Below are 101,204 nucleotides of genomic sequence, written 5' to 3'. Positions count from 1 at the left end.
GCGCTATTATGGCGCCCAATTGGAGGCAAAATCAGTGCGAAAATCTTACTCGAACGAATTCAAAATCAAAGCTGCCGAGATGGTGCTGGACGATGGTGAGTCAGTCCCTGATGTCTGCGAGAGCCTTGGTCTAGGGCGGACCGCGCTTCGTCGCTGGGTCGAGCAACTGCGCCAGGAACGAGAAGGTCAAACACCGGTCGGCGCGAAGGCCATCACTCCAGAGCAGCAGCGAATCCAGGAGCTGGAAGCGCTAGTCCGGCAAAAGGACCGGGATATCGAAATCCTAAAAAAGGCCAGTGCTCTCCTGCTTCGGGACTCCAAGGATCGTTCTCGCTGATCAACGAACTGAGTGAGCAATTTGGTGTTTTCGACTGCTGTCGCGTCCTTGGAGTTCGGCGCAGTAGTTTCTACGCATGGCGAAAACGCCAGGGACGAAAGGATCCGGTCAGAGAGGATCTGCGTTCAACGATGGCCAGCCTTTTCAAGGCCTCTCGTAGCTCTGCTGGGTCGCGAACGCTGGTTCGGGAATTGCGTCGTGCTGGCCATAAAGCCGGGCGATACAAGGTACGTATGCTGATGAAGGAAGCCGGTCTGCAATGCAAGCAACGCAGGCCGCATCGTTACCGATCATCGGGCACAGAAGCATTGATCGCGAGTAACCAGCTCAAGCGAAACTTCAACGTCTCGACGGTCAACCAGGTGTGGTGCGGCGATGTCACCTACATCCAGGTAGGCAAGCGTTGGCTGTACTTGGCGGCTGTGATCGACTTGTATGCTCGCCGAGTGGTGGGCTGGGCTTTCTCAATGATCGCCGATGCCCGGCTTGCCTGCGAGGCGCTACGAATGGCGGTCGAATCTAGAGGTAGACCGGCTGGAGTGATGTTCCACTCGGATCAGGGTTGTCAGTACACCAGCCATAAATTCAGGGCTGCTCTTGAGGAGTACGGTCTGGAACAGAGCATGAGTCACCGAGGCCAGTGCTGGGATAACGCCGTCATGGAGCGCTTCTTCGGTGCATTGAAGTCTGAGTGGATGCCAGCAGAAGGTTACGAAACCGAAGCGCAAGCACAGTTAGACATCCAGGCTTATCTGATGCGTTACAACCTTAAGCGTCTCCACAGCTACAACGGCTATGAAACCCCGGTAGCCATGGAGAAAAAGCTCAAGGTTGCGGCATGAACCTAAACCGGTGTCCAAAATCTGTTGACCAGTTCAGACCAGCGCCTGCTGGTCGACCTGGTCGATGGTCTGCAGCGCGACCTGCTGATCGTCGAAGGTCGCCTGCAGCCCTGTGTGATCGCTGCCCAGCGTCACCTGCAGCAAGGCCGCTCGATCAGCGCCGGGGTGTGATGGAACCTTTGCCGGTGGGGGCAATCAGACCTTATAAGGACAGCTGATCGGGATTTTGCTCCGATGTCGTGAAGCTGTCGTGCGAAGCCCCTATGGGCTTCTGTTTAGCCCCGGGCGGCCTCCCCACCGCTCGGGGTTTCTTTTTGCCTGCGGATCAGGGCTCAGGGGTGCTCGCCAAACAGACGCAGGCTGTCGTGCAGGTACTGCTCGCGCATTTCCGGGGCCAGCCACTGGGCGTACAGGTCGGGCAAGGTGTCGTCGCGCAGGGGCAGCAACAGCTTGTTGATATGGCTGATGGCTTCGCGCCCGAGGGGCGTGTCGGAGCAGCCGACCCGCAGCAACTGGTACTGCTCGACACCCTGGATCGGGTAGAAGGCATAGTCATCCGTCGGCCAGCCCTGTTGCTGTAACAGGTAGCGCACCTCCGGCCAGTAGCCAAGCACCAGTTGCAGGCGGTCATGCTGCTGCATCTGCAACAGGCTGGTCACCGCATCATTGCCGTAATGACGGCTGAGGGTAGTGTCGGGCAGGGTCTTGAGCAGTTCATCAACGGCTGCGCTGTAGCTGCGCTGGGCGACTACTCCGAGCTTCAGCGACGTGTTGCCGAGCATCGCGTGCAGGTCGACCTGATTGTTCTGGAGATAGGGTTCGAGCAGGCGCTGGTCTTTGCGCCGCACCACCAGGCCACTGCTCAACACCCCAAGGCTGGGTATCGAGAAGTGCACGTAGCGCGCTCGTTCGGGCGTCCACAGCAACGTAGGGTCGCAGGTGAAGGTCGATTCCTGAAGCATCTGGATGCCCCGGGCCCGATTGACCCGGACAATGCTGTGATCGTACTCGGGCATCTGTTCGATCAGCAGCGGCAGCAACTGGTCGATCACCCCCTGGCCTTTGCCCGTGCCTTCATAAATGGTCAGCGGCGGCAAATCGCGCAATAGCCAGAACAAACGCTCCTTGGCCCAGGCCGAGGCCGGTAGGCCAAAGCTCAGCAGCAGACCCAACAACAACGGCAATCCACGACGCACGCTCGCTTGCCAGTGATAGGTCATGTTCGGGTCTCCACCGTTGCCACGGAATTCAAGCAATGTGTCGTTCAGACCGCTCCTTGCGCGCGTAGCCGGGCAATCGCCGCCGCGTCGTAACCCAACCTGGCCAGTAGCTGATCAGTGTGCGCGCCCAGTTCCGGACCAACCCATTCGCTGGAGCCCGGTGTGTCCGAGAGTTTGGGCACGATACCCGGCATCTTGAACGGCTTGCCGTCGGGCAGTTTGGCCTGGAGGAACATCTCGCGGGCAAGGAACTGCGGATCGCTGAACATGTCCTCGGCGCTGTAGATGCGGCTGGCCGGTACCTGGGCGTCATTGAGCACCTGCATCAGCGCATCCAGCGGCAGGGTCCGGGCCCAGCGGTCGATCACCCCGTACAGTTCATCGCGGCGCAGGTCGCGGCCGTCATTGCTGGCCAGGGCCGGATCGTCGGCCAGGTCATCGCGGCCGATGGCCTGCATGAAGCGCTTGAAGATCGCATCGCCATTGGCGCCAATCTGCACATGCTTGCCATCGGCGCTGGTGTGAATGGAGGAGGGGGTGATGCCGGGCATGATGTTGCCGGTACGCTCGCGAATAAAACCGAACACGTCGAACTCCGGCACCATGCTTTCCATCATGGCGAAGATCGCTTCATACAGGGCCACGTCCACCACCTGGCCCTGGCCGCCGTTGACCTCGCGATGGCGCAGGGCCATCAATGCGCCGATTACGCCCCACAACGCTGCAATCGAGTCACCGATGGAGATGCCGGTACGCACCGGCGGGCGGTCCTCGAAACCGGTGATGTAGCGCAGCCCGCCCATGGATTCGCCGACGGCGCCGAACCCCGGCTGGTCTTTCATCGGCCCGGTCTGGCCGAAGCCGGACAGGCGCACCATCACCAGCTTCGGATTGAGGGCGTGCAGCACGTCCCAGCCCAGGCCGAGTTTTTCCAGTACCCCGGGGCGGAAGTTCTCGATCAGGATGTCGGCTTCGGCCAGCAGCTTCTTGAGGATATCCAGCCCTTCGGCGTGCTTGAGGTTGAGGGTCAGCGACTGCTTGTTGCGGGCCTGGACGAACCACCAAAGTGACGTGCCTTCGTACAGCTTGCGCCACTTGCGCAGCGGATCACCGCCATCGGGCGACTCGACCTTGATCACCTCGGCGCCAAACTCGGCGCAGATGCGCGAAGCGAACGGACCGGCAATCAGGGTGCCGAGTTCGATGACTTTGAGGCCGGCGAGGGGTTTGCTGGGCGTAGGCATGAGGCGTCCGTGGCAGCTGGTCAGGGCCCCCGTTTTTATCATAGCTGGGCGCGCCCAGATACTGCCGCGGCGCAAGGAACATGCGGATCGGTTAGACTGGGCGACTTTCCTTGCCGCAAGAAGCCCGTCCATGGCCCAGCCGTCCACCACCTACAAGTTTGAACTGAACCTCACCGACCTTGACCGCGGCGTGTACGAAAGCGTCAAGCAGACCATCGCCCGTCACCCGTCGGAAACCGAGGAGCGCATGGCCGTGCGCCTGCTGGCCTACGCCCTGTGGTACAACGAGCAACTGGCCTTTGGCCGCGGTCTGTCGGATGTGGACGAAGCAGCAGTGTGGGAAAAGAGCCTGGACGACCGCATCCTGCACTGGATCGAAGTTGGCCAGCCGGATGCCGATCGCCTGACCTGGTGCTCGCGCCGCACCGAGCGCACCAGCCTGCTGGCCTATGGCAGCCTGCGCGTGTGGGAAACCAAGGTGGTGCCAGCGGTCAAGAACCTGAAAAACCTGAACATCGCCGCCGTGCCCCAGGAGGTTCTGGAAACCCTGGCCAAGGACATGCCGCGGGCGATCAAGTGGGACGTGATGATCAGCGAAGGCACGGTGTTCGTCACCGACGATCGCGGCCAGCACGAAGTCCAGCTTCAATGGCTGATGGGCGAGCGCTGATCGCGCGCCCGTTCCGGTCGAACATTCCTGATTCACGAGAAGCCCCAATCGCCCCATGCGTATCGATCCCCGCCCGTTGCCGTCCACGCTGCCATTCCTTGGCGACCTGCCACCGTTGCTGACCCGCCTGTATGCCGCCCGCGGCGTGCAGTCGGCAGCCGAGCTGGATAAAAGCCTGGCGCGCTTGCTGCCTTACCAGCAGCTCAAGGGCATCGAGGCGGCGGTCGACCTGCTGGTGGCGGCACTGGCAGAACGCCAGCGCATCCTCATCGTCGGCGACTTCGACGCTGACGGCGCCACGGCCAGTACCGTCGGTGTACTCGGCCTGCGTCTGCTCGGTGCCGCCCATGTCGATTACCTGGTGCCCAACCGCTTCGAGTACGGCTATGGCCTGACCCCGGAGATCGTCGAGGTGGCCTTGCAACGCCAGCCGCAGTTGCTGATCACCGTCGACAACGGCATCTCCAGCGTCGAAGGCGTGGCAGCCGCCAAGGCTGCGGGCTTGAAAGTACTGGTGACCGATCACCACCTGCCGGGCCATGAATTGCCGGCGGCAGACGCCATCGTCAATCCCAACCAGCCGGGCTGCGAGTTTCCCAGCAAGGCGCTGGCCGGGGTCGGGGTGATCTTCTATGTGCTGATGGCCTTGCGAGCGCGTTTGCGCAGCCTCGGTCATTACGACAACGCGCCGCAACCGAACATCGGCGAGCTGCTCGATCTGGTGGCCCTGGGCAGCGTGGCTGACGTGGTGCCGCTGGATGCCAACAATCGTATCCTGGTCCATCAGGGCCTGGAACGCATCCGTGCCGGGCGGGCCCGGCCGGGGCTCAAGGCCATCCTTGAAGTGGCCCGGCGCGATCATGCGCGCATCACCTCCACCGACCTTGGCTTTATCCTCGGCCCTCGGCTCAATGCCGCCGGACGCCTGGACGACATGAGCCTGGGCATCGAGTGCCTGCTCAGTGACGATGCCAACCTGGCACGGGAAATCGCCGGCCAGCTCGACGAACTGAACCAGGACCGCAAGTCCATCGAGCAGGGCATGCAGCGCGAAGCCCTGGCCCAGCTCAAGGACCTGGCGCTGGAGTCGATGCCGTTCGGCCTGTGCCTGTTCGAGCCGGACTGGCACCAGGGCGTGATCGGCATCCTCGCCTCGCGCCTGAAAGAGCGTTATCACCGCCCGACCATCGCCTTTGCCGATGCTGGCGAAGGCATGCTCAAGGGCTCGGCGCGTTCGGTGCCGGGCTTCCATATTCGCGATGCACTGGATGCCGTGGCGGCGCGTCACCCGCAGTTGATCAGCAAGTTTGGTGGTCACGCCATGGCTGCCGGCCTATCGCTGCCCGCCGACAATTTCCCGGCCTTTGCCCAGGCGTTCGACGAAGAAACCCGGCGCCAGTTGCACGAAGAGGACCTGACCGGCCGTCTGCTGTCCGACGGCACCCTGGCGGTCGAGGAATTTCACCTGGAGCTGGCCCGCGCCCTGCGCCATGCCGGGCCCTGGGGCCAGCACTTTCCCGAGCCGCTGTTCCACGGGGTGTTCCAGCTGGTCGAGCAGCGCGTCGTCGGTGAGCGGCACCTGAAGGTGGTGCTCAAGAGCGAATGCGGTTCGCTCAAGCTCGATGGCATCGCCTTTGGCATCGACCGCGAGGTCTGGCCCAACCCGACGGTGCGCTGGGTGGAGTTGGCCTACAAGCTCGACGTCAACGAGTTCCGCGGCCAGGAAAGCGTGCAACTGATGATCGCCCATATCGAGCCGCGCTGAACTGACGGGGCAAAGTGGTCTAGGCTTCGGATGATGGGTCGAAGAACCTGCGGGGAAGATTCTGTAGTCGGCCGGTCAACCATCTGGAGCCTTACCACTTGATTTGAGAGGTGCCCCATGAGCCTGCTGCTTGAGCCGTACACCCTGCGCCAGCTGATCCTGCCCAACCGCATTGCCGTGTCACCCATGTGCCAGTATTCCAGTGTCGACGGCCTGGCCAATGACTGGCACCTGGTGCACCTGGGCAGCCGCGCGGTGGGTGGCGCCGGCCTGATTTTCACCGAAGCCACTGCCGTGACTGCCGATGGGCGCATTACCGCGCAGGACCTGGGCTTGTGGGACGACGCGCAGATCCCGGCGCTGCAACGCATCACCCGTTTCATCACCGCCCAGGGCGCGGTGCCAGGCATCCAGCTGGCCCATGCCGGGCGCAAGGCCAGCACCCATCGGCCCTGGCTGGGCAAGCATGGCAGCGTCAAGGTGGACGATGGTGGCTGGGTGCCGGTGGGGCCCTCGAAGATTGCCTTCGACCCGGAGCACACCGCACCTGCCGAACTGACCGAAGCGCAGATCGCTGACATCATCCAGGCCTTTGTCGCTGCCGCCCGGCGTGCCCTGGAGGCCGGCTTCAAGGTGGCCGAAGTGCATGCCGCCCATGGCTACCTGCTGCACCAGTTCCTCTCGCCCTTGAGCAACCAGCGCCGTGACCAGTACGGCAGCTGCTTCGAAAACCGTATCCGCCTGACCCTGCAAGTGACCGAAGCGGTGCGTGAGGTCTGGCCGGCTGAGCTGCCGGTGTTCGTGCGTCTGTCGGCCACCGATTGGGTGGAAGATGGCTGGAATCCGGATGAGACCGTGGAGTTGGCCAAGCGCTTGAGAAAGTTGGGAGTGGACCTGATCGATGTGTCGTCCGGCGGCACCTCGGTAAAAGCCGAGATCCCCACAGGGCCGGGCTATCAAACCCAGTTTGCGGCCAAGGTGCGGGAGGAGGCGGGGATCGCCACCGGGACGGTCGGCATGATTACCGACCCGATGCAGGCTGAAACCATCTTGCGTACGGCGCAGGCCGATATCATTTTCCTCGCCCGCGAGCTACTGCGCGACCCCTACTGGCCGCTGCACGCCGACGACGACCTGGGGGGCAACAAGGCAGTGTGGCCGGCGCAGTACCAACGGGCTACCAGTCGTGACCAGCCGATACACGAGTCTGATTTGCGCGATTGACTGAATGGCGAGCGCTTCGCGCTCGATCGCAGGCAAGCCAGCTCCCACAGGTTCGGCGTACATAAACCCTCTGTGGGAGCGGGCCTCAGGCATGTGCCGCCTGGCTCAACACATCACTGACCCACTGATTGATGCTCTTGTCTGCCAGCTCAGCCTTTTGCGCGACGCTGGCATGCAGCGTCGGCTCCAGGCGCAAGCTCAATTTCCCCGAATAAGCTTTCTGCGGCTCACGTCCCAAGCGCGCACAAGTATCGAGGTAGTCATCCACGGCTTCTTCGAAGGCGATGCGCAGTTGCGCGACCGATTGCGCGTGAAAACCGATCACATCGCGTATACCTGCGACGTGGCCAATCAACAATTGATCTTCATCGCTGTATTCAATACGGGCGGCATAGCCTTTGTAGTGCATGACATTCATGGGGTCACTCCGGCCTGTTCCAGAAACAACCGCGCATCGCGGATCTGATAAGGCTTGGCATCTTTATCCGGATGAGGGCGATGGAACGTCGCGATCACACCATTGAGTTCGAAGCGCACGCGTGAACCTCTGCCTTCGATTACCCGGGCCCCCGCACCGACCAGCAACGATTCGATGCGAGCCCATTCCAGATTGTTGGGTATCGGTTTGCTGAAGACCGACTTCAACGTGCCGCGCTGATGATTATTCATGGTATCAGATTATGATACCGTCATCCATGCAGCAATGGGACGACCGTAGGACGAGGACTTTGCGGATGAAGGAGGTTTCCTGGATTCAGCCCAGCTCCCCCACCGCCCGCCATGCCTCATCAATCGCCGCGTGGGCATAGGCGCTCCAGGCCGCGTCCGAGTTGGCGATGCTGACCTTGCCCACGGGTTGGCGCGCCAGTGCTATCCACTTTTCGGTCTGCTCGGGATCGTCGTAGAGGGTGTTGCTGAAGCAGGCGTAGCCGTGGGGCCAGCGGTTGACGGTGATCGCCAGGATGTCCTTGTCGTGGTCAAAGCCGCCGGGGCCAAGCATGCGTTGCAACTGTTCGCGCAGCTGGCTTTCCAGCACTTCGAATGAAGTGCCATACAGGCGCCCGCGTCCGGCACGGGCCTGGTCGCGGCTGTTCATGCCGCTGTCGGGGCTGGTCGGCACGTAGACCAGGTGCAGACCGATGGGCTGCGCCGGGTCGCGTGGATGCTCGTAGCCGCCGAGGCTCACCGGGTAGTCGAGCTTGATCCGGCTGTAGGGTTGGGTGGCGGCGTAGATCTCGTGCACGCCAAGCTTCTGGAACGCCTGCCAGTTGCGCACGATGACCTTGGTGTACACCAGCGGAAACTTGACGTTCTGGCTCAGGGCATGGGCCTGTTCGGCCGACAGGTCGCGCAGCAGGTAGGGGATCATCATGTTGTAGCAGGCCAGGATGCAGTGCTTGCCGCGCACCTGGGCCAGTTGCCCGGCGCGGCTGTAGCCGACATTGACGCCTCCGTCGACGTTGCGCACGCTGACCGCCGTGCTGTTCAGACGCAGGCGCACCGGCTGCCCGGCGCGGTCGAGCTGGCTGTAGTCGAAATTGGCGAGGACGATGTCCTCCATGTTCTGGCCCGGCGCCACCGTCGGTATCAGGCTGCGCACCAGCAGGCGCGCCAGCGACGCGTTGCCGTCGGGGAAGTGGTAGATGTAGGGCTCTTCCATCTCCGCCTTGGCTTCCTCGCTGACCGGCTCCAGGTTCATCGCGGCAAAACCGGGGAAGCCGACATAGTAGGCGTCGGCAGCGGCCACGGTATCGATGCTCAGGGCCATGAAATCATTGGTACGGCCCTGAAAGTACTTGACCGCCTTGGCCGACAGGCCGACGTCCTTGAGCAGGAAATCACGGTAGCTGGTGCGCTCGAGGTACGCGGTCTTGTCTTCCAGCGACTTGCCGGCCAGGTAATCCCTGGGGGCCTGGTGCAGGTCGATCAGGGCCTTGCGGTCGCTTTCGGGCAGGGGGAAATCGTTGATGAAATCGCCGATCGAACGGGCGTTGAGCTGCGTAGGGGCGATGTCATCGCCGACCATCGGCGTCGGGTCGCCGCTGACCAGCTTGTCTTCGCCGAAGGTCTCCTGGTCGAAGAACACTGCGCGCGACAGGCCCAGGTCGGGATAGAAGCTGCGGTCAAAGGCGGTCTCGAAACGCTTGATGTCCACCCCGAGCTTTTTCAGCAGGCCGTTGACCTCTTTGCTGTACAGGTGATTGGGCGACTGGAAGGCTTCGCTGCCGCCGTAGCCGAGGATCATCCGCCCGCCGGCGCTGAACTCGTTGCGCTTGGCATGGCCGCCGAAGTCGTCGTGGTTCTCGAGGATCAGAATCTTCGCAGCCGGGTGTTTCTCGCGGTAGAAGAACGCTGCCGACAGGCCGCTGATGCCGCCGCCGACCACCACCAGGTCATACTCTTCGCTGATCGGCAGGGCGTCGGTGACGAAGGTTTTTTTCTCCCAGCCCATCTGGTGCGCAACGTCGAAAGCGCCGGGATGACTGCCGCGCAAACCGGTCAGGGCCGGTGGGTAGTAGCGCCCGCCGGGGGCAGCCTGAAGCAGTTGCAGCGGGGTCAGGCCCGCTGCAACGCCGATGGCGACTCCGTTGATGAAGTCGCGTCGGGTGATTTCCATGGGTGTCCTTACCTTAATGTTTGAACATCACATGCCGGACGCAGGTGTAGTCCTCCAGCCCGTACATGGACATATCCTTGCCATAGCCGGACAGTTTCTGACCGCCATGGGGCATTTCGCTGACCAGCATAAAGTGCGTGTTGACCCAGGTACAGCCGTACTGCAGGCGCGCCGAGACGCGATGGGCACGGCCGACGTCAGCGGTCCACAGCGACGACGCCAGGCCGTAGTCGGAATCGTTGGCCCAGGCCAGGGCCTGAGCTTCGTCGTCGAAACGGGTCACCGAGACCACCGGCCCGAACACTTCGCGGCGGACGATCTCGTCATCCTGCTGGGCATCGGCCAGCACCGTCGGTTCAAAGAAGAAACCGTCACCGGCCACCGCCTTGCCACCGGTTATCAGGCGGATATGCGGTTGGGCAAGCGCCCGTTCGACCATGGCCGCTACCCGGTCGCGGTGCTGGGCGGTGATCAGTGGGCCGAGCTCGGTGTCCGGGTCGTTCTGCAGACCATGCTTGATACTGGCGACGGCCTTGCCGAGTTTTTCGACGAACTGCTCGTAGATGCCGCTCTGGGCATAGATACGGCAAGCGGCGGTGCAGTCCTGGCCGGCATTATAGAAGCCGAAGGTGCGGATGCCGTCGACCGCGGCGTCGATATCGGCATCATCGAAAATGATCACCGGTGCCTTGCCGCCCAGCTCCATGTGCATGCGTTTGACGCTGTCGGCGGTGCTGGCGATGATGTTGGCGCCGGTTGCGATCGAGCCGGTCAGCGACACCATGCGCACTTTCGGGTGGCTCACCAGCGGCGTGCCGACACTCGGGCCGCGGCCGAAGAGGATATTCAGCACGCCGGCCGGGAATATTTCGCTGGCCAGTTCCGCCAGGCGCAAGGCCGTCAGCGGCGTCTGCTCCGACGGCTTGAGCACCACGGTGTTGCCGGCGGCCAGGGCCGGGGCAATCTTCCAGGCCACCATCATCAGCGGGTAGTTCCACGGTGCGATCGAGGCGACCACGCCCAGCGGGTCGCGGCGCACCATCGAGGTATGTCCCGGCAGGTACTCACCTGCGGCCGAGCCGCCCAGGCAGCGGGTGGCACCGGCGAAAAAACGAAACACGTCGGCGATGGCCGGGATCTCGTCGTTGAGCGCGGCGGCATAGGGCTTGCCGCAGTTGTCCGATTCCAGCCGCGCCAGTTCCTCGCCGTGGGCCTCGATAGTGTCCGCGAGTTTGAGCAGCAACCGCGAGCGGTCCTTGGGCGTGGTCTGCGACCAGCTCTCGAAGGCGCGGTCGGCGGCGCGCACGGCGGCGTCGACCTGGGCTTCGCTGGCTTCATTGACCTCCACCAGCACAGTGCCCAGCGCCGGGTTGAGCACTGCGTAGCCTGCGCCTTCGCCTTCAACCAGTTGGCCGTTGATCAACAGTCGGGTTTGCATGGTTCCAGTCCTCCAGGAGTTATTTGCCGCTGCCGGCAACGCTTTCGCCGCCGCGGGTCAGGTAGTAGGCGCCGAGGATCGGCAGCATGGTCACCAGCATCACCAGCATGGCCACCACGTTGGTAACCGGCACATCGCGCGGCCGGCTCAACTGGTTGAGCAGCCAGATCGGCAGGGTGCGTTCGTGGCCAGCGGTGAAGGTGGTGACGATGATTTCGTCGAACGACAAGGCAAAGGCCAGCATGCCGCCGGCCAATAGAGCCGAGCCGAGGTTGGGCAGAACGATGTAGCGAAAGGTCTGCCAGCCGTCGGCCCCGAGATCCATCGACGCCTCGATCAGGCTCTGCGAGGTACGCCGCAGGCGGGCGATGACGTTGTTGTAGACGATCACCACGCAGAAGGTGGCGTGGCCGACGACGATGGTGAAAATCCCGGGCTCTATGCCTAGGGTCTTGAACGCCGAGAGCAGGGCGATGCCGGTGATGATCCCGGGCAGGGCGATGGGCAGTATCAGCATCAGCGAAATGCTCTCTTTGCCGAAAAAACTGCGCCGGTACAGCGCCGCCGAGGCCAGGGTGCCGAGCACAAGGGCGAGCAGCGTGGCCAGGCAGGCGACCTGCAGCGACAGCGTGATCGACTCCAGCACATCCGGGCGCGAGAAGGCCACGCTGAACCACTTCAGGGTGAAGCCCTGGGGCGGAAAACTGAAGGCGGCGTCCTCGGTGTTGAAGGCATAGAGGAAGATGATCAGGATCGGGAAGTGCAGGAACACCAGCCCGCCCCAGGCCGCCAGGCGCAGGCCGATCGAGGCGCGTTCAGAGTGCATCGAAGGCCCCCAGGCGTTTGACGATGGACAGGTACACGGCAATCAGCACGATTGGCACCAGGGTAAAGGCGGCGGCCATGGGCATGTTGCCGATGGCGCCCTGCTGGGCGTAGACCATGCTGCCGATGAAGTAGCCGGGCGGGCCGACCAGTTGCGGGACGATGAAGTCGCCCAGTGTCAGCGAAAAGGTGAAGATGGAGCCTGCGGCGATGCCCGGTACCGAGAGCGGCAGGATCACCTGCGTGAAGGTCTGCCACGGCCTGGCGCCAAGGTCCGCCGAGGCTTGCAGCAATGACGGCGGCAGGCGCTCCAGCGAGGCCTGGATCGGCAGGATCATGAACGGCAGCCAGATGTACACGAACACCAGAAAACGCCCCAGGTGCGAGGTCGACAGGGTGCTGCCGCCCACCCCCGGAATACCGAGGATGAACTGCAGCACTGGCCCCAGGTTCAGTTGCTGGACGAACCACTGGGCCACGCCGCCCTTGGCCAGCAGCAAGGTCCAGGCATAGGCCTTGACGATGTAGCTGGCCCACATCGGCATCATCACCGCGATATAGAAGAACGCCTTGGTCTTGCCGCTGGTGTAGCGCGCCATGTAGTAGGCGATCGGGAAGGCCAGGGTGGCACTGGCGATCGACACGGCGATGGCCATGCCCAGGGTACGCAGGATGATGTCGAAGTTCGACGGGTTGAACAGCGCGGCGAAGTTGGCCAGGGTCAGCTCCGGGGTGACCGCCATGGTGAAGTCGTCGAAGGTGTAGAAGCCCTGCCACAGCAAACTCAGCAACGAGCCGAGGTAGATTGCACCGAACCAGATCAGCGGCGGTATCAACAGTAGCGCCAGGTACAGGTTCGGTCGCCGGTAGAGCAGGTTGGAGAAACGCCGCATGGGGGCCGGCGCGGCTTTTTCCACGGTCAGGCTCATCTCAGCGGCCCTCGTCGGGCACGATTTCCTGCAGCGCGGTCATCGCCTCGCGGGCCCAGCGCGCCTGCAGGCGTTGGCCGGGCTGCCAGGGCACGGTGTGTTCCTGCCACTGGTTGTTGGCCTGGCTGATACTGAGTAGTTGGCCGTTGTCCAGCTGCAGCTCGTAGCGGGTGGCGCTGCCCTGGTACTGGATGTCGTGGAGCAGGCCGCTGACCTGGATTTCGTTGCTGGCGGCCGGCTGGTCGCCAAGGCGGATATGTTCCGGGCGAATCGAGAAGGGCAGCTGGCTGCCATTGAGCTGCTGTGCCAGTTCGCCGCGCAGCACGTTCGAGGTACCGACGAACTCGGCGACAAAGGTCGTCGCCGGCTTCATGTACAGGTTGCGCGGGGTGTCGACCTGCTCGATGCGACCCCGGTTGAACACCGCGACCCGGTCCGACATCGACAGCGCCTCGGTCTGGTCGTGGGTAACGAAGATGAAGGTAATGCCCAGCTGGCGTTGCAGCTTCTTCAGCTCGCCCTGCATCTGCTCGCGCAGTTTCAGGTCCAGCGCCCCCAGTGGTTCATCCAGCAGCAGCACCCGTGGGCGGTTGACCAGGGCCCGGGCCAGGGCCACGCGCTGGCGCTGGCCGCCGGAGAGCTGTACCGGCTTGCGCTGGCCATATCCGCCCAGTGCGACCATGGCCAGGGCTTCTTCGGCGCGGGTGTAGCGCTCGGCCTTGGCCACGCCCTTGACCTTCAGGCCATAGGCGACGTTGTCGCGCACGTTCATGTGCGGGAACAGGGCGTAATCCTGGAACACTGTGTTGACGTCGCGCTGGTAGGGCGGCAGGCCCGCAGCCTCTTCGCCGTGAATGCGGATCGAACCGGCACTGGGTTGCTCGAAGCCGGCGATCAGGCGCAGGCAGGTGGTCTTGCCCGAGCCCGAGGGGCCGAGCATCGAGAAGAACTCGCCGTCGTGGATGTCGATCGACACCTGGTCAACGGCCCTGACCTCGCCAAAGGCCCGCGAGACATTGGTGAACTGCACTGCAAGGGTCATGGTGCGAAGCTCCAGCAAATGGGAGCAAGCCCGCGTCTTGAGGTGGGAGCGGGCTTGCCCCGCGATAGGGCCCTAGCGGCCCCCCATGATCGCAATATAGTCCTGGGTCCAGCGGCTATACGGCACGAACTTGCCCCCTTCAGCCTGCGGGGTTTTCCAGAAGGCGATCTTGTCGAACTGGTCGAAACCATTGGTCTTGCAGCCTTCGGCGCCGAGCAATTCGCTGCCGGTGCAGGCCGCCGGTACCGCCGGCAACGAACCGAACCAGGCCGCCACGTCGCCCTGGACCCTGGGCTGCAGCGACCAGTCCATCCACTTGTAGGCGCAGTTGGGGTGCTTGGCCTCGCTGTGCAGCATGGTGGTGTCGGCCCAGCCAGTGGCGCCTTCCTTGGGGATGGTCGAAGCCACCGGCTGCTTGTCGGCTTGCAGGCCATTGACCATGTAGCCCCAGGAGCTGGAGGCGACCACGCCTTCGTTCTTGACGTCACTCATCTGCACCGTGGCATCGTGCCAGTAGCGGTGGATCAGCGGCTGTTGCTGGCGCAGCAGGTCGAGCACCGCCTTGTACTGGGCTTCATTCAGTTCATAGGGGTTCTGAATGCCGAGTTCGGGCTTGGTCGATTTCAGGTACAGCGCGGCATCGGCGATGTAGATCGGCCCGTCGTAGGCCTGGACCCGGCCCTTGTTCGGCTTGCCGTCCGGCAGGTCCTGGGGCTCGAAGACCACGCCCCAACTGGTGGGCGCCTGCTTGAACACGTTGGTGTTGTACAGCAGCACGTTCGGGCCCCACTGGTAGGGCGTGCCGTACACCTGCTTGTTGACCACGTACCAGGCACCGTCCTTGAGCCGTGGGTCGAGGTTCTTCCAGTTGGGAATCAGCGCAGTGTTGATCGGCTGTACGCGCTTGCCGGCGATCAGCCGCAGCGAGGCATCGCCGGAGGCGGTGACCAGGTCGTAACCGCCCTTGGTCATCAGGCTGACCATCTCGTCGGAGGTGGCGGCGGTCTTGACGCTGACCTTGCAACCGGTTTCCTTCTCGAAGCCGGTCACCCAGTCGTAGGCCTTGTCGCTTTCACCGCGCTCGATGTAACCCGGCCAGGCAACGATATCCAGCTGGCCTTCGCCGGCGCCCACGGCTTTCAAGGGTTCGGCGGCCTGCAGGCTGGCGCTGGCCAGCAGGGCGGTGCTCAGGGCGCAGAGCGTGGCGGTCTTGTGCACGAACATGGTTTTCCCTCTTGTTCAAATTATGTCGGGGCAGTGAAAGTGCAGGTATAGCTGGTTTAAGCGTAGTTGCTGTTGCGTGGGTCCAGCGTGGCCCGGTTCTGGGCAACATCTGGAAGCAAATGCATTCAGCTTCACTTCAGCCTGGGGCAGTACTCTTCGGCTTTCTTTCCTCTCCATGGAGATGCCCAATGAACACCCGTGGCTTGCTCGATCAACTGCTCAAATCCGGCCAGGACCTGTTGCAGAACCAGGCCGGCAAAGGCTCCGCCGGCAAAACCGGCGGTCTTGGCGACCTGCTTGGCGGCAAGGGCGGCGGTGGCCTTGGCAGCCTGCTCTCCGGTGCTGGCGGCGGTGCCCTGGCGGCAGGTGCGATGGGGTTGCTGCTGGGTAACAAGAAGGCCCGCAAGTACGGCGGCAAGGCCCTGACCTATGGTGGCCTGGCTGCCCTTGGGGTCATCGCCTACAAGGCCTACGGCAACTGGCAGGCCAAGCAGGGGGCTGCCGTACAGGGCGAGCCACAAACGCTTGACCGCCTGCCGCCGGCCCAGGTCGAGCAGCACAGCCAGGCGATCCTCAAGGCGCTGGTGGCGGCGGCCAAGTCCGATGGCCACGTCGATGAGCGCGAGCGGGCGCTGATCGAAGGCGAGTTCGTCAAGCTGTCCAGCGACCAGGAGTTGCAACACTGGCTGCACGCCGAACTGAACAAACCGCTGGACCCGGCCGATGTCGCCCGCGCCGCCAGCACCCCGGAAATGGCCGCCGAGATGTATATCGCCAGCGTCATGCTGGTGGACGAGGAGCATTTCATGGAGCGTGCCTACCTGGATGAACTGGCGCGCCAGCTCAAGCTCGATCCTGCACTCAAGAGCGAGCTGGAAAACCAGGTGAAACTTGCCGCCAGTCAATGAAATCGGGCTAATGGCCAGTATCTAGCCCGTTTGGCCCGATCCAGCTTTTAAGTCAGCCTCAAAAGCGCGCAGCCGCTGGGCTATACTCTGCCCATTTTTCCTGCTCGCGTAGAACACTTGAGGGCTGACTGTGAAAAACTGGACCTTGCGCCAACGGATCCTGGCGAGCTTCGCCGTGATTATCGCCATCATGTCGCTGATGGTGGTCGCCGCCTATTCGCGACTGGTGGCCATAGAGTCCGGTGAAGAAGCGGTGCGAACCGATAGCATCCCCGGGGTCTACTACAGCTCCATGATCCGCAGCGCCTGGGTCGACAGCTATGTGCTGACCCAGCAGCTGGTGGGCCTGAGCGACCATCGCGAGATCACCTCGGCCGACATGGAGCTGTACAAGGGCTTTGAAGAGCGCCTCAAGCAGCACATGGCCAGCTACCAGTCGACCATTCGCGAGAAGGACGATCAGACCAGCTTTGACCAGTTCGGCCAGCTTGAGGCCGATTACCTCAAAGCAGTGGATACCGTGCTGGGGGCCTATCGCAAGAAAGATTACCCCGAAGCCCAGCGCCTGCTCGCCGAGTTGTTGACCCCGGCCTGGGTCAATGGCCGCAAGCACCTGAACGGGGTGATCGAGCGCAATCGTCTTTCCGCCGAGAGCGCCACCGACTCCATCGTCAGTGCCGTGGCCACGGCCAAGTTCAGCATGATCGTTTCGCTGCTGCTGGCCATTGTAGCCGCGACCCTCTGCGGGCTGGTGCTGATGCGTGCCATCACCGCACCGATGCAGCGTATCGTCCATGCCCTGGACAAACTCAGCGGCGGCGACCTCAGCGTGCGCCTGAACCTGGACCGCAAGGACGAGTTCGGCGCGGTGGAAAGCGGCTTCAACGAGATGATGGGCGAACTGACCAACCTGGTGTCCCAGGCCCAGCGCTCGTCGGTGCAGGTGACCACCTCGGTGACCGAAATCGCCGCCACCTCCAAGCAACAACAGGCGACCGCCACCGAAACCGCTGCCACTACCACCGAAATTGGCGCAACTTCGCGGGAAATCGCCGCGACTTCCCGCGACCTGGTGCGGACCATGACCGAAGTTACCTCGGCCGCCGACCAGGCCTCGATCCTCGCAGGCTCCGGCCAGCAGGGCCTGGCGCGTATGGAAGAGACCATGCACCAGGTGATGGGCGCGGCCGATCTGGTCAACAACAAGCTGGCGATCCTCAACGAGAAGGCCGGCAACATCAACCAGGTGGTGGTGACCATCGTCAAGGTCGCCGACCAGACCAACCTGCTGTCGCTCAACGCCGCCATCGAGGCGGAAAAGGCCGGTGAGTACGGCCGTGGTTTTGCCGTGGTCGCCACCGAAGTACGGCGCCTGGCCGACCAGACCGCCGTCGCTACCTATGACATCGAGCAGATGGTTCGCGAGATCCAGTCGGCGGTGTCGGCCGGGGTCATGGGCATGGACAAGTTCTCCGAGGAAGTGCGCCGCGGCATGTTCGAGGTGCAGCAGGTTGGCGAGCAACTGACCCAGATCATTCATCAGGTCCAGGCCCTGGCGCCGCGGGTGCTGATGGTCAACGAAGGCATGCAGGCCCAGGCCACCGGTGCCGAACAGATCAACCACGCCCTGGCGCAGCTGGGCGATGCCAGCAGCCAGACCGTCGAGTCGCTGCGTCAGGCCAGCTTTGCCATCGACGAACTGAGCCAGGTGGCCACCGGCCTGCGTGGCGGCGTGTCGCGGTTCAAAGTCTGACCTGCCGATGAACGACCTTCAGCCTCGCCGCAATCAGGATGCGGCCTCCCACGGCACCCTGTACCTGGTGTTCCGCATCGGCGACCAGCGCTTTGCCCTGGACGCCCATGAGGTCGCCGAAGTGCTGCCGCGCCTGCCGCTCAAACCGATCGCCCAGACCCCGGCATGGGTCGCCGGGGTGCTCGCCCATCGCGGTGCGCTGGTGCCGGTGATCGACGTCGGCGCCTTGAGTTTCGGCCTGCCGGCGCCGGTGCGCACCAGCACGCGCCTGGTGCTGGTGCACTACCGCGTCGACCCCTTGCGCCCGCAATTGCTGCTGGGGCTGATCCTCGAACAGGCCACCGATACCCTGCGTTGCGACCCCGCCGAGTTCCAGCCCTATGGCCTGGACAACCAGCAGGCGCCTTACCTGGGACCGGTACGTGAGGATGCCCAGGGTTTGCTGCAGCGAATCGGGGTGCAGGACTTGCTCAGCGCCGAGGTGCGCCAGTTGTTGTTCCCGCCTGAGCTTGCGGCAAGTGGCGAGGGGCTGGCATGAGTGGCGAACAGCGGTTCTTTCGCTTTTTGCAGGATCGCATCGGCCTGGACGTGGCTTCGGTCGGCGCGCCAATGGTCGAGCGCGCCTTGCGCCTGCGCTGTGCGACCCTGGAAGCCCGGGACCTGGATGACTACTGGCTGCGGCTGCAGCATTCGAACCAGGAACAGCAGGCGCTGATTGAAGCGGTGATCGTCCCGGAAACCTGGTTCTTCCGCTACCCGGAGTCCTTCAACGCCCTGGTGACCCTGGCGCGCAAGCGTCTGAGCGAACTGGGCGGCTTGCGCCCACTGCGCATCCTCAGCCTGCCGTGCTCCACCGGCGAGGAGCCGTACTCGATCGCCATGGCCCTGCTCGACGGCGGCATTGCTGGCCACAGCTTTCGCGTCGACGCCATGGACATCAGCCCCAATTCCATCAGCCGTGCCGAACAGGCGCTGTATGGCCGCAACTCGTTCCGCGGTTCGCACCTGGACTTTCGTGAGCGGCATTTCAGCGAGACCGGTGACGGCCACAGCCTCGACGAGCGGGTCCGCCAGCAGGTCAAGCTGCAGGCGGGCAACGTGCTGGATCCGGCGCTCAAGGCGCGAGAAGGCAGCTACGATTTCGTTTTCTGCCGCAACCTGCTGATTTACTTCGACGTACCCACCCAGCAGAGGGTGTTCGAGGTGCTCAAAAGTCTGATCCATGAGCAGGGCGTGCTGTTTATCGGCCCGGCCGAAGGCAGCTTGCTGGCGCGCATGGGTATGCGCCCGGTAGGCATAGCTCAGTCGTTCGCCTATGTACGCCAGGCTGAAATGGAGCCGGCGCCGCCGAGCAAGCCGTTAGCCATTCCTTTGCCGTTGACGGTGCCGGTGTCGGCGGCCAGCGTGCCGCGTCCGGCGCCTGCCGTGGTGCGCAGGATCAAGCCGATTGCCCCGCCGCCTGCCAGGCCCGCCGAGCCGGAGTCGGCAGTCGAATTGCTGGCGCAGATCGCCCAACTGGCCAATGCAGGCAGCAGCGCTCAGGCCCAGGCCGCCTGCGCCCGCTATTTGCAGCAGTACCCGCCCAGCGCCCAGGTGTTCTACTGGCTGGGCCTGCTCAGTGACACTGCTGGCGACAGCAGCGATGCCCTGGGCCACTACCGCAAGGCGTTGTACCTCGATCCCCAGCATCCGGAGGCGCTGGTGCATCTGGCCGCGTTGCTGGCTTCTCAAGGTGATGTCGCAGGTGCCAGGCGCCTGCAGGAGCGGGCCGCACGGCGCGCCGACCGGGAGTCTGAACAATGATGGGTGAAAACGACGTGCAACTGGTCGCCAGTGACGCCGCCAGCATCGACGACTGCTGGAACCGTATCGGTGTGCATGGCGACAAGAGTTGCCAGCTGCTCGACGAACATATTCACTGCCGCAATTGCGAGGTCTATGCGGCAGCAGCGACGCGCCTGCTGGACCGTTACTCGCTGTCCCAGGAAGCCCACGAGCAGAGCGAGGCGCCTGAGCAAGCCAGCAGCGGCCGCTCGTTGTTGCTGTTTCGCCTGGGCGAGGAGTGGTTGGCACTGGCCACCCGCTGCCTGGTCGAAGTCGCGCCGCTGCAGCAGGTGCATTCCTTGCCGCACCAGCGCTCGCGGGTGCTGCATGGCGTGGCCAATGTACGGGGTGCGCTGGTGCCGTGCCTGTCGCTGGGCGATCTGCTCGGCCTTGAATCCCAGGCGCCGGCCTCGACCTCGGCGCGGGTCATGCCGCGCATGTTGATCATTGCCGCTGCGGGCGGCTCGGTGGTGGTCCAGGTCGACGAAGTGGATGGTATCCATGGCCTGGACCCCGGCCGCCTGACGGCAGAGCAGGGCGAAACCCGTTTTACCGCAGCGGTGCTGCAATGGCGCGGGCGCAGTGTCCGTGTGCTGGATGAAGACCAAGTGCTGTCTGCCGTGAACCGGAGCCTGTCATGACCCCAGAGCAAATGCGCGACGCCTCGTTGCTCGAGCTGTTCAGCCTGGAGGCCGAAGCCCAGACCCAGGTGCTCAGTGCCGGGCTGCTGGCGCTGGAGCGCAACCCGACCCAGGCCGACCAGCTTGAAGCCTGCATGCGTGCGGCTCACTCACTCAAGGGGGCGGCGCGGATTGTCGGCGTCGATGCCGGGGTCAGTGTCGCCCATGTGATGGAAGACTGCCTGGTCGGCGCTCAGGAAGGCCGGCTGCTGCTACGTCCGGAACATATCGATGCCTTGTTGCAGGGCACTGACCTGCTGATGCGCATCGCCACGCCCGGTGATGTCAGCATCGACGCCGCGGTCGAGGGGTTTCTGGTGCAAATGGCTGCGCTGCTCGACCCGAGCGCCGTACCGGCACCTGCGTTTGCGCCGCCGCCGATGCAGCTGCCCGAGCCGCTGCCGGTTGACCCCATAGCCGCCGACCCTGAGCCTGAAGTCGAAGCGGCGCCCGTGCGCAGCGGCAAACGCGCAGGCGAAGGCGGCGAGCGGGTCCTGCGGGTTACTGCCGAGCGCCTGAACAGCCTGCTCGACCTGTCGAGCAAATCGCTGGTCGAAACCCAGCGGCTCAAACCCTACCTGGCCACCCTGCAGCGCCTCAAGCGCATGCACGGGCAAAGTATCCGTGCCCTGGATGGCCTCAAGCATCAGCTCGAAAGCACTGGCCAGAGCCCGGAAGTCCAGGACGCCTTGGCCCTGGCCCAGCGTTTGCTGGGGGAAACCCAGCAGATCCTTTTGCAGCAGGCGTCTGACCTGGATGAATTCGGTTGGCAGGCCAGCCAGCGTGCGCAGCTTCTCTACGACACCGCGCTGGCCTGCCGGATGCGCCCGTTCGCCGATGTGCTGACCGGGCAAAGCCGAATGGTCCGTGATCTTGGCCGCTCGCTGGGCAAGCAGGTGCGCCTGGAAATCGAAGGCGAGAAGACCCAGGTCGACCGCGACGTGCTGGAAAAACTCGAAGCGCCGCTGACCCACCTGCTGCGCAATGCAGTCGATCACGGCATCGAACTGCCGGAGCGACGACTGCTGGCCGGCAAGCCGATGGAAGGGCAGATCCGCCTGCGTGCCTCGCATCAGGCCGGGTTGCTGGTGCTGGAGATCAGCGACGATGGCGGCGGCGTCGATCTGGCGCACTTGCGCCAGAGCATTGTCGAGCGCCAGCTGTCGCCCGCCGAGACTGTGGAGCAGATGAGCGAAGCCGAGCTGCTGACCTTCCTCTTCCTGCCCGGATTCAGCCTGCGCGACCGGGTGACCGAAGTGTCGGGGCGCGGTGTCGGCCTGGACGCGGTGCAGCATATGGTCCGCCAGCTGCGCGGCTCGATCGAGCTGACCCAGACCAGCGGCCAGGGCAGTTGCTTCCACCTCGAAGTGCCGCTGACCCTGTCGGTAGTGCGCAGCCTGGTGGTCGAGGTCGGCGCTGAAGCCTATGCTTTCCCCCTGGCGCATATCGAACGCACCCTGGAGCTGCCGGCCGAAGCCATCGTGCAGATCGAAGGCCGCCAGCATTTCTGGCACGAGGGCCGGCATATCGGCCTGGTCTCGGCCAGCCAGCTGCTCAATCGCCCGCCAAGTCAGGCGGACGGGCAGAGCATCAAGGTCGTGGTGATTCGCGAGCGCGAGATGCTCTACGGCGTGGCGGTCGAACGCCTGATCGGCGAGCGGGTGCTGGTGGTGATGCCGCTGGATGCGCGCCTGGGCAAGGTCCAGGATATTTCTGCCGGGGCCTTGCTCGACGACGGTGCGGTGGTGCTGATCATTGACGTCGAAGACCTGCTGCGCTCGGTGGAAAAGCTCCTCAGCACCGGCCGCCTGGAGCGCATCGAGCGCGGTCAGCGCAGTGTGCGCGAGGCGGCGCGCAAGCGCGTGCTGGTGGTCGACGACTCGCTGACCGTGCGCGAACTGCAACGCAAGCTACTGAGCAATAAAGGCTATGAAGTGGCCGTCGCGGTAGACGGCATGGACGGCTGGAACGCCTTGCGCAGCGAGGATTTCGACCTGTTGATCACCGATATCGACATGCCGCGCATGGACGGTATCGAACTGGTCACCCTGCTGCGCCGCGACAGCCGCCTGCAATCGCTGCCGGTGATGGTGGTCTCGTACAAAGACCGCGAAGAAGATCGTCGCCGTGGACTGGACGCCGGGGCCGACTACTATTTGGCAAAGGCCAGTTTTCACGATGATGCCTTGCTCGACGCTGTCGTCGAGTTGATCGGGGGAGCGCAGGGATGAAAATCGCCATCGTCAACGACATGCCCATGGCCGTAGAGGCTTTGCGCCGGGCGTTGGCCTTTGAACCGGCCCATCAGGTGATCTGGGTCGCCAGCAATGGCGCCGAAGCGGTCAAACTGTGCGCCGAGCAATTGCCGGACCTGATTCTCATGGACCTGATCATGCCGATCATGGATGGCATCGAGGCCACCCGGCGGATCATGGCCGAAACCCCTTGTGCCATCGTGATCGTCACGGTCGACCGGCAGCAGAACGTCCACCGGGTGTTCGAGGCCATGGGCCACGGCGCCCTCGACGTGGTCGACACCCCGGCGCTGGGCGCTGGCGATCCGCGTGAGGCGGCAGCGCCGCTGCTGCGCAAGATCCTCAATATCGGCTGGCTGATCGGCCAGCAGCGTAGCAGCCCGACCCGGGCCATGGCCGCACCGGTGCGTGAGGCCGCCCAACGTCAGGGCCTGGTTGCCATCGGTTCCTCGGCCGGTGGCCCGGCAGCGCTGGAGGTGCTGCTCAAAGCCTTGCCAACGAGCTTTCCGGCGGCCATTGTGCTGGTCCAGCACGTTGACCAGGTGTTCGCCGCCGGCATGGCCGAGTGGCTCAGCAGCGCCTCGGGGCTGGCGGTGCGCCTGGCCAGCGAAGGCGAGCCGCCGCAGCCGGGGCAGGTGTTGCTGGCCGGGACCAATCACCACATCCGCCTGCTCAAGAACGGCAACCTGGCCTACACCGCGGAGCCGGTGAACGAGATCTACCGGCCCTCCATCGATGTGTTTTTTGAAAGCGTGGCCCGCTACTGGCGCGGCGACGCGGTCGGCGTATTGCTCACCGGCATGGGCCGCGACGGCGCCCAGGGCTTGAAGCTGATGCGCCAACAGGGCTTTTTGACCATCGCCCAGGATCAGCAGAGCAGCGCGGTGTATGGCATGCCCAAGGCAGCCGCCGCGATAGACGCCGCCGTGGAGGTTCGCCCGCTGGAGCGAATCGCCTCGCGATTGATGGAAATTTTTCCAAAATGACGATATGTATTGAGCCACGCCGGCTGGCCGGCAGTGACCAGGTGACAGCGCATGAATGATTTACCGCTCGACGGTTTTCCGACCATGAATGAAAATTCGGCGATGGTCCTCTTGGTCGACGATCAGGCAATGATCGGCGAAGCGGTGCGGCGTGGCCTGGCTCACGAAGAGAACATCGACTTCCACTTTTGTGCCGACCCGCACCAGGCGGTGGCCCAGGCGGTGCAGATCAAGCCCACGGTAATCCTCCAGGACCTGATCATGCCTGGCCTGGACGGCCTGACCCTGGTGCGCGAGTACCGCAACAACCCGGCCACCCAGGACATCCCGATCATCGTCCTGTCGACCAAGGAAGACCCACTGGTCAAGAGCGCGGCCTTTGCCGCCGGAGCCAACGACTACCTGGTGAAACTGCCGGACACCATCGAGCTGGTGGCGCGCATCCGCTACCACTCGCGCTCCTACCTGACCTTGCTGCAACGCGACGAGGCCTACCGGGCCCTGCGCGTCAGCCAGCAGCAACTGCTCGACACCAATCTGGTGCTGCAGCGCTTGATGCACTCCGACGGCCTCACCGGGCTTTCCAACCGCCGCCATTTCGACGAATACCTGGAGCTGGAATGGCGCCGGGCCATGCGTGAACAGGCGCAGTTGTCGCTGCTGATGATCGATGTCGACTATTTCAAGTCGTTCAACGACACTTTCGGCCATTTGGCCGGGGATGAAGCGCTGCGCAAGGTGGCCGAGGCCATACGTGCTTCCTGCGCCCGCCCCAGCGATCTGCCGGCCCGTTACGGCGGCGAGGAATTCGCCCTGGTGCTGCCCAACACCTCGCCCGGCGGCGCGCGCCTGGTCGCAGAAAAACTGCGCCAGACCGTAGCGTCCATGAACATCGCCCACACCATGCCCAACCCCGATTCGGTCCTGACCGTGAGCATCGGCCTGGCGACCCTGACCCCGGGCATCGGCAGTCATTGCCGGCAGCTGATCTCGGCGGCGGACAAGGGCCTGTACCTGGCCAAGAACAATGGCCGCAACCAGGTTGGGGTGGATTGACAGCAGCCACAAGCGGCAAGCTTCAAGCGGCAAGAAAAACCGCAGCGCCCGGCATTTCTCCGGCCTCTTGTCGCTTGTAGCTTGCCGCTTGAAGCTGTAACTCAGCTATACTCTCCGGCTTTTCTACAGAATACGCACGAGAGCTGCCCGCCCATGGAAATCCAACCGATCCTGAACACCATCAAGGACCTGACCGAGCGCTCCGAGTCCATTCGGGGGTATCTTTGACTACGATCACAAGCATGACCGCCTGATCGAAGTCAACCGCGAGCTCGAAGACCCGAACGTCTGGAACAAGCCCGAGTACGCCCAGGAACTGGGCCGCGAGCGCGCCATGCTGGCGCAGATCGTCGATACCCTGGACGAATTGTCCGGCGGCCTGGTCGACTCCCGCGAGCTGCTCGACATGGCCGTCGAAGAGAACGACGAAGCTGCCGTCAACGACGTTGTCGAAGTGCTCCAGGGCCTGGAAGAATCCCTGGCCAAGCTCGAGTTCCGTCGCATGTTCAGCGGCGAGATGGACATGAACAACGCCTACCTGGACATCCAGGCCGGTTCCGGCGGCACCGAAGCCCAGGACTGGGCCAACATCCTGCTGCGCATGTACCTGCGCTGGGCCGCCAAGCGTGGCTTCGACGCCACCATCATGGAGCTGTCCGAGGGTGAAGTCGCCGGCATCAAGGGTGCCACCGTGCACATCAAGGGCGAGTACGCCTTTGGCTGGCTGCGTACCGAGATCGGCGTGCACCGCCTGGTGCGCAAGAGCCCGTTCGACTCCGGCGCCCGTCGCCACACCTCGTTCTCGGCGGTGTTCGTCTCGCCCGAGATCGACGACAAGGTCGAGATCGAGATCAACCCGGCCGACCTGCGCATCGACACCTACCGCTCCTCGGGCGCCGGTGGTCAGCACGTAAACACCACCGACTCGGCCGTGCGTATCACCCACGTACCGAGCAACACCGTGGTCAGCTGCCAGAACGAACGTTCCCAGCACGCCAACAAGGACACCGCCATGAAAATGCTGCGGGCCAAGTTGTACGAGCAGGAGATGCAGAAGCGCAACGCCGCTTCCCAGGCCCTGGAAGACAGCAAGTCGGACATCGGCTGGGGTCACCAGATCCGTTCGTATGTGCTCGACGCCTCGCGGATCAAGGACCTGCGCACCAACATCGAGCGCAGCGACTGCGACAAGGTGCTCGATGGCGATATCGACGAATACCTGGAAGCCAGCCTCAAGCAAGGGCTGTAACCGCGCGGCCCCGGCCTGCTCCCTGAAGGAGCGGGCTTGCCCCGCGATCCCTTGCCCAAGGCGAGGGACAATGAACCCGTGATGGAAAATGTGACGACATGAGCGACTTACAACTCGACCCGCAAGACCTGCAACAGGAAGAAAACAACCTGATCGCGCTGCGCAAGGAAAAACTTGCTGCCGAGCGCGCCAAGGGTAATGCCTTCCCCAACGACTTCCGCCGTGACAGCTACTGCAACGACCTGCAGAAACAGTATGTCGACAAGACCAAGGAAGAGCTGGAAGCTGCAGCGATTCCGGTCAAGGTTGCCGGGCGCATCATGCTCAACCGTGGCTCGTTCATGGTGATCCAGGACATGACCGGGCGCATCCAGGTCTACGTCAATCGCAAGACCCTGCCGGAAGAAACCCTGGCCGCGGTCAAGACCTGGGACCTGGGCGACATCATCGCCGCCGAAGGTACCCTGGCGCGTTCCGGCAAGGGCGACCTGTACGTCGAAATGACCAGCGTGCGCCTGCTGACCAAGTCGCTGCGCCCGCTGCCGGACAAGCACCACGGCCTGACCGACACCGAGCAGCGCTATCGCCAGCGCTACGTCGACCTGATGGTCAACGAAGAAACCCGTCACACCTTCCGCGTCCGCTCGCAGGTCATCGCCCACATCCGCAACTTCCTGATGGCCCGCGACTTCCTCGAAGTCGAGACGCCGATGCTGCAGACCATTCCCGGTGGTGCCGCGGCCAAGCCGTTCGAAACCCACCACAACGCCCTGGACATGCAGATGTTCCTGCGTATCGCCCCGGAGCTGTACCTCAAGCGCCTGGTGGTGGGTGGTTTCGAGAAAGTCTTCGAGATCAACCGCAACTTCCGTAACGAAGGCGTATCGACCCGGCACAACCCCGAGTTCACCATGCTCGAGTTCTACCAGGCCCACGCTGACTACGAAGACAACATGGACCTGACCGAGGAGCTGTTCCGCGAACTGGCCCAGCTGGTTCTGGGCAGCACCGACGTGCCGTACGGCGACAAGGTGTTCCACTTCGGCGAGCCGTTCGTACGCCTGTCGGTGTTCGACTCGATCCTCAAGTACAACCCGGAACTCACCGCCGCCGACCTGCAGGACATCGACAAGGCCCGCGAGATCGCCAAGAAAGCCGGTGCCAAGGTGCTGGGCTTCGAAGGCCTGGGCAAACTGCAGGTGATGATTTTCGAAGAACTGGTCGAGCACAAGCTGGAGCAGCCGCACTTCATCACCCAGTACCCGTTCGAGGTCTCGCCGCTGGCCCGCCGCAACGACGACAACCCGAACGTCACCGACCGCTTCGAGCTGTTCATCGGTGGCCGCGAAATCGCCAACGCCTACTCCGAGCTCAACGATGCCGAAGACCAGGCCGAGCGCTTCATGGCCCAGGTGGCCGAGAAGGACGCTGGTGACGACGAGGCCATGCACTACGACGCCGACTTCGTCCGCGCCCTGGAATACGGCATGCCGCCAACCGCTGGTGAAGGCATCGGCATCGACCGCCTGGTGATGCTGCTGACCAACTCACCATCGATTCGCGATGTGATCCTGTTCCCGCACATGCGCCCACAGGCCTGAGCGAACTGAACAAGCCGCCTTCCGGGGCGGCTTTTTCATGCCTGCAAGAAATTCATCGATCGGATCCAACGTTTGGGGTAGACCAGCAGTGACTCCCGCTATGACTCAACAAGGCGCCGCCGGCGTGGCTACAGCGGTGGCCGAAAGCGTGCAGTACCAGGGCCGCAAGGCCAGCCGTGAAGGCAGCGAGCAGCGCCGTCAGCAGATCCTCGATGCGGCCATGCGCATTGTCGTGCGTGACGGTGTGCGCGGCGTGCGTCACCGTGCGGTGGCGGCCGAGGCCGGGGTGCCGCTGTCGGCGACCACCTATTACTTCAAGGACATCGAAGACCTGCTCACCGACACCTTCGCCCAGTACGTGGAACGCAGTGCGGCCTACATGGCCAAACTCTGGGAGAACACCGAGGTGCTGCTGCGCCAGTTGCTCTCCCAGGGCGATGGCAGCCCGCAGTGGCGGGCGCGCCTGGCCGATGAAGTGGCGAAGATGACCACTGACTATGTACAGCGCCAGTTGCACAACCGCCGCGACTTTCTCATGGCCGAGCAGGCCTTCCGCCAGGAGGCGCTGTTGTGCCCGCGCCTGGCCGAACTGGTCAAGCTGCACGAGCAGATTCTTCTGCGCGGCGCCGTACAGATGCTGCAAGTGGTAGGCTCGCGTCAGCCGCAACAGGATGCTCTGGTGTTGACGGCGATTATCGAGCAGATGGAATATCAGGGCCTGCTCGACGGCGAACAGGCCCAGGCTGAAGCGCCGATGCTCGCTATCCTTACCCGGTACCTGCATCTGGTATTGGCGTCGGTGTAAGGCGCGAACCTATTTCAAGGAGAGGTTGATGAAAGCCAGAACCCTGCTGTTGGCATTGTCGTTCTTGCTGCTTGGCGGTTGTCTGGTCACCTTCAATGAGCCGATCCCGGCCAACAAGCCCGCGCCCAAGGCTCTGCTCGGAAAATGGACCAGCAAGGACGCCTGGGGTGAACCGCTGACCCTGCAGATCAGCCGCAGCGGTGGCAACGCCTACAAGGCGGTGGCCATCGGCAAGGACAAGAAGCGCGACGAGTACGCCTTCACTGTGTCCCAGCACGGCAACCGCTGGTACCTCTCGGCCGGTGTGCCCAAGCGCCTGGGTGGCAACTTCCTGATTGGCGGCTTTGAAGTGCTCGACGACAAGGAACTGGTGATCTACAACCTCGACGTCGAGCAGGTCAACCAGGCTGTGCAGAAGAAAGAACTCAGCGGCCGGACCATCGAGGTGCCGGAAGACAACGGCGAAGGCATTCTTATCGACAGCCCGGCCGAGCGCGTCCTGGCTTACCTGGACGACCCGGCCAACTCCGACCTGTTCATCGAAGTGGCGCGCTTCAAGCGGGCCGGCAAGTAATGATTGCAACTCAAGGAGTGTAGGGTGGACGAGTACCAGCAGACGATACGCGCCCTGTCTGATCGCATTGTCCTGGCGCAAACGCCCATTCGCGTGCTCGATGCGGTGAAGTGGGACGACAACATCCGCCAGGGTTTCCTCAAGAGCAAGGGCAAGGAGCCGCCAGCGGTAGACCGCGCCTATTACCAGGGCCGGCCGCTGTCGTTCGACTCCGCCGCGGTCAAGCTCGAGTTCCAGAACATCGAACGCGACATCACCCGCCAGCTCGGCCAGTTCAACCCGGTCGGACAGATCATGCGGCGCATGTGCAAGGAATACCGCATGGTGGTGCGCATGCTCGAGGCGCGCGGCACAGAGGATTTCGGGCTGATCTCCCAGGAGCTGTATGGCGCCGCCTCCGATGCCTTCCATGCCGGTGACCCGACCCTGGCCGACCTGGGCCTGATGCTCTCGGACTACCTGAACAACATCGACGGCCGTGGCGACCTCAAGGACGAGCCGAAGAACCTCACCGCCAAGCAGGCGGTGGAGATGCTCCAGGGCCGCCTGAACAAGGTGTTCAACGAGGCTGAAGACACCATTCGCGTATTCGAGTCTGACGGTATCGTCGCCGACGCCGCTGCCGGCGCCGACTACATCAAGATCCGCGCCGACGCCATGTTCAACAGCCGCGACGTGCGTGCGCTGGAGGTTCACGAAGGCCTGGTGCACGTTGGCACCACCCTGAACGGTCTCAACCAGCCGATCTGCACCTTCCTGGCCAAGGGCCCGCCCTCATCGACCGTGACCCAGGAAGGCCTGGCGATCCTCATGGAGGTGATCGCCTTCGCCTCCTACCCCAGCCGCCTGCGCAAGCTGACCAACCGTACCCGGGCCATCCATATGGTCGAGGAGGGCGCCGACTTCATGCAGGTCTACGAGTTCTTCCGTGCCCAGGGCTTCGAGATGGCCGAAAGCTATGGCAACGCCAGCCGGGTGTTCCGCGGATCGGTCCCGAACGGCCTGCCGTTTACCAAGGACTTGTCCTACCTCAAGGGCTTTATCATGGTTTACAACTATATTCAGTTGGCCGTGCGCAAGGGCAAGCTCGAACAGATCCCCTTGTTGTTCTGCGGCAAGACCACCCTTGAAGACATGCGCACCCTGCGCCAACTGGTCGACGAAGGCCTGGTGGAACCGCCCAAGTACCTGCCGGAGCAGTTCCGCGACCTCAACGCGCTGTCGGCCTGGATGTGTTTCTCCAACTTCCTCAACCACCTGAGCCTGGACCGGATTGAAGCCGATTACTCGAACATTCTCTGATGCATGGCGCAGGCCCCTGGGCCTGCTGCTGGTGCTGCTGAGTCTGGGCGGCTGCAGTTCGCTGTTGTTCTATCCCGAGCCTGGCCAGCCGTTCACCCCCGAGAAAGCCAAGCTTCAATACCGTGACGTCACCCTGACCGCGGCCGACGGCACCCGCCTGCACGGCTGGTGGCTGCCGGCCAAGCCCGGTGTCGAGGTCAAGGGCACAGTGCTGCACCTGCATGGCAATGGCGGCAACCTGGCCTGGCACCTGGGCGGCAGCTGGTGGTTGCCGGAGCAGGGCTATCAGGTGCTGTTGCTCGACTACCGCGGCTATGGCCTGTCCGAGGGCAAGCCGGAGCTGCCCGAGGTCTACCAGGACATCGCCGCGGCGCTGGACTGGCTGGACAAGGCGCCCGAGGTGCAGGGCAAGCCACAGATCCTGCTCGGCCAGAGCCTGGGCGGCTCGATGGCCATCCATTACCTGGCCGAGCATCCCCGCCAGGCCGAGCGCTTCAAGGCCATGGTCTTCGATGGCGTGCCGGCCAGCTATCGCCAGGTCGGGCGGTTTGCCTTGAGCAATTCCTGGATGACCTGGCCGTTGCAGGTGCCGTTGTCGTGGCTGGTGCCTGATGGCGACAGTGCGATCCATTCGATTGCGCGGATCAAAACGCCGCCCAAGCTGTTCTTTCACAGCATCGACGACCCCATCGTGCCGCTGGCCAACGGCATCCAGTTGTATCAGGCTGCGCCACCACCGAGGGTGTTGCAGCTAACCCGTGGCGGGCATGTGCAGACCTTTGCCGACAAGACCTGGCGCCAGGTCATGTTGCGCTTTCTGGACGACCCGAGTCGTTTCAACGGGCTGCGGCGCCTGGCCGAAGTCCCCAATTACCCTGACGAGAAGTCGCAATGAGTGAAGAACGCAACGCCATCCCGCTGATCATTACCGGTGTCTGCAGCATCATCGGTACCGTCGCGGCCCTGTGGTACTACGGTTACCTGCATTTCGCCAAGCCGGAGGATGCCTTGCTGCTGTCCGACTTCACCATGCTCAAGACCATACCGGGCGAGGACTACAAGATCTCCCTGCAGCCGGCCAGCCAGGTGGCGCAATGCGTTGATGGCGTGCTGGTGATGTTCGATACCGCGCAGAAGGGCCTGACTGGCGTGTTGGTGAACAACAAGAAGCAGGCCGTGCGCTGCCTGGGGCAGGAGACCCCGCAAGAAATCCAGTAAGCCCCGGGGCTGCTTTGCAGCCCAATCGCCGGCAAGGCCGGCTCCCACAGGTTGGGTGGACACCGGGCCCTGTGGGAGCGGGCTTGCCCCGCGATAGGGCCTTAAAGCCAAACAAAAATCCCGCCAGACTCGGCGGGATTCTTGTTACTGCTCAGCAACCATCAATTCAGCTGGCTCACCGAGCGCGGTGCCACCGGCTGGTTGTCGTTGGAAATGGTCACTTCCACCCGACGGTTCTGGGCACGGCCCGAGTTGCTGCTGTTCTCGGCAACCGGATATTCCTTGCCATAACCCTGGGCGACGATGCGCGCAGGATCTACCCCGGCACGTACCAGCGCCGCGCGCACCGAAGCTGCGCGACGCTCGGACAGCGTCTGGTTGTAGTTGGCGCTGCCTTTGCTGTCGGTGTAGCCCTCGACGATCACCTTGCGGTCAGGGTTCTCCTGGAGGAACTGCGCCAGCTTGGTGATGTTCGGGTAGGCGCTGCTCTTGAGGGTGGCCTTGTCAAAGTCGAACAGCACGTCACCGAAGGTCACCAGGGTGCCACGGTCGGTCTGTTTGGCGTTGAGGCTGTCCTGCAGCTTCTTGATCTGCGCATCGCGGGCATCAAGGCGGGCCTGGGCACGCTGGGCGGCAGCGTTTTTCAGGTTGCCTTCGGCGGTACGCAGGGCAATGGTCTGCTTGGCCACTTCCACCCGTTGGTTGGTCAGGTAGGCGAGCTGGTCGACCTTCTTCTGGTCTTCCTTGTCCATGTAGGCCTTGTCGGCCTTGTTCAGCCAGTCCTGGGCGTCCTTGGTTTCAAGGGCCGCGACCTTGGCGGCCTGCGGGTTGCTCTGCAGGGCAGAGAAGTTGGTCCGGGCCGATTCCAGGTTGGCGTTCGGCTGCGTCGAGCAGGCGGCCAGGCCAACGCTCAGGGCCAGAAGGGCTGGGATCATCACGTGTTTACGCATAATGGTTCATCCTTTGATCGATTACGAATGCACGGGTCGGCGGGCGGGCGTCATTCGACGCTGCGCATGCCTTCCTCACGCAGGTCCTGAACGCCCTGGCGGGCATCCTGTACGGCTTTCTCGGCCTTGGCGGCCTGGGCCTTGCGCTCGGCGACGCGGGCGTCCCACTCGGCCTGTTCGGCCAGGCGCTTGGCGTCGTCGTACTGCTTGTCGTGCATGGCGATTTCCGCCTGTTTCAGCTTGTCCTGCGCGGCCTTCATTTCGACGGCGGCGAACTCGGTACCGCCGGCGCTGACAGCGGAATTGACCGCCGATTGCGTCACTGCGTACTGCTCGGTGGGTGGGTTGCCGGCACAGCCGACCAGGACCAGGCTGCTGCCCAGTGCCAGCGCGGCCAGCTTGAGCCCGCGCAGATGGGTGGATGAGGTGTTTGCGGTGCGGGTCTTCATGGTGGTCAACTCCATTGGATCACTCCTGATGAACAACGAATTCCGTAACAGTCCATCGGCGCGACCCGTCAGCTTCGGGGACTGCTCTCACCCGGTTCTGAGAGGGTTTTGCCGTGATGGCTATTGGCTGTGACCGAAGCGTTTTTTGAATAGTTCAGAAAAAAATACCGCGTGTTCGCGGTTTTTTCTGACTGATCGGTCAGTGGGTTTTTCGTTGAACTTCCAGGCATGCCTGCGGTACGCGAGCGCCTGCGCGGGCGCTCGGAACGCGGGTGAAGGCGGGGTCAATCAAGGGTTGCCGGCATCTTTGGCGTTGCTCATTTCGTGCAGGTAGCGGCGTGACAACGCAAGAAAACGCGGGGTCGGGCCGATGTCCTCATAGAGCGGATCCCCCTCTTCATCGGTGGCAATCACCTGCGAGCCCTGGATATACGGGAAGCTCGCTTCCAGCTCTTCAAGCGCTGCCCCCAGCAGTTCGCCGAGCAGTTCTTCGGGCCGGCGCTTGGGGTACATCTCGGCCAGGGCTGCCAGGCGCGCCGCCGCTTCCATGTCCAGGTGCAGGACATGGCCGGTGGGGCTCAGCGAGCCTTTGGCGTGCTGTTCCCAATGCTGGGCAAGATCACGGATTTTCATGATGTTCTCCTGTGTGCCTGTGTTGAGCGTAGTTCAGCCCGGACTCTGCCTTGAAGCTCGGCCGGTACTGGGGCACTCTGGTCCCAGAGCGGTTTTCCCGAATGCCGGAGACAGGGCTGATGACTGATATCGATGTGCGCTTGCGTGAAGATGTTCATTTGTTGGGCGAGTTGTTGGGCGACACCGTGCGCGAGCAGCACGGCGAAGCGTTTTTGCAGACCATCGAGGACATTCGCCGTAGTGCCAAGGCCGACCGCAGTGGCGGTGCCGAGCAACTGAGCTCGACCCTCAATGATCTGGCTGAAGACGAGCTGCTGCCGGTGGCCCGGGCCTTCAACCAGTTTCTCAACCTGGCCAACATCGCCGAGCAGTATCAATTGATTCGCCGCCGTGACGCCGGCCAGCCCGAACCTTTCGAAGCCCGTGTGCTGCCCGAGTTGCTGGCGCGGCTCAAGGCCGCCGGCCACAGCGACGATGCCCTGGCCCGGCAATTGGGCAAGCTGAGCATCGAACTGGTGCTGACCGCCCACCCGACTGAAGTGGCCCGGCGCACCTTGATCCAGAAGTACGACGCGATTGCCGCGCAACTGGCTGCCCAGGATCACCGCGACCTGATCCCCGCCGAGCGCGAGCAGATCCGCGAGCGCCTGCAGCGCCTGATCGCCGAAGCCTGGCACACCGAAGAAATCCGCCGTACCCGACCGACCCCGGTGGACGAAGCCAAATGGGGCTTTGCGGTGATCGAGCATTCGCTGTGGCAGGCGGTCCCGCACCATTTGCGCAAGGTCGACAAGGCCCTGCACCAAGCCACCGGCCTGCGCCTGCCACTGGAGGCAGCGCCGATCCGCTTTGCCTCGTGGATGGGCGGCGACCGTGATGGCAATCCCAATGTCACCGCGCCGGTCACCCGTGAAGTGCTGTTGCTGGCGCGCTGGATGGCCGCTGACCTGTTCTTGCGTGATATCGATGCCCTGGCCGCCGAGCTGTCGATGCAGCAGGCCAGCGAATCGCTCAGGGCCAAGGTAGGCGAGTCGGCCGAACCTTATCGCACCTTGCTCAAGCAGTTGCGTGAGCGCTTGCGGGTCACTCGCGCCTGGGCCCAAGCCTCGCTGACCACCGCGCAGGCCCCTGCACCCGAGGTGCTACAGGACAACCGCGACCTGTTCGAACCCCTGCAGCTGTGCTTCGAATCGCTGCATGTCTGTGGCATGGGCGTGATTGCCGATGGCCCGCTGCTCGATTGCCTGCGTCGGGCAGTGACCTTCGGCCTGTTCCTGGTGCGCCTTGATGTGCGTCAGGACGCCGCCCGGCACACCTCGGCGCTGAGCGAAATCACTGAATACCTGGGCCTTGGCCGCTATGCCGAGTGGGATGAAGACGCGCGCGTTGCCTTCCTGCAACAGGAACTCAACAGCCGTCGCCCGCTGTTGCCAAGCTACTTCAAGCCCCAGGCCGACACCGCCGAAGTGCTCGCCACGTGCCGCGAGATTGCCGCAGCGCCAGCAGCCTCGCTGGGCTCTTATGTGATCTCCATGGCCGGCGCTGCTTCCGACGTGCTGGCCGTGCAGTTGCTGCTCAAGGAAGCCGGCGTGCTGCGGCCGATGCGCGTGGTGCCGTTGTTCGAAACCCTCGCCGACCTGGACAACGCCGGCCCGGTGATGGAACGCCTGCTCGGCCTGCCGGGTTACCGCGCCGGGTTGCACGGCCCGCAGGAAGTGATGATCGGCTATTCCGACTCGGCCAAGGATGCTGGCACCACGGCCGCGGCCTGGGCCCAGTACCGCGCCCAGGAAACCCTGGTGCGCATCTGCCGCGAACAGCAGGTCGAACTGCTGCTGTTCCACGGCCGTGGCGGCACCGTTGGCCGCGGTGGCGGCCCGGCCCACGCGGCGATCCTGTCGCAGCCACCGGGCTCGGTAGCCGGGCGCTTCCGTACCACCGAGCAGGGCGAGATGATCCGCTTCAAGTTCGGCTTGCCGGACATCGCCGAGCAGAACCTCAACCTCTACCTGGCCGCGGTGCTGGAAGCGACCTTGCTGCCACCGCCGCCGCCACAACCGGCCTGGCGCGCGCTGATGGACCAGTTGGCTGCCGACGGCGTCAAGGCCTACCGCGGCGTAGTGCGCGACAACCCCGAGTTCGTCGAATACTTCCGTCAGTCCACCCCCGAACAGGAACTCGGCCGCCTGCCGCTGGGCAGCCGCCCGGCCAAGCGTCGCGCCGGCGGCATCGAAAGCCTGCGGGCGATCCCGTGGATTTTCGGCTGGACCCAGACCCGCCTGATGCTGCCGGCCTGGCTTGGCTGGGAAGCGGCACTGAACAACGCTCTGGCTCGCGGCCAGGGGCCGTTGCTGGCCGAGATGCGCGAGCAGTGGCCGTTTTTCCGCACACGCATCGACATGCTGGAGATGGTCCTGGCCAAGGCCGACGCCGACATCGCCCGCTCCTACGACGAACGTCTAGTGCAACCAGAACTGCGACCTTTGGGTGCACATTTGCGCGACCTATTGTCGCAGGCGTGCCAGGTGGTGCTGGGGTTGACCGGGCAGCCGGTGCTACTGGCGCACAGCCCCGAGACCCTGGAATTCATCCGCCTGCGCAACACCTATCTGGACCCGCTGCATCTATTGCAGGCTGAACTGCTGGCGCGCTCGCGCGGGCGTGAAGCCGCTCTGGATAGCCCGTTGGAACAGGCCTTGCTGGTCACCGTGGCCGGCATCGCGGCAGGCTTGCGCAATACTGGCTGAGTTAAAAATCCGGCCTGCCGATCGTCTACCCAAGAAGGGCAGAATGCTTGTAAAGCAACAGGTTGCGCCCGGCGCAACCTGTGCTTCAAGTGGCCACCGTGCGTGGGTTTTTCCGACTTTCGACCGCTTGTGTGGCTTGCGGGCGCTGTGTATCTTGAGCAGCCTTTTGATCGAAATTACGATCATCACCCAAATTCCGGGATTGGCCCTGCGTGGCAAACCCACTGATTTGCTTACAAAAAAATGAGGAGCACGAGATGCGCGTAATTCTGCTGGGAGCTCCCGGGGCCGGTAAAGGTACTCAGGCAAAGTTCATCACCGAGAAGTTCGGTATTCCACAGATTTCCACTGGCGACATGCTGCGCGCCGCAGTCAAGGCCGGCACTGCGCTGGGCCTGGAAGCCAAGGCAATCATGGACGCTGGCAAGCTGGTCTCCGACGAGCTGATCATCAACCTGGTCAAGGACCGCATTGCCCAGGCTGACTGTGCAAATGGCTTCCTGTTCGACGGTTTCCCGCGCACCATTCCTCAGGCTGAAGCTTTGGTGACTGCCGGCGTCGAGCTGGATGCCGTGGTCGAAATTGCCGTCGAAGACGAAGAAATCGTTCAGCGTATCGCTGGCCGCCGTGTGCACGAAGGTTCGGGCCGCGTCTACCACGTGGTCTACAACCCGCCAAAGGTTGAAGGCAAGGACGACGAAACCGGCGAGCCGCTGGTACAGCGTAAAGACGACACCGAAGAAACCGTGCGTCATCGCCTGTCGGTCTACCACGACCAGACCAAGCCACTGGTGGACTTCTACCAGAAGCTCTCGGCTGCCAATGGCGGCAAGCCGAAGTACAGCCATATCGAAGGCGTGGGCTCGGTAGATGCGATCACCGCCAAGGTCCTGGCCGCACTGAGCTGATCGACGCTCGGTAGTGCAGACAACGGCCCGCTTGCGGGCCGTTGTTGTTTATAATGCCGCTCTTTTTTCTTGCCCCTGGATTCTCCGATGACCACCTTGCTGGCCCTCGATACCGCCACTGAAGCCTGCTCCGTTGCCTTGCTGCATGACGGCAAGGTTTCCAGCCACTATGAGGTGATTCCACGCCTGCACGCGCAGAAGCTGCTGCCGATGATCCAGCAGTTGCTGGCCGACGCCGGTGTCACCCTGCAGCAGGTCGATGCCATCGCCTTTGGCCGTGGCCCGGGCGCCTTTACCGGCGTGCGTATTGCCATCGGTGTGGTCCAGGGCCTGGCCTTTGCCCTGGAGCGTCCGGTGCTGCCGGTGTCCAACCTGGCAGTGCTGGCCCAGCGCGCCATGCGCGAGCAGGGTGTGCAGCAGGTGGCGGCGGCAATCGATGCGCGCATGGACGAGGTGTACTGGGGCTGCTATCGGAACGTCGACGGCGAAATGCGCCTGCAGGGCAATGAAGCGGTGTTGCCGCCAGAGCAGGTCGCACTGCCGGCGGGCGCCAGCGGCGACTGGTTCGGTGCAGGCACCGGCTGGGGCTATGCCGAGCGCCTGGCGGTCAAGGTCAACGCTCAGGATGCCAGCCTGCTGCCCCATGCCCAGGACCTGCTGAGCCTGGCGACCTTCGCCTGGCAGCGTGGCGAGGCCATTGCCGCGGACCTTGCGCAGCCTGTGTACCTGCGCGACAAAGTGGCCACGCCGAAAGCGCGCTGAGTGCAACTCGTCGACTATTCTCAGGCCAAGTAAAACCTTTTGCCCGAACTGTGGTCCAGTTATCAATCGGGCATTAGCGAAGGATCAACGATGCTGCTAAATTGCCATCATTGCTCTTGAGTAATCGCCATGCGTATCGACGGTTTTTCCTCGCAGTCCTACCCCATCAAGCGTGCCCCGCGCAAAGCGCCGGTGCGCAGCGATGACGTGGAAGACGAGGATCTGCCGGGCGAGTTCGAAGTGCAGCCGCAAGCCAGCGCCAGCCAAGGTCAGGCGCGCACCGGTGGCCTGCCGGCACGGCCCCAGGACATGATCTTCCCGCGGGCGCGCAACAAGCGCACCGCCCATGCCCTGGCCAGCTACCTGACCACTGCCGGTTTCGTTGACTGGGAGATGGAAGTACTGGGGCTGGACCTGTACATTTGATGGATGAGTCTGTCCACGCTTCCCTATTTTGTCGGTTGTCCGTCCTGGAGTGAAAACGCCTGGCGCGAGTACCTGTACCCGGCGGACGCCAGAACCGGCGACTTTCTCGGCCTCTACAGCCAGGTTTTCAATGCCGTAGAAGGCAACACCACCTTTTATGCGCGCCCGGCACCAGCGACTATCGAGCGGTGGGCGCAAGTGATGCCCGCGCATTTTCGTTTTACTGCCAAGTTCCCCGGCGATATCAGCCACGGCGGTGACCTGCACGGTCAACTGGCCGCCGCTCAGTCCTTCATCGAATTGCTCAAGCCTCTCGGTGCACGCGTTGCGCCGTACTGGCTGCAGCTGCCGGCAACCTTCGGCCCGGCGCGGCTGGGCGAGCTGGTGACTTTCCTTGACGAGGTCGGTGTACCGATTGCGGTAGAGGTGCGCAACGCGGCGTTCTTCAGCAAGGGCGATGAGGAGCGCTTGCTCAACCGCTTGCTGCTCGAGCGAGGCGTGGAACGTATCTGCCTTGATCCCCGGGCCTTGTTCAGTTGCACCGCGCGCAGCCCCGAAGTGCTCCACGCCCAGTCGAAAAAGCCGCGCGTGCCGCCACGCCCGACCGCGTTCACCCAGCACCCGCAGATCCGCTTCATCGGCCACCCTGAGCTTGCCGCCAACGAGCCGTTCCTGCTGCCCTGGCTGGACAAGGTCGCGGCCTGGATCGAGGAGGGGCGCAGCCCCTATGTTTTCCTGCATACTGCCGACAACCGCCTGGCCGCCGCCCTGGCCCGGCGTTTCCATCAGGGCCTGATGGAACGCCTGCCGGGGCTTGCGGCCTTGCCTGAACTGGACCGGACGCCAGAAGCCGAACAACTTGGTCTGCTCTGAACGCGTCCTGCCGCCTGCCCGGGAGTCGTGATCATGGATGTGCAAACCCTGCGTGCCGAAGCCTTCAAAGCCCTGCATGAGCGCGATGGCGCCTTCGTCATCCCCAACCCCTGGGATGCCGGTTCCGCCAAGCTGCTGGCCAGCCTCGGCTTCGAGGCGCTGGCCACCACCAGCGCTGGCCTGGCGTTCTCCCTGGGGCGTCCGGACGCCGAAGGGGCGATGACCCTGGATGAAACCTTGGCGAATGCGCGCTCTGTTGTCGATGCCACGGCATTACCGGTGGCCGCCGACCTGGAGAACGGTTTCAGCGACGATCCCAAGGGTTGCGCCGAGGCGATCCTGCAGGGCGCCGCCGTCGGTCTGGTGGGTGGCTCAATCGAGGATGCCAGCGGCAACGCCGACGAGCCGATCTACAGCTTCCATCACGCGGTTGAGCGGGTCGAGGCGGCCGTCGCCGCTGCCCGCAGCCTGGACTTCCCGTTCATGCTCTGCGCCCGTGCTGAAAACCTGCTGCATGGACGCATCGACCTGGACGACACCATTGTCCGCCTGCAGGCCTTCGCCGAAGCCGGTGCCGATGTGCTCTATGCGCCGGGCCTGCGTACGGCTGAAGAGATCCGTCGGGTAGTGCTGGCGGTGGCGCCCAAACCGGTCAACGTGCTGATGGGCCTGAGCGGCGTGCAGCTGAGTTTTGGCGATGTCCAGGCCCTGGGCGTCAAGCGCATCAGCGTCGGTTCGTCGCTGGCGCGGGCGGCCTATGGGGCGTTCTTCAACGCCGCGCAACGGATTCACGATCAAGGCCGTTTTGACTATGCCGACCAGGCGTTGTCATTCGACCAGCTCAACCAGTTGTTCAGGCGCTGATCGCTCATGCGCAAAGGATTGCTCGTCGTGCTGTGCCTGATATTGATTGCTGTATCCGTGGCTGCCTGGCGCCTGGGGTGGCGCCTGCCGGATGCCTGGAACCCCTGGGCGGCACTCGATGTGCGCGAGCCGCCGAACCTGCTTACACCGTACAAGCTGGGCCGCCTGCAGGATGATCCGCAGCTGTGCGAACAGGCGCTGGCGACTTCGAATTTGCGTTACCGCAAGCAGGCCGACAGCCCGGCCAATGCGCCCTGCCCATTGGAAAACGTGCTGCGGGTCGAGGGCTCGTCGGTGCGCCTGAGCAGCAGCTTTCTCGCCAGTTGCCCGCTGGCGGTGGCCTACGCGCTGTTCGAGCGCCATGCCCTGCAGCCGGCGGCGCAGCGCGCCTTTGCCCAGCCGGTGGTGCAGGTCGATCACCTGGGCAGCTTCGCCTGTCGCAACATGTACAACCGCAAGAATGGTCGCCTCAGCCAGCATGCCACGGCCAACGCCCTGGACATCGCCGGCTTTCGCCTGGCCGACGGGCAGCGCATCCAGTTGCTCAAGGACTGGCCGGGGGAGGGTGTCAAAGCGAAGTTTCTAAAGGATCTGCACGCCAGTGCCTGCGACAGTTTCAACACGGTGCTGGGGCCCGACTACAACGCCGCGCACCGCAATCACTTTCATCTGGACATGGGCTTCTGGCAAATCTGCCGCTGAGGCTCAGGCGGCGATGCGTACGTTGTTCAGCACCACCGGGCGTGCCCAGCGATTGTCGAAGTCCAGCTGCGATTGCTGCACGGCCATGGTGGCTTCGTCGAAAGGCTCGGGCGCCTTGTCCAGCAGGTCCATCTCGAACTCGGCAATCGGCAGGTACAGCGGCTTGGCCTGTGGCGCCGGGCCTGGTTCCGGGAGCGGGTGGCCCTGGCTCATGACCACCGGGCGTACCCAGGTGTTGCTGATATCCAGCTGGCGTTGCTGCTCGATCAGTTCGGCGGCGCTGAACGGCGGGGCGAGTTTTTCCAGCAGTTCAGGCTCCAGCTCGGCGATGGGCAGGAACAGTGCCTCAGGCGGGGCCAGTTCGGTGTCATGCACATCGCACAGACGCTGGCTGTGAATCTGCGCCAGCACCTGGCTGCCGCCCAGCGGCTCGCCAGTGACCTTGTCGAACTGCTCGGCGGCCACGGCCTCGGCCGCGCCGTCTTCACCTTGCTGCTCAGCCAGGGCGCGGGCAAAAAAATCCTGCCACAGGTGGCTGACGCCACCCAATGCCTGGGTATTGTGCCGGCCATAGTCGCCGACGGGCGAGATATAACCTGAGTTGAGCTGAAGAATGTCGGTCATGGCAGTCGCAGAGCGTTCTGGTCTGGCAAAATAGCGAATACTTCGTATATCGGCCGTGGCCGACGATCATTTAATTTTTTTGAGTACAGGAATTGATGGTGGAGCAACTGGCGGACGGCGGCATCCGGGTCGAGGCATTGACGGCCGATTATCAGGCCCTGGCTGCCGAGTGGGCGCAGCGCCTGGAGCTGCCGCTGAGCGATGACAACGCAGGCTTTGCCGTGCAGGTCGGCGCCGATGGCCTGCAGATCCAGCAACTGGGCCCGCAAGCGCCAGGGCCGGTGCGGGTGGATTTCGTCGAAGGCGCGGCGGCCCACCGGCGGGTGTTCGGTGGCGGTAGCGGGCAGATGATCGCCAAGGCCGTGGGTATCGCCCAGGGCGTACGCCCGCAGGTGCTCGACGCCACGGCGGGGCTGGGCAAGGACGCCTTCGTGCTGGCAAGCCTGGGCTGCCAGATGACCCTGATCGAGCGCCAGCCGCTGGTCGCCGCCTTGCTCGCAGATGGCCTGGCCCGCGCCCGCAGCGACGCCGAGGTCGGCCCGATCGTCGCGCGTATGCAGCTGCTCAGCGGCAATGCCATCGAGCACATGCGCAACTGGCAAGGCGAGCCGCCGCAGGTGATCTACCTCGACCCGATGTTCCCGCACCGCGACAAGAGCGCCCTGGTGAAAAAGGAAATGCGCGTGTTCCGCCCGCTGGTCGGTGACGACCTCGATGCGCCGGCACTGCTCGAAGCCGCCCTGGCCCTGGCCAGCCACCGGGTGGTGGTCAAGCGCCCGCGCAAGGCGCCGATCATCGACGGCCCCAAGCCCAGCCACAGCCTGGAAGGCAAATCCAGCCGCTACGACATCTACCCGAAAAAAGCCCTCAAGCCTTAAGGCCGGTAGGCGCGCATGAACAGCGCCACCACTTCCTGGACATGGGCCTCGGCGGCCTCGGCATCCAGCGCCGGGGCATAGCCGAGCAACAAGCGGAAGTTGGCCGCGCCCTTGAGCAGGCAGAAGAAGTGCTCGGCGGCGTTGGCCGGCAGCTCGATGCACAGCAACCCGCGCGCATCCGCCTGGCGCAACAGCGCCTCCATCTCGTGCAGGACCCGCAACGGGCCGGCCTCGAAGAAGATCTGGCTGAGCTTTGGGTCCTGATTACCCAGGGCCATGATCAAGCGGTGCAACTTGACCGACAGGTCGCTGCTGATCAGCGCCTGAAAGCCGCGGCCGATCTTCACCAATACCTGCTCCAGCGGCACGCCTTCAGGCAGCTCGAAGATCAGTTCGGGCAGCTGCGCCGTGCAGGTGGCGACCACCGCCGAGGAGAACAGCGTTTCCTTGTCGGTGAAGTGACTGTAGACCGTGAGTTTTGACACACCTGCCGCTGTCGCGACCGCATCCATGCTGGTGTTGGCATAGCCAAGGGTTAGAAACAGCGCCTTGGCTGCTTCGAGAATGGCCTGGCGTTTTGCCAGGTCCTTGGGCCGGCCGGGGCCGGTAGGAGCGGTGACTTTGGGCATGAGTGAAAAGATACATATTCCAGTAAGTGCACATGGTACATCGCGACCGGTCTTTCGGCGGGCAAATATCGACGCGCTGCTCCCGGCATAAATATGGGATTTCTCTCGGACGCCTGCTTCCCCGGTCCGGCTCCCTGATTTAATATACCCGTCAGTATAAATATTCAAAGCGCCATTCGCGAAAGGTCATTCATCATGTTGCGCCTTGCCTTGCCCCTCGCTTTGCCCGTCAGTCTTGTGCTGTTGCTTGCTGCCTGCGGGCAGGAAAGCGCACCGCAGACTTCCCTTCGTCCGGCCATGGTGGTACAGCCGCAGCCGGCCAGCGCCGCTGCCGACAGCTACCCTGGCGAGGTGCGGGCGCGCTTCGAACCGGAGCTGGCCTTCCGCATCGGCGGCAAGGTCAGCAAGCGCCTGGTCGAGGAGGGGCAGCGGGTCAAGGCCGAGCAGGCGCTGGCCGAGCTCGACCCCCAGGATGTGCGCCTGCAACTGGAAGCCAGCCGTGCCCAACTGGCCGCCGCCGAAGCCAACCTGAGCCTGGTCAAGGCCGAGCGCGACCGCTACAAGACCCTGCTCGACCGGCAGATGGTCAGCCGTTCGCAATATGACAATGCTGAAAACCTTTACCGCGCGGGCCTGGCCCGGCTCAAACAGGTGCGCGCCGAGTTCGACGTCGCCGGCAACCAGGCGGAATACGCTGTGCTGCGGGCCTCTCAGGATGGTGTGATTGCCAAGCGCCAGGTCGAAGTGGGGCAGGTGGTGTCCGCTGGCCAGACGGTGTTCACCCTGGCCACCGATGGCGAGCGTGAAGTGCTGATCGGCCTGCCGGAGCAGAACTTCGGGCGCTTCAAGGTCGGCCAGCCGGTGTCGGTGGAGCTCTGGTCGCAACCGGATCAACGCTTCAATGGCCGTATTCGTGAGCTGTCACCTTCGGCCGATCCACGCTCGCGAACCTTTGCGGCGCGCATCGCCTTTACCGCCGGCAAGGTGCCGGCCGAGCTTGGCCAGAGTGCCCGGGTGTTCATCCAGCACGCCGAGCAGATTCCGCTGGCGGTGCCGCTCTCGGCGCTGACCGCAGAGAACGGCCAGACCTATGTCTGGCGTGTCGATGCCAACAACACCCTCAAGCGCGTGCCGGTACGGGTCGGTGCCTACGGTGAAAACAGCGTGCCGGTGCTTGAAGGCCTGAATGCCTCGGACTGGGTGGTGGCGGCCGGCGTGCATGTGCTCCAGGAGGGGCAGCAGGTACGTCCGGTGGATCGGTCCAATCGTGTGGTGAATCTGGCGGCCAAGGAGTAAGTCCCGATGGGTTTCAACCTTTCCGCCTGGGCCCTGCGCAATCGGCAGATCGTGCTGTTCCTGATGATTCTGCTGGCCGTGGTCGGCGCGCTGTCCTACACCAAACTGGGGCAGAGCGAAGACCCGCCCTTTACCTTCAAGGCCATGGTCATTCGCACCATCTGGCCTGGTGCCAGCGCCGAGGAAGTCTCGCGCCAGGTGACCGAGCGCATCGAAAAGAAGCTGATGGAAACCGGCGAGTACGAGAGGATCGTCTCGTTCTCACGGCCCGGTGAATCGCAGGTCACCTTCATGGCCCGCGATTCGATGCATTCGGCCGATATCCCCGAGCTTTGGTACCAGATCCGCAAGAAGGTCGCCGATATCCGGCACACCTTGCCCCAGGGTATTCAGGGGCCGTTCTTCAACGATGAATTCGGCACCACCTTCGGCAACATCTACGCGCTGACCGGTGATGGCTTCGACTACGCCGTGCTCAAGGACTACGCCGACCGGGTGCAGATCCAGTTGCAGCGGGTCAAGGATGTCGGCAAGGTCGAGCTGCTTGGCCTGCAGGACGAGAAGATCTGGATCGAGCTGTCCAACCTCAAGCTGGCCACCCTCGGCCTGCCCCTGGCAGCGGTGCAGCAGGCGCTGGAAGAGCAGAACGCGGTGAGCACCGCGGGTTTCTTCGAGACTCCATCCGAGCGCCTGCAGTTGCGGGTCAGCGGGCGCTTCACCACGGTCGAGCAGATCCAGCAGTTCCCGATCCGGGTCGGTGACCGCACCTTCCGTATCGGCGATGTCGCCGATGTGCGCCGAGGCTTCAATGATCCGCCCGCACCGCGTATGCGCTTCATGGGCGAAGATGCCATCGGCCTGGCGGTATCGATGAAGGCCGGCGGCGATATCCTGGTGCTGGGCAAGGCCCTGGAAACCGAGTTCGCCCGCATCGCCCACAATCTGCCGGCCGGCATGGAGCTGCGCAAGGTGTCCGATCAGCCGGCAGCGGTGAAGACCGGCGTTGGCGAGTTCGTCCAGGTGTTGGTAGAGGCCCTGGCCATCGTCTTGCTGGTGAGTTTCTTCTCCTTGGGGATGCGCACCGGCCTGGTGGTGGCCCTGGCCATTCCGCTGGTACTGGCGATGACCTTTGCCGCCATGTACTACTTCGGTATCGGCCTGCACAAGATCTCCCTCGGCGCGCTGGTGCTGGCCCTGGGCCTGCTGGTGGATGACGCCATCATTGCCGTGGAGATGATGGCAATCAAGATGGAGCAGGGTTTCGACCGGCTCAAGGCGGCCAGTTATGCCTGGACCAGCACCGCCTTCCCGATGCTGACCGGCACCCTGATCACCGCCGCCGGCTTCCTGCCGATTGCCACCGCGCAGTCCGGAACGGGCGAATACACCCGTTCGATCTTCCAGGTGGTAACCATCGCCTTGCTCGCCTCGTGGATTGCCGCGGTGGTGTTCGTGCCCTATCTGGGCGAGCGCCTGCTGCCGGACCTGGCCAAGCTGCACGCGGCCAAGCATGGCACTGCCGAAGGTGGGCCAGATCCGTATGGCACACCGTTCTACCAGCGCGTGCGGCGCCTGGTCGGCTGGTGCGTGGAGCGGCGCAAGACGGTGATCGTGGCGACTATCGCCCTGTTTATCGGCAGTATTTTGTTGTTCCGCTTCGTGCCCCAGCAGTTCTTCCCGGCTTCCGGGCGCCTGGAGCTGATGGTTGACCTGAAGCTGGCCGAAGGCGCCTCGCTGAGTAATACCGCCGAGCAGGTCAAGCGTCTGGAAGCGCTACTCAAGGAACGCGCCGGCATCGACAACTATGTAGCCTATGTGGGCACGGGTTCGCCACGCTTCTACCTGCCGTTGGACCAGCAACTGCCAGCGCCAAGTTTCGCCCAGTTCGTCGTGCTGGCGAAAACCATCGAGGAGCGTGAACAACTGCGCAGCTGGCTGATCGCCACCCTCGATGAACAATTCCCCGACCTGCGTTCGCGGGTCACGCGCCTGGAAAACGGCCCGCCCGTGGGCTACCCGGTGCAGTTCCGGGTCACCGGCGAGCATATCGAGCAAGTCCGCGCCCTGGCCCGCAAAGTGGCGGCCAAAGTGCGCGAGAACCCCCATGTGGTCAACGTCCACCTCGACTGGGAAGAGCCGAGCAAGGTGGTTTACCTGAACATCGACCAGGACCGCGCCCGCGCCCTGGGAGTGAGCACGGCGAACCTGGCGAAGTTTCTGCAAAGCTCGCTGACCGGCTCTGCGGTCAGCCAGTTCCGTGAGGACAACGAGCTGATCGAGATCCTCCTGCGCGGTACCCAGCAGGAGCGCAGCGAGCTTGCCAACCTGCCAAGCCTGGCGGTGCCTACCGACAATGGCCGCAGTGTGGCGCTGTCGCAGGTGGCAACCCTGGAATACGGCTTTGAAGAAGGCGTGATCTGGCACCGCAACCGTCTGCCCAATGTCACCGTGCGCGCCGACATCTACGGCAAAGAGCAACCGGTTACCCTGGTCAAGCAGATCCTGCCGACCCTGGACCCGGTGCGTGCAGAACTGCCCGATGGCTATCTGCTAGAGGTAGGCGGCACGGTGGAAGACTCCACTCGCGGGCAGAAGTCGGTGAACGCCGGGGTACCGCTGTTCATCGTTGTGGTGCTGACCCTGCTGATGCTGCAATTGCGCAGCTTCTCGCGCACGGTGATGGTGTTCCTCACCGCACCGCTGGGGCTGATTGGCGTAACCCTGTTCCTGCTGGTGTTCCGCCAGCCGTTCGGCTTTGTCGCCATGCTCGGGACCATTGCCCTGTCGGGGATGATCATGCGCAACTCGGTGATCCTGGTCGACCAGATCGAACAGGACATCGCTGCCGGGCTGGACCGCTGGCAGGCGATTATCGAGGCGACGGTAAGGCGCTTCCGGCCGATCGTGCTGACCGCCCTGGCGGCGGTGCTGGCGATGATCCCGCTGTCACGCAGCGTGTTCTTCGGGCCGATGGCGGTGGCGATCATGGGGGGGTTGATCGTGGCGACGGCGTTGACGCTGTTGTTCCTGCCGGCCTTGTATGCGGCGTGGTTCAGGGTCAAGAAAGCCTGAGGGCGGTGACACAGATCTATTGTGGGAGCCGGCCTTGCCGGCGATGGGCTGCGCAAGCAGCCCTTTGGAGCGAGAGGCTCAAAGCGCGCCAAACACCTTCTTGGCAATGCTGGTAGCCGCAGCAGCCGGGTTCTGGCGGATGGTTTCTTCCTGCTTGGCAATCATCTCGAACAGGCCGTTGAGCGCCTGCTCGGTTACATAGCCTTCGACGTTGGCATTCTTGGCATCCAGCACGCCCAGTGTCGCCGCTTGCCCAGCGAAGCTGTTGTATTGCTGGGCCAGGCCGACCTGGTCGGTAGCCTTCTTGACGATCGGCAGGAACTTGGCGCGAATCTGCTCGCGGCTGGTCTTGCTCAGGTACTGGGTGGCCGAGTCGTTGCCGCCGCTGAGGATGCCCTTGGCATCTTCCACGGTCATCTTCTTCACGGCATCGACCAGCAGCGCCTGGGCCTGCGGCACGGCAGCTTCAGCGGCCTTGTTCATACTGGTTTCCAGTTGCTCGACCTGGGCACCCATGCCGAACGCCTTCATCTTCTTGGCGGCTTTGCCAAGGTTGCCCGGCAACTCGATACGCACATCCGGGTTATTGCTGAAACCACCGGGGGTGCCCAGTTGTTTCACCGCCACCTGGGCGCCCTGGGTCAGGGCGTCCTTCAGGCCAGTGGAGGCATCTTTTTGCGAGAGGTCGCCGAGCGACAGCGCCAGGGCGCTTGCCGACAGCAGCAGGCCGGCGCACAGGCCGGTAAAGGTTAGAGCTGGGCGAAACATGGCAGCATCCTTATGCGAAGGGCAGAACAATCAATCAACGAACGGCATCGACCTTGATACGCACCGGTTGCGGGTCGTTGCCATCAAGCTGAACGCCGTGGTGTTCGGTGTTGATGAACAGCAGCTTGCCATCCAGTTCGATCCGCGCGCTGACTGCATAACGGTGGCCGGGCTTGACCTGGGCCGGGTCGTAGCTCAGGTGAAAGGGCAGCGGCACATTGCCTTTGACCGGGCCGCTCTGGCTGGCCAGGGTAACGGCGGGAGCGTCCATCAGCGACACGTCCTGCAGGGCGACGCTCAGGGTGGCGGCAGGCGGCAGGGCAATGCGCTGCAGGTAGAAGACTTCGCCATCAAGGCTGGCCTTGGACGCTTCAGGGGTGCTGCTGCACGCGGCCAGCAGGCTGCCAAGAAGGATCAGGGACAGTTTTTTCATCAGTAGCTCCTTAGCGCCGGCGCCGCGGTTGCGGTCGCCCGGCGGTTTGATTCGTGTTGCTCCAAAGACACTGGCCAGTATGGCCTATGCCGCGGTTTCGGTGGCCTCTTCACTGCGCTGCAGGGCCACCTGGCGGATCGACAGGCGTATCTCCGCCGACAGCACGCGCTTGGCTGCGCCTTCGGCCAGTTCACTGAGTTTTTCGTGGTAACCGAGTTTGCCATTGGTATCCGGACGCAGTACGCCTTGCTCGATCTGGGTCTGGATGAAGTGGCGGAACAGGGTTTTGTCGAAGAACTCCGGTGCATTCAGGCCGTGCAGGATCGACAGGCGCTGGGCCATGATCACGCAGAGGTCTTCCAGCTCTTCGGCGCTCAGGGTGTGCTGGCCGCTGTTGAGCAGCAGGGCGGTGGCCATGTAGAAGCGCTGCAGGGTCTGGGTGATGGCCCGGGCCAGCAGGGTCAGCAGCACGAACTGCCGCGAACTCGGCGCCGGGCGCAGGTACACGCCGTTTTCAAAGCGCAGCAGGCCTTGCTCGACGAAGGCCTCCAGCCACTGGTCGATGACCGCGTCCAGCTCATCCAGCTCCCAGCGAATGAACAGCTCCGATTGCAGGTACGGGTACAGCGCCCGGGTGTACTGCAGGATCAGCTCGCGGCTCATTCGCGAGCTGCTCTGGAAGAAGCTCGCCAGCAAGGCCGGCAGGGCGAAAATATGCAGCACGTTGTTGCGGTAATAGGTCATCAGGACGGCGTTCTGCTCGTCCAGGTAAAGAATCTTGCCCAGTGCATCGCTCTGTTCGGCCAGCAGGTCCATGCCCTTGACGTGGCTGATCAGTGCCAGGCCATCGCCTTCAGGCAGCGTGGTGTGCGGCGAGTAGGGCACCTTGCGCAACAGCGCCAGGTACAGGTCCAGCACGCGGGTCAGGGCGCGTTCGTCCAGGGCCAGGCGGCTGGTGGAAAGCAGCGCCAGGGCCACCAGATTGACCGGGTTGATCGCCGCTGCCTCGTTCAGGTGCCGGGCGACTTTCTCGCCCAGGCGCGAGGTGGTTTCGTTGAGCCAGGCCGGGCGGAACTGCGGGCCGTGCTCCTGCTCGCGCCAGCCGGGTTGCTGCTGGTCGAGGAAGGCGCCGAGGCGGATCGGCTCGCCGAAGTTGACCGCCACCTGGCCGAAGCGCTGCTTGAGCGCGCCGATGACCTTGAAGATGTCGAAGATCGATTCTTTCTTCTTGCTCGCCCCGCGCAGTTCGCCCAGGTAGGTGCGGCCTTCGAGCACCCGTTCATAACCGATGTACACCGGCACGAAGACGATCGGGGTACGCGATGAGCGCAGGTAGCTGCGCAAGGTAATGGCGAGCATGCCGGTTTTTGGCTGCAGCATGCGCCCGGTGCGCGAGCGGCCGCCTTCGACGAAGTACTCGACCGGGAAGCCCTTGGTGAACAGGGTGTGCAGGTACTCGTTGAACACCGCGGTGTACAGCGGGTTGCCCTTGAAGGTACGGCGCATGAAGAACGCCCCGCCACGGCGCAGCAGGCCGCCGATCACCGGCATGTTGAGGTTGATCCCGGCGGCGATGTGCGGCGGGGTCAGGCCGTTGCGAAACAGCAGGTAGGACAGCAGCAGGTAGTCGATATGGCTGCGGTGGCACGGCACGTAGATGACTTCGTGGCCCGGGGCGATGCCCTGCACCTGCTCGATGTGGTTGACCTTGATGCCGTCGTAGATCTTGTTCCAAAACCAGCTCAGCACCACTTCGAGGAAGCGGATGGCGGTATAGGTGTAATCCGAGGCGATCTCGTTGCCGTAGCGCAGGGCCTGGGCCTCGGCTTTTGCCAGCGGGATCTTTTCGCGCTCGGCCTCATCGGCGATGGCCTGGCGCACCAGCGGGTCGTGCACCAGGCCCTTGACCAGGTTACGGCGGTGGGAAATGTCCGGGCCGATGACGGCGGACTTGAGGTTGCGAAAGTGCACGCGCAGCAGGCGCTGGGCCATGCGCACGGTGCGCTCGTGACCTTTGTTGTGCTGCACCAGTTCGCGCAGGTGAATCGGTGCCGAGAACTGTACGCGGGTCTTGCGCCCGAGGATCAGTACGGTGAGCAACCGGCGCAGGCGCCCGGTAACCGCCCAACTGTCGGCGAACAGTAGCTTCCAGGGGCTGGATTCACTGGCCGGCGACTGGCCCCAGAACACGCTGACCGGAATGATCTGCGCGTCTTCCTCGGCATGCTGGCTGATGGCGTTGACCAGCCGCGCCAGGGTTGGCGGGGCGCCGCGCTTGTCCTGGCGGCCGAGCCAGTCGGGCTCCGGGGTCAAGTAGAAGAATGCTGCGGGCTCTTGCAGGGTGCCAACGGCGGTGGGCAACACCGGGCGTGGCAGCCCGGCTTTGGTGCATTCGCGGTCGAGCACGGCAAGGTCGGTGAGCGACGGCGACTGCAGGGCGTAGAACACCGGCCGGCTGCGATCCAGGTTCAGGGTGAAGGACGACTGGTTGATGGTCTCGGAGCGAACCCACAGGTACAACAGGCGACGCAGGGCGCCGAAGATCAGGCGGCGCAGGGGGGAACGGGTCATACGGTGTGTGCTCTGGATGAGATTTTCGAGTGATTGCTCAGTCGGTTAGTGTGCCGTATCTGCGCAAGTTCAGCAAAAAGCGCCCCGGTCATGAAAATTAATTTAAGTGTGTCATATACTCGGTCCGCCGCTTGCAAGAGATTTGTGCAAGCTGCGTCGGCAGGGGGCCGTGACCTCTCTGCATGCCAGGCGATTCCAAAATAAAAATCCGGAGTAGTTCAGATGTCGTCTCGTGAGACTGGAAGTGTAAAGTGGTTCAATGACGCCAAAGGTTACGGCTTCATTCAGCGTGAAGGTGGCGCGGACGTGTTTGTTCACTACCGTGCCATCCGCGGGGAGGGTCATCGCACCCTGCTTGAGGGGCAGCAGGTCGAATACAATCTGACTCAGGGCCAGAAAGGCCTGCAGGCAGAAGACGTAGTCGGGCTGTAAGCGCCGGGCCACAAGCCTCGAGCCTGGGCCCACAAGCGAAAAGGCCCGCCGCCGGACAACCGGGGCGGGCCTTTTCGAAGAAGCAATTTCAGTTGGTACGCCAGGTGATTTCCTCTTCACCGTCGGCACTGATGCGGATCCAGCGATCGGCATCCTCTTCACCTTCTTCCTCGACCCAGGTGCCCGGCGCGCAGCGCACTTCGACGCTCAGCGCGGCAAAGGCGGCGCGCGCGCAGGCAATGTCGTCGTCCCACGGCGTCTGGTCGCTTTCCAGGTAAAGACTGTTCCATTTGCCCACAGCCTTCGGTAACCAGGTAACTGGAATGTTACCGGCCTTGCACTTGTAGGTCTGGCCTTTCTGCTGCCAGTCGCTGCACGGGCCGAGTGCCTCGGTGAGCCAGGCGGCGATCTGCTTGTGGTCGACGTCGGCGTCTTTCAGGTAAATCTCGATATCGGGTTGGCGCATAGGGGCTCCGGGTGCGCTCAGTCTTGGCGCACAAAGTAATCGTAACGCATCGATACCGTGACCTCGAAAGGCTCGGCCTGGTCGATGACGCGCGCGCGTTTATCGGCGCTGGCGCGCCAACCATGCGGGGTCATGGCCAGCAGGTCGGCGCGGGCCTTGCTATCGGCAAGGCTGAGGCGGAATTTCAGGGTTTCGCTATGGGCGTGCTGCATGCCCGCTGGCACCAGTGCCAGGTGTTTGTCGTCGGCGTAGTCGCGCACTTCATCGTAGAGCTTGTGGCGCAACTCGATCAGGTGCTCGTTGGTCGGGCCGACGCGCATCAGGCCGCCGCCGGGGCTCAGCAGGCGCAGGGCTTCCTGCCAGTCCAGCGGGCTGAAGACACTGGCCAGGAACTGGCAACTGGCATCGGCCAGCGGCACCCGGGCCATGCTCGCCACCAGCCAGGTCAGCGCCGGGTTGCGCTTGCAGGCACGCTTGACCGCTTCGCGGGAGATGTCCAGGGCATAACCGTCGGCCTCGGGCAGCGCTGCGGCGATCTGCGCGGTGTAGTAACCCTCGCCACAGCCGATATCCAGCCAGCGTGCCGGTGCGCGTTCAGCGGCAAGCTCGGCCAGGCGCCGGGCTACCGGGGCGTAATGCCCGGCGTTGAGAAAGTCGCGGCGGGCCTCGACCATGGCCTGGTTGTCGCCCGGGTCACGGCTGTTCTTGTGCTGCACCGGCAACAGGTTCAGGTAACCCTGTCGGGCACGGTCGAAACGGTGGCCGGCCGGGCAGGCCACGCCATTGTCGAGGGTGCTCAGCGCGGCGCTGCAGATTGGGCAGGTGAGCATCAGGCAAGCAACCGGGTCAGGGTCTGGTAGTAGATTTCGGTCAGCACGTCGAGGTCGCTGGCCAGGATCCGCTCGTTGACCTGGTGAATGGTGGCGTTGACCGGGCCCAGCTCGACCACCTGGGTGCCGAGGGTGGCGATGAAGCGCCCGTCGGAGGTGCCGCCGCTGGTCGACGCCTTGGTTTCACGGCCGGTGACCGCCTTGATGCTCGCCGATACGGCGTCGAGCAGGTCGCCCGGCTCGGTGAGGAACGGCAGGCCCGACAAGGCCCAGTCCACGTGCCAATCCAGCTGGTGCTTGTCGAGGATGGCGGCAACTCGCTGCTGCAGGCCTTCGACCGTCGATTCGGTAGAGAAGCGGAAGTTGAACAGTGCGGTCAGCTCGCCCGGCACCACGTTGGTGGCGCCGGTGCCGGAGTTGAGGTTGGAGATCTGGAAGCTGGTCGGCGGGAAGAACGCGTTGCCTTCGTCCCAGTGCTCGGCAGCCAGTTCCGCCAGGGCCGGAGTGGCCAGGTGGATCGGGTTCTTCGCCAGGTGCGGGTAGGCCACATGGCCCTGTACGCCGCGCACGGTGAGCTTGGCGCCGAGCGAGCCGCGACGGCCGTTCTTGACCACGTCACCGACCAGGCTGGTGCTCGATGGCTCGCCGACGATGCACCAGTCCAGGCGCTCGTTGCGTGCTGCCAGGCGCTCGACCACGGCCTTGGTGCCGTGGTGGGCCGGGCCTTCTTCATCGCTGGTGATCAGGAAGGCGACCTTGCCGCGATGGTTGGGATAGTCGGCGACGAAGCGCTCGGTGGCCACCACCATGGCCGCCAGGCTGCCCTTCATGTCGGCAGCGCCACGCCCGCAGAGCATGCCATCGGCATCGATCAGGGCGTCGAACGGATCGTTCTGCCAGGCTTGCACCGGGCCGGTCGGGACTACGTCGGTGTGGCCGGCGAAGCACAGCACGGGACCGTCCTGGGTGCCATGGGTGGCCCAGAAGTTGTCGACGTCTTCGATCCGCATCGGTTCGAGCATGAAACCGGCATCGCCCAGGCGCTGCATCATCTGTTTCTGGCAATCGAAGTCCAGCGGGGTTACCGACGGACGGCGAATCAGGTCGCAGGCCAGTTCAAGGGTAGGCGAGAGGTCGGCTGGGGCCGTCATGGGGAGCTCCGGGGCAAGGCAGGGCACGAATTCGAGGGGGGTTATCTTATAGCAAAAGCAGGGGTTGAGGACCTTGGATCTGCGCTGTTTGTCAGCGCCTCATCGCTGGCAAGCCAGCTCCCACAGGTTGGGTGTTTACCCGTCCTGTGGGAGCCGGCCTTGCCGGCGAAAGGGCGGCAAGGCCGCCCCGGGGTCAGGAGGCCTGGGCCGGCTGTGCGGCATCCACCGGCTTGGGCAGCGACGACAGCATGGCCATGATCAGTGCCGCCAGGTACGGCAGCGACTGCACCAGCAGCATGGCCACCCAGAAACGCATGTCGTTGCTCGGCAGGCCCTGAACCAGGTAGATCCCGGCCGCCGCACCCCACAACAGCAACATGATGAACAGCTCTTCACGGGCTTCGGAAAGCGCCACCAGCAAACCATGGCTGTCGGCGTTCTTCGGCGTGCGGAAGAACGGGATGCTGCTGGTGAAGAAACCGTACAGCACCGCCTTGGCAATGGTGTGCGACAGGGCAAGGCCGGCCAGGGCCGCGGCGAAAGCGTCCTTGAGGTTCACGCCTACCGCACGGCGGTAGAGGAACACGATCTTGCCGACTTTGAAGACGAACAGCGCCAGTGGCGGAATGGCGAAGATCAGCAGCGGTGGGTCGACCCGTTGCGGCACGATGATCATCGCCGCCGACCACAGCAGGGCGCCGACGGTGAAGAAGATATTCATGCCATCGGCAATCCACGGCAGCCAGCCGGCGAGGAAGTGATAACGCTGGCCACGGGTCAGTTCCGAGTCCTTGCCGCGTAGCAGGCTTGCGGCATGGCGCTTGATGATCTGGATGGCGCCGTAGGCCCAGCGGAAGCGCTGCTTCTTGAAGTCGATGAAGGTGTCAGGCATCAGGCCCTTGCCATAGCTCTCGTGGGAATAGGCCGCCGAGTAGCCTTTCTCGAACACCCGCAGGCCGAGCTCTGCATCCTCGCAGATGCACCAGTCGGCCCAGCCCAGCTCTTCGAGCACCGAGCGCCGGGTCATGGTCATGGTGCCGTGCTGGATGATCGCGTCACGGTCGTTGCGGGTGACCATGCCGATATGGAAGAAGCCCTTGTATTCGCTGTAGCACAGCTTCTTGAAGGTGCTTTCGTTCTGGTCGCGGTAGTCCTGGGGCGATTGCACCACGGCGATCTTCGGATCGGCGAAGTGCGGCACCATGTGCTTGAGCCAGTTGCGGTCGACGCAGTAGTCCGAGTCGATCACTGCGATCACTTCGGCATCCTTGGCGGTGTGCGGGATCAGATAATTCAGCGCACCGCCCTTGAAACCGGCCAGGGGCGCGACGTGGAAGAACTTGAAGCGCTCGCCGAGCATCTCGCAGTGAGCCTTGATCGGCTCCCAGACCGCCGGGTCCTTGGTGTTGTTGTCGATGATCAGGACTTCGTAGTCCGGATAATCCAGCGCCGCCAGGGCGTTGAGGGTCTGTTTGACCATCTCCGGCGGCTCGTTGTAGCACGGCACATGCACCGAGACCTTGGGACGGTAGGCCGCGTCGGCCTGCACCGGCAAGAATTCCCGGCGGCGCTTGTGAATCCACACCGCTTCGGCCAGCTCATGGGCCTCGGTGAGCAGCACGATAAACACGCCGAGGGCGCCGAGGGCGAGCAGGAAGCCCACGGTCAGGCTGAACCAGGTGCTGTATTGCTGGCTGTAGTCGTAGCCGATCCACACCAGTACCGAACCGCAAAGGAAGGCGATAAAGGTCAGGAAGGTCCGGCCGCGCTGGCGCAGGGCCGAGCCGTCGATCAGCAGCAGGGTCAGCGAGAGCATCGCCAGTACCACCGAACCGACCGCCAGCACGCGCCATTGCGGAATGGCTACAACCGGGCCTTCAAAGTTGAATTTCTGCTGGCGCGCGGCATTGAATACGCCCCAGTAAGCGCCCACCGAGCCTTCGTCGCTGGCTTTCCACGGCTGGTCGTAGGCTTCGATGACAAAGTAGTTGTAGCCCTGGCGGTTGAGCTTGTTGACCAGGGTGCGCAGGTAGATGGCCTGGTCGGCCTGGGTCGCTTCGGCACCGCCACGCATGCGGCCGTTGCTTGGCCAGCCGACTTCAGACAGCAGCAGCGGTTTGCGTGGGAATTGTTGCTTGAGGTCGCGGGCACGGTCGAGGACGAACTGGCCGGCATCCTTCATCGGGATGAATTCCCAGTATGGCAGGATGTGCGCAGCCACCAGGTCGGCATGCTTGGCCAGCTCCGGATGTTCTTTCCAGATGTGCCATTGCTCACTGGTGGTCACCGGTACCTTTACCGCCGCGCGCACCCGGTCCATGTACTGGATCAGCGCCTCCGGGGTGATCTCCTTGCGGAACAGCGCTTCGTTGCCGACCATGACCCGCACGACACTGCGCGAGCTGTTGGCCAGTTCGATGGCTTTCTCGATTTCCCGCTCGTTGCGCTCAAGGTCCGGGCTGATCCACACCCCCAGGGTCACGCGCAGGCCGAACTCTTCGGCCAGGCGGGGAATCTCCGCCTGTGTGCCTTCCACCGTATAGATACGGATGCTGTCGGTCAGCTTGCTGAGCTGTTCGAGGTCCTGGCGCAGTTCGTCCTCGCTCGGGTACTGGCCCTTTTGCGGGCTCTCGCCCTGGCGGAACGGCGAATAGGAGAAACCGGAAATCTGCTCCGGCCAGTTGGGGGCGGAAACCGGGCGGTTGATCAGCGCCCAGAACCCGGTGAATAGCGCGGCGATGGCCATGACTATCACCAGGTTGATACCAAATTTACGCGATGACATAGATAGTTCGGGTTCCGAAAGGTGGAACGGGCGGGCGCCGGAGGGCGCGAATCCTGCGTGCGTCCTGTCCTGGCAATGTGAGAACAGGTCGGTGGCAGAAGATTGGATTGGCTTCAGGAGCTGAAGTTCTTAGCCCGTACTTTTGTCGTCCAAGTCTTTGGATTGCATGGGACATTAAAGCAGGATTACAACTACCTTTACCAATGCACGACTCAGGCGGCGGGTACAGCAGGGTGCCATCGCGTCGTAAGAGGCCTATAATACGCGCCGGTTTTTTCGGGGTTGGGCCATGAGTACAGAAGATCCACGCTTTGCCGGTGTCGCCCGGTTGTACGGTGACAACGGCCTGCAGCGCCTGCGCGAGGCCCACGTGGCCATCGTCGGTATCGGCGGGGTCGGCTCCTGGGCGGCCGAAGCCATGGCCCGTAGCGGCGTGGGCGAAATCTCCCTGTTCGACCTCGATGATGTCTGCGTCAGCAATACCAACCGTCAGTTGCATGCCCAGGAGGGCAATATCGGCCGCGCCAAGGCCGAGGTCATGGCCGAGCGCCTGCGGGCCATCAACCCGGCGTGCAAGGTGCATGCGGTGGTGGATTTCGTCACCAAGGAAACCCTGCCCGAGTACATCGGTGAGCACATCGACTGTGTGATCGACTGCATCGACAGCGTCATGGCCAAGGCCGCGCTGATTGGCTGGTGCAAGCGCCACAAGGTCACCATCATCAGCACCGGTGGTGCTGGAGGGCAGATCGATCCGACCCAGATCCGCGTCGCCGACCTGAACAAGACCTTCAACGACCCGCTGGCTTCGCGGGTGCGTTCGACCCTGCGTCGCGATTATGGTTTTTCCCGCACGGTGACCCGCAACTACAGCGTGCCCTGTGTGTTCTCCACCGAACAGCTGCGCTACCCCAAAGGCGACGGCAGCGTCTGCCTGCAGAAGAGCTTTGTCGGCGAGGGGGTTAAGCTGGACTGCTCCGGCGGCTTCGGCGCGGTGATGATGGTCACTGCAACCTTCGGCATGGTCGCCGCCAGCAAGGCGGTGGAAAAGCTTGTGGGCGGCGCCCGCCGCCCGTCCGAGCGCAAGGCTCAGGCGCCCGCGGCGAGCTGAGACATGCGTTGCAGCACGGCGTTCAGGCCGTTGCTGCGCGAAGGCGAGAGCTGGCGGCCCAGGCCCAGCTGATTGAACCAGGCGGGCAGATCCAGTTGCGCCAGTTCGGCGCTGGACAGCCCTTCGACCCGTACCAGCAGCAGCGCCAGCAAGCCGCGGATGATCCGCGCATCGCTGGCACCCTTGAAGCGCCACTGGCCGTCCTGCTGCTCGGCCACCAGCCAGACCTGGCTTTCGCAGCCATGAACACGATTGGATTCGGACTTTTCCTCTTCGCTCAAGGGCGCCAGACGCTCGCCCCATTGCATCAGCAACCGTGCGCGCTGTTCCCAGCCGGCCGCCTGTTCGAAGACATTCAGGGCTTCCTGTGCGGCCATCGGCAGGCTCATCGCAGCAACTCCAGGGCTTGATCCAGAGCTTCGAAGAAACGCTGCAAGTCGTCGGAGTCGTTGTACAAGCCCAGGGACACGCGGATCGCACCGTCCAGGCCGAGGCTTTTGAGCAATGGCATGGCGCAGTGATGGCCGGCGCGCACGGCGATGCCTTGTTCGGTGAGCATATGGGCCAGATCAGCGTTGTGCACACCGTCGACCACGAAGCTGGCCAGGGCCAGTTGCGGCTGGCCAAGCAGGCGGATGCCTTCGCGGTCGTTGAGGCCGCGCAGCAGATGCCGGTGCAGGCCGGCTTCATGCTCGGCGACCGCATGGGCATCGAGCCCCGCCAGGTAATCGAGACTGGCTCCGAGGCCGATCACGCTGGCAATCGGCGGGGTACCGGCTTCGAAGCCCAGCGGCGCCGGGCGAAAGCTGGCGCTGTGGTAGTCGGCGATCTGCACCATCTCGCCGCCGAATTGCCAATGACGCAGGCGCGCCAGGGCCTCGCTGCGGCCGTAGAGCACGCCGACGCCGTCAGGGCCATACAGCTTGTGGCTGGAGAATACGTAGAAGTCACAGCCCAGCTGGCGTACGTCATGACGGCCGTGGACCACGCCCTGGGCGCCATCGACCACGGTGAGCGCGCCCTGGGCCTGGGCATGGGCCAGCAGGGGCTCCAGCGGCTGCCAGGCACCAAGTACGTTGGACAACTGGCTGACCGCCAGCACCCGGGTGCGCGGGCCAATCAGTTGCAGGGCGATGTTGAGGTCGATCAGGCCGCGGCTGTCCAGTGGCAGCACCACCAGCTTGAGTCCGCGGCGCTGTGCCAACTGTTGCCAGGGCAGCAGGTTGGCGTGGTGCTCCAGGGCGCTAATGGCAATTTCGTCACCGGCCTCGAACAGCGGCTCAAGCCCATAGGCGAGCAGGTTCAGGGCCGAGGTGGCGCCATGGGTGAAGACGATTTGCTGGCTGTCGACGGCGTTCAGCCAGCCGGCGACCTTTTCCCGGCTGCGTTCGAAGGCTTGGGTCGCCAGGGCGCCGGGCAAGTGTTGGGCACGGTGCACATTGGCAGCACCATGGCCGTAGTAGTGGCTCAGGGCATCGAGCAGGATTTGCGGTTTTTGCGTGGTAGCGGCGCTGTCCAGGTAGGTCTGGTGCTGGCGTTGCAGGGCGTCGATGGCTGGAAAGTCAGCGCGCCAGGGGGAGGGCTGGAACATGATGATCGGACCTGAAAATCGGGCCTGGCGTTAGGCCAGACCCGATGGTACCACTTAGTTGTGGGCGTGCAGCGCTTCGTTCAGCTCGATGGCCGACTTGTGGGTCTTGCACTCCACGGCACCGTTCAGCGAGTTGCGGCGGAACAGCAGGTCGGTCTGGCCGGCCAGGTCGCGGGCTTTGACGACCTTGACCAACTGGTTGTTCTCGTCCAGCAGGTTCACCTTGGTGCCGGCAGTGATGTACAGGCCGGCTTCAACGGTGTTGCGGTCGCCCAGCGGGATGCCGATACCGGCGTTGGCGCCGATCAGGCAGCCTTCGCCAACCTTGATGACAATGTTGCCGCCGCCGGACAGGGTGCCCATGGTCGAGCAGCCGCCGCCCAGGTCCGAACCCTTGCCGACGAAGACGCCCGCGGAAACGCGGCCTTCGATCATGCCCGGGCCTTCGGTGCCGGCGTTAAAGTTGACGAAGCCTTCGTGCATGATGGTGGTGCCTTCGCCGATGTAGGCGCCCAGGCGTACACGGGCGCTGTCGGCAATACGCACGCCGGCAGGGACTACGTAATCGGTCATTTTCGGGAACTTGTCCACCGAGAACACTTCCAGCAGCTCGCCCTTCAGGCGAGCTTCCAGTTGCTGCTCGGCAAGCTCCGCCAGGTCGACGGCGCCCTGGCTGGTCCAGGCCACGTTCGGCAGCAGCGGGAAGATACCGGCCAGGTTCAGGCCGTGTGGCTTGACCAGGCGGTGCGAAAGCAGGTGCAGCTTCAGGTAGGCTTCCGGGGTGGACGTCAGCGCGGCGTCTTCGGCCAGCAGGGTGACTACCAGCGGCTTGTTGCTTTCGGCCAGGCGGGTCAGCAGTGCGGCCTGGGCAGCATCGACACCCTTGAGGGCTTCGGCCAGCTGGGCAGCCTGGCTGGTGCTGAAGGCGATCGCCTGGTTGCCGCCTTCATAGCCCAGGACCGGGGCGATGGCAGCGACCAGTTCGGCAGCCGGGTTGATCAGCGGTTGTGCGTAGAAGACTTCCAGCCAGGCGCCTTGACGGTTCTGGGTGCCGACACCGAAGGCCAGGCTGAACAGGGAAGTGGACATGCAGTTACCTCTTGCGAAATTGAATGAAAGCTCGGCGCCGGGTTACTGAAGGGCGGCCGCGTACAGATCAGGCTTGAAGCCGACCAGGGTCCGCTTACCGAGGTCGAGCACAGGGCGCTTGATCATCGACGGTTGGGCCAGCATCAGTTCGATGGCCTTGAGCTGGTCGAGATCGGCCTTCTGGGCGTCGTCTAGTTTGCGGAAGGTGGTGCCAGCACGGTTGAGTACTGTTTGCCAGCCATGTTCATTGCACCAGCGCTCAAGGCTCGCACGGTCAATGCCCTGGGTCTTGTAGTCGTGGAAATCGTAGCCCAGGCCCTGGTTTTCGAGCCAGGTGCGGGCTTTCTTCATGGTGTCGCAGGCCTTGATTCCATAAAGGTGCAATGGCGTGTCGCGTTTGGTCATGTCTTGCCCCCCTGGGAAAAAATGGTGAAGGATTATGCCATGGTCGGCGGCTTTGGGTTGGCGTTGCCACGGCTCTTTGTAGCATTGTGTTACAGGTTCTGGACGGTTCTGCGACTTTTGTGCAGCGGTGCGCCGGCAGCCTAAGCGGCTAATATGTCGTTTCAATGGCAATGCCGTGCCCAGCCCCGCATAAGTTATTGAATGCGTTTGAATTGAACAGGACTCGCTGAATGCAATCAGCCTACACCGTTCTCATCCTGCTGATGCTGGTGAGTGTTTCCAAACTGGTCGGGCGGATGATCCCGCTGCCCCTGCCGCTGGTACAGATTGCCGCTGGCGCCTTGCTGGCGTGGCCGACCCTGGGCCTGCACGTGGCCCTGGACCCGGAATTGTTTCTGTTCTTGTTCCTGCCACCGCTGCTGTTTTCCGATGGCTGGCGGATGCCCAAGCGCGACCTCTGGCGGCTACGCGGGCCGATCCTGACCCTGGCGGTCGGCCTGGTCCTGTTTACCGTAGTAGGTGCCGGCTATTTCATTCACTGGATCCTGCCCAGCATTCCTCTGCCGGTGGCCTTTGCCCTGGCGGCGGTACTGTCGCCCACCGACGCCGTGGCGGTCTCGGCAATCACCCAGGACCGCCTGCCGACGCCCCTGATGCACATGCTCCAGGGCGAGGCGCTGATGAACGACGCCTCGGGCCTGGTGACCTTCAAGTTCGCCCTGGCGGCGGCAATCACCGGCGTGTTCTCCCTGGCCGAGGCCAGCCTGACCTTCGTGCTGGTCGCCGTCGGTGGCCTGGCCATCGGTGTGGCCCTGAGCTGGCTGGTCGGCCGCCTGCGCGCCTGGATGATCGCCCGCGGCTGGGATGACCCGGCCACCCATGTCGTGTTCATGTTGCTGCTGCCGTTTGCCGCTTATGTGCTGGCCGAGCGCCTGGGTGCCTCCGGCATTCTCTCGGCGGTAGCGGCGGGGATGATGCAGAGCTGGCTCGACCTGCTGCCCCGGCAGACCAGCACGCGCCTGCTCAACCGCAGCGTCTGGTCGCTGCTGGAGTTCGCTTTCAACGGTCTGATCTTTCTGTTGTTGGGCTTGCAGTTGCCCGACATCATCAAGGCGGTGACCAGTCACGAAGCCTCGCTGTGGCCGACCTTGCTATGGCGCTGCCTGGATGTAGTGGCGATCTTTGCGGTACTGCTGGCCCTGCGCTTTATCTGGGTGCAGAGCATCTGGCGCCTGATTGGCGTGATCCGCCGCTGGCGCGGTAAAGAAGACCTGGTGCTGGTGCCCAACGCCCGTTCCTGCTGGTTGTTGACCGTCGGCGGCGTGCGCGGGGCAGTGACCCTGGCCGGTGTCATGTCGGTGCCGCTGTTGATCAGCGCCGGCAAGGACTTCCCGGAGCGCGATCTGCTGATTTTCATCGCTGCCGGGGTGATTCTACTGTCGCTGGTCGCCGCCTGCATCGCCTTGCCGCTGCTGTTGCGCGGTGTCACCAAAAGCCCGGATGACGCCCTGCGCCAGGAAGCCCAGGAGGCCTGGCGACGCACGGCCGAGGCGGCGATTCACGCGCTTGAGGCAGAAGATCTGGCCGAGGCCGGTACCCCGCTGGATGCCTCCCAGGCAGCGCTGGCGGCTGAACTCAAGGCGCGGTTGATGGCTGAATACCGGCATCAGCTCGATACCTTCAACGACAGCGCCGAAGCCCAGGCCCTGGCCGCGCAAATGGACCAACTCGAACGGCGCTTGCGCCTGCGCGCGCTGCGGGCCCAGCGTCTGGAGCTGTACAACCTGCATCGCCAGCATCAGATCGGTGATGACGTGGTGCGTCAGGTGCTGGGGGAGCTGGATATGAGTGAGGCGAATCTGGGGCCGGTGAAGTAAAGCATTGCGGGGCAAGCCCGCTCCTACCATCATCTGTGGGAGCGGGCTTGCCCCGCGATGGGGCCGTTTACTTCTGCAAGAACGCGCGAATCCGCTCGGCTGCTTCTACACACTCGGCCAATGGCGCTACCAATGCCATGCGCACCCGCCCGGCACCCGGGTTGACGCCATCCACTTCGCGCGACAGGTACGAACCCGGCACCACGGTCACGTGTTGGGCTTCGAACAGGTCACGGGTGAACGCGGCGTCATCGCCTGGCACCTTGGCCCACAGGTAGAAGCCGCCGTCCGGACGCTGAACGTCCAGTACCGGGGCGAGGATCGCCAGTACTGCATCGAACTTTTCGCGGTACAGGTCGCGGTTGGCCAGCACGTGTTCTTCATCGTTCCAGGCGGCAATGCTCGCCAGCTGGGTTTGTACCGGCATGGCGCAGCCGTGGTAGGTGCGGTAGAGCAGGAACGGCTTGATGATCTCGGCGTCGCCGGCCACGAAGCCTGAGCGCAGGCCCGGCAGGTTGGAGCGCTTGGACAGGCTGTGGAACACCACGCAACGCTTGAAGTCGCTGCGGCCCAGTTCCACGCAGGCGCTGAGCAGGCCCGGCGGCGGGCTTTGCTCGTCGAAGTACAGCTCGCTGTAGCACTCGTCGGCGGCGATCACGAAATCGTACTGGTCGGCCAGGGCAATCAGCTTTTTCAGGGTCTCCATCGGCACCAGGGCGCCGGTGGGGTTGCCTGGGGAGCAGAGGAAAAGTATCTGGCAGCGCTGCCAGGTCTCGGCCGACACCGCGTCGAAATCCGGGTTGAAGCCGTTGCTGTCCAGGCACGGCAGGTAGTGCGGGGTGGCGCCGGCCAGCAGGGCTGCGCCTTCGTAGATCTGGTAGAACGGGTTGGGGCTGATCACCAGGCCGTCGTCGCTGCGATTGACCACGGCCTGGGTGAAGGCGAACAGCGCTTCACGGGTGCCGTTGACCGGCAGCACGTGTTTGTCGGCATCCAGCCAGCCGGCCGGCACGCCAAAGCGTTGTTCGCACCAGCGGGTAATGGCCTGGCGCAGGGCCGGCAGGCCGACAGTGGTCGGGTACACGGCCATCTGCTTGAGGCTGTCGGCCAGGGCTTGGGCGACGAAGGCCGGCGACTCATGCTTCGGTTCACCGATCGACAGGGCAATGGCGCGTTTGTCCGCTGCTGGCTGAACGCTGCCGAGCAGCGCACGGAGTTTCTCGAACGGGTAGGGCTGAAGCTGGTTCAAAGCATTGTTCATCGGCGCAAGGTCTCGTCAAACGGTCAAATGGTCAGGCGGGTCAAAGGCACCCCGGTCGCCTGGTCGACGCGCAGTTGCTCGACGATCGCATCCTGCAGGCGGCTGCACAGTTGCGGGTCGGACAGGGGCTGGTTGTCGGCGTCGGTAATGAAGAACACGTCTTCGACCCGTTCGCCGAGGGTGGCAATCTTGGCATTTTGCAGCGACAGGTCGAACTCCAGGAAGATCTTGCCGATCCGCGCCAGCAGGCCGGGGCGGTCGGGGGCGCTGAGTTCGAGGATGGTCACCGGGCGCTGGGCATCGTTATGGATGGTCACCTGCGGGGCAAAGGTGAAGTGCTTGAGCTGGCGCGGTACCCGGCGCTGAATGATGGTCGGGTAGTCGTCGGGGTTGCGCAGGGCGTCGGTCAAGCCGTCGCGAATCTGCTTGACCCGCACGGGATTGTCGCCGATAGAGCCGCCATCGTTGTCGAGCACGATATAGGTGTCGAGGGTGAACTGGCTGCTCGAGGTGATGATCCGCGCGTCATGGATGTTCAGGTTGAGCTGGTCCATGGCCGCCACGGTCACGGCGAAGAAGTCGTGCTGGTCGGGGGCATAGATGAAGATCTGGGTGCCGCCCTCGAACTCGCGCTGGGTGGTTTCCTTGATCAGTACCAGTGGTCCGCCATCGGCCGGCTGCTGAAGGATGGCATCGCTGTGCCAGGCGACGTCGGCGGCGGTATGGCGCAGAAAGTAGTCATCGCCCAGCTGCGACCACAGTTGCTCGACGTCGTCCGGGTCGGTGCCCTCGCGAATGAGGATGTCCAGGGCCGCGCCCTGGGTCTGGCGAATCTGTTCTTCGCGGTCCAGCGGGTTTTCCAGGCCGCGGCGCAGGGCGCGCTTGGTCTCGGTGTAGAGCTGGCGCAGCAGGCTGGCGCGCCAGGAGTTCCACAGGCTCGGGTTGGTGGCGTTGATATCCGCCACGGTCAGCACGTAGAGGTAGTCCAGGCGGGTTTCATCGCCGACCAGTTGGGCGAAGTCGTGGATCACTTGCGGGTCGGAGAGGTCCTTGCGCTGGGCAGTGGTCGACATCACCAGGTGATGTTGCACCAGCCAGACAATCAGGCGGCTATCCCAGCTCGGCAACTGATGGCGTGCACAGAAGGCCTGGGCATCCACTGCGCCCAGCTCCGAATGGTCGCCCTGGCGGCCCTTGCCGATGTCGTGGTAGAGCCCGGCCAGGTAGATCAGCTCCGGCTTGGGCAAGCGGCCCATGAGCTTGCTGGCCAGCGGGAATTTCTCCGAAACCGGGGTGTACTGCAGTTTGCGCAGGTGCTTGATCAGGTTCAGGGTGTGCGCATCGACTGTATAGATGTGGAACAGGTCGTGCTGCATCTGCCCGATGATCAGGCCGAACTCCGGCAAGTAGCGGCCGAGAATGCCGTAGCGGTTCATTCGTCGCAAGTTGCGGTGGATACCGATCTCGCACTTGAACAGCTCGATGAACAGGCTGGTGTTGCGGATATCGTTACGAAAGTCGTCGTCGATCAGGTGCCGGTGTTCACGCAGCAGGCGAATGGTGTCGGCGCGCACGCCCTTGATTTCCGGGTGCTGGGCCATCAGCACGAAGATTTCCAGCATGGCGAACGGCGTGCGCTTGAAAACGTTGGTGCGCACTGCCTCGATATAGCCGTCGTGGAGCTGGAAGCGCGCATTCAGCGGCTGGGCGCTGCCGCTGTCGTCGTCCAGGATGACTTCTTCGAAGTGCTGGATGATCAGGTCGCTGAGCTCGGCGATGCTCATCACCACCCGGTAGTACTGCTGCATGAACTGTTCGATGGCGCGCTTGGGGTTCTCGTCGCCAAAACCGAGCAGGGCGGCGATGCTGCGCTGGTGATCGAACAGCAGGCGGTCTTCGGCGCGCCCGGCCAGCATGTGCAGGGCGTAGCGCACCTTCCAGAGAAACTCCTGGGACGAGGCCAGCAGGTTGTTCTCGCTTTCCAGCAAGAAGCCTTCGCCGGCCAGGGCATGCAGGTTGAGGGTGCCGTATTGGCGGCGGGCGATCCACAGTACCGTCTGGATGTCGCGCAGCCCGCCCGGTGAGCCCTTGACGTTGGGCTCCAGGTTGTACTCGGTGTCGTTGTACTTGTGGTGCCGGGCCTTTTGCTCGGCACGCTTGGCCAGGAAGAATTCCTTGCTCGGCCACATGTGCGCGGTGCTGGTCACCTCGAGCATGCGCTGGCGCAGGTGCTCGGGGCCGGCGATGGTGCGGCTTTCCATCAGGTTGGTGACAACCGTCAGGTCGGCGCGGGCCTGTTCGGCGCATTCATCGACTGAGCGCACGCTCTGGCCCACTTCCAGGCCAATGTCCCAGAGCAGGGTCAAAAAGCGTTCGATCGAGTCACGAAAGACTTCATGGTCGGCGCTGTCGAGCAGGATCAACAGGTCGATGTCGGAGTAGGGGTGCAGTTCGCCGCGCCCGTAACCGCCGGTGGCGATCAGGGCAATATCGGCGTCTTCGCTCCAGGTGAACTGATTCCAGGCCTGTTGCAGGATGTTGTCGACGAACCAGGCGCGGTCCTCGATCAGCCGGCGGATCTCGCGACCGCTGCGAAAACGGTTGTCGAGCACCTCGCCGGCCTGGCGGATGGCTTTCTTGAAGGCAGCGATGGGGCTTGCCTTGAGGGCCAGTTCCGCCTGGAACTGGCCGCGATCGAACAGCTCGGGATCCACCTGGGGCATCGAGAGGCTTTCCTGTAAGAGTCAGGCCGATGTGCGCGGAATAGTGTCGTCTTTACGCAGGGTGAAGATTTCGTAACCGGTCGCGGTCACCACCAGGGTGTGCTCCCACTGGGCCGAGAGCTTGCGGTCCTTGGTGATGGCGGTCCAGCCGTCGCCCAGCACCTTGGTGTCGGCCTTGCCCTGGTTGATCATCGGCTCGATGGTGAAGGTCATGCCTTCCTTGAGCTCCATGCCGGTGCCGGCGCGGCCGTAGTGCAGGATCTGCGGCTCTTCGTGGAACACCTTGCCGATGCCGTGGCCGCAGAACTCGCGCACCACCGAGAAGCCGTTCTTTTCCGCGTGCTTCTGGATCACTTCACCGATGTCGCCCAGGCGGCAGCCCGGCTTGACCAGTTCGATGGCCTTGTACATGCATTCCTGGGTGACCTGGGACAGGCGCTCGGCCCACACCGGCACGCTGCCGACGTGGAACATGCGGCTAGTGTCGCCGTGGTAGCCGTCCTTGATCACCGTGACGTCGATGTTCAGGGTGTCGCCATCCTTGAGCGGTTTGTCACCGGGGATGCCGTGACAGACCACGTGGTTGACCGAGGTGCAGATCGACTTGGGGAAACCCTTGTAGTTGAGTGGCGCCGGGATCGCTTTCTGGACGTTGACGATGTAGTCGTGGCACAGGCGGTCGAGCGCTTCGGTGGTGACACCGGGCTTGACGTGCTCTTCGATCATCTCCAGGACTTCGGCGGCCAGACGGCCGGCGACGCGCATCTTTTCGATGTCTTCGGCGGTTTTGATGGTAACGGTCATTACAGGCTCTCTACGGCGCAGCAAGGCGCGAATAATCTGGGGAAAGGCCGGATTCTAACAGAGCCATGCCCGATTCAGGCGGCTATGGCGCTGATACAGCCTTTATATAAGGGCCATTCTGGCGCTAATGGGCGGTGTGTGCAAAAGCCTGTGACGTTCTATGGTAATTCGGGTTTCGCTTGGCGGGCATCTGTGGTATAAAATGCGCCGCTTTCCGGGGATAGCTCCGGAAGCACTAAACCCACACACGTGTCGACACGATGACCTGGGTGCCTTCGATCTTAGGGTCGCGGGTTGGTCATTGGGATACGTGGAGGCCCAACCCGACTTATCAAGGAACTATCATGTCCCAAGTCAACATGCGCGATATGCTGAAGGCCGGTGTGCACTTCGGTCACCAAACCCGTTACTGGAATCCGAAAATGGGTAAGTACATTTTCGGCGCGCGTAACAAGATTCACATCATCAACCTTGAAAAAACCCTGCCAATGTTCAACGAGGCACTGACCTTCGTAGAGCGCCTGGCCCAGGGCAAAAACAAGATTCTGTTCGTCGGCACCAAGCGTTCCGCTGGCAAGATCGTTGCTGAAGAAGCAGCACGTTGCGGTTCGCCGTACGTCGATCACCGCTGGTTGGGCGGCATGCTGACCAACTACAAGACCATCCGTGCTTCGATCAAGCGTCTGCGCGACCTGGAAGTCCAGTCCGAAGACGGCACTTTCGCCAAGCTGACCAAGAAAGAAGCCCTGATGCGTTCGCGCGATCTGGAAAAACTGGATCGCAGCCTGGGTGGTATCAAGGACATGGGCGGCCTGCCTGATGCCCTGTTCGTGATCGACGTTGACCACGAGCGCATCGCTATCACCGAAGCCAACAAGCTGGGCATCCCGGTCATCGGCGTTGTCGATACCAACTCCAGCCCAGAAGGCGTTGACTACATCATCCCAGGTAACGATGACGCCATCCGCGCTATCCAGCTGTACATGGGTTCGATGGCTGACGCCGTTATCCGTGGCCGCAACAACGTTGCTGGCGGTACCGAAGTGTACGCCGAAGAAGCAGCAGCACCGGCTGCCGAAGCCTGAGTAGCTGACGCTTAGCGTCTACTCGGCACGCGAAAAGGGGGCTTTGCCCCCTTTTTGCCACCTTGAAATCCTCTTGTCAGCATCGCCGTTGCAATCTTGTTACTGCATGAGTGCTGGTAAGTGGATTTACAGAATTGAACGCCCGTCAAGTATCGGGTGGAATGGTTGAAAACCTATCCAAGAGGAATTTGAAATGGCAGCAATTACTGCAGCGCTGGTCAAAGAACTGCGTGAGCGTACCGGCGAAGGCATGATGGATTGCAAAAAGGCCCTGGAAAAGGCCGGCGGCGACATCGAGAAAGCCATTGACGACATGCGCGCTTCGGGCGCCATCAAGGCCGCTAAAAAGGCCGGCAACGTTGCCGCTGAAGGCGCTATCGCCATCAAGGCCGACGACAAGTCCGCCGTTCTGCTGGAAGTCAACTCGCAGACCGACTTCCTGGCCCTGCAAGACGACTTCAAAACCTTCGTAGCCGAAAGCGTTGAGCAAGCCTTCGCCGAGAAGCTGACTGACGCGGCTCCGCTGATCGCTTCCCGCGAATCGGCTCGTGAAGCCCTGGTTGCCAAGGTTGGCGAGAACGTCAACATCCGTCGCCTGGTGCGCGTTGAAGGTGACGTTGTCGGCACCTACCTGCACGGCAACAAGATCGGTGTTGCTGTTGTCCTGAAGGGCGGCGACGTCCAGCTGGCCAAAGAAATCGCCATGCACGTGGCTGCAAGCAACCCTGAGTTCCTGCTGCCATCGGAAGTTTCGGCTGAAGCGATCGAGCGCGAGAAGAACGTCTTCCTGACCCTGAACGAAGAGAAGATCAAGGGCAAGCCTGAGAACATCGTCGAGAACATGGTCAAAGGCCGTATCTCGAAGTTCCTGGCCGAAGCCAGCCTGGTCGAGCAAGCGTTCGTCATGAACCCGGAAATCAAGGTCGGTGAGCTGGCCAAGAAAGCTGGCGCTGAAATCGTTTCCTTCACCTACTTCAAAGTAGGCGAAGGCATCGAGAAGCCGGTCGACAACTTCGCTGAAGAAGTTGCCGCTCAGCTGGCTGCTGCCAAGCAATAAGACAGATTCACCTCTGTCGCCCCGAAGAGGCTGCCCGCTCACGCGCGCAGCCTCTTTGTCAAAGCGGGAGCGGTTTACGAGACCGCCTTTCGCTGGCGCAGTAGCTGCGCCACGCTAGAGTTACGCGCAGGCTGAAAACAGCCCGCCAGATTTTTTTACAAACGCCGCAGGAGAGATTCGCAATGGCTCAGCAGGGCAGTGGTTATCAAGCTCGCTATAAACGCATTCTACTCAAGCTTAGCGGCGAGGCCCTGATGGGCTCGGAAGAGTTCGGGATCGACCCCAAGGTCCTGGATCGCATGGCGCTGGAAGTCGGCCAACTGGTCGGCATTGGTGTTCAGGTAGGCTTGGTGATCGGTGGTGGCAACCTGTTCCGTGGCGCGGCGCTCAGTGCAGCCGGCATGGACCGCGTCACTGGCGACCACATGGGCATGCTGGCGACCGTAATGAATGCCCTGGCCATGCGCGATGCGCTGGAGCGGGCGAACATTACCGCGATCGTCATGTCGGCCATCTCCATGGTAGGCGTGACCGATCACTATGATCGCCGCAAAGCCATGCGCCACCTGAACTCGAAAGAAGTGGTCATCTTCGCTGCCGGTACCGGCAACCCGTTCTTCACCACTGACTCCGCCGCTTGCCTGCGCGCCATCGAAATCGATGCCGACGTGGTATTGAAGGCAACCAAGGTCGATGGTGTATACACTGCAGATCCATTCAAAGACCCGCATGCCGAGAAGTTCGATCATCTGACCTACGATGAAGTGCTGGATCGCAAGCTGGGCGTGATGGACCTGACGGCAATCTGCCTGTGCCGCGACCACAAGATGCCGCTGCGCGTCTTCAACATGAACAAGCCCGGCGCCCTGCTGAACATCGTGCATGGCGGCGCTGAAGGAACTCTGATCGAGGAAGTTCAAAAATGATCAACGAAATCAAGAAAGACGCTCAAGAGCGCATGCAAAAGTCGCTGGAGTCCTTGGCGCACGCTTTCAGCCGAATCCGTACTGGCCAGGCGCATCCTAGCGTTCTGGAAGGTGTGATGGTTCCTTACTACGGTGCCGATACGCCGATCAAGCAAGTGGCCAACATCACCGTGAAAGATGCCCGTACCCTGCAGGTCGTGGCGTTCGAGCGCAATATGCTGGGCGCTGTCGACAAGGCTATCGGCAGTGCGGGTCTGAACCTCAACCCGACCAACCTGGGCGAGTTGCTGCTGATCACCATGCCGGCGCTGACCGAAGAGACCCGCAAGGGTTTCACCAAGCAGGCTCGTGACGCCGCTGAAGATGGCCGTATTGCCGTGCGCAATATCCGTCGCGATGCACTGAGCCAGCTCAAGGATCTGGTCAAGGAAAAGGAAATCAGCGAAGACGACGAACGCCGTGCCGCCGACGAAATCCAGAAGCTGACTGACAAATTCGTGGCTGAGATCGAAGTTGCCGTCAAGCAGAAAGAAAAGGACCTGATGGCCGTTTAAGGGTCGGGACTTTTTTCAATGGAAAAGACCAAGCAAGGTGTGTCCCCATCGGTGCCGCGCCATGTCGCGATCATCATGGATGGGAATAATCGCTGGGCGAAGAAGCGCCTGTTGCCCGGTGTCGCCGGGCATAAGGCCGGTGTGGACGCGGTGCGCGCGGTCATCGAGGTATGCGCCGAGGCCAAGGTCGAGGTGCTGACCCTGTTCGCCTTTTCCAGTGAAAACTGGCAGCGCCCGGCTGAAGAGGTCGGGGCGTTGATGGAGCTGTTCTTCTCGGCCTTGCGCCGGGAAGCCAAGCGCCTCAACGACAACAACATCAGCCTGCGCATCATCGGTGACCGCTCGCGCTTTCACCCTGAGCTGCAGGCCGCCATGCGTGAAGCCGAAGCGCTGACCGCTGGCAGCAACCGCTTCATCCTGCAGATCGCCGCCAACTATGGCGGTCAGTGGGATATCGCCCAGGCCGCCCAGCGCCTGGCGCGGGAAGTCCAGGCCGGTCACCTGCGTCCGGACGATATCACCCCCGAGCTGCTGCAGACCTGCCTGGCCACAGGCGACCTGCCGCTGCCCGATCTGTGCATCCGTACCGGTGGTGAGCGCCGCATCAGCAATTTCCTGTTGTGGCAGCTGGCCTACGCCGAGTTGTACTTTTCCGACCTGTTCTGGCCGGACTTCAAACACGAGGCCATGCGCACCGCGCTGGCCGATTTCGCTTCGCGCCAGCGCCGCTTCGGGAAAACCAGCGAGCAGGTCGAAGCTGGAGCCCGTGCTTAATGCTTAAACAACGCATCATTACTGCGCTGATCCTGCTGCCGATCGCCTTGTGTGGCTTCTTCCTGCTGAACGGTGGCGATTTTGCCCTGTTCATCGGTGTGGTGGTGACCCTGGGCGCCTGGGAATGGGCACGCCTGGCCGGCCTGGTCGCGCAATCCCTGCGGGTAGCCTATGCGGCGGTCGTCGCCGGGCTGCTGATGCTGCTCTACCTGATGCCCGACCTGGCACCGTGGGTGCTGGGCGCGTCGGTATTGTGGTGGGGGCTGGCCACCTGGCTGGTGCTCACCTATCCGCGCAGCAGCGAGCTGTGGGCCAGTGCTGCCTGCCGCCTGCTGATCGGGCTGCTGATCCTGCTGCCGGCCTGGCAAGGCCTGGTGCTGCTCAAGCAGTGGCCGCTGGGCAACTGGCTGATCATGGCGGTCATGGTGCTGGTCTGGGGTGCGGACATCGGTGCGTATTTCTCCGGCCGCGCCTTCGGCAAGCGCAAACTGGCCCCGCAGGTGAGCCCGGGCAAGAGCTGGGAAGGCGTCTATGGCGGCCTGGTCCTGAGTCTGGTCATCACCGCTGCGGTGGGTATCTACCGTGACTGGAGCGCAGGCGAGCTGATGCTTGGCCTGTTCGGCGCTGCAGTGGTGGTGTTGGTGTCGGTGGTTGGCGACCTGACCGAAAGCATGTTCAAGCGCCGCTCGGGGATCAAGGACAGCAGTAATCTGCTGCCCGGCCACGGTGGCGTGCTGGACCGTATCGACAGCCTCACCGCGGCTATTCCGGTGTTTGCCGTGCTGCTCTGGGCAGCCAATTGGGGCGCGATGTGAGCGGCGTGCAACGTATTACCGTGCTGGGTGCGACTGGCTCCATCGGCCTGAGCACCCTCGATGTGATTGCCCGCCATCCGGATCGTTACCAGGTGTTCGCCCTGAGCGGTTATTCGCGCCTGCAAGAGCTGCTGGCCCTGTGCGTGCGCCATACCCCGGTGTTTGCCGTGGTGCCGACAGCCGAATCTGCGCAGCAACTGCGTGAAGGCCTGGCGGCAGCCGGCTTGGCCACTGAAGTGCTGGTCGGCGAAGAGGGCTTGTGCCAGGTGGCCGCAGCTGCCGAGGTGGATGCCGTGATGGCCGCGATCGTCGGCGCTGCGGGCCTGTGCCCGACCCTGGCGGCAGTCGAGGCGGGCAAGAAGGTGTTGCTGGCCAACAAGGAAGCGCTGGTGATGTCCGGCGCCTTGTTCATGCAGGCGGTACGTCGCAGTGGTGCGGTGCTGCTGCCGATCGACAGCGAGCACAATGCGATCTTCCAGTGCCTGCCGGGTGATTACTCCCGCGGCCTGGCTCAGGTTGGCGTGCGCCGTATCCTGTTGACCGCCTCTGGCGGGCCGTTTCGCGAAACGCCGATGGCCGAGCTTGTGGATGTCAGTCCCGAGCAGGCCTGCGCCCACCCGAACTGGTCCATGGGGCGCAAGATCTCGGTCGACTCGGCGAGCATGATGAACAAGGGCCTGGAGCTGATCGAGGCCTGCTGGCTGTTCGATGCCCGGCCGAGCCAGGTTGAGGTGGTGGTGCACCCGCAAAGTGTGATCCACTCGCTGGTCGATTATGTCGACGGTTCGGTGCTGGCCCAGTTGGGTAATCCGGACATGCGCACGCCGATCGCCAATGCTCTGGCTTGGCCGGAGCGTATCGATTCGGGCGTGGCGCCACTGGACCTGTTCGCGATTGCCCGGCTGGACTTCAAGGCGCCGGACGAGCAGCGTTTCCCTTGCCTGCGCCTGGCCCGTGAGGCGGCCGAGGCGGGTAACAGCGCGCCGGCCATGCTCAACGCGGCCAACGAAGTGGCGGTGGAGGCATTTCTCCAGCGGCGCATCCGCTTCCCCGAGATCGCGAGTATGATCGAACAAGTGCTCGATCAGGAGCCGGTGGTTGCCGTCGAGTCGCTTGATGCGGTGTTTGCCGCTGATCAGCGTGCGCGGCAACTGGCCGGACAATGGTTGGCTCATCACGGTCGCTGAGGCCTGGCGCATCAGTGCGTCAGGCCCGGTGCCGCTGAACGTCATTCGGAGAAAGACATGAGTGCGCTCTACATGATTATCGGCACCCTGGTGGCATTGGGTGTGCTGGTCACCTTTCACGAATTCGGTCACTTCTGGGTGGCCCGGCGTTGCGGCGTCAAGGTTTTGCGTTTCTCCGTCGGTTTCGGCATGCCGCTGCTGCGCTGGCATGACCGCCATGGCACGGAGTTCGTGGTGGCGGCCATTCCGCTGGGCGGCTACGTGAAGATGCTCGACGAGCGCGAAGGCGAGGTGCCGCGCGATCAGGTCGAGCAATCGTTCAACCGCAAGTCCGTGCGCCAGCGCATCGCGATTGTTGCCGCGGGCCCGGTGGCCAACTTTCTCCTGGCGTTTTTCTTCTTCTGGGTCCTGGCCATGGTCGGCACCCAGCAGGAGCGTCCGGTCATCGGTGCGGTCGAGGCGGGGAGTATCGCCGAAGTGGCCGGGCTCACAGCTGGCCAGGAAATTGTTTCCATTGATGGCAAGCCAACCAGTGGCTGGGCGGCAGTCAACCTGCAACTGATCCGCCGTCTGGGTGAAAGCGGCCAGTTGCACATCAGTGTGCGCGAGGAGGGCGCGTCCGTTGACAGCCCGCACGTGCTGACCCTCAATAACTGGCTCAAGGGCGCCGACGATCCGGACCCGATTCGCTCGCTGGGCTTGCGCCCGTGGCGCCCGGTATTGCCGCCGGTGCTGGCTGAACTCGACCCGAAGGGGCCGGCAAATGCTGCCGGGTTGAAAACCGGTGACCGTTTGCTGGCGCTCGATGGTCAGGCGCTGAACAACTGGCAGCAAGTGGTCGATACCGTACGTGGCCGGGCTGGCAGCAAGATCGTCCTGCGCATCGAGCGTGACGGGGCGCCGCTGGAGCTGCCGGTGACGTTGGCCAGCCGCGGTGAAGGCAAATCGGCCACGGGTTATCTCGGTGCCGGGGTCAAAGCGGTGAAGTGGCCGGATGCCATGCTTCGCGAAGTCAGTTACGGGCCGCTCGAGGCCGTAGGGGAGGGGCTTTCGCGGACCTGGAACATGAGTGTCCTGACCCTGGAATCGCTGAAGAAAATGCTGTTCGGCGAGCTCTCGGTAAAAAACTTGAGCGGACCGATAACCATTGCTAAAGTGGCGGGCGCTTCGGCCCAGTCCGGTGTTGGGGATTTCCTGAATTTCCTCGCCTACCTGAGCATTAGCCTGGGGGTTCTTAATTTGCTGCCCATTCCTGTACTGGATGGGGGGCATTTGCTGTTCTACCTGATCGAGTGGGCGCGTGGTCGTCCGCTTTCGGATCGGGTGCAAGGTTGGGGGATCCAGATCGGTATCAGTTTGGTAGTCGGGGTGATGTTGCTTGCCCTGATCAACGATTTGGGTCGACTGTAAAGCTTCGCTCAATTGCGAACCTGCCGCGTCCCGCGGTGGGTCGTTTATTGCCAGTTGGAATAAGAAAGGACTTCATGAAACGTCTGCTGCTAACTGCGGTTCTCGCCGTACTGATGATCGCTGAAGTTCACGCCGAGTCCTTCACCATCTCCGATATTCGTGTCAATGGTCTGCAGCGGGTTTCCGCGGGCAGCGTTTTTGGTGCCTTGCCATTGAACGTCGGCGATGAGGCCGATGACCGGCGCCTGGTGGAATCGACCCGGTCCCTGTTCAAGACCGGTTTCTTCCAGGACATCCAACTGAGCCGGGACGGCAACGTCCTGATCATTACCGTGGTCGAACGTCCTTCGGTTTCGAGCATCGAGATCGAAGGCAACAAGGCGATCAGCACCGAAGACCTGATGAAAGGTCTGAAGCAGTCCGGTCTGTCCGAAGGCGAGATCTTCCAGCGTGCCACCCTTGAAGGTGTGCGCAACGAACTGCAACGCCAGTACGTTGCCCAGGGCCGCTACTCGGCCGAGGTCGACACCGAGGTGGTGCCGCAACCGCGTAACCGCGTGGGCCTGAAGATCAAGATCAACGAAGGCACTGTCGCTGCGATCCAGCACATCAACGTGGTCGGCAACACCGTCTTCCCCGATGAAGACCTGATCGGCCTGTTCGAGCTCAAGACCACCAACTGGCTGTCGTTCTTCAAGAACGATGACAAGTACGCCCGCGAAAAACTCTCCGGTGACCTGGAGCGTCTGCGTTCCTACTACCTGGACCGCGGCTACATCAACATGGACATCGCTTCCACCCAGGTGTCGATCACCCCGGACAAGAAGCACGTCTACATCACCGTCAACGTCAACGAAGGCGAGAAGTACACGGTACGTGACGTCAAGCTCTCCGGTGACCTCAAAGTGCCGGAAGACCAGATCAAGTCGCTGCTGCTGGTCCAACCAGGCCAGGTGTTCTCGCGCAAGGTGATGACCACCACCTCCGAGCTGATCACCCGCCGTCTGGGTAACGAAGGCTATACCTTCGCCAACGTCAACGGTGTGCCACAGCCGCACGACGATGACCACACTGTCGATATCATGTTCGTGGTCGACCCGGGCAAGCGTGCCTACGTCAACCGCATCAACTTCCGCGGCAACACCAAGTCCGAAGACGAAGTGCTGCGTCGTGAAATGCGCCAGATGGAAGGCGGCTGGGCTTCGACCTACCTGATCGACCAGTCCAAGACCCGTCTGGAGCGCCTGGGCTTCTTCAAGGAAGTCAACGTCGAGACCCCGGCCGTACCGGGCACCGACGACCAGGTCGACGTCAACTACAGCGTTGAAGAACAAGCTTCCGGTTCGATCACCGCCAGCGTCGGTTTCGCCCAGAGCGCCGGCCTGATCCTCGGTGGTTCGATCAGCCAGACCAACTTCCTCGGTACCGGTAACAAGGTTTCCATCGGTCTGACCCGCAGTGAATACCAGAGCCGCTACAACTTCGGCTTCGTTGACCCCTACTGGACCGCCGATGGCGTCAGCCTGGGCTACAACGCTTTCTATCGCACCACCGACTACGATGACCTCGACGTCGACGTGGCCAGCTATGCGGTTGACAGCCTGGGTGCCGGTGTCAGTGTTGGCTACCCGATCAGCGAGACCTCGCGCCTGACCTTCGGCCTGACCGTACAGCAGGACGAGATCAAGACCGGCAAGTACACCGTTGACGAAATCTTCAAATTCGTCAACGAAGAAGGCGACAAGTACCTGAACTTCAAGGCCTCGGCCGGCTGGTCCGAGTCGACCCTGAACAAGGGCGTGCTGGCCACCCGTGGTCACTCGCAAAGCCTGGTGCTGGAAGCCACCACCCCGGGTAGCGACCTGTCGTTCTTCAAGCTGGATTACCGTGGTCAGCTGTTCAAGCCGATCACCAACGACTACACCCTGCGCCTGCATACCGAGCTGGGCTATGGTGACGGCTTCGGTGGCACCTCGGGCCTGCCGTTCTACGAGAACTACTACGCCGGTGGTTTCAACTCGGTACGTGGCTTCAAGGACAGCAGCCTGGGTCCACGCAGCACCCCGAGTACTGGCAAGAACCCGGGCACCATCGCCGACCCGGATCAGGACCCGCTGCCGTTCGGTGGTAACGTCCTCGTCCAGGGTGGTGTGGAGCTGCTGTTCCCGCTGCCGTTCGTCAAGGACCAACGCTCGCTGCGCACCTCGGTCTTCTGGGATGTGGGTAACGTTTTCGACACCAACTGCGGTTCCAAGCCGGACTGCGAGAAGGTCGGCCTGTCGGGCCTGGCCAGCTCCGTCGGCCTGGGCGTGACCTGGATTACCGCGCTCGGTCCGTTGAGCTTCAGTCTGGCAATGCCGGTGAAGAAGCCGGACGAAGCCGATACCCAGGTGTTCCAATTCTCTCTGGGTCAGACCTTCTAAGGTCTGACCCTTGCTAACGACAACGGATTCTGTAGGAGTGCATCGTGCGTAAGTTGACTCAACTGGCAGTACTGGCTGCGACCCTGATCGCAACCCCGGCTTTCGCCGAAATGAAAGTTGCCGTGCTGAACTATCAAATGGCTCTGCTCGAGTCGGACGCGGCGAAGAAGTACGCAGTCGATGCCGAGAAGAAATTCGGCCCGCAGCTGACCAAGCTGAAGAACCTGGAAAGCAGCGCCAAGGGCATTGCCGACCGGATCCGTGCCGGTGGCGACAAGATGGCCCAGCCTGAGCGCGAGCGCCTGGAGCTTGAATACAAGCAGAAAGCCCGTGACTTCCAGTTCCAGTCCAAGGAGCTGAACGAGTCCAAGGCCGTGGCTGATCGCGAAATGCTGAAACAACTGAAGCCGAAGCTGGATGGCGCGGTTGAAGAAGTGATCAAGAAAGGCGGTTTCGACCTGGTTCTCGAGCGTGGCGCGGTCATTGATGTCAAACCTCAGTACGACATCACCCGCCAGGTTATCGAGCGCATGAATCAGTCCCGTTGATCATGACCGTGACCATGAAACTCGGTCAGCTGGCCGAGTTCCTCGGCGCCACCCTGAGTGGCCCCGAGGAGCTGGAAATCACTGGCCTGGCGACCCTTCAGGAAGCCGGGCCGGGGCAGTTGAGCTTTCTCGCCAACCCGCAGTACCGCAAGTACCTGGTTGAAACCCACGCGGCAGCGATCCTGCTCAAGCCGGCCGACGCCGAGGGTTTTGCCGGTAACGCCCTGATCGTTCCCGATCCGTACCTCGCCTACGCGCGCATCTCCCACCTGTTCGATCCAAAGCCCAGGGCTGTAGCGGGAATTCATCCCAGCGCCGTGGTTGCCGCCGATGCCCAGGTCGATGCCAGCGCCAGTGTGGGTGCCTGTGCAGTGATCGAGAGCGGTGCGCAGATCGGCCCGGGCGTGACCATCGGTGCCCAGTGTTTCGTCGGCGCGCGTTGCGTGATCGGCGAGGGCGGCTGGCTGGCCCCGCGGGTGACCCTGTACCACGACGTGCGTATCGGCAAGCGTGTGGTCATTCAGTCGGGCGCGGTGATCGGTGGCGAAGGCTTCGGCTTTGCCAACGAGAAAGGCGTCTGGCAGAAAATCGCCCAGATCGGTGGTGTGAGCATCGGTGACGATGTCGAGATCGGCGTCAACACCGCGGTCGACCGCGGCGCTCTGGCCGATACCCGCATCGGTGACGGGGTCAAGCTCGACAACCAGATCCAGATCGCCCACAACGTGCAGATCGGCGATCATACGGCGATGGCGGCGTGTGTCGGAATTTCCGGCAGCACCAAGATTGGCAAGCACTGCACCATTGCCGGCGGTGTCGGCATGGTTGGACACATCGATGTCTGCGACAACGTTTTCGTATCCGGGATGACCATGGTGACGCGCTCGATTACCGAGCCAGGCGCCTATTCTTCCGGTACGGCGATGCAGCCGCTGGCCGAGTGGCGCAAGAGCGCCGCACGAATTCGCCAGCTGGACGAGATGTCAAAACGCCTTCAACAGCTGGAAAAGCGTCTCGCCGCCGTGACCTCCGGCGATAAAGCTTCATCAGAAGGCTGATACCATTTCCTGATCAAGAGTGAACAGCCCTAGACTGACTCTTTGATTTGCTAAAGGAGCGCCGTGTGAAAACCGGCGCTCCCTATCTTTACTACAGGCTTCCCCCCGAAATGATGGACATCAACGAGATTCGCGAATACCTGCCTCACCGTTACCCGTTCCTGCTGGTGGACCGGGTGGTGGAACTGGACGTCGAGGCCCAGCGCATTCGTGCCTACAAGAATGTCAGCATCAACGAACCTTTCTTCAATGGTCACTTCCCGGCGCATCCGATCATGCCGGGCGTGCTGATCATCGAGGCCATGGCCCAGGCGGCCGGCATCCTCGGCTTCAAGATGCTCGACGTCAAACCTGCGGACGGTACCCTGTACTACTTCGTCGGTTCCGACAAGCTGCGCTTCCGCCAGCCGGTGCTGCCGGGTGACCAGCTGATCCTCGAAGCCAAGTTCATCAGCTGCAAGCGCCAGATCTGGAAGTTCGAGTGCCAGGCGTCGGTCGACGGCAAGCCGGTATGCTCGGCCGAGATCATCTGCGCGGAACGCAAACTATGAGTTTGATTGACCCTCGGGCAATCATCGATCCATCGGCGAAGCTCGCCGACGGAGTCGAGGTAGGCCCTTGGTCGATCATCGGTGCCGGAGTCGAGATCGGCGAGGGGACCGTCATCGGTCCACACGTGATTCTCAAAGGGCCGACCCGCATCGGTCGGCACAACCGCATCTACCAGTTTTCCTCGGTAGGCGAAGACACCCCTGACCTCAAGTACAAGGGTGAAGCCACACGCCTGGTGATTGGCGATCACAACGTGATCCGCGAAGGCGTGACCATCCACCGTGGCACTGTGCAGGACCGCTCGGAAACCACCCTGGGTGATCACAACCTGATCATGGCCTATGCCCATATCGGTCACGACAGCGTCATTGGCAACCATTGCATCCTGGTCAACAACACTGCATTGGCTGGCCATGTGCATGTCGACGATTGGGCGATCCTCTCCGGGTTCACCCTGGTGCATCAGTTCTGCCATATCGGCGCCCACAGCTTTTCCGGCATGGGCACGGCGATCGGCAAGGATGTACCGGCCTACGTCACCGTGTTCGGCAACCCGGCTGAAGCGCGCAGCATGAACTTCGAGGGCATGCGCCGTCGCGGGTTCAGCGAAGACGCCATTCACGCCCTGCGCCGGGCCTACAAGGTGGTCTATCGCCAGGGCCTGACCGTCGAGCAGGCGATTGCCGAGCTTGTCGAGCCGGCTACCCAGTTCCCTGAAGTCGACGTGTTCCTCAAGTCGATCCAGAACTCCACTCGCGGCATCACCCGCTGATATGGCCGAGCTTTGTGTAGCGCTGGTGGCCGGTGAGGCCAGCGGCGATATTCTCGGCGCCGGGCTGATGCGCGCGCTCAGGGCGCGTCATCCGCAAGTACGCTTCATTGGCGTGGGTGGGCCGTTGATGCAGGCTGAAGGCCTGAGCTCGTACTTCCCCATGGAGCGCCTGGCGGTGATGGGCCTGGTCGAGGTGCTAGGGCGCCTGCGCGAGCTGCTCAAGCGTCGCAAGGAACTGATCCAGACCCTGATCGCCGAGCGTCCGGACGTCTTTATCGGTATCGATGCCCCGGATTTCACGCTCAATATCGAACTGAACCTGCGCAAGGCCGGGATCAAGACCGTGCATTACGTCAGCCCTTCGGTCTGGGCCTGGCGGCAGAAGCGCGTGCTGAAGATTCGCGAAGGCTGCGACCTGATGCTCACGCTGTTTCCGTTCGAAGCCAAATTCTATGAAGAGAAGGGTGTGCCGGTACGCTTTGTCGGCCATCCGCTGGCCGACAGCATTCCGCTGGACGCTGACCGTGCCGCTGCGCGCGAGCAGCTGGGCCTGGCTGAGGGGCCGCTGGTGGCGTTGATGCCGGGCAGCCGTGGCGGCGAAGTTGGTCGCCTGGGTGCGCTGTTCCTCGATACCGCCCAGCGCCTGTGCGAGCTGGTGCCGGGGGTGCGTTTCGTTTCCCCGTGCGCCAATGCCGAACGCCGTGCCCAGCTTGAGCAGATGCTCCAGGGCCGCGACTTGCCGGTGACCCTGCTTGACGGTCGCTCGCACCAGGCCCTGGCCGCCTGCGATGCGGTGCTGATCGCTTCCGGTACTGCGACCCTTGAAGCCTTGCTGTTCAAGCGGCCAATGGTCGTGGCCTATCGTTTGGCCCCGCTGACCTACTGGATTTTGAAACGCCTGGTAAAAAGCCCGTACGTGTCGCTGCCCAACCTGCTGGCCCAGCGCATGCTGGTGCCCGAGTTGCTGCAGGAAGCGGCCAGCGCCGAAGCGCTGGCCCAGACCCTGGCGCCGCTGGTGCATGGCGGTGTGCAGCAGACCGAAGGCTTTGACCAGATTCACCGTACCTTGCGCCGCGATGCCTCGAACCAGGCAGCTGACGCGGTGCTGACTCTGCTGGAAAACCGATAGATGCAAATGGGATTGGACTTCAACCTGGTCGAGGACCTGGTCGCCGGTGTCGACGAAGTGGGCCGTGGCCCGCTGTGCGGCGCAGTGGTGACCGCTGCGGTGATTCTCGACCCACAGCGGCCGATTCTGGGGCTCAACGACTCGAAAAAGCTCACCGAAGCCAAGCGTGAAAAGCTCTTTGACGAAATCTGTGAAAAAGCCCTGAGCTTCTGCATCGCCCGCGCCGAGGTCGAGGAAATCGACCAGCTCAATATCCTCCACGCCACCATGCTGGCCATGCAGCGTGCAGTCGAAGGCCTGAGCGTCACGCCGAAACTGGCGCTGATCGACGGTAACCGCTGCCCGCAGCTGTCGGTGCCGGCGGCACCGGTGGTCAAGGGCGATAGCCAGGTGCCGGCCATTGCGGCGGCGTCGATCCTGGCCAAGGTCACCCGTGACCGCGAGATGGCGGCGTTCGAGCTGATCTACCCCGGCTACGGCATCGGCGGGCACAAGGGCTACCCGACCCCGGTGCACCTCGAAGCCCTGGCGCGCCTGGGGCCGACGCCAATTCACCGGCGCTCGTTCGCACCGGTGCGTGCCGCTTTCGAAGCCCGCGATGCCATCAACGGCGGGTTTGCCGAGGTCTGACCGGACGCGACGGGCGTCAGTAGTCAGGATCGCCCCGCACTGGCTGTTGTTTTGATCAAGGCCCGGTACAATCCGGGCCTTGTTGTTTTGTGCTGCTATAGGATCATCATGTCGGCTTCTTTCGTTCATCTTCGCCTGCACACCGAATACTCGCTGGTCGATGGCCTGGTGCGGATCAAGCCGCTGGCCAAGGCATTGGCGGCGATGAACATGCCGGCGGTCGCGGTTACCGACCAGAGCAACATGTGCTCGCTGGTCAAGTTCTACAAGAACGCCATGGGCGCCGGTATCAAGCCGATCTGCGGTGCCGACCTGTGGCTGGCCAACAGCGACCCGGATGCACCGCTGTCGCGCATCTGCCTGTTGGCCATGGACGCCAAGGGCTACCGCAACCTTACCGAGTTGATTTCCCGCGGCTGGGTCGATGGCCAGCGCAATGGCCTGGTGATCATCGAGCGCCAGTGGATCGTTGAGGCCAGCGAGGGGCTGATTGCCCTGTCCGCGGCAAAGGAAGGCGACATCGGCATGGCGTTGCTCAATGGCAACCCGGATGAAGCCGAAGCGCTGCTGCGCGACTGGCTGCAGATGTTCCCGGAGCGCTTCTACGTCGAGGTGCAGCGCACCAACCGCGCCGGTGACGAAGAATACCTGCACGCCGCCGTGGCCCTGGCCGACAAGCTGGGCGCGCCGTTGGTGGCGACCAACGATGTACGCTTTATCAAGCAGTCCGACTACGACGCCCACGAAACCCGCGTGTGCATCGGTGAAGGCCGGGCCCTGGACGATCCGCGCCGTTCGCGTAACTACAGCGACCAGCAGTACCTGAAAAGCCCGGAGGAAATGGCCGAGCTGTTCAGCGACCTGCCCGAGGCGATTGCCAACACCGTCGAGATCGCCAAGCGCTGCAACATCCAGGTGCAGTTGGGCAAGCACTTCCTGCCCGACTTTCCGACGCCCAACGGCATGGGTATCGACGACTACCTGCGCCACGTTTCCCACGAGGGCCTGGAAGAGCGTCTGGCGGTACTGTGGCCGAAAGAAACCACGCCGAATTATGAAGAGAAGCGCCAGGTCTACCTCGACCGCTTGAAGTTCGAGCTGGATATCATCATCCAGATGGGCTTCCCCGGTTACTTCCTGATCGTTATGGACTTCATCAAGTGGGCCAAGAACAACGGCGTGCCGGTCGGCCCGGGCCGGGGTTCGGGTGCCGGCTCGCTGGTCGCCTACGTGCTGAAGATTACCGACCTCGACCCACTGGCTTATGACCTGCTGTTCGAACGTTTCCTCAATCCGGAACGGGTATCGATGCCCGACTTCGACGTCGACTTCTGCATGGACGGTCGCGACCGGGTAATCGAATACGTGGCCGACGCCTACGGGCGCAACGCCGTGAGCCAGATCATCACCTTCGGCACCATGGCCGCCAAGGCGGTGGTGCGTGACGTGGCGCGGGTGCAGGGCAAGTCCTACGGCCTGGCTGACCGCCTGTCGAAGATGATCCCCTTCGAAGTCGGCATGACCCTGGAAAAAGCCTACGAGCAGGAAGAGATCCTGCGCGATTTCCTCAAGAGCGACGAAGACGCCAAGGAAATCTGGGACATGGCCCTCAAGCTCGAGGGCGTCTGCCGGGGTACCGGTAAGCACGCCGGTGGTGTGGTTATCGCGCCGACCAAGCTCACCGACTTCTCGCCGATCGCCTGTGATGAAGAGGGCGGCGGCCTGGTCACCCAGTTCGACAAGGATGACGTCGAGGCCGCCGGCCTGGTGAAGTTCGACTTCCTGGGCCTGCGGACCCTGACCATCATCAAGTGGGCGATGGAAACCATCAACCGCGAACAGGCCAAGAAAGGCCTGGATGACCTGAACATCGACTTCATCCCGCTGGATGACAAAAAGACCTACGACCTGCTGCAAAAAGCTGAAACCACGGCGGTGTTCCAGCTTGAATCGCGGGGCATGAAGGAGCTGATCAAGAAGCTCAAGCCCGACTGCCTCGAAGACCTGATCGCACTGGTGGCGTTGTTCCGTCCCGGCCCGCTGCAATCGGGCATGGTTGACGACTTCATCAACCGTAAACACGGTCGTGCCGAACTGGCTTACCCGCATTCGGACTACCAGTACGAAGGCCTCAAGCCCGTTCTGGCCCCGACCTACGGCATCATCCTGTACCAGGAACAGGTGATGCAGATCGCCCAGGTGATGGCCGGTTACACCCTCGGCGGTGCGGACATGCTGCGCCGGGCCATGGGTAAGAAAAAACCCGAGGAAATGGCCAAGCAGCGCGGCGGTTTCATCGAAGGTTGTGCCAGCAACAACATCGATCCGGACCTCGCCGGTAACATTTTTGACCTGGTAGAGAAATTCGCCGGTTACGGCTTCAACAAATCCCACTCCGCCGCCTATGGCCTGGTCTCCTACCAGACCGCCTGGCTCAAGACCCACCACCCGGCGCCGTTCATGGCCGCGGTGCTGTCGGCGGATATGCACAACACCGACAAGGTCGTGACCTTGATCGAGGAAGTGCGCAGCATGAAGCTGCGCCTCGATGCGCCGGATGTGAACACCTCCGACTTCAAGTTCACCGTCAATGACGACGGCCGCATCGTCTATGGCCTGGGCGCGATCAAGGGCGTGGGCGAGGGGCCAGTCGAGGCTATCGTCGAAGCCCGCGCGACGGGGCCGTTCAAGGACCTGTTCGACTTCTGCGAGCGGGTCGACCTCAAGCGCATCAACAAGCGCACCCTCGACGCGCTGATCCGCAGTGGCGCGCTGGACCGCCTGGGGCCGTACTTCCACGATGAACTCAAGGCCTACCAGGCCAACATCGACCGCAACCGCGCAGTGCTGCTGTCCGCGATGGAAGAGGCGATCAAGGCGGCCGAGCAGACCGCACGTACTGCCGACAGTGGTCACGCCGACCTGTTTGGCGGGCTGTTCGTCGAAGAGGATGCCGACGTCTACGCCAACCACCGCAAGGCCCGCGAGCTGACCCTCAAGGAGCGCCTGCGTGGTGAAAAAGACACCCTGGGCCTGTACCTGACCGGTCACCCGATCGACGAGTACGAAGGCGAGATCCGCCGCTTTGCCCGCCAGCGCATCATTGACCTGAAACCTGCACGCGACACCCAGACTGTCGCCGGGATGATCATTGCCCTGCGCGTCATGAAGAACAAGAAGGGCGACAAGATGGGTTTTGTCACCCTCGACGACCGCTCCGGGCGGATCGAGGCTTCGCTGTTTGCCGACGCCTTCATGGCCAACCAGGCGCTGCTGCAGACCGATGCTATGGTGGTGGTTGAAGGCGAGGTCAGCAACGATGATTTCTCCGGCGGCCTGCGCCTGCGGGTCAAGCGGGTGATGAGCATGGAAGATGCCCGCACCAACCTGGCCGAAAGCCTGCGCCTGAAGGTGCACACCGATGCCCTCAAGGGCGACCGCCTGAACTGGCTGGGTGAGCTGTTCAAGCGTCATCGCGGCGCCTGCCCGATCACCATGGAATACACCGGCAGCGATGCCAAGGCCATGCTGCAGTTCGGCGAAAGCTGGCGTATCGACCCTGCCGATGGCCTGATTCAGGCCCTGCGTGACCAGTTCGGACGTGAGAACGTCTTTTTGCAATATCGATGAATTTTTAATCTCGACCTGAATGCGCCCGATCCCTTAAGGTAGGGCGCCAAACGGATCAACCGGCCGGCCGCCTGGCCGTAGACCCAAGACGGATGCCTATGAACCCGAATTTTCTGGATTTCGAACAGCCGATTGCTGACCTGCAAGCCAAAATCGAAGAGCTGCGCCTGGTTGGCAATGACAACTCGCTGAACATCGGCGATGAGATCGCCCGTCTGCAAGACAAGAGCAGCACCCTGACCGAAAGCATTTTCGGCAACCTGACCAGTTGGCAGATCGCCCGCCTGGCCCGTCACCCGCGCCGTCCGTACACCCTGGACTACATCGAGCACATCTTCACCGAGTTCGACGAGCTGCACGGTGACCGTCACTTCTCCGATGACGCCGCGATCGTGGGTGGTATCGCCCGCCTGGACGACAAGCCGGTGATGGTCATCGGCCACCAGAAAGGCCGCGAAGTCCGCGAGAAGGTTCGCCGCAACTTCGGCATGCCGCGCCCTGAAGGCTACCGCAAGGCGTGCCGCCTGATGGAAATGGCCGAGCGTTTCAAAATGCCGATCCTGACCTTCATCGACACCCCGGGTGCCTACCCAGGCATCGACGCCGAAGAGCGCAACCAGAGCGAAGCCATTGCCTGGAACCTGCGGGTCATGGCCCGCCTGAAAACCCCGATCATCGCCACCGTAATTGGTGAAGGTGGTTCCGGCGGTGCACTGGCCATCGGTGTCTGCGACCAGCTGAACATGCTGCAGTACTCGACCTACTCGGTGATCTCGCCGGAAGGTTGCGCCTCGATCCTGTGGAAGACCGCCGAAAAGGCCTCGGACGCTGCCGAAGCCATGGGTATCACTGCCGAGCGCCTGAAAGGCCTGGGTATCGTCGACAAGGTCATCGCCGAGCCTCTGGGCGGCGCGCACCGTGATCCGGCGAAGATGTCCGCCAGCGTTCGCGGCGAGCTGATCGAGCAACTGGACATGCTCAAGAAGTTCGACAACGACGCGCTGCTCAAGCGCCGTTATGACCGTCTGATGAGCTACGGGCTCTGATCTGACAATCGCGGGTCAAGCCCGCTCCCACAGGAATTGGATTCACTGCCTGACCTGTGGGAGCTGGCTTTGCCAGCGAACGAGTGCGCAGCACTCGTAAAAGAGGTCTACCCGATGCTCGATCTCTACTCAAGGCTGTCCCCCTGGCTCACCGCCCCCTCCTGGTGCATCGCCCTCTCCGGCGGCCTGGACTCCACCGTCCTCCTGCACCTGCTGGCAACCCTGTCCCGCCAGCAAACCTTGCCTCCACTGCGCGCCATTCACATCCACCACGGCTTGCAAGCTGCGGCTGATGCCTGGCCGGATCATTGCCAGCGCCTGTGCGACGATCTGGGTGTCGAACTGCAGGTCATCCGTGTGCAGGTCGCCCCCCGCGCCAGCATCGAACAGGGCGCCCGTGATGCGCGCTACGCCGCTTTCAGCACTGCCTTGTGTCCCGGCGAAATCCTCCTGACCGGCCAGCACCGCGAAGACCAGGCTGAAACCCTGCTGTTTCGCCTGTTGCGCGGTGCCGGGCTGCGTGGCCTGAGCGCGATGCCCGAGCGGCGGCCGCTAGGGCAGGGCATGTTGGTGCGGCCGTTGCTGGGCGTTTCGCGCAACGAGCTGCAGTGCTACGCCCAGGAACAGCACCTGACCTGGATCGAAGACCCGTCCAACCACGACACGCAGTTCTCCCGCAACTACCTGCGTCACCAGGTGTTCCCGGCGCTCTTGCAGCGCTGGCCGCAAGCGGCGCAAAACCTGGCACGCAGCGCCCAGCACCTGAGCGAAGCCCAGAGCCTGCTCGATGAGCTGGCGCTGGAGGATCTGGCCCAGGCTGCGATCCCGGCACCGTTCGACTGGCTAGGCCTGGACTCGCTGGACCTCGGGGTGCTGCGCCAGCTATCCCCGGCCCGTCAGCGCAACGCCCTGCAGTACTGGCTGGCCCCGCGCACACGCTTGCCCGATAGTCGCCACTGGGCCGGTTGGGACGCCCTGCGCGATGCAGCATCCGACGGACGGCCACTGTGGTGCCTGACCGACGGTGAGCTGCATCGCGCCAATGCACGTATCTGGTGGCTGGAGGGGGATTGGCTGAACCCTGCAGGCGGCCAGGCGGCGTGGCCGAATCCGGGCAAACCGCTGTCGTTGAGCCATAACGGCAGCGTCAGCCTCAGCGGCACGTTGCCGCAGGGGCCATTGCACATTGCCTACCGCCAGGGCGGCGAAACCCTGGCAATCAACGGCCGCGGCCAGCGTGATCTGAAGCGCCTGCTCAACGAGTCGCAGCTGCCGTCATTCGTCCGTTCGCGCCTGCCGTTGCTGTATTGTGGCGAGCAATTGCTGGCGGTGGCCAACCTGCCGGGGTTGAGCCAGGGTGACTGGCAATTGCACTGGCATGCGCCGACGAGCGAGCAAGGTTTGAGATGAAAGGCACATTCGGGTAGACTACGCTCCCTTCTTGATACAGCTTCTGTGGCTTCCCCGAAATCACAGCAGTTGCCGATTACCAAGCAGTTTTTTGCTGGGCGATTCTAAAAATGTTTAGCGAGCTCCTAACCGGGTATCCAACCCCCGGTGTGACCAGACGCGGCAGTTTTTTAAGATGCACTGTGATTGACGCAGGTGATCGGGGGCTTCGGCCTTCCTTCGCTTTCCCCGGCGGCACTGACCGCTTTAACGCAGACTTCTAGGGTTTTTCATGACGCGCTACATATTCGTCACGGGCGGTGTTGTTTCTTCATTGGGGAAAGGCATTGCCTCGGCTTCATTGGCGGCCATCCTGGAGGCGCGGGGGCTCAAGGTCACCATGCTCAAGCTGGACCCGTACATCAACGTCGACCCGGGCACCATGAGCCCGTTCCAGCACGGTGAAGTGTTCGTCACCCACGACGGTGCCGAGACCGACCTGGACCTGGGCCACTACGAGCGGTTCATCCGCACGACCATGACCCAGAACAACAACTTCACCACCGGCCGTATCTACGAGCACGTGCTGCGCAAGGAGCGCCGTGGTGATTACCTGGGCGCGACCATCCAGGTCATTCCGCACATCACCGACGAGATCAAGCGCCGCATCATCAAGGGTGCCGGCGATGCCGACGTGGCCCTGGTGGAAATCGGCGGTACCGTGGGTGACATCGAGTCGCAACCGTTCCTCGAGGCTATCCGTCAGCTGCGCGTCGAAGTGGGCTCCAAGCGCGCCATGCTGATGCACCTGACCCTGGTCCCGTACATCGCCACCGCTGGCGAGACCAAGACCAAGCCGACCCAGCACTCGGTCAAGGAGCTGCGCTCCATCGGCCTGCAGCCGGACGTGCTGATCTGCCGCTCCGACCATCCGGTGGATGTGTCTTCGCGCCGCAAGATCGCCCTGTTCACCAACGTCGAAGAGCGTGCGGTGATCTCCCTGGAAGACGTCGACACCATCTACAAGATCCCGGCCGTGCTGCACGCCCAGGGCCTGGATGACTTCGTCGTCGAGCGTTTCGGCCTGCAATGCAACGGTGCCGACCTGTCCGAGTGGGAAAAGGTCGTCGACGCCAAGCTCAACCCCGAGCACGAAGTCACCATCGCCATGGTCGGCAAGTACATGGAGCTGCTGGACGCCTACAAGTCGCTGATCGAAGCGATGAGCCATGCTGGCATCCAGAACCGTACCAAGGTCAACCTGCGCTACATCGACTCCGAAGACATCGAGAACCAGGGCACCAGCCTGCTCGAAGGCGCCGATGCCATTCTGGTTCCAGGTGGTTTCGGCCTGCGTGGCGTCGAAGGCAAGATCACGGCCGTGCAGTACGCTCGCGAGAACAAAGTCCCGTACCTGGGTATCTGCCTGGGCATGCAAGTGGCGGTCATCGAGTTCGCCCGTAACGTCATGGGCTGGAAAGATGCCAACTCCACCGAGTTCGATCGCAACAGCGGTCACCCGGTCGTCGGCCTGATCACCGAGTGGGAAGATGCCACCGGCGCGGTCGAAACCCGTACCGAAGCTTCGGACCTCGGCGGCACCATGCGTCTGGGCGCCCAGGAGTGCCAATTGGCAAGCGGCTCCAAGGTCCACGATTGCTACGCCAAGGACGTGATCGTCGAGCGTCATCGTCACCGTTACGAAGTGAACAACAAACTGCTGCCGCAGCTGGTTGAAGCCGGCCTGAAAGTCTCCGGTCGTTCCGGCGACGGTGCGCTGGTCGAAGTGGTCGAGTCCCAGGATCATCCATGGTTCGTCGCTTGCCAGTTCCACCCGGAGTTCACCTCGACCCCGCGTGACGGCCATCCGCTGTTCAGCGGTTTCGTCAAGGCGGCACTGGCTCAAAAGAACAAGGCCTGATACATGACCCAGAAGATCATTCGCGTCGGTAACATCGAGATCGCCAACGACAAGCCGTTCGTCCTGTTCGGCGGCATGAACGTGCTGGAATCCCGTGACCTGGCCATGAAGGTCTGCGAAGAGTACGTGCGGGTTACCGAGAAGCTCGGTATCCCCTACGTGTTCAAGGCCAGCTTCGACAAGGCCAACCGTTCGTCGATCAACTCCTACCGTGGCCCGGGCCTGGAAGAGGGGATGAAGATCTTCGAGGAGATCAAGAAGACCTTCAACGTGCCGGTCATCACCGACGTGCACGAGCCTGAGCAGGCTGCCGCGGTGGCCAAGGTCTGCGACATCATCCAGTTGCCGGCCTTTCTCTCGCGCCAGACCGACCTGGTCGTGGCCATGGCCAAGACTGGCACGGTGATCAACATCAAGAAAGCCCAGTTCCTTGCACCCCAGGAAATGAAACACATCCTGACCAAGTGCGAAGAAGCCGGTAACGATCAGTTGATCCTCTGCGAGCGTGGTTCGAGCTTCGGCTACAACAACCTGGTGGTGGACATGCTCGGCTTCGGCGTCATGAAGCAGTTCGAGTACCCGGTGTTCTTCGACGTGACCCACTCCCTGCAGATGCCGGGTGGCCGCGCCGATTCCGCCGGTGGTCGCCGCGCCCAGGTCACCGACCTGGCCAAGGCGGGCCTGAGCCAGGGCCTGGCCGGCCTGTTCCTCGAGGCGCATCCGGATCCGGACAACGCCAAGTGTGACGGTCCATGCGCCCTGCGCCTGGACAAACTGGAGCCTTTCCTGGCCCAGCTCAAGCAACTTGATGACCTGGTGAAGAGTTTTCCGACGGTAGAAACCGCGTAATCCTCGATTCTCCGGTAAAGTACCCCCCGTTCAACCTCTGACCCTCGGGTCAGGGGTCTGCTTTCGCCGGGCCTGCCTGTTTCAAATTGCCCGGCGAGCGGCAAGATTTTTCTCAGCTGCGTTGTTTTCGTCAATTCTGGAGTGCTTACAACAATGGCAAAAATCGTCGACATCAAAGGTCGTGAAGTTCTCGATTCGCGTGGTAACCCCACCGTAGAAGCGGACGTACTGCTCGACAACGGCATCATCGGCAGCGCCTGCGCGCCGTCCGGTGCTTCCACTGGCTCGCGCGAAGCGCTGGAGCTGCGTGATGGCGACAAGAGCCGTTACATGGGCAAGGGCGTACTGAAGGCAGTTGCCAACATCAACGGCCCGATCCGCGACCTGCTGCTGGGCAAGGACCCGGTTGACCAGAAAGCCCTCGACCGCGCCATGATCGAGCTGGACGGTACCGAGAGCAAAGCCAAGCTGGGCGCCAACGCCATCCTCGCCGTGTCCCTGGCTGCCGCCAAGGCCGCTGCCCAGGATCAGGACCTGCCGCTGTACGCGCACATTGCCAACCTCAACGGCACCCCGGGCCAGTACTCGATGCCGGTTCCGATGATGAACATCATCAACGGCGGCGAGCACGCCGACAACAACGTCGACATCCAGGAGTTCATGGTTCAGCCGGTTGGCGCCAAGACCTTCTCCGACGCGCTGCGCATGGGCACCGAGATTTTCCATCACCTCAAGGCTGTGCTGAAGGCCCGTGGCCTGAACACCGCTGTCGGTGACGAAGGTGGTTTCGCGCCTAACCTGGCCTCCAACGAAGACGCACTGTCGGCCATCGCCGAAGCCGTCGCCAACGCCGGTTACAAGCTGGGCACCGACGTGACCCTGGCCCTGGACTGCGCGGCCAGCGAATTCTACGAAGACGGCAAGTACAACCTGTCCGGTGAAGGCAAGTCCTTCGACGCCGCCGGTTTTGCCGACTACCTCAAAGGCCTGACCGAGCGTTTCCCGATCATCTCGATCGAAGACGGCCTGGACGAGTCCGACTGGGCTGGCTGGAAGATTCTGACCGACAAGATCGGTGACAAGGTGCAACTGGTCGGCGACGACCTGTTCGTGACCAACACCAAGATCCTGAAAGAAGGCATCGACAAGAGCATCGCCAACTCGATCCTGATCAAGTTCAACCAGATCGGCTCGCTGACCGAAACCCTGGAGGCCATCCAGATGGCCAAGGCTGCTGGTTACACCGCAGTGATCTCGCACCGTTCGGGCGAAACCGAAGACTCGACCATTGCCGACCTGGCCGTGGGTACCGCTGCCGGTCAGATCAAGACCGGTTCGCTGTGCCGTTCCGACCGCGTCTCCAAGTACAACCAGCTGCTGCGTATCGAAGAGCAACTGGGCAGCAAGGCTGTGTACCGTGGCCGTGCCGAGTTTCGCGGCTAAGCAAGAGATGGTAAAAAGACAGCAGCAAAGCGGCGCCGAATGGTCATACTGATCGTTCAGAGGCCCTTGCTGCAGGTGTCTGAACACAAAGCCTGGCTTCGGCCAGGCTTCGTGCCATCAGCGACCTGCAGATGTGGCGGTCTTTTCCACTGGATACCCTGATGCGCAGTCCTTATTGGTTGTTCCTCGTCTTGCTCCTGCTGCTCGGTGGCCTGCAGTATCGTCTGTGGGTGGGCAATGGCAGCCTGGCCCAGGTCACCGAACTCAAGCAACAGATCGCTGACCAGCACGCTGAAAACGAGCGTTTGCTGGAGCGTAACCGCGTGCTTGATGCCGAAGTGCTGGAGCTGAAGAAAGGTATGGAAACCGTCGAAGAACGGGCTCGCCACGAACTGGGTATGGTCAAGGAGGGTGAAACCCTCTACCAGCTTGCCCAATGAACCAGACCTTGCCGGCCTTCTGGGCCGTGATTCCCGCCGCGGGCGTCGGTGCCCGCATGGCTGCCGACCGTCCCAAGCAGTACCTGCAATTGGGCGGGCAGACCATTCTCGAGCATAGCCTCGACTGTTTTCTTGACCATCCCTGTGTCAAAGGGGTGGTAGTCAGCGTTGCCGCTGACGATCCTTTCTGGCCCGGTTTGCGTTGCGCCAGCGACCCACGCATCCAGCGCGCCGAAGGCGGCCAGGAGCGTGCCGATTCGGTGCTCAACGCCTTGTTGTTGCTGCACGCCCAGGGCGCGGCGGATTCCGACTGGGTGCTGGTGCACGACGCCGCCCGGCCGAACCTGGCACGCAGTGACCTCGACCGCCTGCTGGCGGAGCTTGCCGATGATCCGGTGGGTGGGCTGCTGGCGGTGCCGGCGCGCGACACGCTCAAGCGCGCGGATGCCAATGGCCGGGTCAGCACCACTATCGACCGCAGCACCGTCTGGCAGGCCTATACGCCACAGATGTTTCGCCTCGGTGCCTTGCATAGGGCCCTGGCCGACAGCCTGGTGGCCGATGTGGCGATTACCGACGAGTCTTCGGCTATCGAATGGGCCGGGCAGGCGCCGCGCTTGATCGAAGGGCGCAGCGACAACATCAAGGTCACCCGCCCCGAAGACCTGGAGTGGCTGCGCCAGCGCTGGGCCAAGCGCGGTTGAGCACTCTTCGCGGGGCAAGCCCGCTCCTACAGTAGGAGCGGGCTTGCCCCGCGATGCTTTTCAGGCACCTCGATACTCAGGCAGTAACGCCAATCCCTCGCGCAGATAATCCACCAGCTTGCGCACCTTCGGCGACAGATGCCGCTGCTGCGGATACAGCGCCCACACCGCTGTATTCGGCGGCTGATGCCCCTCAAGCAGCGACACCAGCGCGCCGCTTTTGAGGTGTTCGAGTACGTAATAGTCTGGCAACTGACATAAGCCCATTCCCTGCAACGCCGCATCCAGCACCGCCTGGCCACTGTTGCAGCGCCAGTTGCCTTGAACCCGTTGGCCAATTTCCCGCCCGTCCAGTTGCAGTGCCCAGCTGTCGGCGCTGCCGATCAGGCAATTGTGCCGCGCCAGCTCCGACAGGCTGTGGGGCCGGCCGTAGCGTTCCAGATAGGCAGGTGACGCACACAGGTACATGCGCCGTGGCGCCAGGCGCGTCGCCACCAGCCGCGAATCCTGCAAACGGCCCAGGCGAATCGCCAGGTCCATGCCTTCATGCACCAGGTCCAGGGGACGGTTGCTCAGTTCGATGTCCACCCGCAATTGCGGATACAGCGCCATGAAACGCGTCACCAGCGGCACGATAAAGCGTTCGCCATAGGCCACGGCGCAGGTCATGCGCAGCAGGCCCTTGGGTTCGCTGGTCAGGTCGCCCATGGCGCGCAAGGCTTCTTCGCGGCCATCCTGCAGGCGTTGGCAGTGTTGCAGGAAGGTCTGCCCGGCTTCGCTCAAGGTCACCCGCCGGGTGCTGCGATACAGCAGGCGGGTTTGCAGGCGCTCTTCAAGGCGGGCGATCTGCCGGCTGACGTGGGACGATGACACCCCCAGGCGCTCGGCGGCAGCAGTGAACTGCCCGGACTCGGCGACCGCAACGAACTCGTCGATGCCTTCCCAGCGATTGCTCATTGATTATCCCTGTGCAGCAATAATGTTTTGTCTTTGCCTGGATTATTCATCAAATAACGATGAATTACACTGCAAGCCTGAACTGACCCTTTGCTGGAGAAGATTGATGATCAAGTCCCGTGCCGCCGTTGCCTTCGAGGCCAAGAAACCGCTGGAGATCGTCGAAGTCGACGTGGCCATGCCCAAGGCCGGCGAGGTGCTGCTGCGCGTGGTCGCCAGCGGTGTCTGCCATACCGACGCCTACACCTTGTCCGGTGCCGACCCGGAAGGCATCTTCCCGTCGATCCTTGGCCATGAAGGCGGTGCCATTGTCGAAGCCATCGGTGAGGGTGTGACCTCGGTTGCTGTCGGCGATCACGTGATCCCGCTGTACACCCCCGAGTGCGGCCAGTGCAAGTTCTGCCGCTCCGGCAAGACCAACCTGTGCCAGGCCATCCGCGCAACCCAGGGCAAGGGCCTGATGCCCGACGGCACCACGCGTTTCTCCTACAAGGGCCAGCAGCTGTTCCACTACATGGGTACCTCGACCTTTTCCGAGTACACCGTGCTGCCGGAAATCTCCGTGGCCAAGATCCAGAAAGAAGCGCCGCTGGAGAAGGTCTGCCTGCTCGGTTGCGGCGTGACCACCGGTATCGGTGCGGTGCTCAATACCGCCAAGGTCAAGCCGGGCGACACCGTGGCCATCTTCGGCCTGGGCGGCATCGGCCTGTCGGCGATCATCGGTGCGGTCAAGGCCAAGGCTTCGCGGATCATTGCCGTTGACATCAATCCGGGCAAGTTCGAAATCGCCAAGCAGCTGGGCGCCACCGACTGCGTCAACCCGAAAGACTATGACCGCCCGATCCAGGACGTGATCGTCGACCTCACCGATGGCGGTGTGGACTTCTCCTTCGAGTGCGTGGGCAACGTGCAACTGATGCGTGCGGCGCTGGAATGCTGCCACAAGGGCTGGGGCGAGTCGGTGATCATCGGCGTTGCCGGTGCCGGCCAGGAAATCGCCACCCGTCCGTTCCAGCTGGTTACCGGACGGGTCTGGCGCGGTTCGGCCTTCGGTGGCGTGCGTGGCCGCAGCGAGCTGCCAAGCTATGTGGAGATGTCGGAAAAAGGCGAGATCCCGCTGGATACCTTCATCACCCACACCATGGGCCTGGAAGACATCAACAAGGCATTTGACCTGATGCACGAAGGCAAGAGCATTCGCAGCGTCATCCACTTCTGAGGTCTGCCATGAGCCTGGAAAACATCTCTTGCCAGAAGAGCTTCGGCGGCTGGCATAAACGCTACCGCCATCGCTCCCAGGTGCTCGGTTGCGACATGGTGTTTGCCGTGTACCTGCCACCGCAGGCCGAGCAGGGCGGCAAGCTGCCGGTGCTGTACTGGCTGAGCGGCCTGACCTGCACCGACGAAAATTTCATGCAGAAGGCCGGTGCACACAAGCTGGCTGCCGAGCTGGGATTGATCATCGTCGCCCCCGACACCAGCCCGCGTGGCCCGCAGGTGCCGGCTGATCCGGACGGCGCCTGGGATTTTGGCCTGGGTGCCGGTTTCTACCTCAACGCTACCGAGCAACCCTGGGCCCAGCACTACCGCATGCACGACTATGTGGTGGAGGAGCTGCCGGCGTTGGTCGAGGCGCATTTCCCGGCTTCCGACCAGCGCGGTATCAGTGGTCATTCCATGGGCGGCCATGGCGCGCTGGTCTGCGCCCTGCGCAACCCCGGACGTTACCGTTCGGTGTCGGCGTTCGCGCCGATCAGCAACCCGATGGATTGCCCCTGGGGGCAGAAGGCCTTCAGCCGTTACCTGGGTGAGGACCGTACACGCTGGCGCGAATGGGATGCCAGCGTGTTGCTTGCCCAAGCCAGCGAGCGCTTGCCGCTGCTGGTTGACCAGGGCGATCGCGATGACTTCCTCGACAATCAGCTCAAACCGCAGATGCTGGAGCAGGTTGCAAGGGCGGCGGGCCATCCGCTGACCTTGCGGCTGCAGCCGGGGTATGACCACAGCTACTACTTCATCGCCAGCTTCATCGATGACCACTTGCGTCATCATGCCGCAGCGCTGACAGGTGCGGGTAACTGATCCTACAAATCAAGCCCAAGCGCCGGCAAAGCAGGTAGAATCACGCCCTGACTCAATCAGGGCGTTTTTTTATGCGTATTGGCCACGGCTACGATGTGCACCGCTTCGCGGAAGGCGATTTCATCACCTTGGGTGGGGTGCGCATTGCGCACAAGTTCGGGCTGCTGGCCCATTCCGATGGCGACGTCCTGCTGCACGCCCTGAGCGATGCCCTGCTTGGCGCTGCGGCGCTGGGCGATATCGGCAAGCACTTCCCCGACACCGATCCGCAGTTCAAGGGCGCCGACAGCCGCGTGCTGCTGCGCCACGTGGTGCAGATCGTCCAGGCCAAGGGCTGGAAGGTCGGCAATGTCGACGCCACCATCGTCGCCCAGGCGCCGAAGATGGCCCCGCATATCGACACCATGCGCCAGTTGATCGCCCAAGACCTGCAGGTCGAGCTGGACCAGGTCAACGTCAAGGCCACCACCACCGAAAAACTCGGCTTCACCGGGCGTGAGGAAGGCATTGCCGTTCACGCCGTTGCCCTGTTGCTGCCGGCATGACCGAACTCGAACTGCTGGGCCCGCGTGCCGCGGGCGAAGCGCTGGGCAGCGCAATCCTCAAGGCGACCGCTGAAGACTTCCAGGTCGATGAAGTGCTCGACATTCCCCTGAGCGGGGCCGGTGAACACTTGTGGCTGTGGGTCGAAAAACGTGACCTGAATACCGAAGAGGCGGCCCGTCGCCTGGCCCGCGCCGCCGGTGTGCCGGTACGCAGCATCAGCTACGCCGGCCTCAAGGATCGCCAGGCCCTGACCCGCCAGTGGTTCAGCCTGCACCTGCCGGGCAAGGCCGACCCGGACCTGAGCGCGGCCGAAAACAAAACCCTGAGTATCCTCAAACAGGCCCGCCACTCGCGCAAACTGCAGCGTGGCGCGCATTCGGCCAACGGTTTTACCTTGCGCCTGACGGGCCTTAAGGCTGAGCGTGCGGCCCTGGATGCACGACTTGAGCAGATCCGCAGCCAGGGCGTACCGAACTATTTCGGCACCCAGCGCTTCGGTCATGGTGGTGGCAATGTGCACGATGCCCGCGACTGGGCCAGCCGCCAGGCGCTGCCGGAACAACGTAACGTCCGTTCGAGGCTGCTTTCCAGCGCCCGCAGCTATCTGTTCAACCAGGTGCTGGCCCAGCGTGTCGCCGATGGCAGCTGGCAGCAGGCCCAGGTCGGTGATCTGCTGGCGTTTACCGACAGCCGCAGCTTTTTTCCGGCGGGCGAGGCCGAATGTTCCGATCCGCGCCTGGCGATTCTTGACCTGCACCCTACCGGTCCGCTGTGGGGCGAAGGGCAGTCGGGCGCCACGGGTGCGGCCGGCGAGCTCGAACAACGTATCGGTGAGCAGCATGCGGCTTTGTGCCAGTGGCTGGCCCGGGCGGGCATGAGTCACGAACGACGCATTCTGCGACTGCCCATTAGCGGGCTGACGTGGCATTATCCCGAGCCTGATATCCTGCAACTGGAATTCGTCCTTCCGGCCGGATGCTTCGCCACCGTGGTGGTGCGCGAGCTTGTTGATCTGGTGCCGGCAGGGCAGACGGACAGCCCATGCGTATTCTGATTTCGAACGACGACGGGGTTACCGCACCCGGTCTCGCCGCGCTGCATGCTGCGCTGGCGGATTATGCCGAATGTGTGGTGATCGCCCCGGACCAGGACAAAAGCGGCGCCAGCAGTTCGCTGACGCTTGATCGGCCGTTGTGCCCGCAAACCCTGGCCAATGGTTTTATCAGCCTCAACGGCACGCCGACCGATTGCGTCCACCTGGGCCTCAACGGCCTGCTGGAGACCACCCCGGACATGGTGGTGTCGGGTATCAACCTGGGGGCCAACCTGGGCGATGACGTGCTGTATTCCGGCACCGTGGCCGCCGCTCTCGAGGGGCGCTTTCTCGGCGGTACCTCGTTCGCTTTCTCGTTGCTCTCGCGCCTGCCCGACAACCTGCCGACGGCCGCCTATTTCGCGCGTAAACTGGTCGAGGCCCATACCAGCCTCGAGCTGCCGCCGCGCACGGTACTCAACGTCAACATCCCCAACCTGCCGCTGGAGCACATCCGCGGCATCCAGTTGACCCGCCTGGGCCATCGCGCACGCGCAGCGGCGCCGACCAAGGTGGTCAACCCGCGGGGCAAGGAAGGCTACTGGATCGCCGTGGCGGGTGATGCCGAAGACGGTGGCCCGGGTACGGATTTCCATGCGGTGATGCAGGGCTATGTCTCGATCACCCCGCTGCAGCTCGACCGGACCTTCAACGATGCCTTCGAGCGCCTCGATGGCTGGCTGGAGGGATTACTCTGATGCGCGAACAGGATGATCTGATGCGCCATGGTATCGGTTTTACCTCTGAGCGAACCCGCGAGCGGCTGATCAAGCGCCTGATCGAAGAAGGGGTGTCCAACCCCAAGGTGATCGACGTACTGCGCCGTACGCCCCGTCACCTGTTCGTCGATGAAGCCTTGGCCCACCGTGCCTACGAAGACACGGCGTTGCCGATTGGCAACAACCAGACCATCTCCCAGCCGTTCATGGTTGCGCACATGAGCGAACTGCTGCTCGAAGCCGGCCCGTTGGACAAGGTGCTGGAGATCGGCACCGGGTCCGGTTACCAGACCGCGATTCTCGCGCAACTGGTCGAGCGGGTATTTTCGGTGGAGCGCATCAAGGTTTTGCAGGATCGCGCCAAGGAGCGCCTGATCGAGCTGAACCTGCGCAACGTGGTATTCCGCTGGGGCGATGGCTGCGAGGGCTGGCCGGCACTGGCGCCGTACAACGGCATCATCGTCACCGCCGTGGCGCCAGAGGTGCCCCAGGCCTTGCTCGACCAGCTTGCCCCGGGCGGGCGCATGGTCATACCGGTGGGGCCGGCCGGCGAGACCCAGCAATTGATGCTGATCGTGCGTGAAGAGCACGGTTTCTCGCGACGGGTACTGGGCGCCGTGCGTTTTGTGCCATTGCTGACCGGGCCACTGGCCTGACCGGGCTTTTTTTTCGCTCGGGCGAATTTCGGCGGCATTGCCCTGTCTATCTGGCGGGCTACCATAGTCTGTTGCAGATCACGTTTGGCACAAGGCCTGACGTCCGCAGGGCGGCGCGCTCGGGTATAATTGCAACAATATTGCATTTCTAACATCGGTCACCATTTAGAGGGAGCGGCGGGTGGGTCACACAATCATTCGGCAGCGCAAGGATCCATCAAGCTTCAAGCTTCTGCTGATTGCACTGGCCGTGGGCACGCTGGTGACGGGGTGCTCCAGCACGTCCTCCAACAGCGTTCGCGTGGTCGATCGCAACAACGCCGCCCCTAAACGCCCCGTGGTCACCACCGGTCAGTACGTGGTGCGTCCCGGTGATACGCTGTTTTCCATTGCCTTTCGCTATGGCTGGGACTACAAGGCCCTGGCCGCGCGTAACGGTATCGCACCGCCGTATACCATTCGCCCGGGCCAGGCGATCCGTTTCGACGGCCGCTCCAGTGGCCCGGCGCCGGTTGCCGGCACCACAGTGGTGACCAGCTCGCCATCGTCCTCGAGCAAGACCACCATCATCAAGCGTCCGCTGGACAGCACCGGCAAGCCGATAACGCCTCCGGCCACTACAGCGCCTGCAACCACGCCAAACACCCCGCCAGTTGCCCCGGTGGTGGCTACCACCGCACCCGTGCAAGTCCCCCCTGCAGGGCGCTCCACGGCCGGCTGGGCCTGGCCGGCCAACGGCGTGTTGATTGGAAAATTTGCTTCAAACGGTAGTTTGAATAAAGGCATTGATATCGCCGGTGATTTGGGACAGCCTGTTTTTGCTGCATCTGATGGTTCGGTTGTCTACGCCGGGAGTGGCTTGCGGGGCTACGGCGAGTTGGTAATCATCAAGCACAACGATACCTACGTCAGTGCCTACGGCCACAACCGCAGGCTTTTGGTTCGGGAGGGACAGCAGGTCAAGGTAGGGCAGACAATTGCCGAAATGGGGTCCACGGGTACTGACCGGGTGAAGCTTCATTTTGAAATTCGCCGCCAGGGCAAACCTGTCGATCCGCTGCAATTCCTGCCACGTCGTTGATTGCTAGGCCCGGCCTGTTCCTCGCGTAGA

At 63.0% G+C, this 101,204-nt stretch carries 92 protein-coding genes and 1 pseudogene; 63 read left to right on the top strand and 30 right to left on the bottom strand.

All coding sequences use genetic code 11. The annotated features are described in order from the left end of the window. Positions 1-79: 79 nt before the first annotated feature. Positions 80-1,179, top strand: a protein-coding gene (locus tag JV241A_RS19405) for an IS3 family transposase (protein WP_240047891.1) whose coding sequence is annotated in 2 segments (ribosomal slippage) — positions 80-284 and positions 284-1,179 — 1,101 coding nt in all. Because the reading frame shifts where the segments join, the coding sequence is not laid out codon by codon here. Positions 1,180-1,215: 36 nt separating this feature from the next. Then, positions 1,216-1,350, top strand: a pseudogene (locus JV241A_RS19400) (DUF3509 domain-containing protein); the annotation flags it as partial. 161 nt (positions 1,351-1,511) lie between these two features. Here JV241A_RS19400 and JV241A_RS19395 read toward each other — a convergent pair. Then, positions 1,512-2,399: a TIGR02285 family protein gene (locus JV241A_RS19395; protein ID WP_134064053.1), complete on the bottom strand. Its 888-nt coding sequence runs from the start codon at positions 2,397-2,399 to the stop codon at positions 1,512-1,514. Positions 2,400-2,443: 44 nt separating this feature from the next. Continuing rightward, positions 2,444-3,643, bottom strand: coding sequence for a CaiB/BaiF CoA-transferase family protein (locus tag JV241A_RS19390; RefSeq protein ID WP_115088443.1), 1,200 nt, complete (start codon positions 3,641-3,643; stop codon positions 2,444-2,446). Positions 3,644-3,773: 130 nt separating this feature from the next. On the opposite strand from JV241A_RS19390, the gene JV241A_RS19385 reads away from it, so the two are divergent. The 3 genes from JV241A_RS19385 (at position 3,774) to JV241A_RS19375 (ending at position 7,302) form a co-directional block, all read left to right on the top strand. Further along, on the top strand, positions 3,774-4,313 hold the full coding sequence (locus JV241A_RS19385; RefSeq protein ID WP_038996805.1) for a YaeQ family protein: 540 nt from the start codon (positions 3,774-3,776) through the stop codon (positions 4,311-4,313). Positions 4,314-4,368: 55 nt separating this feature from the next. After that, positions 4,369-6,078 (top strand): single-stranded-DNA-specific exonuclease RecJ, encoded by a 1,710-nt coding sequence (gene recJ, locus JV241A_RS19380; RefSeq protein WP_134064051.1) that lies wholly within the window; start codon positions 4,369-4,371, stop codon positions 6,076-6,078. Between the two features lie 117 nt (positions 6,079-6,195). Next, entirely contained in the window at positions 6,196-7,302 is a 1,107-nt protein-coding gene (locus JV241A_RS19375) for an NADH:flavin oxidoreductase/NADH oxidase (protein WP_115088441.1), read from the top strand. An 85-nt stretch (positions 7,303-7,387) separates the two neighbouring features. Here the strand turns inward: JV241A_RS19375 and JV241A_RS19370 are convergent, their stop codons facing one another. The 8 genes from JV241A_RS19370 to ydcS form a co-directional block, all read right to left on the bottom strand. Next, a complete protein-coding gene (locus JV241A_RS19370) occupies positions 7,388-7,720 on the bottom strand; it encodes a type II toxin-antitoxin system HicB family antitoxin (RefSeq protein WP_115088440.1) in 333 nt (110 codons plus the stop codon). Continuing rightward, the gene (locus JV241A_RS19365; protein ID WP_115088439.1) at positions 7,717-7,971 is read right to left on the bottom strand and encodes a type II toxin-antitoxin system HicA family toxin; all 255 of its coding nucleotides are present in this window, start codon (positions 7,969-7,971) and stop codon (positions 7,717-7,719) included. Before JV241A_RS19365 ends, JV241A_RS19370 begins: the two co-directional genes overlap by 4 nt. An 85-nt stretch (positions 7,972-8,056) precedes the next feature. Next, on the bottom strand, positions 8,057-9,919 hold the full coding sequence (locus tag JV241A_RS19360) for an FAD/NAD(P)-binding protein (RefSeq protein WP_134064049.1): 1,863 nt from the start codon (positions 9,917-9,919) through the stop codon (positions 8,057-8,059). Positions 9,920-9,932: 13 nt separating this feature from the next. Next, complete coding sequence (locus tag JV241A_RS19355; protein WP_134064047.1) at positions 9,933-11,357, bottom strand: gamma-aminobutyraldehyde dehydrogenase; 1,425 nt, start codon at positions 11,355-11,357, stop codon at positions 9,933-9,935. 19 nt (positions 11,358-11,376) lie between these two features. Then, a complete protein-coding gene (locus tag JV241A_RS19350; RefSeq protein ID WP_115088436.1) occupies positions 11,377-12,183 on the bottom strand; it encodes an ABC transporter permease in 807 nt (268 codons plus the stop codon). After that, positions 12,173-13,111 carry an ABC transporter permease gene (locus JV241A_RS19345; RefSeq protein ID WP_115088435.1) on the bottom strand — a complete coding sequence of 313 codons (939 nt, stop codon included), beginning with the start codon at positions 13,109-13,111 and terminating at the stop codon, positions 12,173-12,175. Before JV241A_RS19345 ends, JV241A_RS19350 begins: the two co-directional genes overlap by 11 nt. Before the next feature lies 1 nt (position 13,112). After that, positions 13,113-14,153, bottom strand: coding sequence for an ABC transporter ATP-binding protein (locus JV241A_RS19340; RefSeq protein WP_115088434.1), 1,041 nt, complete (start codon positions 14,151-14,153; stop codon positions 13,113-13,115). A gap of 72 nt (positions 14,154-14,225) precedes the next feature. Next, complete coding sequence (gene ydcS / locus JV241A_RS19335) at positions 14,226-15,377, bottom strand: putative ABC transporter substrate-binding protein YdcS (protein WP_134064045.1); 1,152 nt, start codon at positions 15,375-15,377, stop codon at positions 14,226-14,228. A 188-nt stretch (positions 15,378-15,565) separates the two neighbouring features. Here ydcS and JV241A_RS19330 point away from each other — a divergent pair, with 188 nt between their 5' ends. From JV241A_RS19330 to JV241A_RS19260, 15 genes are all read left to right on the top strand, one after another. After that, the gene (locus JV241A_RS19330; RefSeq protein ID WP_134064043.1) at positions 15,566-16,285 is read left to right on the top strand and encodes a tellurite resistance TerB family protein; all 720 of its coding nucleotides are present in this window, start codon (positions 15,566-15,568) and stop codon (positions 16,283-16,285) included. Positions 16,286-16,415: 130 nt separating this feature from the next. Continuing rightward, a complete protein-coding gene (locus JV241A_RS19325) occupies positions 16,416-18,038 on the top strand; it encodes a methyl-accepting chemotaxis protein (protein ID WP_134064041.1) in 1,623 nt (540 codons plus the stop codon). 7 nt (positions 18,039-18,045) lie between these two features. Then, positions 18,046-18,576: a chemotaxis protein CheW gene (locus tag JV241A_RS19320; protein WP_134064039.1), complete on the top strand. Its 531-nt coding sequence runs from the start codon at positions 18,046-18,048 to the stop codon at positions 18,574-18,576. Further along, the gene (locus tag JV241A_RS19315) at positions 18,573-19,841 is read left to right on the top strand and encodes a protein-glutamate O-methyltransferase CheR (RefSeq protein ID WP_134064036.1); all 1,269 of its coding nucleotides are present in this window, start codon (positions 18,573-18,575) and stop codon (positions 19,839-19,841) included. The genes JV241A_RS19320 and JV241A_RS19315 overlap by 4 nt, the downstream gene beginning before the upstream one ends. Further along, positions 19,838-20,503, top strand: a complete 666-nt coding sequence (locus JV241A_RS19310) for a chemotaxis protein CheW (RefSeq protein ID WP_115088428.1) — start codon at positions 19,838-19,840, stop codon at positions 20,501-20,503. Before JV241A_RS19315 ends, JV241A_RS19310 begins: the two co-directional genes overlap by 4 nt. Beyond that, on the top strand, positions 20,500-22,773 hold the full coding sequence (locus JV241A_RS19305) for a hybrid sensor histidine kinase/response regulator (protein ID WP_115088427.1): 2,274 nt from the start codon (positions 20,500-20,502) through the stop codon (positions 22,771-22,773). The genes JV241A_RS19310 and JV241A_RS19305 overlap by 4 nt, the downstream gene beginning before the upstream one ends. After that, positions 22,770-23,783: a chemotaxis response regulator protein-glutamate methylesterase gene (locus JV241A_RS19300; RefSeq protein ID WP_115088426.1), complete on the top strand. Its 1,014-nt coding sequence runs from the start codon at positions 22,770-22,772 to the stop codon at positions 23,781-23,783. Before JV241A_RS19305 ends, JV241A_RS19300 begins: the two co-directional genes overlap by 4 nt. A gap of 51 nt (positions 23,784-23,834) precedes the next feature. After that, positions 23,835-24,839, top strand: coding sequence for a PleD family two-component system response regulator (locus JV241A_RS19295; RefSeq protein ID WP_115088425.1), 1,005 nt, complete (start codon positions 23,835-23,837; stop codon positions 24,837-24,839). Between the two features lie 153 nt (positions 24,840-24,992). After that, positions 24,993-26,088, top strand: a protein-coding gene (prfB, locus tag JV241A_RS19290; protein WP_115088424.1) for a peptide chain release factor 2 whose coding sequence is annotated in 2 segments (ribosomal slippage) — positions 24,993-25,064 and positions 25,066-26,088 — 1,095 coding nt in all. Because the reading frame shifts where the segments join, the coding sequence is not laid out codon by codon here. A 98-nt stretch (positions 26,089-26,186) separates the two neighbouring features. Further along, positions 26,187-27,689, top strand: a complete 1,503-nt coding sequence (lysS, locus tag JV241A_RS19285) for a lysine--tRNA ligase (RefSeq protein ID WP_115088423.1) — start codon at positions 26,187-26,189, stop codon at positions 27,687-27,689. A gap of 100 nt (positions 27,690-27,789) precedes the next feature. Further along, positions 27,790-28,494, top strand: a complete 705-nt coding sequence (locus tag JV241A_RS19280) for a TetR family transcriptional regulator (protein ID WP_115088422.1) — start codon at positions 27,790-27,792, stop codon at positions 28,492-28,494. 28 nt (positions 28,495-28,522) lie between these two features. Continuing rightward, the gene (locus tag JV241A_RS19275) at positions 28,523-29,068 is read left to right on the top strand and encodes a hypothetical protein (RefSeq protein ID WP_115088421.1); all 546 of its coding nucleotides are present in this window, start codon (positions 28,523-28,525) and stop codon (positions 29,066-29,068) included. Positions 29,069-29,092: 24 nt separating this feature from the next. Beyond that, positions 29,093-30,370: a flavohemoglobin expression-modulating QEGLA motif protein gene (locus tag JV241A_RS19270; RefSeq protein WP_115088420.1), complete on the top strand. Its 1,278-nt coding sequence runs from the start codon at positions 29,093-29,095 to the stop codon at positions 30,368-30,370. Then, entirely contained in the window at positions 30,342-31,265 is a 924-nt protein-coding gene (locus tag JV241A_RS19265) for an alpha/beta hydrolase (RefSeq protein WP_134064034.1), read from the top strand. The genes JV241A_RS19270 and JV241A_RS19265 overlap by 29 nt, the downstream gene beginning before the upstream one ends. Beyond that, positions 31,262-31,588, top strand: coding sequence for a hypothetical protein (locus tag JV241A_RS19260; RefSeq protein ID WP_115088418.1), 327 nt, complete (start codon positions 31,262-31,264; stop codon positions 31,586-31,588). The genes JV241A_RS19265 and JV241A_RS19260 overlap by 4 nt, the downstream gene beginning before the upstream one ends. Before the next feature lie 161 nt (positions 31,589-31,749). Here JV241A_RS19260 and JV241A_RS19255 read toward each other — a convergent pair whose 3' ends face one another. The 3 genes from JV241A_RS19255 to JV241A_RS19245 all read right to left on the bottom strand — a co-directional run bounded on the left by JV241A_RS19255 (position 31,750) and on the right by JV241A_RS19245 (position 33,620). Further along, a complete protein-coding gene (locus JV241A_RS19255; RefSeq protein ID WP_115088417.1) occupies positions 31,750-32,538 on the bottom strand; it encodes an OmpA family protein in 789 nt (262 codons plus the stop codon). A gap of 50 nt (positions 32,539-32,588) precedes the next feature. Beyond that, positions 32,589-33,002, bottom strand: a complete 414-nt coding sequence (locus JV241A_RS19250; RefSeq protein ID WP_115088416.1) for a DUF4398 domain-containing protein — start codon at positions 33,000-33,002, stop codon at positions 32,589-32,591. A 273-nt stretch (positions 33,003-33,275) separates the two neighbouring features. Continuing rightward, positions 33,276-33,620: a pilin assembly protein gene (locus JV241A_RS19245; RefSeq protein ID WP_115088415.1), complete on the bottom strand. Its 345-nt coding sequence runs from the start codon at positions 33,618-33,620 to the stop codon at positions 33,276-33,278. A gap of 119 nt (positions 33,621-33,739) precedes the next feature. Between JV241A_RS19245 and ppc the strand changes: the two genes are divergently transcribed. The 7 genes from ppc to JV241A_RS19210 all read left to right on the top strand — a co-directional run bounded on the left by ppc (position 33,740) and on the right by JV241A_RS19210 (position 40,902). After that, positions 33,740-36,367 (top strand): phosphoenolpyruvate carboxylase, encoded by a 2,628-nt coding sequence (gene ppc, locus JV241A_RS19240; protein WP_134064032.1) that lies wholly within the window; start codon positions 33,740-33,742, stop codon positions 36,365-36,367. Positions 36,368-36,624: 257 nt separating this feature from the next. Then, complete coding sequence (gene adk / locus JV241A_RS19235; RefSeq protein WP_134064030.1) at positions 36,625-37,275, top strand: adenylate kinase; 651 nt, start codon at positions 36,625-36,627, stop codon at positions 37,273-37,275. Between the two features lie 87 nt (positions 37,276-37,362). Next, positions 37,363-38,037 carry a tRNA (adenosine(37)-N6)-threonylcarbamoyltransferase complex dimerization subunit type 1 TsaB gene (gene tsaB / locus JV241A_RS19230; protein WP_134064028.1) on the top strand — a complete coding sequence of 225 codons (675 nt, stop codon included), beginning with the start codon at positions 37,363-37,365 and terminating at the stop codon, positions 38,035-38,037. 129 nt (positions 38,038-38,166) lie between these two features. Beyond that, positions 38,167-38,463: a hypothetical protein gene (locus tag JV241A_RS19225; protein ID WP_115088411.1), complete on the top strand. Its 297-nt coding sequence runs from the start codon at positions 38,167-38,169 to the stop codon at positions 38,461-38,463. Positions 38,464-38,466: 3 nt separating this feature from the next. Beyond that, positions 38,467-39,336 carry a DUF72 domain-containing protein gene (locus JV241A_RS19220; RefSeq protein WP_115088410.1) on the top strand — a complete coding sequence of 290 codons (870 nt, stop codon included), beginning with the start codon at positions 38,467-38,469 and terminating at the stop codon, positions 39,334-39,336. Positions 39,337-39,369: 33 nt separating this feature from the next. Next, positions 39,370-40,200: an isocitrate lyase/phosphoenolpyruvate mutase family protein gene (locus JV241A_RS19215; protein WP_134064026.1), complete on the top strand. Its 831-nt coding sequence runs from the start codon at positions 39,370-39,372 to the stop codon at positions 40,198-40,200. 6 nt (positions 40,201-40,206) lie between these two features. Then, on the top strand, positions 40,207-40,902 hold the full coding sequence (locus JV241A_RS19210; protein WP_115088408.1) for an extensin family protein: 696 nt from the start codon (positions 40,207-40,209) through the stop codon (positions 40,900-40,902). Positions 40,903-40,905: 3 nt separating this feature from the next. On the opposite strand, the gene JV241A_RS19205 is transcribed toward JV241A_RS19210, so the two are convergent. Beyond that, complete coding sequence (locus JV241A_RS19205; protein ID WP_134064024.1) at positions 40,906-41,526, bottom strand: energy transducer TonB; 621 nt, start codon at positions 41,524-41,526, stop codon at positions 40,906-40,908. A gap of 95 nt (positions 41,527-41,621) precedes the next feature. Between JV241A_RS19205 and JV241A_RS19200 the strand changes: the two genes are divergently transcribed. After that, entirely contained in the window at positions 41,622-42,404 is a 783-nt protein-coding gene (locus JV241A_RS19200) for a class I SAM-dependent methyltransferase (protein WP_115088406.1), read from the top strand. Here JV241A_RS19200 and JV241A_RS19195 read toward each other — a convergent pair. Beyond that, complete coding sequence (locus tag JV241A_RS19195) at positions 42,401-43,033, bottom strand: TetR/AcrR family transcriptional regulator (protein WP_115088405.1); 633 nt, start codon at positions 43,031-43,033, stop codon at positions 42,401-42,403. The two genes, JV241A_RS19200 and JV241A_RS19195, sit on opposite strands and share 4 nt — an antisense overlap. A 195-nt stretch (positions 43,034-43,228) precedes the next feature. On the opposite strand from JV241A_RS19195, the gene JV241A_RS19190 reads away from it, so the two are divergent. Continuing rightward, on the top strand, positions 43,229-44,329 hold the full coding sequence (locus JV241A_RS19190) for an efflux RND transporter periplasmic adaptor subunit (protein ID WP_115088404.1): 1,101 nt from the start codon (positions 43,229-43,231) through the stop codon (positions 44,327-44,329). Positions 44,330-44,335: 6 nt separating this feature from the next. Continuing rightward, complete coding sequence (locus JV241A_RS19185) at positions 44,336-47,401, top strand: efflux RND transporter permease subunit (protein WP_115088403.1); 3,066 nt, start codon at positions 44,336-44,338, stop codon at positions 47,399-47,401. 78 nt (positions 47,402-47,479) lie between these two features. On the opposite strand, the gene JV241A_RS19180 is transcribed toward JV241A_RS19185, so the two are convergent. From JV241A_RS19180 to plsB, 3 genes are all read right to left on the bottom strand, one after another. Then, positions 47,480-48,169, bottom strand: coding sequence for a DUF4197 domain-containing protein (locus tag JV241A_RS19180; RefSeq protein WP_115088402.1), 690 nt, complete (start codon positions 48,167-48,169; stop codon positions 47,480-47,482). A gap of 34 nt (positions 48,170-48,203) precedes the next feature. Continuing rightward, a complete protein-coding gene (locus JV241A_RS19175; RefSeq protein ID WP_010224875.1) occupies positions 48,204-48,602 on the bottom strand; it encodes a YbaY family lipoprotein in 399 nt (132 codons plus the stop codon). Between the two features lie 84 nt (positions 48,603-48,686). Next, positions 48,687-51,173, bottom strand: coding sequence for a glycerol-3-phosphate 1-O-acyltransferase PlsB (plsB, locus tag JV241A_RS19170; RefSeq protein ID WP_134064022.1), 2,487 nt, complete (start codon positions 51,171-51,173; stop codon positions 48,687-48,689). A 222-nt stretch (positions 51,174-51,395) separates the two neighbouring features. Here plsB and JV241A_RS19165 point away from each other — a divergent pair, with 222 nt between their 5' ends. After that, positions 51,396-51,605 carry a cold-shock protein gene (locus tag JV241A_RS19165; protein WP_038996759.1) on the top strand — a complete coding sequence of 70 codons (210 nt, stop codon included), beginning with the start codon at positions 51,396-51,398 and terminating at the stop codon, positions 51,603-51,605. An 88-nt stretch (positions 51,606-51,693) separates the two neighbouring features. Here JV241A_RS19165 and JV241A_RS19160 read toward each other — a convergent pair whose 3' ends face one another. The 4 genes from JV241A_RS19160 to JV241A_RS19145 all read right to left on the bottom strand — a co-directional run bounded on the left by JV241A_RS19160 (position 51,694) and on the right by JV241A_RS19145 (position 56,837). Continuing rightward, complete coding sequence (locus tag JV241A_RS19160) at positions 51,694-52,071, bottom strand: hypothetical protein (protein ID WP_115088400.1); 378 nt, start codon at positions 52,069-52,071, stop codon at positions 51,694-51,696. A 17-nt stretch (positions 52,072-52,088) separates the two neighbouring features. Then, complete coding sequence (locus JV241A_RS19155) at positions 52,089-52,901, bottom strand: putative RNA methyltransferase (RefSeq protein ID WP_115088399.1); 813 nt, start codon at positions 52,899-52,901, stop codon at positions 52,089-52,091. Then, on the bottom strand, positions 52,901-54,052 hold the full coding sequence (dapE, locus tag JV241A_RS19150; protein WP_115088398.1) for a succinyl-diaminopimelate desuccinylase: 1,152 nt from the start codon (positions 54,050-54,052) through the stop codon (positions 52,901-52,903). Before dapE ends, JV241A_RS19155 begins: the two co-directional genes overlap by 1 nt. A 193-nt stretch (positions 54,053-54,245) precedes the next feature. Then, positions 54,246-56,837 carry a glycosyltransferase gene (locus tag JV241A_RS19145; protein WP_115088397.1) on the bottom strand — a complete coding sequence of 864 codons (2,592 nt, stop codon included), beginning with the start codon at positions 56,835-56,837 and terminating at the stop codon, positions 54,246-54,248. 289 nt (positions 56,838-57,126) lie between these two features. On the opposite strand from JV241A_RS19145, the gene tcdA reads away from it, so the two are divergent. Next, positions 57,127-57,948: a tRNA cyclic N6-threonylcarbamoyladenosine(37) synthase TcdA gene (gene tcdA / locus JV241A_RS19140; RefSeq protein WP_134064020.1), complete on the top strand. Its 822-nt coding sequence runs from the start codon at positions 57,127-57,129 to the stop codon at positions 57,946-57,948. On the opposite strand, the gene JV241A_RS19135 is transcribed toward tcdA, so the two are convergent. The 4 genes from JV241A_RS19135 to JV241A_RS19120 are packed head-to-tail and all read right to left on the bottom strand — an operon-like array spanning position 57,927 to position 61,033. Beyond that, a complete protein-coding gene (locus tag JV241A_RS19135) occupies positions 57,927-58,337 on the bottom strand; it encodes a SufE family protein (protein ID WP_134064018.1) in 411 nt (136 codons plus the stop codon). The genes tcdA and JV241A_RS19135 overlap by 22 nt on opposite strands. Further along, positions 58,334-59,539, bottom strand: coding sequence for a cysteine desulfurase (locus JV241A_RS19130; RefSeq protein WP_115088394.1), 1,206 nt, complete (start codon positions 59,537-59,539; stop codon positions 58,334-58,336). The genes JV241A_RS19135 and JV241A_RS19130 overlap by 4 nt, the downstream gene beginning before the upstream one ends. A 54-nt stretch (positions 59,540-59,593) precedes the next feature. After that, positions 59,594-60,628, bottom strand: a complete 1,035-nt coding sequence (gene dapD, locus JV241A_RS19125) for a 2,3,4,5-tetrahydropyridine-2,6-dicarboxylate N-succinyltransferase (RefSeq protein ID WP_115088393.1) — start codon at positions 60,626-60,628, stop codon at positions 59,594-59,596. Between the two features lie 42 nt (positions 60,629-60,670). Beyond that, on the bottom strand, positions 60,671-61,033 hold the full coding sequence (locus JV241A_RS19120) for an ArsC family reductase (RefSeq protein WP_115088392.1): 363 nt from the start codon (positions 61,031-61,033) through the stop codon (positions 60,671-60,673). Positions 61,034-61,263: 230 nt separating this feature from the next. On the opposite strand from JV241A_RS19120, the gene JV241A_RS19115 reads away from it, so the two are divergent. Continuing rightward, the gene (locus tag JV241A_RS19115) at positions 61,264-62,910 is read left to right on the top strand and encodes a Na+/H+ antiporter (RefSeq protein ID WP_134064016.1); all 1,647 of its coding nucleotides are present in this window, start codon (positions 61,264-61,266) and stop codon (positions 62,908-62,910) included. A 67-nt stretch (positions 62,911-62,977) separates the two neighbouring features. Here the strand turns inward: JV241A_RS19115 and dapC are convergent, their stop codons facing one another. From dapC to map, 3 genes are read right to left on the bottom strand one after another with little or no spacing between them, the layout of a single operon-like run. After that, positions 62,978-64,171, bottom strand: a complete 1,194-nt coding sequence (gene dapC, locus JV241A_RS19110; protein ID WP_115088389.1) for a succinyldiaminopimelate transaminase — start codon at positions 64,169-64,171, stop codon at positions 62,978-62,980. Between the two features lie 23 nt (positions 64,172-64,194). After that, complete coding sequence (locus tag JV241A_RS19105; RefSeq protein ID WP_115088388.1) at positions 64,195-66,894, bottom strand: [protein-PII] uridylyltransferase; 2,700 nt, start codon at positions 66,892-66,894, stop codon at positions 64,195-64,197. Between the two features lie 21 nt (positions 66,895-66,915). Continuing rightward, a complete protein-coding gene (gene map, locus JV241A_RS19100; protein WP_115088387.1) occupies positions 66,916-67,698 on the bottom strand; it encodes a type I methionyl aminopeptidase in 783 nt (260 codons plus the stop codon). A gap of 344 nt (positions 67,699-68,042) precedes the next feature. Here map and rpsB point away from each other — a divergent pair, with 344 nt between their 5' ends. The 23 genes from rpsB (at position 68,043) to ispD (ending at position 94,040) form a co-directional block, all read left to right on the top strand. Beyond that, complete coding sequence (rpsB, locus tag JV241A_RS19095; RefSeq protein WP_115088386.1) at positions 68,043-68,783, top strand: 30S ribosomal protein S2; 741 nt, start codon at positions 68,043-68,045, stop codon at positions 68,781-68,783. 193 nt (positions 68,784-68,976) lie between these two features. Then, positions 68,977-69,840 carry a translation elongation factor Ts gene (gene tsf / locus JV241A_RS19090; RefSeq protein ID WP_115088385.1) on the top strand — a complete coding sequence of 288 codons (864 nt, stop codon included), beginning with the start codon at positions 68,977-68,979 and terminating at the stop codon, positions 69,838-69,840. Between the two features lie 182 nt (positions 69,841-70,022). Beyond that, positions 70,023-70,766: a UMP kinase gene (gene pyrH, locus JV241A_RS19085; RefSeq protein WP_038614006.1), complete on the top strand. Its 744-nt coding sequence runs from the start codon at positions 70,023-70,025 to the stop codon at positions 70,764-70,766. Next, complete coding sequence (frr, locus tag JV241A_RS19080; RefSeq protein WP_038996742.1) at positions 70,763-71,320, top strand: ribosome recycling factor; 558 nt, start codon at positions 70,763-70,765, stop codon at positions 71,318-71,320. The genes pyrH and frr overlap by 4 nt, the downstream gene beginning before the upstream one ends. Positions 71,321-71,338: 18 nt before the next feature. Continuing rightward, positions 71,339-72,094 (top strand): polyprenyl diphosphate synthase, encoded by a 756-nt coding sequence (gene uppS / locus JV241A_RS19075; RefSeq protein ID WP_115088384.1) that lies wholly within the window; start codon positions 71,339-71,341, stop codon positions 72,092-72,094. Then, the gene (locus tag JV241A_RS19070; RefSeq protein WP_115088383.1) at positions 72,094-72,909 is read left to right on the top strand and encodes a phosphatidate cytidylyltransferase; all 816 of its coding nucleotides are present in this window, start codon (positions 72,094-72,096) and stop codon (positions 72,907-72,909) included. Before uppS ends, JV241A_RS19070 begins: the two co-directional genes overlap by 1 nt. Further along, complete coding sequence (gene ispC, locus JV241A_RS19065) at positions 72,906-74,096, top strand: 1-deoxy-D-xylulose-5-phosphate reductoisomerase (RefSeq protein WP_134064014.1); 1,191 nt, start codon at positions 72,906-72,908, stop codon at positions 74,094-74,096. The genes JV241A_RS19070 and ispC overlap by 4 nt, the downstream gene beginning before the upstream one ends. A 57-nt stretch (positions 74,097-74,153) precedes the next feature. Next, complete coding sequence (gene rseP / locus JV241A_RS19060; protein ID WP_115088381.1) at positions 74,154-75,506, top strand: RIP metalloprotease RseP; 1,353 nt, start codon at positions 74,154-74,156, stop codon at positions 75,504-75,506. A gap of 74 nt (positions 75,507-75,580) precedes the next feature. Beyond that, positions 75,581-77,929, top strand: a complete 2,349-nt coding sequence (gene bamA / locus JV241A_RS19055; RefSeq protein ID WP_134064012.1) for an outer membrane protein assembly factor BamA — start codon at positions 75,581-75,583, stop codon at positions 77,927-77,929. Between the two features lie 44 nt (positions 77,930-77,973). Then, positions 77,974-78,477, top strand: coding sequence for an OmpH family outer membrane protein (locus tag JV241A_RS19050; RefSeq protein ID WP_038996736.1), 504 nt, complete (start codon positions 77,974-77,976; stop codon positions 78,475-78,477). Further along, on the top strand, positions 78,474-79,535 hold the full coding sequence (gene lpxD / locus JV241A_RS19045) for a UDP-3-O-(3-hydroxymyristoyl)glucosamine N-acyltransferase (RefSeq protein WP_177414897.1): 1,062 nt from the start codon (positions 78,474-78,476) through the stop codon (positions 79,533-79,535). Before JV241A_RS19050 ends, lpxD begins: the two co-directional genes overlap by 4 nt. Before the next feature lie 110 nt (positions 79,536-79,645). Then, the gene (fabZ, locus tag JV241A_RS19040) at positions 79,646-80,086 is read left to right on the top strand and encodes a 3-hydroxyacyl-ACP dehydratase FabZ (RefSeq protein WP_010224833.1); all 441 of its coding nucleotides are present in this window, start codon (positions 79,646-79,648) and stop codon (positions 80,084-80,086) included. Continuing rightward, positions 80,083-80,859, top strand: coding sequence for an acyl-ACP--UDP-N-acetylglucosamine O-acyltransferase (lpxA, locus tag JV241A_RS19035; RefSeq protein WP_115088378.1), 777 nt, complete (start codon positions 80,083-80,085; stop codon positions 80,857-80,859). Before fabZ ends, lpxA begins: the two co-directional genes overlap by 4 nt. A gap of 1 nt (position 80,860) precedes the next feature. Further along, a complete protein-coding gene (gene lpxB / locus JV241A_RS19030) occupies positions 80,861-81,988 on the top strand; it encodes a lipid-A-disaccharide synthase (protein ID WP_134064010.1) in 1,128 nt (375 codons plus the stop codon). Next, complete coding sequence (gene rnhB, locus JV241A_RS19025) at positions 81,989-82,618, top strand: ribonuclease HII (RefSeq protein ID WP_115088376.1); 630 nt, start codon at positions 81,989-81,991, stop codon at positions 82,616-82,618. Positions 82,619-82,726: 108 nt separating this feature from the next. After that, positions 82,727-86,248 (top strand): DNA polymerase III subunit alpha, encoded by a 3,522-nt coding sequence (gene dnaE / locus JV241A_RS19020; protein WP_115088375.1) that lies wholly within the window; start codon positions 82,727-82,729, stop codon positions 86,246-86,248. Between the two features lie 98 nt (positions 86,249-86,346). Beyond that, on the top strand, positions 86,347-87,294 hold the full coding sequence (locus JV241A_RS19015; RefSeq protein WP_134064008.1) for an acetyl-CoA carboxylase carboxyltransferase subunit alpha: 948 nt from the start codon (positions 86,347-86,349) through the stop codon (positions 87,292-87,294). Between the two features lie 114 nt (positions 87,295-87,408). After that, positions 87,409-88,704 carry a tRNA lysidine(34) synthetase TilS gene (tilS, locus tag JV241A_RS19010; RefSeq protein ID WP_134064006.1) on the top strand — a complete coding sequence of 432 codons (1,296 nt, stop codon included), beginning with the start codon at positions 87,409-87,411 and terminating at the stop codon, positions 88,702-88,704. Positions 88,705-88,975: 271 nt separating this feature from the next. Then, entirely contained in the window at positions 88,976-90,604 is a 1,629-nt protein-coding gene (locus JV241A_RS19005) for a CTP synthase (RefSeq protein WP_115088372.1), read from the top strand. A gap of 3 nt (positions 90,605-90,607) precedes the next feature. Beyond that, a complete protein-coding gene (kdsA, locus tag JV241A_RS19000) occupies positions 90,608-91,453 on the top strand; it encodes a 3-deoxy-8-phosphooctulonate synthase (RefSeq protein ID WP_134064004.1) in 846 nt (281 codons plus the stop codon). A gap of 153 nt (positions 91,454-91,606) precedes the next feature. Further along, positions 91,607-92,896, top strand: a complete 1,290-nt coding sequence (eno, locus tag JV241A_RS18995) for a phosphopyruvate hydratase (protein WP_134064002.1) — start codon at positions 91,607-91,609, stop codon at positions 92,894-92,896. A gap of 161 nt (positions 92,897-93,057) precedes the next feature. Next, positions 93,058-93,336, top strand: a complete 279-nt coding sequence (gene ftsB / locus JV241A_RS18990; protein WP_038996723.1) for a cell division protein FtsB — start codon at positions 93,058-93,060, stop codon at positions 93,334-93,336. Beyond that, a complete protein-coding gene (ispD, locus tag JV241A_RS18985) occupies positions 93,333-94,040 on the top strand; it encodes a 2-C-methyl-D-erythritol 4-phosphate cytidylyltransferase (RefSeq protein WP_115088369.1) in 708 nt (235 codons plus the stop codon). The genes ftsB and ispD overlap by 4 nt, the downstream gene beginning before the upstream one ends. Before the next feature lie 60 nt (positions 94,041-94,100). Here the strand turns inward: ispD and JV241A_RS18980 are convergent, their stop codons facing one another. Continuing rightward, positions 94,101-94,997 carry a LysR substrate-binding domain-containing protein gene (locus JV241A_RS18980; RefSeq protein ID WP_115088368.1) on the bottom strand — a complete coding sequence of 299 codons (897 nt, stop codon included), beginning with the start codon at positions 94,995-94,997 and terminating at the stop codon, positions 94,101-94,103. Positions 94,998-95,103: 106 nt separating this feature from the next. Between JV241A_RS18980 and JV241A_RS18975 the strand changes: the two genes are divergently transcribed. From JV241A_RS18975 to JV241A_RS18945, 7 genes are all read left to right on the top strand, one after another. Beyond that, positions 95,104-96,216 (top strand): S-(hydroxymethyl)glutathione dehydrogenase/class III alcohol dehydrogenase, encoded by a 1,113-nt coding sequence (locus tag JV241A_RS18975; protein WP_115088367.1) that lies wholly within the window; start codon positions 95,104-95,106, stop codon positions 96,214-96,216. 8 nt (positions 96,217-96,224) lie between these two features. Beyond that, a complete protein-coding gene (gene fghA / locus JV241A_RS18970) occupies positions 96,225-97,079 on the top strand; it encodes an S-formylglutathione hydrolase (protein ID WP_134064000.1) in 855 nt (284 codons plus the stop codon). A gap of 71 nt (positions 97,080-97,150) precedes the next feature. Then, positions 97,151-97,624: a 2-C-methyl-D-erythritol 2,4-cyclodiphosphate synthase gene (ispF, locus tag JV241A_RS18965; protein WP_115088365.1), complete on the top strand. Its 474-nt coding sequence runs from the start codon at positions 97,151-97,153 to the stop codon at positions 97,622-97,624. Further along, on the top strand, positions 97,621-98,679 hold the full coding sequence (truD, locus tag JV241A_RS18960; protein ID WP_134063998.1) for a tRNA pseudouridine(13) synthase TruD: 1,059 nt from the start codon (positions 97,621-97,623) through the stop codon (positions 98,677-98,679). Before ispF ends, truD begins: the two co-directional genes overlap by 4 nt. After that, positions 98,667-99,416 (top strand): 5'/3'-nucleotidase SurE, encoded by a 750-nt coding sequence (surE, locus tag JV241A_RS18955; RefSeq protein WP_115088363.1) that lies wholly within the window; start codon positions 98,667-98,669, stop codon positions 99,414-99,416. The genes truD and surE overlap by 13 nt, the downstream gene beginning before the upstream one ends. Beyond that, on the top strand, positions 99,416-100,093 hold the full coding sequence (locus JV241A_RS18950) for a protein-L-isoaspartate(D-aspartate) O-methyltransferase (RefSeq protein WP_115088362.1): 678 nt from the start codon (positions 99,416-99,418) through the stop codon (positions 100,091-100,093). Before surE ends, JV241A_RS18950 begins: the two co-directional genes overlap by 1 nt. Positions 100,094-100,274: 181 nt before the next feature. Next, positions 100,275-101,174: a peptidoglycan DD-metalloendopeptidase family protein gene (locus JV241A_RS18945; RefSeq protein WP_115088361.1), complete on the top strand. Its 900-nt coding sequence runs from the start codon at positions 100,275-100,277 to the stop codon at positions 101,172-101,174. Positions 101,175-101,204 lie beyond the last annotated feature (30 nt).

This window comes from Pseudomonas sp. JV241A (assembly GCF_900275665.1).
Classification (GTDB): domain Bacteria; phylum Pseudomonadota; class Gammaproteobacteria; order Pseudomonadales; family Pseudomonadaceae; genus Aquipseudomonas; species Aquipseudomonas wadenswilerensis.
Note: the sequence above shows the minus strand (reverse complement) of the source record. Positions and strands in the feature narration are given on the sequence as shown.

Bases quoted from the DNA above. Each gene is read 5' to 3' on its own strand.
- truD (WP_134063998.1), top strand. From the start codon at position 97,621: ATGACCGAACTCGAACTGCTGGGCCCGCGTGCCGCGGGCGAAGCGCTG.
- lysS (WP_115088423.1), top strand. From the start codon at position 26,187: ATGAGCGACTTACAACTCGACCCGCAAGACCTGCAACAGGAAGAAAAC.
- dapC (WP_115088389.1), bottom strand. From the start codon at position 64,171: ATGAACAATGCTTTGAACCAGCTTCAGCCCTACCCGTTCGAGAAACTC.
- pyrH (WP_038614006.1), top strand. From the start codon at position 70,023: ATGGCTCAGCAGGGCAGTGGTTATCAAGCTCGCTATAAACGCATTCTA.
- JV241A_RS19340 (WP_115088434.1), bottom strand. From the start codon at position 14,153: ATGACCCTTGCAGTGCAGTTCACCAATGTCTCGCGGGCCTTTGGCGAG.
- JV241A_RS19005 (WP_115088372.1), top strand. From the start codon at position 88,976: ATGACGCGCTACATATTCGTCACGGGCGGTGTTGTTTCTTCATTGGGG.
- JV241A_RS19120 (WP_115088392.1), bottom strand. From the start codon at position 61,033: ATGACCAAACGCGACACGCCATTGCACCTTTATGGAATCAAGGCCTGC.
- JV241A_RS19070 (WP_115088383.1), top strand. From the start codon at position 72,094: ATGCTTAAACAACGCATCATTACTGCGCTGATCCTGCTGCCGATCGCC.
- JV241A_RS19180 (WP_115088402.1), bottom strand. From the start codon at position 48,169: ATGTTTCGCCCAGCTCTAACCTTTACCGGCCTGTGCGCCGGCCTGCTG.
- JV241A_RS19165 (WP_038996759.1), top strand. From the start codon at position 51,396: ATGTCGTCTCGTGAGACTGGAAGTGTAAAGTGGTTCAATGACGCCAAA.
- dnaE (WP_115088375.1), top strand. From the start codon at position 82,727: ATGTCGGCTTCTTTCGTTCATCTTCGCCTGCACACCGAATACTCGCTG.
- JV241A_RS19195 (WP_115088405.1), bottom strand. From the start codon at position 43,033: ATGCCCAAAGTCACCGCTCCTACCGGCCCCGGCCGGCCCAAGGACCTG.
- JV241A_RS19225 (WP_115088411.1), top strand. From the start codon at position 38,167: ATGCGTATCGACGGTTTTTCCTCGCAGTCCTACCCCATCAAGCGTGCC.
- JV241A_RS19185 (WP_115088403.1), top strand. From the start codon at position 44,336: ATGGGTTTCAACCTTTCCGCCTGGGCCCTGCGCAATCGGCAGATCGTG.
- tcdA (WP_134064020.1), top strand. From the start codon at position 57,127: ATGAGTACAGAAGATCCACGCTTTGCCGGTGTCGCCCGGTTGTACGGT.
- ppc (WP_134064032.1), top strand. From the start codon at position 33,740: ATGACTGATATCGATGTGCGCTTGCGTGAAGATGTTCATTTGTTGGGC.
- fabZ (WP_010224833.1), top strand. From the start codon at position 79,646: ATGATGGACATCAACGAGATTCGCGAATACCTGCCTCACCGTTACCCG.
- JV241A_RS19365 (WP_115088439.1), bottom strand. From the start codon at position 7,971: ATGAATAATCATCAGCGCGGCACGTTGAAGTCGGTCTTCAGCAAACCG.
- JV241A_RS19320 (WP_134064039.1), top strand. From the start codon at position 18,046: ATGAACGACCTTCAGCCTCGCCGCAATCAGGATGCGGCCTCCCACGGC.
- JV241A_RS19175 (WP_010224875.1), bottom strand. From the start codon at position 48,602: ATGAAAAAACTGTCCCTGATCCTTCTTGGCAGCCTGCTGGCCGCGTGC.
- JV241A_RS19245 (WP_115088415.1), bottom strand. From the start codon at position 33,620: ATGAAAATCCGTGATCTTGCCCAGCATTGGGAACAGCACGCCAAAGGC.
- JV241A_RS19130 (WP_115088394.1), bottom strand. From the start codon at position 59,539: ATGTTCCAGCCCTCCCCCTGGCGCGCTGACTTTCCAGCCATCGACGCC.
- ftsB (WP_038996723.1), top strand. From the start codon at position 93,058: ATGCGCAGTCCTTATTGGTTGTTCCTCGTCTTGCTCCTGCTGCTCGGT.
- lpxB (WP_134064010.1), top strand. From the start codon at position 80,861: ATGGCCGAGCTTTGTGTAGCGCTGGTGGCCGGTGAGGCCAGCGGCGAT.
- JV241A_RS19105 (WP_115088388.1), bottom strand. From the start codon at position 66,894: ATGCCCCAGGTGGATCCCGAGCTGTTCGATCGCGGCCAGTTCCAGGCG.
- JV241A_RS19375 (WP_115088441.1), top strand. From the start codon at position 6,196: ATGAGCCTGCTGCTTGAGCCGTACACCCTGCGCCAGCTGATCCTGCCC.
- JV241A_RS19275 (WP_115088421.1), top strand. From the start codon at position 28,523: ATGAAAGCCAGAACCCTGCTGTTGGCATTGTCGTTCTTGCTGCTTGGC.
- surE (WP_115088363.1), top strand. From the start codon at position 98,667: ATGCGTATTCTGATTTCGAACGACGACGGGGTTACCGCACCCGGTCTC.
- JV241A_RS19385 (WP_038996805.1), top strand. From the start codon at position 3,774: ATGGCCCAGCCGTCCACCACCTACAAGTTTGAACTGAACCTCACCGAC.
- JV241A_RS19260 (WP_115088418.1), top strand. From the start codon at position 31,262: ATGAGTGAAGAACGCAACGCCATCCCGCTGATCATTACCGGTGTCTGC.
- JV241A_RS18975 (WP_115088367.1), top strand. From the start codon at position 95,104: ATGATCAAGTCCCGTGCCGCCGTTGCCTTCGAGGCCAAGAAACCGCTG.
- dapD (WP_115088393.1), bottom strand. From the start codon at position 60,628: ATGTCCACTTCCCTGTTCAGCCTGGCCTTCGGTGTCGGCACCCAGAAC.
- JV241A_RS19210 (WP_115088408.1), top strand. From the start codon at position 40,207: ATGCGCAAAGGATTGCTCGTCGTGCTGTGCCTGATATTGATTGCTGTA.
- rnhB (WP_115088376.1), top strand. From the start codon at position 81,989: ATGCAAATGGGATTGGACTTCAACCTGGTCGAGGACCTGGTCGCCGGT.
- fghA (WP_134064000.1), top strand. From the start codon at position 96,225: ATGAGCCTGGAAAACATCTCTTGCCAGAAGAGCTTCGGCGGCTGGCAT.
- JV241A_RS19300 (WP_115088426.1), top strand. From the start codon at position 22,770: ATGAAAATCGCCATCGTCAACGACATGCCCATGGCCGTAGAGGCTTTG.
- JV241A_RS19115 (WP_134064016.1), top strand. From the start codon at position 61,264: ATGCAATCAGCCTACACCGTTCTCATCCTGCTGATGCTGGTGAGTGTT.
- JV241A_RS19215 (WP_134064026.1), top strand. From the start codon at position 39,370: ATGGATGTGCAAACCCTGCGTGCCGAAGCCTTCAAAGCCCTGCATGAG.
- rseP (WP_115088381.1), top strand. From the start codon at position 74,154: ATGAGTGCGCTCTACATGATTATCGGCACCCTGGTGGCATTGGGTGTG.
- JV241A_RS19280 (WP_115088422.1), top strand. From the start codon at position 27,790: ATGACTCAACAAGGCGCCGCCGGCGTGGCTACAGCGGTGGCCGAAAGC.
- recJ (WP_134064051.1), top strand. From the start codon at position 4,369: ATGCGTATCGATCCCCGCCCGTTGCCGTCCACGCTGCCATTCCTTGGC.
- JV241A_RS19205 (WP_134064024.1), bottom strand. From the start codon at position 41,526: ATGACCGACATTCTTCAGCTCAACTCAGGTTATATCTCGCCCGTCGGC.
- ispD (WP_115088369.1), top strand. From the start codon at position 93,333: ATGAACCAGACCTTGCCGGCCTTCTGGGCCGTGATTCCCGCCGCGGGC.
- lpxA (WP_115088378.1), top strand. From the start codon at position 80,083: ATGAGTTTGATTGACCCTCGGGCAATCATCGATCCATCGGCGAAGCTC.
- JV241A_RS19310 (WP_115088428.1), top strand. From the start codon at position 19,838: ATGATGGGTGAAAACGACGTGCAACTGGTCGCCAGTGACGCCGCCAGC.
- JV241A_RS19190 (WP_115088404.1), top strand. From the start codon at position 43,229: ATGTTGCGCCTTGCCTTGCCCCTCGCTTTGCCCGTCAGTCTTGTGCTG.
- JV241A_RS19220 (WP_115088410.1), top strand. From the start codon at position 38,467: ATGAGTCTGTCCACGCTTCCCTATTTTGTCGGTTGTCCGTCCTGGAGT.
- bamA (WP_134064012.1), top strand. From the start codon at position 75,581: ATGAAACGTCTGCTGCTAACTGCGGTTCTCGCCGTACTGATGATCGCT.
- JV241A_RS19155 (WP_115088399.1), bottom strand. From the start codon at position 52,901: ATGCTCACCTGCCCAATCTGCAGCGCCGCGCTGAGCACCCTCGACAAT.
- tilS (WP_134064006.1), top strand. From the start codon at position 87,409: ATGCTCGATCTCTACTCAAGGCTGTCCCCCTGGCTCACCGCCCCCTCC.
- plsB (WP_134064022.1), bottom strand. From the start codon at position 51,173: ATGACCCGTTCCCCCCTGCGCCGCCTGATCTTCGGCGCCCTGCGTCGC.
- JV241A_RS19160 (WP_115088400.1), bottom strand. From the start codon at position 52,071: ATGCGCCAACCCGATATCGAGATTTACCTGAAAGACGCCGACGTCGAC.
- dapE (WP_115088398.1), bottom strand. From the start codon at position 54,052: ATGACGGCCCCAGCCGACCTCTCGCCTACCCTTGAACTGGCCTGCGAC.
- JV241A_RS19135 (WP_134064018.1), bottom strand. From the start codon at position 58,337: ATGAGCCTGCCGATGGCCGCACAGGAAGCCCTGAATGTCTTCGAACAG.
- eno (WP_134064002.1), top strand. From the start codon at position 91,607: ATGGCAAAAATCGTCGACATCAAAGGTCGTGAAGTTCTCGATTCGCGT.
- JV241A_RS19370 (WP_115088440.1), bottom strand. From the start codon at position 7,720: ATGAATGTCATGCACTACAAAGGCTATGCCGCCCGTATTGAATACAGC.
- uppS (WP_115088384.1), top strand. From the start codon at position 71,339: ATGGAAAAGACCAAGCAAGGTGTGTCCCCATCGGTGCCGCGCCATGTC.
- ispF (WP_115088365.1), top strand. From the start codon at position 97,151: ATGCGTATTGGCCACGGCTACGATGTGCACCGCTTCGCGGAAGGCGAT.
- kdsA (WP_134064004.1), top strand. From the start codon at position 90,608: ATGACCCAGAAGATCATTCGCGTCGGTAACATCGAGATCGCCAACGAC.
- JV241A_RS19330 (WP_134064043.1), top strand. From the start codon at position 15,566: ATGAACACCCGTGGCTTGCTCGATCAACTGCTCAAATCCGGCCAGGAC.
- JV241A_RS19390 (WP_115088443.1), bottom strand. From the start codon at position 3,643: ATGCCTACGCCCAGCAAACCCCTCGCCGGCCTCAAAGTCATCGAACTC.
- JV241A_RS19250 (WP_115088416.1), bottom strand. From the start codon at position 33,002: ATGGAGTTGACCACCATGAAGACCCGCACCGCAAACACCTCATCCACC.
- JV241A_RS19295 (WP_115088425.1), top strand. From the start codon at position 23,835: ATGAATGATTTACCGCTCGACGGTTTTCCGACCATGAATGAAAATTCG.
- JV241A_RS19015 (WP_134064008.1), top strand. From the start codon at position 86,347: ATGAACCCGAATTTTCTGGATTTCGAACAGCCGATTGCTGACCTGCAA.
- JV241A_RS19350 (WP_115088436.1), bottom strand. From the start codon at position 12,183: ATGCACTCTGAACGCGCCTCGATCGGCCTGCGCCTGGCGGCCTGGGGC.
- JV241A_RS19360 (WP_134064049.1), bottom strand. From the start codon at position 9,919: ATGGAAATCACCCGACGCGACTTCATCAACGGAGTCGCCATCGGCGTT.
- map (WP_115088387.1), bottom strand. From the start codon at position 67,698: ATGACCGTTACCATCAAAACCGCCGAAGACATCGAAAAGATGCGCGTC.
- JV241A_RS19315 (WP_134064036.1), top strand. From the start codon at position 18,573: ATGAGTGGCGAACAGCGGTTCTTTCGCTTTTTGCAGGATCGCATCGGC.
- tsf (WP_115088385.1), top strand. From the start codon at position 68,977: ATGGCAGCAATTACTGCAGCGCTGGTCAAAGAACTGCGTGAGCGTACC.
- JV241A_RS18950 (WP_115088362.1), top strand. From the start codon at position 99,416: ATGCGCGAACAGGATGATCTGATGCGCCATGGTATCGGTTTTACCTCT.
- JV241A_RS19145 (WP_115088397.1), bottom strand. From the start codon at position 56,837: ATGTCATCGCGTAAATTTGGTATCAACCTGGTGATAGTCATGGCCATC.
- rpsB (WP_115088386.1), top strand. From the start codon at position 68,043: ATGTCCCAAGTCAACATGCGCGATATGCTGAAGGCCGGTGTGCACTTC.
- JV241A_RS18980 (WP_115088368.1), bottom strand. From the start codon at position 94,997: ATGAGCAATCGCTGGGAAGGCATCGACGAGTTCGTTGCGGTCGCCGAG.
- JV241A_RS19395 (WP_134064053.1), bottom strand. From the start codon at position 2,399: ATGACCTATCACTGGCAAGCGAGCGTGCGTCGTGGATTGCCGTTGTTG.
- JV241A_RS19200 (WP_115088406.1), top strand. From the start codon at position 41,622: ATGGTGGAGCAACTGGCGGACGGCGGCATCCGGGTCGAGGCATTGACG.
- JV241A_RS19305 (WP_115088427.1), top strand. From the start codon at position 20,500: ATGACCCCAGAGCAAATGCGCGACGCCTCGTTGCTCGAGCTGTTCAGC.
- tsaB (WP_134064028.1), top strand. From the start codon at position 37,363: ATGACCACCTTGCTGGCCCTCGATACCGCCACTGAAGCCTGCTCCGTT.
- adk (WP_134064030.1), top strand. From the start codon at position 36,625: ATGCGCGTAATTCTGCTGGGAGCTCCCGGGGCCGGTAAAGGTACTCAG.
- JV241A_RS19355 (WP_134064047.1), bottom strand. From the start codon at position 11,357: ATGCAAACCCGACTGTTGATCAACGGCCAACTGGTTGAAGGCGAAGGC.
- JV241A_RS19345 (WP_115088435.1), bottom strand. From the start codon at position 13,111: ATGAGCCTGACCGTGGAAAAAGCCGCGCCGGCCCCCATGCGGCGTTTC.
- frr (WP_038996742.1), top strand. From the start codon at position 70,763: ATGATCAACGAAATCAAGAAAGACGCTCAAGAGCGCATGCAAAAGTCG.
- JV241A_RS19255 (WP_115088417.1), bottom strand. From the start codon at position 32,538: ATGCGTAAACACGTGATGATCCCAGCCCTTCTGGCCCTGAGCGTTGGC.
- ydcS (WP_134064045.1), bottom strand. From the start codon at position 15,377: ATGTTCGTGCACAAGACCGCCACGCTCTGCGCCCTGAGCACCGCCCTG.